At 70.3% G+C, this 111276-nt stretch carries 98 protein-coding genes and 6 pseudogenes; 49 read left to right on the forward strand and 55 right to left on the reverse strand.

The genetic code is table 11. The annotated features are described in order from the left end of the window. Positions 1-152: 152 nt before the first annotated feature. On the reverse strand, positions 153-461 hold the full coding sequence (locus ACFY0T_RS41870; RefSeq protein ID WP_078629450.1) for a WXG100 family type VII secretion target: 309 nt from the start codon (positions 459-461) through the stop codon (positions 153-155). A 298-nt stretch (positions 462-759) separates the two neighbouring features. Here ACFY0T_RS41870 and ACFY0T_RS41875 point away from each other — a divergent pair, with 298 nt between their 5' ends. Further along, positions 760-5325 (forward strand): FtsK/SpoIIIE domain-containing protein, encoded by a 4566-nt coding sequence (locus ACFY0T_RS41875; protein ID WP_388883451.1) that lies wholly within the window; start codon positions 760-762, stop codon positions 5323-5325. 65 nt (positions 5326-5390) lie between these two features. Here the strand turns inward: ACFY0T_RS41875 and ACFY0T_RS41880 are convergent, their stop codons facing one another. From ACFY0T_RS41880 to ACFY0T_RS41890, 3 genes are all read right to left on the reverse strand, one after another. Then, positions 5391-7883 (reverse strand): PQQ-binding-like beta-propeller repeat protein, encoded by a 2493-nt coding sequence (locus tag ACFY0T_RS41880; RefSeq protein WP_388883453.1) that lies wholly within the window; start codon positions 7881-7883, stop codon positions 5391-5393. A 294-nt stretch (positions 7884-8177) separates the two neighbouring features. After that, positions 8178-9884 (reverse strand): serine/threonine-protein kinase, encoded by a 1707-nt coding sequence (locus ACFY0T_RS41885; protein WP_388883614.1) that lies wholly within the window; start codon positions 9882-9884, stop codon positions 8178-8180. A gap of 77 nt (positions 9885-9961) precedes the next feature. After that, complete coding sequence (locus ACFY0T_RS41890) at positions 9962-10810, reverse strand: menaquinone biosynthetic enzyme MqnA/MqnD family protein (RefSeq protein ID WP_388883455.1); 849 nt, start codon at positions 10808-10810, stop codon at positions 9962-9964. 342 nt (positions 10811-11152) lie between these two features. Between ACFY0T_RS41890 and ACFY0T_RS41895 the strand changes: the two genes are divergently transcribed. Further along, positions 11153-11356: a cold-shock protein gene (locus ACFY0T_RS41895; RefSeq protein ID WP_010986243.1), complete on the forward strand. Its 204-nt coding sequence runs from the start codon at positions 11153-11155 to the stop codon at positions 11354-11356. Between the two features lie 106 nt (positions 11357-11462). Here ACFY0T_RS41895 and ACFY0T_RS41900 read toward each other — a convergent pair whose 3' ends face one another. Beyond that, on the reverse strand, positions 11463-12047 hold the full coding sequence (locus ACFY0T_RS41900) for a helix-turn-helix domain-containing protein (RefSeq protein ID WP_388883457.1): 585 nt from the start codon (positions 12045-12047) through the stop codon (positions 11463-11465). A gap of 104 nt (positions 12048-12151) precedes the next feature. Between ACFY0T_RS41900 and ACFY0T_RS41905 the strand changes: the two genes are divergently transcribed. Both ACFY0T_RS41905 and ACFY0T_RS41910 read left to right on the forward strand, forming a co-directional pair. Next, complete coding sequence (locus ACFY0T_RS41905) at positions 12152-12835, forward strand: AzlC family ABC transporter permease (RefSeq protein WP_388883459.1); 684 nt, start codon at positions 12152-12154, stop codon at positions 12833-12835. Further along, on the forward strand, positions 12832-13146 hold the full coding sequence (locus ACFY0T_RS41910; RefSeq protein WP_388883461.1) for an AzlD domain-containing protein: 315 nt from the start codon (positions 12832-12834) through the stop codon (positions 13144-13146). Before ACFY0T_RS41905 ends, ACFY0T_RS41910 begins: the two co-directional genes overlap by 4 nt. A gap of 143 nt (positions 13147-13289) precedes the next feature. Here the strand turns inward: ACFY0T_RS41910 and ACFY0T_RS41915 are convergent, their stop codons facing one another. Then, entirely contained in the window at positions 13290-15269 is a 1980-nt protein-coding gene (locus ACFY0T_RS41915; RefSeq protein WP_388883463.1) for an AMP-dependent synthetase/ligase, read from the reverse strand. A 395-nt stretch (positions 15270-15664) separates the two neighbouring features. Between ACFY0T_RS41915 and ACFY0T_RS41920 the strand changes: the two genes are divergently transcribed. After that, positions 15665-16498 (forward strand): MaoC/PaaZ C-terminal domain-containing protein, encoded by an 834-nt coding sequence (locus ACFY0T_RS41920; protein WP_388883465.1) that lies wholly within the window; start codon positions 15665-15667, stop codon positions 16496-16498. A 209-nt stretch (positions 16499-16707) separates the two neighbouring features. Next, positions 16708-18000 carry a DUF6716 putative glycosyltransferase gene (locus tag ACFY0T_RS41925; protein ID WP_388883467.1) on the forward strand — a complete coding sequence of 431 codons (1293 nt, stop codon included), beginning with the start codon at positions 16708-16710 and terminating at the stop codon, positions 17998-18000. 252 nt (positions 18001-18252) lie between these two features. On the opposite strand, the gene ACFY0T_RS41930 is transcribed toward ACFY0T_RS41925, so the two are convergent. From ACFY0T_RS41930 to ACFY0T_RS41970, 9 genes are all read right to left on the reverse strand, one after another. Then, positions 18253-18903, reverse strand: coding sequence for a TetR/AcrR family transcriptional regulator (locus tag ACFY0T_RS41930; protein ID WP_388883469.1), 651 nt, complete (start codon positions 18901-18903; stop codon positions 18253-18255). A gap of 65 nt (positions 18904-18968) precedes the next feature. After that, positions 18969-19277 carry a DUF4229 domain-containing protein gene (locus tag ACFY0T_RS41935; protein ID WP_388883471.1) on the reverse strand — a complete coding sequence of 103 codons (309 nt, stop codon included), beginning with the start codon at positions 19275-19277 and terminating at the stop codon, positions 18969-18971. A gap of 109 nt (positions 19278-19386) precedes the next feature. Continuing rightward, positions 19387-19908: a GNAT family N-acetyltransferase gene (locus tag ACFY0T_RS41940; protein ID WP_388883473.1), complete on the reverse strand. Its 522-nt coding sequence runs from the start codon at positions 19906-19908 to the stop codon at positions 19387-19389. A gap of 88 nt (positions 19909-19996) precedes the next feature. After that, a complete protein-coding gene (locus ACFY0T_RS41945) occupies positions 19997-20653 on the reverse strand; it encodes a UdgX family uracil-DNA binding protein (protein ID WP_388883475.1) in 657 nt (218 codons plus the stop codon). Between the two features lie 31 nt (positions 20654-20684). Beyond that, the gene (gene mqnE, locus ACFY0T_RS41950; protein ID WP_388883477.1) at positions 20685-21848 is read right to left on the reverse strand and encodes an aminofutalosine synthase MqnE; all 1164 of its coding nucleotides are present in this window, start codon (positions 21846-21848) and stop codon (positions 20685-20687) included. A 49-nt stretch (positions 21849-21897) separates the two neighbouring features. Further along, positions 21898-22353, reverse strand: coding sequence for an Lrp/AsnC family transcriptional regulator (locus tag ACFY0T_RS41955; RefSeq protein WP_388883479.1), 456 nt, complete (start codon positions 22351-22353; stop codon positions 21898-21900). A gap of 77 nt (positions 22354-22430) precedes the next feature. Continuing rightward, entirely contained in the window at positions 22431-23117 is a 687-nt protein-coding gene (locus ACFY0T_RS41960) for a UbiX family flavin prenyltransferase (protein ID WP_388883481.1), read from the reverse strand. 31 nt (positions 23118-23148) lie between these two features. Continuing rightward, entirely contained in the window at positions 23149-24051 is a 903-nt protein-coding gene (mqnP, locus tag ACFY0T_RS41965) for a menaquinone biosynthesis prenyltransferase MqnP (RefSeq protein WP_388883483.1), read from the reverse strand. 31 nt (positions 24052-24082) lie between these two features. Beyond that, positions 24083-25534 (reverse strand): menaquinone biosynthesis decarboxylase, encoded by a 1452-nt coding sequence (locus ACFY0T_RS41970; RefSeq protein WP_388883485.1) that lies wholly within the window; start codon positions 25532-25534, stop codon positions 24083-24085. An 88-nt stretch (positions 25535-25622) separates the two neighbouring features. Between ACFY0T_RS41970 and ACFY0T_RS41975 the strand changes: the two genes are divergently transcribed. Beyond that, positions 25623-26015, forward strand: a complete 393-nt coding sequence (locus ACFY0T_RS41975; RefSeq protein WP_388883487.1) for a PLD nuclease N-terminal domain-containing protein — start codon at positions 25623-25625, stop codon at positions 26013-26015. A gap of 21 nt (positions 26016-26036) precedes the next feature. Continuing rightward, on the forward strand, positions 26037-26924 hold the full coding sequence (locus tag ACFY0T_RS41980) for a LysR family transcriptional regulator (RefSeq protein ID WP_388883489.1): 888 nt from the start codon (positions 26037-26039) through the stop codon (positions 26922-26924). Here ACFY0T_RS41980 and ACFY0T_RS41985 read toward each other — a convergent pair. After that, positions 26821-27783, reverse strand: coding sequence for a DMT family transporter (locus ACFY0T_RS41985; RefSeq protein ID WP_388883491.1), 963 nt, complete (start codon positions 27781-27783; stop codon positions 26821-26823). The genes ACFY0T_RS41980 and ACFY0T_RS41985 overlap by 104 nt on opposite strands. Positions 27784-27952: 169 nt before the next feature. On the opposite strand from ACFY0T_RS41985, the gene ACFY0T_RS41990 reads away from it, so the two are divergent. After that, positions 27953-29338: a purine-cytosine permease family protein gene (locus ACFY0T_RS41990; RefSeq protein WP_388883493.1), complete on the forward strand. Its 1386-nt coding sequence runs from the start codon at positions 27953-27955 to the stop codon at positions 29336-29338. A gap of 6 nt (positions 29339-29344) precedes the next feature. Here ACFY0T_RS41990 and ACFY0T_RS41995 read toward each other — a convergent pair whose 3' ends face one another. Beyond that, complete coding sequence (locus tag ACFY0T_RS41995; RefSeq protein WP_388883495.1) at positions 29345-29701, reverse strand: ArsR/SmtB family transcription factor; 357 nt, start codon at positions 29699-29701, stop codon at positions 29345-29347. A 111-nt stretch (positions 29702-29812) separates the two neighbouring features. Between ACFY0T_RS41995 and ACFY0T_RS42000 the strand changes: the two genes are divergently transcribed. Further along, positions 29813-30787, forward strand: a complete 975-nt coding sequence (locus ACFY0T_RS42000; RefSeq protein ID WP_388883497.1) for a zinc-binding alcohol dehydrogenase family protein — start codon at positions 29813-29815, stop codon at positions 30785-30787. A 441-nt stretch (positions 30788-31228) separates the two neighbouring features. After that, complete coding sequence (locus ACFY0T_RS42005) at positions 31229-32377, forward strand: abortive phage infection protein (protein ID WP_388883499.1); 1149 nt, start codon at positions 31229-31231, stop codon at positions 32375-32377. A 23-nt stretch (positions 32378-32400) separates the two neighbouring features. On the opposite strand, the gene ACFY0T_RS42010 is transcribed toward ACFY0T_RS42005, so the two are convergent. Beyond that, positions 32401-33720, reverse strand: a complete 1320-nt coding sequence (locus ACFY0T_RS42010; RefSeq protein ID WP_388883501.1) for a PucR family transcriptional regulator — start codon at positions 33718-33720, stop codon at positions 32401-32403. 101 nt (positions 33721-33821) lie between these two features. Between ACFY0T_RS42010 and ACFY0T_RS42015 the strand changes: the two genes are divergently transcribed. Together ACFY0T_RS42015 and ACFY0T_RS42020 are read left to right on the forward strand one after the other, a co-directional pair. After that, entirely contained in the window at positions 33822-34292 is a 471-nt protein-coding gene (locus tag ACFY0T_RS42015; RefSeq protein WP_388883503.1) for a nucleoside deaminase, read from the forward strand. Beyond that, the gene (locus ACFY0T_RS42020) at positions 34285-35259 is read left to right on the forward strand and encodes an isopenicillin N synthase family dioxygenase (protein ID WP_388883505.1); all 975 of its coding nucleotides are present in this window, start codon (positions 34285-34287) and stop codon (positions 35257-35259) included. The genes ACFY0T_RS42015 and ACFY0T_RS42020 overlap by 8 nt, the downstream gene beginning before the upstream one ends. 12 nt (positions 35260-35271) lie before the next feature. Here the strand turns inward: ACFY0T_RS42020 and ACFY0T_RS42025 are convergent, their stop codons facing one another. Continuing rightward, positions 35272-35724 (reverse strand): HIT family protein, encoded by a 453-nt coding sequence (locus tag ACFY0T_RS42025; protein ID WP_388883507.1) that lies wholly within the window; start codon positions 35722-35724, stop codon positions 35272-35274. Between the two features lie 271 nt (positions 35725-35995). Here ACFY0T_RS42025 and ACFY0T_RS42030 point away from each other — a divergent pair, with 271 nt between their 5' ends. Both ACFY0T_RS42030 and ACFY0T_RS42035 read left to right on the forward strand, forming a co-directional pair. Next, complete coding sequence (locus ACFY0T_RS42030) at positions 35996-38122, forward strand: hypothetical protein (RefSeq protein ID WP_388883509.1); 2127 nt, start codon at positions 35996-35998, stop codon at positions 38120-38122. Between the two features lie 31 nt (positions 38123-38153). Next, a complete protein-coding gene (locus ACFY0T_RS42035) occupies positions 38154-39698 on the forward strand; it encodes an ABC transporter substrate-binding protein (RefSeq protein ID WP_388883511.1) in 1545 nt (514 codons plus the stop codon). Between the two features lie 7 nt (positions 39699-39705). Here ACFY0T_RS42035 and ACFY0T_RS42040 read toward each other — a convergent pair whose 3' ends face one another. The 9 genes and pseudogenes from ACFY0T_RS42040 to hemL form a co-directional block, all read right to left on the reverse strand. Beyond that, a complete protein-coding gene (locus ACFY0T_RS42040; protein WP_388883512.1) occupies positions 39706-40182 on the reverse strand; it encodes an SRPBCC domain-containing protein in 477 nt (158 codons plus the stop codon). Between the two features lie 119 nt (positions 40183-40301). Further along, positions 40302-40646, reverse strand: a pseudogene (locus ACFY0T_RS42045) (RNA polymerase sigma factor); the annotation flags it as partial. Positions 40647-40740: 94 nt separating this feature from the next. Continuing rightward, a complete protein-coding gene (gene ccsB, locus ACFY0T_RS42050; protein ID WP_388883514.1) occupies positions 40741-41823 on the reverse strand; it encodes a c-type cytochrome biogenesis protein CcsB in 1083 nt (360 codons plus the stop codon). After that, complete coding sequence (locus ACFY0T_RS42055; protein WP_388883516.1) at positions 41820-43592, reverse strand: cytochrome c biogenesis protein ResB; 1773 nt, start codon at positions 43590-43592, stop codon at positions 41820-41822. Before ACFY0T_RS42055 ends, ccsB begins: the two co-directional genes overlap by 4 nt. A gap of 3 nt (positions 43593-43595) precedes the next feature. Next, on the reverse strand, positions 43596-44357 hold the full coding sequence (locus tag ACFY0T_RS42060) for a cytochrome c biogenesis CcdA family protein (RefSeq protein ID WP_388883616.1): 762 nt from the start codon (positions 44355-44357) through the stop codon (positions 43596-43598). Positions 44358-44378: 21 nt separating this feature from the next. Further along, on the reverse strand, positions 44379-45002 hold the full coding sequence (locus ACFY0T_RS42065; protein ID WP_388883518.1) for a TlpA family protein disulfide reductase: 624 nt from the start codon (positions 45000-45002) through the stop codon (positions 44379-44381). Positions 45003-45093: 91 nt separating this feature from the next. Next, on the reverse strand, positions 45094-46350 hold the full coding sequence (locus ACFY0T_RS42070; RefSeq protein ID WP_388883520.1) for a hypothetical protein: 1257 nt from the start codon (positions 46348-46350) through the stop codon (positions 45094-45096). Positions 46351-46558: 208 nt separating this feature from the next. Continuing rightward, positions 46559-47251, reverse strand: coding sequence for a histidine phosphatase family protein (locus ACFY0T_RS42075; RefSeq protein WP_388883522.1), 693 nt, complete (start codon positions 47249-47251; stop codon positions 46559-46561). Further along, the gene (gene hemL / locus ACFY0T_RS42080) at positions 47248-48564 is read right to left on the reverse strand and encodes a glutamate-1-semialdehyde 2,1-aminomutase (RefSeq protein ID WP_388883524.1); all 1317 of its coding nucleotides are present in this window, start codon (positions 48562-48564) and stop codon (positions 47248-47250) included. The genes ACFY0T_RS42075 and hemL overlap by 4 nt, the downstream gene beginning before the upstream one ends. A gap of 408 nt (positions 48565-48972) precedes the next feature. Here hemL and ACFY0T_RS42085 point away from each other — a divergent pair, with 408 nt between their 5' ends. The 3 genes from ACFY0T_RS42085 to ACFY0T_RS42095 all read left to right on the forward strand — a co-directional run bounded on the left by ACFY0T_RS42085 (position 48973) and on the right by ACFY0T_RS42095 (position 50672). Further along, positions 48973-49605 carry a hypothetical protein gene (locus tag ACFY0T_RS42085; protein ID WP_388883526.1) on the forward strand — a complete coding sequence of 211 codons (633 nt, stop codon included), beginning with the start codon at positions 48973-48975 and terminating at the stop codon, positions 49603-49605. A 119-nt stretch (positions 49606-49724) separates the two neighbouring features. Beyond that, a complete protein-coding gene (locus tag ACFY0T_RS42090) occupies positions 49725-50093 on the forward strand; it encodes an ArsR/SmtB family transcription factor (RefSeq protein ID WP_388883528.1) in 369 nt (122 codons plus the stop codon). A gap of 39 nt (positions 50094-50132) precedes the next feature. Further along, a complete protein-coding gene (locus ACFY0T_RS42095; protein ID WP_388883530.1) occupies positions 50133-50672 on the forward strand; it encodes a DinB family protein in 540 nt (179 codons plus the stop codon). A gap of 34 nt (positions 50673-50706) precedes the next feature. Here ACFY0T_RS42095 and ACFY0T_RS42100 read toward each other — a convergent pair whose 3' ends face one another. After that, the gene (locus tag ACFY0T_RS42100) at positions 50707-51501 is read right to left on the reverse strand and encodes an aquaporin (protein ID WP_388883532.1); all 795 of its coding nucleotides are present in this window, start codon (positions 51499-51501) and stop codon (positions 50707-50709) included. 36 nt (positions 51502-51537) lie between these two features. After that, complete coding sequence (locus tag ACFY0T_RS42105; RefSeq protein ID WP_388883534.1) at positions 51538-51852, reverse strand: ArsR/SmtB family transcription factor; 315 nt, start codon at positions 51850-51852, stop codon at positions 51538-51540. A gap of 103 nt (positions 51853-51955) precedes the next feature. Between ACFY0T_RS42105 and ACFY0T_RS42110 the strand changes: the two genes are divergently transcribed. The 5 genes from ACFY0T_RS42110 to ACFY0T_RS42130 all read left to right on the forward strand — a co-directional run bounded on the left by ACFY0T_RS42110 (position 51956) and on the right by ACFY0T_RS42130 (position 57559). Continuing rightward, positions 51956-52189 (forward strand): hypothetical protein, encoded by a 234-nt coding sequence (locus tag ACFY0T_RS42110; RefSeq protein ID WP_388883536.1) that lies wholly within the window; start codon positions 51956-51958, stop codon positions 52187-52189. 147 nt (positions 52190-52336) lie between these two features. Beyond that, complete coding sequence (locus ACFY0T_RS42115) at positions 52337-52756, forward strand: arsenate reductase ArsC (RefSeq protein WP_388883538.1); 420 nt, start codon at positions 52337-52339, stop codon at positions 52754-52756. A 711-nt stretch (positions 52757-53467) separates the two neighbouring features. Next, on the forward strand, positions 53468-54334 hold the full coding sequence (locus ACFY0T_RS42120) for a hypothetical protein (RefSeq protein WP_388883540.1): 867 nt from the start codon (positions 53468-53470) through the stop codon (positions 54332-54334). Between the two features lie 160 nt (positions 54335-54494). Next, positions 54495-55172, forward strand: coding sequence for a class F sortase (locus tag ACFY0T_RS42125; RefSeq protein WP_388883542.1), 678 nt, complete (start codon positions 54495-54497; stop codon positions 55170-55172). A gap of 119 nt (positions 55173-55291) precedes the next feature. Continuing rightward, positions 55292-57559, forward strand: coding sequence for a protein kinase (locus tag ACFY0T_RS42130; protein ID WP_388883544.1), 2268 nt, complete (start codon positions 55292-55294; stop codon positions 57557-57559). On the opposite strand, the gene ACFY0T_RS42135 is transcribed toward ACFY0T_RS42130, so the two are convergent. Further along, a complete protein-coding gene (locus tag ACFY0T_RS42135) occupies positions 57560-58066 on the reverse strand; it encodes a GNAT family N-acetyltransferase (RefSeq protein WP_388883546.1) in 507 nt (168 codons plus the stop codon). Between the two features lie 229 nt (positions 58067-58295). On the opposite strand from ACFY0T_RS42135, the pseudogene ACFY0T_RS42140 reads away from it, so the two are divergent. The 3 genes and pseudogenes from ACFY0T_RS42140 to ACFY0T_RS42150 form a co-directional block, all read left to right on the forward strand. Next, positions 58296-58490 (forward strand): annotated as a pseudogene (locus ACFY0T_RS42140) (histidine kinase dimerization/phospho-acceptor domain-containing protein); the annotation flags it as partial. A gap of 416 nt (positions 58491-58906) precedes the next feature. Then, positions 58907-59131: an ATP-binding protein gene (locus ACFY0T_RS42145; protein WP_388883618.1), complete on the forward strand. Its 225-nt coding sequence runs from the start codon at positions 58907-58909 to the stop codon at positions 59129-59131. A gap of 63 nt (positions 59132-59194) precedes the next feature. Then, positions 59195-59962, forward strand: a complete 768-nt coding sequence (locus tag ACFY0T_RS42150; protein WP_388883548.1) for a transglutaminase domain-containing protein — start codon at positions 59195-59197, stop codon at positions 59960-59962. Between the two features lie 145 nt (positions 59963-60107). Here the strand turns inward: ACFY0T_RS42150 and ACFY0T_RS42155 are convergent. From ACFY0T_RS42155 to ACFY0T_RS42180, 6 genes and pseudogenes are all read right to left on the reverse strand, one after another. Continuing rightward, positions 60108-60275 (reverse strand): annotated as a pseudogene (locus tag ACFY0T_RS42155) (response regulator); the annotation flags it as partial. A 142-nt stretch (positions 60276-60417) separates the two neighbouring features. Next, positions 60418-61086, reverse strand: coding sequence for a potassium-transporting ATPase subunit C (locus tag ACFY0T_RS42160; protein WP_388883550.1), 669 nt, complete (start codon positions 61084-61086; stop codon positions 60418-60420). Between the two features lie 24 nt (positions 61087-61110). Then, complete coding sequence (gene kdpB / locus ACFY0T_RS42165) at positions 61111-63243, reverse strand: potassium-transporting ATPase subunit KdpB (RefSeq protein WP_388883552.1); 2133 nt, start codon at positions 63241-63243, stop codon at positions 61111-61113. Continuing rightward, positions 63240-64904: a potassium-transporting ATPase subunit KdpA gene (gene kdpA, locus ACFY0T_RS42170; RefSeq protein WP_388883554.1), complete on the reverse strand. Its 1665-nt coding sequence runs from the start codon at positions 64902-64904 to the stop codon at positions 63240-63242. Before kdpA ends, kdpB begins: the two co-directional genes overlap by 4 nt. Before the next feature lie 8 nt (positions 64905-64912). Further along, on the reverse strand, positions 64913-65002 hold the full coding sequence (gene kdpF, locus ACFY0T_RS42175) for a K(+)-transporting ATPase subunit F (protein ID WP_033264828.1): 90 nt from the start codon (positions 65000-65002) through the stop codon (positions 64913-64915). A gap of 222 nt (positions 65003-65224) precedes the next feature. Beyond that, a pseudogene (locus ACFY0T_RS42180) lies at positions 65225-65461 on the reverse strand (amino acid permease); the annotation flags it as partial. A 142-nt stretch (positions 65462-65603) separates the two neighbouring features. Here ACFY0T_RS42180 and ACFY0T_RS42185 point away from each other — a divergent pair. From ACFY0T_RS42185 to ACFY0T_RS42195, 3 genes are all read left to right on the forward strand, one after another. After that, the gene (locus tag ACFY0T_RS42185; RefSeq protein ID WP_388883556.1) at positions 65604-66158 is read left to right on the forward strand and encodes a hypothetical protein; all 555 of its coding nucleotides are present in this window, start codon (positions 65604-65606) and stop codon (positions 66156-66158) included. A gap of 235 nt (positions 66159-66393) precedes the next feature. Further along, positions 66394-68379, forward strand: coding sequence for an APC family permease (locus ACFY0T_RS42190; RefSeq protein ID WP_388883620.1), 1986 nt, complete (start codon positions 66394-66396; stop codon positions 68377-68379). Positions 68380-68673: 294 nt separating this feature from the next. Continuing rightward, complete coding sequence (locus ACFY0T_RS42195; protein ID WP_388883558.1) at positions 68674-70230, forward strand: Na+/H+ antiporter; 1557 nt, start codon at positions 68674-68676, stop codon at positions 70228-70230. A gap of 22 nt (positions 70231-70252) precedes the next feature. Here the strand turns inward: ACFY0T_RS42195 and ACFY0T_RS42200 are convergent, their stop codons facing one another. Beyond that, positions 70253-71665, reverse strand: a complete 1413-nt coding sequence (locus ACFY0T_RS42200) for a hypothetical protein (RefSeq protein ID WP_388883560.1) — start codon at positions 71663-71665, stop codon at positions 70253-70255. 890 nt (positions 71666-72555) lie between these two features. Further along, positions 72556-73590 (reverse strand): cytochrome P450, encoded by a 1035-nt coding sequence (locus tag ACFY0T_RS42205; protein WP_388883562.1) that lies wholly within the window; start codon positions 73588-73590, stop codon positions 72556-72558. A 513-nt stretch (positions 73591-74103) separates the two neighbouring features. Between ACFY0T_RS42205 and ACFY0T_RS42210 the strand changes: the two genes are divergently transcribed. Further along, the gene (locus ACFY0T_RS42210) at positions 74104-76059 is read left to right on the forward strand and encodes an amino acid transporter (protein WP_388883564.1); all 1956 of its coding nucleotides are present in this window, start codon (positions 74104-74106) and stop codon (positions 76057-76059) included. Positions 76060-76251: 192 nt separating this feature from the next. Here ACFY0T_RS42210 and ACFY0T_RS42215 read toward each other — a convergent pair whose 3' ends face one another. Both ACFY0T_RS42215 and ACFY0T_RS42220 read right to left on the reverse strand, forming a co-directional pair. After that, complete coding sequence (locus ACFY0T_RS42215) at positions 76252-77841, reverse strand: ATP-binding protein (RefSeq protein ID WP_388883622.1); 1590 nt, start codon at positions 77839-77841, stop codon at positions 76252-76254. A 105-nt stretch (positions 77842-77946) separates the two neighbouring features. Further along, positions 77947-78672 carry a response regulator transcription factor gene (locus tag ACFY0T_RS42220; RefSeq protein WP_388883566.1) on the reverse strand — a complete coding sequence of 242 codons (726 nt, stop codon included), beginning with the start codon at positions 78670-78672 and terminating at the stop codon, positions 77947-77949. A gap of 216 nt (positions 78673-78888) precedes the next feature. Between ACFY0T_RS42220 and ACFY0T_RS42225 the strand changes: the two genes are divergently transcribed. From ACFY0T_RS42225 to ACFY0T_RS42245, 5 genes and pseudogenes are all read left to right on the forward strand, one after another. Further along, positions 78889-79041, forward strand: a complete 153-nt coding sequence (locus tag ACFY0T_RS42225; RefSeq protein WP_388883634.1) for a hypothetical protein — start codon at positions 78889-78891, stop codon at positions 79039-79041. Between the two features lie 19 nt (positions 79042-79060). Continuing rightward, a pseudogene (locus tag ACFY0T_RS42230) lies at positions 79061-79216 on the forward strand (MBL fold metallo-hydrolase); the annotation flags it as partial. Positions 79217-79508: 292 nt separating this feature from the next. Continuing rightward, positions 79509-79868, forward strand: a complete 360-nt coding sequence (locus ACFY0T_RS42235; RefSeq protein WP_388883568.1) for a rhodanese-like domain-containing protein — start codon at positions 79509-79511, stop codon at positions 79866-79868. Positions 79869-79992: 124 nt separating this feature from the next. After that, positions 79993-82170 carry an MMPL family transporter gene (locus tag ACFY0T_RS42240; protein ID WP_388883570.1) on the forward strand — a complete coding sequence of 726 codons (2178 nt, stop codon included), beginning with the start codon at positions 79993-79995 and terminating at the stop codon, positions 82168-82170. 105 nt (positions 82171-82275) lie between these two features. Then, on the forward strand, positions 82276-82542 hold the full coding sequence (locus ACFY0T_RS42245) for a metal-sensitive transcriptional regulator (RefSeq protein WP_388883624.1): 267 nt from the start codon (positions 82276-82278) through the stop codon (positions 82540-82542). A 31-nt stretch (positions 82543-82573) separates the two neighbouring features. Here the strand turns inward: ACFY0T_RS42245 and ACFY0T_RS42250 are convergent, their stop codons facing one another. From ACFY0T_RS42250 to ACFY0T_RS42260, 3 genes are all read right to left on the reverse strand, one after another. Further along, positions 82574-83170 carry a uridine kinase gene (locus ACFY0T_RS42250; RefSeq protein ID WP_388883571.1) on the reverse strand — a complete coding sequence of 199 codons (597 nt, stop codon included), beginning with the start codon at positions 83168-83170 and terminating at the stop codon, positions 82574-82576. A gap of 234 nt (positions 83171-83404) precedes the next feature. Further along, positions 83405-84055 (reverse strand): FMN reductase, encoded by a 651-nt coding sequence (locus tag ACFY0T_RS42255; protein WP_388883573.1) that lies wholly within the window; start codon positions 84053-84055, stop codon positions 83405-83407. After that, positions 84052-85143 carry an LLM class flavin-dependent oxidoreductase gene (locus ACFY0T_RS42260; protein ID WP_388883575.1) on the reverse strand — a complete coding sequence of 364 codons (1092 nt, stop codon included), beginning with the start codon at positions 85141-85143 and terminating at the stop codon, positions 84052-84054. Before ACFY0T_RS42260 ends, ACFY0T_RS42255 begins: the two co-directional genes overlap by 4 nt. A 152-nt stretch (positions 85144-85295) precedes the next feature. Here ACFY0T_RS42260 and ACFY0T_RS42265 point away from each other — a divergent pair, with 152 nt between their 5' ends. Next, positions 85296-86723, forward strand: coding sequence for an MFS transporter (locus tag ACFY0T_RS42265; RefSeq protein WP_388883577.1), 1428 nt, complete (start codon positions 85296-85298; stop codon positions 86721-86723). Here the strand turns inward: ACFY0T_RS42265 and ACFY0T_RS42270 are convergent. Next, on the reverse strand, positions 86720-87610 hold the full coding sequence (locus ACFY0T_RS42270; protein WP_388883579.1) for an NADP-dependent oxidoreductase: 891 nt from the start codon (positions 87608-87610) through the stop codon (positions 86720-86722). The two genes, ACFY0T_RS42265 and ACFY0T_RS42270, sit on opposite strands and share 4 nt — an antisense overlap. Positions 87611-87734: 124 nt before the next feature. On the opposite strand from ACFY0T_RS42270, the gene ACFY0T_RS42275 reads away from it, so the two are divergent. After that, a complete protein-coding gene (locus tag ACFY0T_RS42275; RefSeq protein WP_388883581.1) occupies positions 87735-88142 on the forward strand; it encodes a winged helix-turn-helix transcriptional regulator in 408 nt (135 codons plus the stop codon). Here the strand turns inward: ACFY0T_RS42275 and ACFY0T_RS42280 are convergent. Both ACFY0T_RS42280 and ACFY0T_RS42285 read right to left on the reverse strand, forming a co-directional pair. After that, entirely contained in the window at positions 88115-88552 is a 438-nt protein-coding gene (locus ACFY0T_RS42280) for a MarR family winged helix-turn-helix transcriptional regulator (protein ID WP_388883626.1), read from the reverse strand. The genes ACFY0T_RS42275 and ACFY0T_RS42280 overlap by 28 nt on opposite strands. Positions 88553-88956: 404 nt before the next feature. After that, positions 88957-89415 (reverse strand): hypothetical protein, encoded by a 459-nt coding sequence (locus ACFY0T_RS42285; RefSeq protein ID WP_388883583.1) that lies wholly within the window; start codon positions 89413-89415, stop codon positions 88957-88959. Between the two features lie 157 nt (positions 89416-89572). Between ACFY0T_RS42285 and ACFY0T_RS42290 the strand changes: the two genes are divergently transcribed. The 5 genes from ACFY0T_RS42290 to ACFY0T_RS42310 all read left to right on the forward strand — a co-directional run bounded on the left by ACFY0T_RS42290 (position 89573) and on the right by ACFY0T_RS42310 (position 92867). Continuing rightward, positions 89573-89908 carry a YnfA family protein gene (locus ACFY0T_RS42290; protein WP_388883584.1) on the forward strand — a complete coding sequence of 112 codons (336 nt, stop codon included), beginning with the start codon at positions 89573-89575 and terminating at the stop codon, positions 89906-89908. A gap of 148 nt (positions 89909-90056) precedes the next feature. Then, entirely contained in the window at positions 90057-90836 is a 780-nt protein-coding gene (locus ACFY0T_RS42295) for an SDR family NAD(P)-dependent oxidoreductase (RefSeq protein ID WP_388883586.1), read from the forward strand. After that, positions 90836-91006, forward strand: coding sequence for a hypothetical protein (locus tag ACFY0T_RS42300; RefSeq protein ID WP_369248323.1), 171 nt, complete (start codon positions 90836-90838; stop codon positions 91004-91006). Before ACFY0T_RS42295 ends, ACFY0T_RS42300 begins: the two co-directional genes overlap by 1 nt. A gap of 37 nt (positions 91007-91043) precedes the next feature. Beyond that, the gene (locus ACFY0T_RS42305; RefSeq protein WP_388883588.1) at positions 91044-91859 is read left to right on the forward strand and encodes a tyrosine-protein phosphatase; all 816 of its coding nucleotides are present in this window, start codon (positions 91044-91046) and stop codon (positions 91857-91859) included. A gap of 132 nt (positions 91860-91991) precedes the next feature. Then, a complete protein-coding gene (locus ACFY0T_RS42310; RefSeq protein ID WP_388883590.1) occupies positions 91992-92867 on the forward strand; it encodes an LAGLIDADG family homing endonuclease in 876 nt (291 codons plus the stop codon). A gap of 51 nt (positions 92868-92918) precedes the next feature. On the opposite strand, the gene ACFY0T_RS42315 is transcribed toward ACFY0T_RS42310, so the two are convergent. Continuing rightward, complete coding sequence (locus ACFY0T_RS42315; protein ID WP_388883628.1) at positions 92919-94112, reverse strand: RtcB family protein; 1194 nt, start codon at positions 94110-94112, stop codon at positions 92919-92921. Positions 94113-94314: 202 nt separating this feature from the next. Between ACFY0T_RS42315 and ACFY0T_RS42320 the strand changes: the two genes are divergently transcribed. The 3 genes and pseudogenes from ACFY0T_RS42320 (at position 94315) to ACFY0T_RS42330 (ending at position 97650) form a co-directional block, all read left to right on the forward strand. Next, positions 94315-95151: a DUF3558 domain-containing protein gene (locus ACFY0T_RS42320; RefSeq protein WP_388883592.1), complete on the forward strand. Its 837-nt coding sequence runs from the start codon at positions 94315-94317 to the stop codon at positions 95149-95151. A gap of 225 nt (positions 95152-95376) precedes the next feature. Then, positions 95377-96144, forward strand: a pseudogene (locus tag ACFY0T_RS42325) (DUF3558 family protein). 156 nt (positions 96145-96300) lie between these two features. Continuing rightward, a complete protein-coding gene (locus ACFY0T_RS42330) occupies positions 96301-97650 on the forward strand; it encodes a DUF2637 domain-containing protein (protein WP_388883594.1) in 1350 nt (449 codons plus the stop codon). Positions 97651-97771: 121 nt separating this feature from the next. Here the strand turns inward: ACFY0T_RS42330 and lysS are convergent, their stop codons facing one another. After that, positions 97772-99532 carry a lysine--tRNA ligase gene (lysS, locus tag ACFY0T_RS42335; protein WP_388883630.1) on the reverse strand — a complete coding sequence of 587 codons (1761 nt, stop codon included), beginning with the start codon at positions 99530-99532 and terminating at the stop codon, positions 97772-97774. A gap of 205 nt (positions 99533-99737) precedes the next feature. Between lysS and argS the strand changes: the two genes are divergently transcribed. Then, positions 99738-101504 carry an arginine--tRNA ligase gene (gene argS, locus ACFY0T_RS42340; protein WP_388883632.1) on the forward strand — a complete coding sequence of 589 codons (1767 nt, stop codon included), beginning with the start codon at positions 99738-99740 and terminating at the stop codon, positions 101502-101504. Between the two features lie 61 nt (positions 101505-101565). Here the strand turns inward: argS and ACFY0T_RS42345 are convergent, their stop codons facing one another. Then, a complete protein-coding gene (locus ACFY0T_RS42345; RefSeq protein WP_388883596.1) occupies positions 101566-102513 on the reverse strand; it encodes a hypothetical protein in 948 nt (315 codons plus the stop codon). A 187-nt stretch (positions 102514-102700) separates the two neighbouring features. On the opposite strand from ACFY0T_RS42345, the gene ACFY0T_RS42350 reads away from it, so the two are divergent. Continuing rightward, positions 102701-103582 carry a DUF4253 domain-containing protein gene (locus tag ACFY0T_RS42350; RefSeq protein ID WP_388883598.1) on the forward strand — a complete coding sequence of 294 codons (882 nt, stop codon included), beginning with the start codon at positions 102701-102703 and terminating at the stop codon, positions 103580-103582. 31 nt (positions 103583-103613) lie between these two features. Here ACFY0T_RS42350 and ACFY0T_RS42355 read toward each other — a convergent pair whose 3' ends face one another. From ACFY0T_RS42355 to ACFY0T_RS42370, 4 genes are all read right to left on the reverse strand, one after another. Next, positions 103614-104831, reverse strand: a complete 1218-nt coding sequence (locus ACFY0T_RS42355; protein WP_388883600.1) for a PLP-dependent aminotransferase family protein — start codon at positions 104829-104831, stop codon at positions 103614-103616. A gap of 199 nt (positions 104832-105030) precedes the next feature. Beyond that, entirely contained in the window at positions 105031-105936 is a 906-nt protein-coding gene (locus tag ACFY0T_RS42360; protein WP_388883602.1) for an SAM-dependent methyltransferase, read from the reverse strand. A gap of 76 nt (positions 105937-106012) precedes the next feature. Beyond that, complete coding sequence (locus tag ACFY0T_RS42365; RefSeq protein ID WP_388883604.1) at positions 106013-106708, reverse strand: DUF4232 domain-containing protein; 696 nt, start codon at positions 106706-106708, stop codon at positions 106013-106015. Between the two features lie 145 nt (positions 106709-106853). Continuing rightward, positions 106854-108161: a helix-turn-helix domain-containing protein gene (locus tag ACFY0T_RS42370; RefSeq protein ID WP_388883606.1), complete on the reverse strand. Its 1308-nt coding sequence runs from the start codon at positions 108159-108161 to the stop codon at positions 106854-106856. Between the two features lie 222 nt (positions 108162-108383). Between ACFY0T_RS42370 and ACFY0T_RS42375 the strand changes: the two genes are divergently transcribed. Both ACFY0T_RS42375 and ACFY0T_RS42380 read left to right on the forward strand, forming a co-directional pair. Then, positions 108384-109094 (forward strand): DUF4232 domain-containing protein, encoded by a 711-nt coding sequence (locus ACFY0T_RS42375; RefSeq protein WP_388883608.1) that lies wholly within the window; start codon positions 108384-108386, stop codon positions 109092-109094. An 88-nt stretch (positions 109095-109182) separates the two neighbouring features. Further along, positions 109183-110109, forward strand: coding sequence for an NAD(P)-dependent oxidoreductase (locus ACFY0T_RS42380; RefSeq protein ID WP_388883610.1), 927 nt, complete (start codon positions 109183-109185; stop codon positions 110107-110109). 11 nt (positions 110110-110120) lie between these two features. Here the strand turns inward: ACFY0T_RS42380 and hemB are convergent, their stop codons facing one another. Beyond that, complete coding sequence (gene hemB, locus ACFY0T_RS42385) at positions 110121-111113, reverse strand: porphobilinogen synthase (RefSeq protein WP_388883612.1); 993 nt, start codon at positions 111111-111113, stop codon at positions 110121-110123. Positions 111114-111276: the final 163 nt, after the last annotated feature.

Consider the following 111276-nt stretch of genomic DNA (forward strand, 5'->3'; position numbering starts at 1 on the left):
TTTTTGTGTTCTGGGGCTTTTTTTTGGTGGGGTTATTTTGGGTTTTTTGGGCCCACATGGTCTCCCCGCGGTGGCTATTCCCCTTTAACCTGGGGGGGGGGGGGGGCGGGGGGGCCCCCCACGCCGAAAGCAACAAGCGGCGCGGGCCGGTGCTACTTGCCCTTGACGCCCTTGGCCAGCTGGTCATCCAGGTCCTCGTACGCCTTCGCGGCGTCGTCGAGGAACTTGGCCATGCCCTTGAGGCCCTCAAGGGTGTCCTTCATGCCCTTGGTGAACTCCTTGAAGGAGTCGTCGAAGGCCTGCGAACCCTTCGCGGTCGTGTAGCCGTCCGCGACCAGGCCGTCGATGTAGCTGTCGAGGCCGTGGAGCTTGTCCTCCATCTTCTCCTTCTCGTGGCCCAGTCGCTTCGCAGCGTGCCGCATCTTCTCGTATGTGATATCCGCGTCTTTGCCGCCGGCCATGTGGCGTCCTCCATACTCCAACTCGCCGCAGGGCCAACCCCCGTGGCTCCTGATGCGGATGATGCGATCTTCCGCATTGAGCCAGCAGCTTACTTACGGCGCTTGCAGGAGCACACCCCGGTTCTGTCACGGGCCCGCACCAGACGCCGTGCAGAGGCCGCATGAACGCCGTATCCGCGCGGGGCCTCCAACGGCCTCTCACACAGCACGTTGCCTGCGGGAAGGGGGAAGCGGCTATCGTCGAGGGCACTGTGGCCCGCGTTCCGGAAGCGGCCTCAGGTGCCTGGGGAGGACGAGCGTGCGCCTGACTCTGACCGTCGTCGATCCGCTCGGCGGCGCCACCGCCGACGTGGTTCTTGATGCGGATCCTGAGTCCTCGGTGGGGGACATCGCCAAGGAACTGGCGGCGCACGTCGGGTACAGCGGGGGTGCGCAGATCATCCCGATCGGGCAGCACCAGGCGGCACAGAGCGGTGCTCCGATCGCCTACGTCGACGGGTATCCCGTCGACCCCTCCGCCACCATAGGCACTTCCCCGTTGCGTGAGGGCGCTGTCGTCAGCCTGCACGACCCCGCCGGGTGTCTGCCGGGTGAGCCGACCGGGCTCGTCGAGCTGCGGGTCGCCGGCGGTCCGGCCGCCGGTGCCGTGCACCGGCTCGGGATCGGGCGGTACGACATCGGTGCCGGGGCCTCGTCCTACCTCCGCATCGACGACCCGGAACTTCCGCCACGAGCCCTGACGTTGTCAGTTGCAACGGATGGCACCTGCCGGGTCGCCATACAGGAGGAAAAGAAGGGCGTCACTCTCGACGGGGAGGACATCGCCGAGCGCGACGACGACGAGTGGCCCCTCGGCAGCCAGATCGCCATCGGGAACACCCTGCTCGAGCTCGACCGTTACTCGCCCCCCAACGCCGCCCTCAAGTGGTCCGACGACGGGGCGGGGTTGGACTACAACCGGCCGCCGCGGCTGCACCCGCCGGAGCGGGAGACGAAGTTCCGGCTGCCCAGTCCCGTGCGGGACTACGAAGCCCGGCCGCTGCCCTGGCTGATGGCCTTGACGCCGCTGGTCAGTGCCGTCGTCATGGTGATGGTCTTCGGGCGCTGGTACTACATGATCATGGCTCTGCTGAGCCCGCTCATCATGTTCGGCAACTTCTTCATGGACAAGAAGCAGGGGCGCAAGTCCCATGCGAAGCAGGTCAAGGAGTACAAGGAGCACAAGGAGCGGATCGAGAAGGACGCGCAGGACGCCCTCGTCGCCGAGCGGCTCGACCGGCGCCAGGCCGTTCCCGACCCCGCCACCGTACTGTCGCTGAGCACCGGGCCGCGGACACGGCTGTGGGAGCGGCGGCGGACCGACGCCGACCATCTGCTGCTGCGGGTCGGAACCGGGCAACTGCCCTCCGAGGTCGTGCTCGACGACCCGGAGCAGGACGACCACAAGCGCGAGGTCACCTGGACCATCGAGGACGCGCCGGTCGCGCTGCCGCTGCGCGAGCGGGGTGTCATCGGCATCGCGGGGCCGGGCGATTCGGCGCAGGCGCTGGGGCGTTGGGCCGTCGCGCAGACCGCCGTGCTGCACAGCCCGCTCGACGTCCAGTTCTATGTGCTGACCGAGAACAGCGGGCGGGAGAACTGGGACTGGGTGCGCTGGCTGCCGCACAGCCGGCCCGCGGGCGCCCAGGACGCCAACGTCCTCATAGGTACGGACGCCGAGACCGTCGGCGCCCGCATCGGTGAACTGACCCAACTCCTCGACGCCCGCCAGAAGGCCGCGAGGCAGAACGGCAACAAGGCCTCCTTCAGCGACCCCGACATCATCGTGATCTGGGACGGGTCGCGTCGGCTGCGCTCCATGCCCGGTGTGGTGCGGCTACTCCGCGAGGGCCCGGCCATGTCCATGTACGCGATCTGCCTGGACGCCGAGGAGCGCTTCCTGCCCGGCGAATGCCAGGCCATCGTCATCGCGGAGCCCAAGCCCGAGGAGCACGCAACCGCGCAGCAGCGCATCGCCCAGGGCGCCCCCGCGGCTCCCGGCGGCTTCCCCTCCTTCCACGCCTGGCACGCCACCGAGACCGACGACTCCCAGTCCGGCGCGCAGAAGGCACTCGAACTGCGGCTGCGCGTCCAGCAGACGGGCGTCGCGCGGGTACGGAACGTACGGCCCGACTTCGTGTCCGCCGCCTGGTGCGCACGGCTGTCGCGCGCCCTCTCCCCCCTTCGCGACATCAGCGGCGAGACCGAGGACTCGGCCCTTCCGGGCGCCAGCCGGCTGCTCGACGTGCTGCAGCTGGAGCCGCCGACCAGCGACGCCATCACCGCGCGCTGGCGCATGGGCGGGCAGTCGACGATGGCGGTCATCGGTGAGTCGTACGACGGGCCGTTCGGCATCGACATGCGGCGCGACGGCCCGCACGGTCTCATCGCGGGTACGACGGGTTCCGGTAAGTCGGAGCTGCTGCAGACCATCGTGGCGTCGCTGGCCGTGGCCAACACGCCGGAGAACATGACGTTCGTGCTCGTCGACTACAAGGGCGGCTCGGCGTTCAAGGACTGCGTCAAACTCCCACACACCGTCGGCATGGTGACTGACCTCGACGCCCATCTCGTCGAGCGCGCCCTGGAGTCACTCGGCGCGGAGCTGAAACGACGCGAGCACATCCTCGCCGCCGCCGACGCCAAGGACATCGAGGACTACCAGGACCTCGTCCGCCGTGATCCCTCGCACGCGCCCGTGCCCCGACTCCTCATCGTCATCGACGAGTTCGCCTCGATGGTGCGCGACCTGCCCGACTTCGTGACGGGTCTGGTCAACATCGCCCAGCGAGGCCGTTCGCTCGGCATCCACCTGCTGCTCGCCACGCAGCGCCCGAGCGGTGTGGTCTCCCCCGAGATCCGGGCCAACACCAACCTCCGTATCGCCCTGCGCGTCACCGACGGCGGCGAGTCCAGCGACGTCATCGACTCCCCCGAGGCCGGGCACATCTCCAAGAGCACGCCGGGCCGGGCGTACGTCCGTCTCGGGCATGCCTCGCTCGTACCGTTCCAGTCGGGCCGCGTCGGTGGCCGCCGTCCCGGTGCCGCCGATCCGACGCTGCTCGCCCCCTGGGTCGGACCGCTCGGCTGGGAGGACCTGGGGCGGGCCGCGCTGGTGAAGCCGAAGGCCGAGGCGCGTGAGGAGGAGGAGATCACCGACCTCAAGGTGCTGGTGGACGCCGTACGCGAGGCCAACCAGATCCTCCGCATCCCGGCCCAGCACAGCCCCTGGCTGCCCGCACTCTCCGAGACGCTGCTGCTCGACGAGATCCAGCTGCCCGCCTTCGCGGGCGGACCCGGCAAGCTGCCGCCCGCCCCGTACGGCGTCGAGGACCTGCCCGCCGACCAGGCCCGCCGCCCGGTCGTCGTGGACTTCGCCTCCTTCGGGCACCTGCTCATCGGCGGTGCGCCGCGCAGTGGCCGCTCGCAGATCCTGCGGACCATCGCGGGCTCGCTGGCGCGCACGCACTCCGCGGCGGACGTCCACCTCTACGGCATCGACTGCGGCAACGGCGCGCTCAACGCGCTGACCCGGCTGCCGCACTGCGGCGCGGTCGTCAGCCGCAACCAGACCGAGCGCGTGGTGCGCCTCATCGCCCGCCTGAAGGGCGAACTCACCCGCCGCCAGGATCTGTTGGCCGACAAGGGCTTCGCCGACATCGGCGAGCAGCGGGCCGCCGTACCGGAGGAGGAGCGGCTCCCGCACATCGTCGTGCTGCTCGACCGGTGGGAGGGCTGGCTCCCGACGCTCGGCGAGTACGACCACGGTGACCTGACCGACCAGCTGACCGCGATGATGCGGGAGGGCGCGAGCGTCGGCCTGCACATGGTGATGACCGGTGACCGCCAGATCCTCTCCACCCGGATCGGCTCACTCACCGAGGACAAGTACGGCCTGCGGCTCGCCGACCGCTCGGACTTCTCACTCATCGGCATCAACGCCCGCAAGGTCCCCGAGGAGATCCCGCCGGGCCGCGGCTACCGCAACGAACACGGCACCGAGACCCAGTTCGCCCTGCTCACCGAGGACGCCACGGGTCAGGGGCAGGCCGCGGCGATCGCGGCGATCGGCGAGGCCGCGACCGCGCGGGACGCTCAACTTTCGCGCAGCCGCCGCCCGTTCCGCGTCGACGTCCTGCCCACCCGGATCAGCTTCAACGACGCCTGGGAGATGCGCGATCCCGACGCCTCGCGCTCCAAGCTGTGGGGTCTGGTCGGCATCGGCGGCGACGACATCATGGGCTTCGGCCCCGACCTCGCGCAGGGCGTGCCGACGTTCGTCATCGCGGGTCCGGCCAAGTCGGGCCGCAGTACGACGCTGATGAACCTCGCCCGGTCCTATCTCGCGCAGGGCGTACGCCTCGTCATCGCCGCCCCGCGCCCCTCGCCGCTCCGGGAACTCGACGGCCAGAAAGGCGTGTTGAAGGTCTTCGACGAGGACGACATCGAAAGCGACGACCTGCGCGAGGCCATCGACTCGGCCACGCCCGAGGAACCGATCGTGGTCCTGGTCGACGACGGCGAGGTCCTGGAGGACTGCGACGCCGAGACTGTCTTCAAGCGGATCGTCCAGCGGGGCGGCGAGCGCGGCCTCGGCCTGGTCATCGCCGGTGACGAGGAAGACGTGTGCAGCGGCTTCTCCGGCTGGCAGGTCGAGATGAAGAAGGGCCGCCGGGGCATCCTGCTGTCTCCGCAGGACTCCTCCGCGGGCGAGCTGATCGGCATCCGTACGAACCGGAGCATGGTCGGCGGACCGGTCGCCCCCGGCAAGGGCCTGCTGCACCTCGGGGACGGGGAGCCGCTCACGGTCACGACCCCCATGTGAGGCCCGCGGCCCGGCCCCGGTGACTCCCGGGGCCGGGGCCCGCGTTCACACAGTGGGCAGCGCGATCACACGGCCGGCAGCGCGTAGATCTCGTACCCGTGCGTCGCCAGCAGCCGGTTGCCGGAGATGGCCACCCGCCAGGGCTCACCCGGCGACTTGTTGTCGTTGTACACCCAGCGGGACTTGCCGGTCTTCGCCTCCATGGCGAAGATGCCGCCCTCGTCCCAATAGGACGCGCCGTACAGGGTCGCTCCCGCACGCAGGAACGTCGTGGGCGCCCTGCGGGCTCCGGGGTCCTCGCAGAGCCAGATCTTCTTGCCGGTCCTGACGTGGACGGCCCACACCCCGCCGTCGAAGTCACTGATGTACAGGACGTCGCCGATGACAGTGGGCTCGTGGAAGCCGCGGCGGCCGTTGGGGGACAGCGTCCACACGACCTTGCCGGTCTCCGCGTCGAGGGCCGTCAGCTTGTCGCCCTGGAGGAAGACGAGGCCCGCGGCGACGGTGGGCGTCCAACTCCAGTCGTCGCCCAGCTTCTTGGTCCACAGCTGGCCGCCGGTGGCGGTGTCGCGGACGGTGAGGTTGTACTTCGAGTCGGCGTAGACGAAGTACTTTCCGGAGGCCGTGCCCTGGACGTCCCAGTTGTCGGTACCCCAGTCGCGCATCTGCGCCCACACCTGCTTGCGCGTGGTGCGGTCGATCGCGGCGACGCCCTTGCGGTAGTCGGTAGCGCTGTGCGAGTCGTTGTAGTCCGTCAGCGTGACATAGACGTGCTTGCTGTCGACGGCGATGGTCTCGTCGAGGTCCAGCTTCTTGTCGAGGCGGCTGCGCCAGGCCTCCTTGCCCGTGGTCACGTCCAGGGCCACGAGTACGCCGTCGTAGTCGGCGTCGGCCAGGAACAGTTTCCCGTCGGCGAGCAGCGGCAGAGCGCCGGGCCTGGCCACGCCCTTGCGGGACCACTTCGCCTTGCCGGTCTTCACGTCGTACGCCACCAGCGGGTCACCGCTGATCAGCAGGAGCCCGTCGTGGATCATCAGCGGCAGGTCGTCGCTCGTGCTGTCCTCCGCCACCGACTTGTGCCACAGCGCCTGCGGGGCCGTCCCCGCAGGAGGCGTCGTGAAGCGCTCGGCGGCCGGCTCGCCCGTGCCGCTCGTCCCCGCCGACGTATCGGAGGAACCGCCGTCCCGGGACAGCCACCAGGCGGTGCCGCCGCCGAGCACCGCGACACCGGCGACACCTGCCGTCAGGCCGAGGAAGCGGCGCCGGGAAGGCGCCGGGGCAGGGGCGGACGTGCCGAGGTGGACGGTGCCGGGGAGGGGCGCGCCTGTGCCGTACGCCGGGGCCGGGGTACCGCCTGGCGGAGTGCCGTACGCCGGGGCCGGGGTACCGCCCGGCGGGGTGCCGTACGCCGGGGCCGGGGTACCGCCCGGCGGAGTGCCGTACGCCGGGGCCGGGGTACCGCCCGGCGGAGTGCCGTACGCCGGGGCCGGGGTACCGCCCGGCGGGGTGCCGTACGCCGGAGCGGGCGTCCCGCCCTGCATCGCCGGCGGCGGGCCGAAACCCGCGGCCGAGGCGGGAGCCGGAGCCGAGGCGTGGGCCGGATCCGCAGCCGAGGCCGGAGCCGGTGCCGGTGCCGGTGCCGGTGCCGGTGTCGGGGCGTCCGGGGCCTCCAGGTCCAGGATGCCCGCCGCGTGCGTCGCGATCGTCGAAGCCACCGACGACGGAAGCCAGTTCGTCAGTACGGTCTCGACGCCGCCCGGCGCGAGGGCCGCCACGATCTCCCCCGGAGCGGGCCGCTGGGCGGGGTCCTTCAGCAGGCACGCGCGGATCAGACCGAGCAGGGACTGAGGTACGCCGTCGAGGTCGGGCTCGCCGTGGACGATCTGGTAGAGCATGGCCGCGTGGGAGGCCGCGTCGTCGCCGAAGGCGTTGTGGCCGGTGGCCGCGAAGGTCAGGACGGCGCCCAGGGAGAAGACGTCGCCCGGCGTGCCGACATCCCGGCCCAGGGCCTGCTCCGGGGGCATGTAGCCGGGCGAGCCGACCACAACTCCCGTCTGGGTCATACGGTTTCCGTCCACCGCACGCGCGATGCCGAAGTCGATGACACGGGGGCCGTCGGCGGCCAGCAGGACGTTCGACGGCTTGAGGTCGCGATGGATGAGCCCCGCGGCGTGGATCTCCTGGAGGGCTGCCGCCAGTCCCGCGCCCAGTGCGCGGACCGTGTGTTCGGGGAGGGCGCCGTGGGCGTTCACCACGTCGGTGAGGTCCGGGCCGAGCACGTACGACGTGGCCAGCCACGGCAGCGCGGCGTCGGGGGCGGCGTCGACGACCGGGGCGGTGTAGCGGCCGGAGACCGCCCGGGCTATCTCGACCTCGTGCTCGAAACGGCGGCGGAAGTCGGCGTCCGCCGCCAGGTCCTGGCGGACGACCTTCACCGCGACGGTGCGTCCGCCGGGCGAACGGGCCAGATACACCCGGCCCATGCCGCCCGCACCCAGTCTTCGCAGCAGCCGGTAACTTCCCAACTCCCGCGGATCGTCCGGCTGCAGTGTCTCCATGGCGGGCCTTCCCCGTTGTCGTCCGTGTTCGCTAACGCAGACACAGTAGTGACGGGTGGGACGGACGAGGAGAGCAGGTGGGTCTTCGCCCCCTCCGCCCCTACCCGTCCCGTACCAGCCTTTCGGCTGCGGGTGGGTGGGGGCTGGTCGCGCAGTTCCCCGCGCCCCTTACGGGGCCTAGCCCCCAGGGACGATGGGGGTCCCCCCTGCTCGAGCGAAGCCGAGAGCTTGGGGGAGGGCAGGGGCGGAGGGGGCGAGAAACCCTGGTCGCGCCCAAGGCGTCGGAGCCTTCCGCTACTTGACCCTCGTCATCCGGGCCACCGGATCCCCCGCCTCCGAGTTGTCCGTCTCGTACGTGAGACCGGTCCCGACGGGAGTCAGCCGCACCTCGTGTTCGCCCTTGGTGCAGACATCGCGGCTGGACTTGTTGGCGATGCTCGTGGCGACGAGCTGCTTCTTCGTGACCTTCTTCAGGATGAGTACGGTGTCGCAGATGCCGCCGATCTGGTCGGTCTGGCGGAAGGTGCCCAACTCCTTGCCCACGGCGGCCTGGTGGACGGTGACGCGGAAGGTGCCCATGGGGAGGGTCCCGCCGAGGGCGATGCCGTCGCCCTCCCAGGTGCCGAGGTAGGAGGCGGGGACGGCCGACGGTCCTGTCCCGGCGTCGGGGGCGCTCGCGCCCACCGAGGCCGACGGGTGGGCGCCGCCCGCCGAGTTGCCCTTGTCCCCCGCCCCGTCACCGCCCGGCATCAGGTCGAACAGGAACGACGAGCCCACCGTCACCGCCGCCAGCGCTCCCGCGACGGCGAGCGCGACCGTGCAACTCAGCCTCCGGCCCCGGCCGTTCACGCCGGGTGCCGTGGTGGCGGCCACGCTGACGGAGACCTTGCCGGGACGGTCGGCGGGCGAGGGCGGGGGCGGAGACTGCGCGTCCTGGGGCTCCGACGCCCGCACCTCGCGCTGCCCCGGTACGTACGCGGGCATCACGGGCGGCGGCCCGAAGACCCCCGCCCCCGCCCCGGCCCCGGCCTCTACCCCGGCCCCGGAACTCGCCCCCACCGAAGGGCTGCTGAACCCCACCGGCCCAGAACGCGCGACATCCGCAGCCTCAAGATTCAGCAGCTGTACGGCACTTCGGCTCACCTGTTCCACCAGCGCCCCCGGCAGCCACCCCGCCGTCACCAGCCGGGCCGCGCCCTGCGGAGCCAACCGGACCGCCACCTCGTCGGGGGTCGGGCGCGCACCAGAGTCCTTGGCGAGGCACGCCGTCACCAGCTCGCGCAACTCCCCCTCCATGGTGCCCAATTGGGGCTCTTCGTGCACCACCTTGTAGAGGAGGGCGGCGGAGGAGTCCCCGGGAAAGGGCGACTCGCCCGTCGCCGCGTACGCCAGGACCGCGCCGAGGGAGAAGACGTCCGCCGCCCCCGCGACCCCCTTGCCGAGGATCTGCTCGGGCGACATGTAGCCGGGGGAGCCGACGGACACGCCCGTCGACGTCAACGACGCCGTACCGTCCGTGGCCCGCGCGATGCCGAAGTCGATCAGCAACGGACCGTCGAGGGTGAGCAGCACGTTCGAGGGTTTGACGTCGCGGTGCACCAGGCCCAGCGCGTGGACCGCCGAGAGCGCTTCGGCGAGGCCCGCGCCCAGCACCCGTACCGAATGCACCGGAAGCGGACCGCCGCCGTCCGCGACGGCGGCGGCGAGCGACGGACCGGCCGCGTAGCCCGTCGCGACCCAGGGGACCGACGCGTCCGGGTCGGCGTCCAGGACCGGAGCCGTCCACGCGCCGCCCACCCGCCGCGCGGCCTCGACCTCGCGGCGGAAGCGGGCGCGGAACTCCTCGTCGAGCGCGAAGTGCGGGTGCACGATCTTGACCGCGACCGTACGACCGCCCGCGCTGCGGCCCAGATACACGCGCCCCATGCCGCCGGAGCCCAGCCGGCCGAGCAGCCGGTAGGGCCCCACGACGGTGGGTTCGTCAACTCCGAGCGGCTGCATGGCGCTCACAGCTCATCCCTCCCCCGTACGCACCGAACGCACTGCCCAGCAGCGTAGTGCCGTACGCGGGCCGGACCTCAGGACTCCAACAGCTGCACGCGTACGTCCGTCGGGAACCCGGTCGTCGCGCCGACCCGGCGCGCGAACTCCCGCACCGCCTCCAACTGCGGGGCGCCGAAGCGGAAGTCGAGCGTCGTGAAGTACTGCTCCAGGACCGTCTCGTCGAAGGCCTCCCAGCGGGCCGCCTGTTCCGCGACCTTGCCCACCTCGTCCAGGGACAGGTCCCTGGACGCCAGGAACGCCTCGTGCACCTTGCGGGTGACGAACGGCTCGCGCTCCAGGTAGTCGCGCCGGGCAGCCCACACGGCGAAGACGAACGGCAGCCCCGTCCACTCCTTCCACAGGGTGCCGAGGTCGTGCACCTCCAGACCGAACTTGGGCCCGTCGAGGAGATTGGCCCGCAGCGCCGCGTCTCCGATGAGTACGGCGGCGTCGGCCTCCTGCATCATCAGGCTGAGGTCGGGCGGGCACGTGTAGTACGACGGCTGGACGCCGAACTTCTCGGCGAGCAGCAGCTGGGCGAGGCGTACGGACGTGCGCGAGGTCGAGCCGAGCGCGACCCGGGCGCCGTCCAACTGGTCCAGCGGGACCTGCGAGACGATCACGCAGGACATCACCGGCCCGTCGCAGCCGACCGCGATGTCCGGGAAGGCGACCAGCTCATCGGCGTGCTTGAGGAACTCGACGAGCGTGATGGGCCCGATGTCGAGGTCGCCCTGCACCAGCTTCTCGCTGAGCTTCTCCGGGGTGTCCTTGGTGAGCTCGAAGTCGAGGAGCGTACCCGTTCTCGCGAGCCCCCAGTACAGGGGCAGGCAGTTCAGGAACTGGATGTGGCCGACGCGCGGCCGGGTGCGAGAATTGTCCACATCGCGAGGCTAGACCCCATGGGGTACGGTGCAGGCTTCAGGGTGCGGGAGTGGTTTTGGAAACCAGTGCGACCCGCCATGTCAACCCCTGTGACACCGTGAAGTCAACGCACGTCACCCATACCCCAGACGGGTTCAAACTTCCGGGTGACGTGATCTTGCCCTCTATTGCTTTCGGCTGCCTGCGTGCTAGGCTCGCCGCAAGTTGCAGTTTGGTTTCCCTTGCAGTACAGAGCCTGCGGAGCATGTGACCGCGGGCTCTCGTCGTTTTCAGACGTATGCAGTTGTTTACACAATCGCAGGTTCTGGAGCAGGGCAACCCTTTGGGCCCAAGGAGGGCTTATGGCTACCGGAACCGTGAAGTGGTTCAACGCCGAAAAGGGCTTTGGTTTCATCGCCCAGGAAGGCGGCGGCCCGGACGTCTTCGTCCACTACTCCGCGATCAACGCGAGCGGTTTCCGCTCTCTCGAAGAGAACCAGTCGGTTTCCTTCGACGTCACCCAGGGTCCGAAGGGCCCGCAGGCGGAGAACGTCACCCCGCTCTAAGCCTTCGGCTCGATGAGCCCAATGCTTTGATCCGGAACGGATAGCAGTACCCAAGGAGCCCCGCGCCAGCCGGTCGCGGGGCTCCTGCCTTTGTGCGTACGAGCGTCTAGACGTGCTGCATGACCAGGACGAACGTCGTCCCCGCCGCCAGCGCCTCGTACGAGTGCGGTACGTCACCGCGGTACGACATGTAGTCACCGGGCCCGAGCTCGACCGCCTCGCCCCGCGGTCCCGCCACCAGCCGCCCCGTACTGACGATGAGATGCTCCACCGTCCCCGGGATGTGCGGGTCCGACTCCCTGGCCGCGCCCGGCTCCACCCGAAGGTGGTAGATGTCGCGCCGGGCCCCCGGCGGACTGGCCGAGAGCAACGTCGCCGCGTACGCGGCCCGCGCCGAGTGGACCGTCGGCCCCTCCCCCGCGCGGATCACCTGCACCGCCGGAGCCGGCGGCTCGACCAGCGCGCTGAACGGTACGCCGAGCGCCACGCCCAGGGCCCACAGCGTCTCCATGCTGGGATTGCCGCTCGCCGCCTCCAGCTGCGACAGCGTGGACTTGGCGATCCCGGCGCGTTTGGCCAGCTCGGACAGGGAGAGCCCGGCGCGGGTGCGTTCGCGGCGCAGGGAGGCGGCGATCCAGTCGAGGGGGAGGCGGGACGGGGGCCCACCGTGAGCATCGGTCGGATCGCTCACGTCGGCCCCATGGGTCGGATCGGTCGCATCGGTCACTGTGTTCGCTCCGTCGGTACGATCGTTCGCCTTGACGAACATGGGCCTTACTGTTCATTGTAGAAAACATGCGTTCGCTTCTCCGAACACCTTCGGTCCACGACCCCGAGTTGCTCCGGGACGTGGCCCTCGTCTGTCTCGCCAGCGGTGTCGTCGGTGTCTCGTTCGGGGCCATCGCCGTCGCGGGCGGGCTGCCCGTATGGGTGCCGGTGGTGATGTCGCTGGTGGTGTACGCGGGCTCCGCCCAGTTCAGCGCGGTGGGGATTCTGCTGGCCGGGGGCGGGCCGTTCGCCGCGGCGGCCACGGGGCTGCTGCTCAACACCCGGACGGCGGCCTTCAGCCTCGCCGTCGCCGACGTCATCGGCCGCGGACGCGCCACCCGACTCCTCGGCGCCCACCTCGTCACCGACGAAACGGTCGCCTTCGCCCTCGCCCAGCCCGATCCCGCCCGGCGCCGGGCCGCCTTCTGGATCTCCGGGCTCGGCCTGTACGCGGCCTGGAACCTCTGCGTCCTGGGCGGCGCCCTCGCCGGGGGCGCCCTGGGCGACACCGCGACGTACGGGCTCGACGCGGCGTTCCCCGCGGTGCTGGTGGCGCTGGTGCTGCCCGCGGTACGGGGCGACGCGGGCGTACGGCGCGCCGCGCTCACCGGAGCGGCGGTGGCTCTGGCGGTGACGCCGTTGGTGCCGGTGGGGGTGCCGGTGTTGCTGGCCCTGGCGGGGCTGTTGGTTGTCAGGAGGAGGTCGGCATGACTCCGACGGTGGCCGCCATCCTCGCCCTCGCCGTCGGCACGTACGCCTTCCGGCTGGTGGGGCCCTTGCTGCACAGGCGCGTCGAACTTCCCGTACAGATACGGGAGTTGCTGTCCACAGGCGCGGTGGTGCTCCTTGTCGCGCTGCTGGCCACGGGGGCGCTCACGGAGACACGGGAGTTCGCGGGGTGGGCCCGCCCGGTAGGGGTGCTGGTGGGAGGCGTACTGGCGTGGCGCCGGGCACCGTTCGTCGTGGTGGTCCTGGGAGCCGCGGCGGTAACGGCGCTGCTACGGACGGCGGGTGCAAGGTGAGCCCCCCTCGCCCCCCTAGGCGCAGGCGGGCGGGGTCTGCGGGCGCTCTGTGGCGCGATGGCGCCAGTTCCTGGGGATCCGGGGCGCGCGTTGTGCGCCGCGGCGGCTGACGGTGAATCAGCGGTTCACCGGCTTCACGCGGCTCACCGCTCGTACAGCCCCGCCACCGCCCCCTCGAAGTCCCGCATGACCTGATCCCGTCTCAGCTTCATCGACGGGGTCAGGTGGCCCGCCTCCTCCGTGAAGTCCACCGGCAGGATGGCGAAGCGGCGGATGGACTCCGGGCGGGAGACGAGTTTGTTCGCTTCGTCCACCGCTCGCTGGAGGATCTGGCGCAACTCCTCGTCGTTGACGAGGAGTTCCGCCGGAACCGGGTGCTTGCCGTTCATCTGCCGCCAGTGGGTGATGCCGTCGAGGTCGAGGGTGATCAGGGCGGTGACGTAGGGGCGGCCGTCGCCCAGGACCATGCACTGGGAGATCAGCGGGTGGGAGCGGAGCCAGTTCTCCAGGGGGGCCGGGGCCACGCTCTTGCCGCCTGCCGTGATGAGGAGTTCCTTCTTGCGGCCTGTGATGGTCAAGTAGCCGTCGTCGTCCAGGGCGCCGAGGTCGCCGGTGGGCAGCCAGCCGTCGGGGGCGGCCGGGACCACGCCTCCCGCCTGGGGATCCCAGTAGCCGCGTAGGACCTGGGCGCCGGCCAGCAGGATCTCACCGTCCGCCGCGATGCGGACCTTCGTGCCGGGAAGCGGCCAACCGACCGTGCCGAGGCGCGGTTTGAGCGGGGGTGTGACCGTGGCCGCGCCGGTCGTCTCCGTGAGGCCGTAGCCCTCGTAGATCTCGATGCCCGCGCCCGCGTAGAAGGCGGCGAGGCGGCGGCCCAGCGGGGAGCCGCCGCAGATCGCGTTGCGGACGCGGCCGCCCATGGCGTTGCGGATACGGCGGTAGACGAGGGGGTCGTAGAAGGCCCGGGCGGTCTTGAGGGCGCGGTTGGGGCCGGGGCCGGTGCCGGTTTGCTTGGCCTCCATGGCCTCGCCGTACCTGATGGCCACGTTCACCGCGCGGTCGAAGGACGAGACCCGGCCGCCGGCCTCGGCGCGGGCGCGGGCGCCGTTGAAGACCTTCTCCAGCATGTACGGGATGGTCAGCAGGCACGTCGGTTTGAAGCTCGCCAGGTCCGGGAGCAGGTCGTCCGCCTTGAGGCTCGGCGCGTGGCCGAGCCGTACCCGCGCGCGGACGCAGGCGATGGCGACCATGCGGCCGAAGACGTGGGACATGGGGAGGAAGAGGAGGACGGACACGTCGTCCCCCGACTTCGCCTTGAAGATCGGGTAGAGGAGTTCGATCGCGCTGTCGACCTCGGCGAAGAAATTGCCGTGCGTGAGCGCGCAGCCCTTGGGGCGGCCCGTCGTACCCGAGGTGTAGATGAGGGTGGCCAGGGTGTCCGGGATCAACATCCCCCGGCGTACGGCCACTTCCTGGTCCGGGACTTGCTCGCCCAGCTCCGCCAGGCGCTCCACGTGGCCCTTTTCCATGACCCACATGTGCCTGAGGTCGGGCAGGCGTTCGCGCTCGGGACCGAGGGCCGACGCCTGGGCCACGCTCTCGGTGAACAGGGCCACCGCGCCCGAGTCCTGGAGGATCCAGCGGACCTGGAAGACGGAGGAGGTGGGGTAGACGGGGACCGTCACCAGGCCCGCCGCCCACGCGGCGAAGTCCAGGAGCGTCCACTCGTAGGTCGTACGCGCCATGATGGCGATGCGGTCGCCCGGCGCCAGCCCCTCGGCGATCAGCCCCTTCGCCACCGCCAGCACCTGGCCCGCGAACTCGGCCGCGGTCACGTCCGTCCAGCGGCCCTCCGGCCCCTTGCGGCTGAGAACCACCTTGCCCGGAGCCGCGTCCGCGTTGGTGAAGGGCAGGTCGGCGAGCGAACCGTGGGTCACCGGTGCGACGAGCGGCGGCACGGACGCCTCCCGTGCCACCCCGTCCAGCCGTCGTACCTGCGGCTCCACGAGTACGGGCCCGCCGTCGTAGTCGAGGTCGATGTCAGGGACCGGGGCGGGGGCCGGGGCGGAGTCGAAGCCGGATGAGGACGGCGACGGGGACGAGGACGCGTGCGGGATGGACATGGGGCAGCTCCTGGGGCGTGCAGCTACGGACTGCTCTGCTGCATGAGGTACGCGCCGTGCGTACTGAGGCGTTCACCGGCGGTGCGCGGCCGGGCTGTTACCGCTGGTTAGGTCGGAGATCGTACGGCGCCTGCGTGTGGAGTTCGTGCGGGTTCGGGGATGGTCCTGAGCTGGGGCTGTGCAACCTCAGCGGCCACACAGGGCGCGGCCGGCCCCGTCCCAACCACCCCCTGCCACACGGGCGTTCCCGGATCGCCGTCACGCCCTGCCCGCCCGCGATCGCCGGCTCGCTCCTCAGCCTCTCTTTGGACTTACCTCGGGTAACCTTACTCCAGAGTAAGTACATGTCGACAGGTACGCCGTCCCGCCCCGGGGCTCCGCCCCCTGGAGGTCGCATGCCCCCCTCCCTCACCCCCCTCCTCGCCCGAGGCGCCTTCCTCTCCCTGCTCAAGCGCCCCCGTCCCGACGCCCACGTCACCCCAACGCGGCTCGTCCTCCCGGGCGTACGCGTCGACCTCGCGCGGCTGGCCGGCTACGAGCGGGTCTGCGGGTTCGCGACGGGGGCGGACGCGCTGCCCGTCACGTATCCGCATGTCCTCGGGTTTCCGCTGGCCATGCGGATCATGACGAGGCGTACGTTTCCGCTGCCGCTGCTCGGGCTGGTGCACACCTCGTTCGAGGTCACACAGCGCAGAGAGCTGGAGGCGACGGCGGAGTACGAACTCGCCGTGTACGTGGAGGGCTTGGCGCCGCACCGGCGGGGCACCGAGGCGACCGTCGCGACCGAGGCAAGGATCGACGGCGGGCTCGTATGGGAATCGAGGAGTACGTACCTCGCGCGGCACCGGACCGAAGACCGCCCCGCCCCGGAGGCGCCCAAGACGGAGCGGAAGCCGCTGCCCGCGCTCACCGAGTGGCGCCTCGCCCCAGACGTCGGGCGGCGGTACGGGGCCGCTTCCGGGGACCGGAACCCCATCCACCTGCACCCGGTCACCGCCCGGCTCTTCGGTTTCCCCCGCTCCATCGCCCACGGCATGTGGACCGTCGCCCGCTGTCTCGCCGAGTACGGACCGCAGGACGCGGTGACCGTACGCGCCGAGTTCAAGGCGCCGGTGCTGCTGCCGGGCACGGTCACGTACGCCGCCGAGGGCCCCGCCTTCGAGCTCCGGAGTGCCGAGCGCGTGCACCTCACCGGCGACGTACGGTCCCTCGGCACGCAAAGCCGGTGAACAAACAGCGAACACTTCATGACGCGGGCAACCGCGTCGGGCGGAGTGTCATCAACAACCCGCAGGTCAGACAGACCGGTTGACATTTCCCTCACAGTCCGCGCCCAGCACCCCAAGGCCCTTTCAAGCCCTCGCTCATCCCACCCTCAGACGCCGTTCCTAGCCTCGGCTCACTCTCCACCGGACCCCCGCCAGGAAGGGCTCGAGCCATGCCGCCCAGACGTATCGCCGTAATCGCCGACTCGGACACCCGCTGGAAGTGGGGCGCCTCGGTCGGGCGGCAGATCGCTCCCGAGCACGCCCTCGACGCCGTCTTCCTGCGCACCCGGGCCACCCCGACGGAGCGTCAGCTCGCGGAGATCGGGATCGTGCCCGACACCCGGCGCGTGGTCACGGCGGCCGAGCTGGTGGACGACGAGGAGCTGGCCGGGGCCGATGTCCTCGTCATGGCCACCGCCGGCGGTACGACGCTCGCGCTCACCCACAGCCTGGGGATCGCGTGGCAGGCGTGCGAGCGGCGGCCCGTCGTCGTCACCGGGTACGTCGGAGTCGTCTACGAGAAGATGGTCGACGGGCTCCTCACCCGCGCCGGCACCGATGTCGTCCTCGCCAACAGCGCGTACGACGCGGACCGTTTCCGCGCCGCCTTCGCGAGCGTGGGGGTCGATCCGGACACGGTGGTGGAGTGTGCGCTGCCGTTCCTCGGCGGCGACCCGTACGCGCCCTCCCCCGACCGGCCCTTCACGCTCACCTTCGCCGTGCAGCCGTCCGTGCCCAAGGGCAGGGAGGCACGGCTGAAGCTGCTGGAACGCGCCGCCGCGCACGCACGGCGGCATCCCGACCGTCTCGTGCTGATGAAGCTGCGCAGCCTCCCCGGCGAGCACACGACCCACGTCGAGGCCAACCCGTACCAGGCGCTCATCGAGGAACTGGCCGAGCCCGCGCCCGCCAACCTCCAGCTCGTCCACGGCAACATGGGCGAAGTCCTCGACCGTACCGACCTGTTGGTGACCGTGAGCTCCACGGCGGCGCTGGAGTCGATGCACCGGGACATTCCGACCGCGATCCTCACCGACTTCGGGGTCCGTGAGGCGCATGGCAACCACTACTTCGTGCACTCCGGGTGCCTTGCCTCCTGGGACGACCTGGATGCGGGGGCGCTACCGCGGGTCGATCCGGTGTGGGCGGCGCGGCAGGGCATCGGGAAGAGGGATGCGTATGCCGCCGCGCGCGCTCGGCTTGGCGCGCTGCGGGGGGCGGGGGTGCTGCCGCCGTTGCGGCCGTACTACTCGCCGCAGCGGGCCGGGGCCTATCTCGGGGGGATTCTGGAACGGAACGGGTTCGATGAGAAGGGGAGGCCGTTGTCGGTGCCGTTGGGTGGGGGCGGGGCGGGGCCCGTGCGGGCGGTCGTCCGCCGGGTCGCGCGCGGTGGCGCCAAGTCCCTCTACCGCGTGGGCCGCGAGAAGGTCGCCCCCGCCCTCCGCCGCTGGGGGCAGGCCTGACCGCGGTGTGCCCCACAGAGTTTTTCGCCCCCTCCGCCCCTACCCTCCCCCAAGCTCTCGGCTTCGCTCGAGCAGGGGGGACCCCCATCGTCCCTGGGGGCTGCCGCCCCCAGACCCCCGCTAAAAGACTGCGCAGTTTCCCGCGCCCCTGAAGGGGCGCGGGAAACTGCGCGACAAGCCCCCACCCACTCGCAGCCGAAGGATCATGTACGGGTCGGGTAGGGGCGGAGGGGGCGAAGAAACAACCCACCTCTACGCGCCCGTCTGTGGTGGTAGCCAAGGGTGGCCCTCCATCAGGTTGCCCAAGCCTGCCCAGGCGAAGTTCATCAAGGTCGCCGCCGCCTGCTTGGCGGAGACGCCGGGGGTGGCGTTGGCCCAGGCGGCGAGGGACTCGGCGGCGCCGACGAGGGCCTCCGCGAGGCCGGCGACCTCGCGCTCGGGAAGGGACGGATCGCGATGGGCCTCGCGCGCGGCGACGACGATCAACTGCGTGACGAACACGACGAGTTCCTCGCGCATCGCGGAGACCTCGGCGGCGAACGGCTCACCGTGCGTACGGGCCTGGAGGTGGAGGACGGCCCAGCCGTCAGGGTTCTCGGCGGTGTGCGTGAAGAACGCCCGCAGCCCGTCCCAGAGTTGACGATCGGCGGGCAGACCGGGCCGTACGCCCGCGCGGACGGCGTCGGTGAGAGCCTTCGCCTCCCGCCGGATGCACGCGGTGAAGAGGTCTTCCTTCGAGTTCAGGTACAGGTACACCAACGGCTTGGACACGCCCGCCAGTTCGGCGATCTCGTCCATCGACGCGGCCCGGTACCCCCGCTGCCCGAAGGTCGACACGGCGGCGTCCAGCATCTGCCGTTCACGTACCGCACGCGGCATCCGCTTGTTCTTCACAGCACCCATGCGGGCAAGCGTACGATCGGCCGCCGCCGGGCCGGGCGGTGAGGAGCGTCAGAGCATTGCCGGCGCTAGGAGGTCTGGCCCTGCGCGCCGCCACGGGCCGCGTCGTCCACGACGTCGTCCTCCTGGCTGCGGTTGCGCTCCAGGTTGGCCTTGACGCGGTCCACGCGGGCGACGACCTGGGCCGAGGCGCGGTCGCGCTCCTTGCGCAGGACGACGAAGCTGATGGGGGCGGAGATCACCAGGGAGAGCAGGACGACCCACATGTAGTTGGAGTCGCCGAGTCCGCGCGGGGCGATACCGGAGTAGACAAGGCCCCAGACGACCACGAGGCAGCCCGCGAAGATACCAAGGCGCATCAGTGTGTAGCGGCCCATGTCAATCCACTCTTCCGTTTCGAATGTTCCCAAAGGGCACCGTCCGTCCAGTGAAGCACGCCGGGAGAGCGATCTTGCAGGCGGGCTGGACGTGAAGCGCGGGACCGTGTCAGTTCAGCTCGAGCCACATCATGATGTCGTCGCGGTAGTCGTCCGCGGAGACGCGCAGCCCGCCCGGGACCCGGCCGACCTCCTTGTAGCCGCAGGACGCGTAGAAGTGCTCCAGGCCGAGGCCGCCCCGGCAGGTGAGCTTCAGTGCCTCCAGGCCGAACGCGCGGGCGTGCTCCTCGGCCGCCGCGAGCAGGGCGCGGCCGTGGCCACCGCGCTGGAGGGACGGGTCGATCATGACCGTGGTCAGCCAGCCGAAGTGGCGCTGGAGCCGGTGCGTGTTGAAGCCGAGGAAGGCGGTGGCCCGCAGCCGCCCGTCGCCGTCGAGACCGGCGAGCAGGCGGTGACGCCCGGCCGCGATCGACTTCACGTATGCATCGGTTTCGGGACGTATCTCCTCATGCGTCGTCGCGCCGGGGAAGCCGACCGCTCCGCCCGCGTTACTGACGTCCACCCACAGCCGGGTCAGCTCGCCGAGGAACGCGGGGGTGAGGTCGGGGTCGAGGCGGTAGGTGAGCTCCATGGTCAGCGAGCCTAAGTTCGGCCGGCCGCTCGCCCGGTTCCGGGGGGGGGGACGCCTTCACCTACGCCGGCTGGGCGTCGGCCGGAGTTCACCCAAGCGCCCGGGCCGCCACCCGCAGGTCCGCCACCAGCCCCCGGTACGCCGCTTCCCGGTCGTCCGCCCGCAGCACCGACGAGGGATGCACGGTCGCCACGACCCGTTCGACCCGCCCGTGGATCTCCCGCTCCAGTACGGCCCCCCGCTCCCGCGTGACCCGGAACGACGACCCGAGCAGCGCCTTGCCCGCCGTCGCCCCGAGCACCACGATCAGTTCGGGCTCGACGACCGCCAGCTCGGCGGCGAGCCACGGCCCGCACGCGGTCATCTCGCGCAGAGTGGGCGCCTTGTGGATACGGCGCTTACGGGGCTCGGCCTGCGTGAACTTGAAGTGCTTGACGGCGTTGGTGACATACGCCTCGCCGGGATCGATCCCCGCCTCGGCCAGCGCCCGGTCGAGCAGCTTCCCGGCCGGCCCCACGAAGGGCTCGCCCTGCCGGTCCTCCTGATCACCGGGCTGCTCGCCGACGAGCATGACCCTGGCGTCCTGCGGACCGGCGCCGAAGACCGTCTGCGTGGCGTCGCGGTGCAGGGGACAGCCCCGGCACCCCGCGGCGGCCCGGCGCAGGGCGGCCAGTCCGCCGCGGGAGGGGACGAAGGGCTCCGCGGTGTAGGCGTCCTCGGGAGCGGAGGTCGTACGGGTGCTCACGCACTACCGGGTACCCCCGCGCCCGGCCGGCTCACACGCGCATCGGCTGCGGCGACTCCCGACGCGCCGGGTCGGGACCGTCGTACTCCCGGATGATCTCGTAGCGCGTGTTCCGCTCCACCGGGCGGAAGCCCGCGTCGCGGATCAGGTCGAGCAGGTCCTCGCGGGTCAGCTTGTTCGGCGTGCCGTAGTTGTCCGCGTCGTGCGTGATCTTGTACTCGACGACCGAGCCGTCCATGTCGTCGGCACCGTGCTGGAGCGCCAGCTGCGCGGTCTGGACGCCGTGCATGACCCAGAAGACCTTGACGTGCGGGACGTTGTCGAAGAGGAGGCGCGAGACCGCGAAGGTCTTCAGGGCCTCGGCTCCCGTGGCCATCTGCGTGCGCGCCTGAAGGCGGTTGCGGACCTTGCCGTCCTTCATGTCCACGAAGTCGTGCTGGTAGCGCAGCGGGATGAAGACCTGGAAGCCGTTCGTCTCGTCCTGGAGCTCACGCAGCCGCAGGACGTGGTCGACGCGGTGGCGGGGCTCCTCGATGTGGCCGTACAGCATCGTGCACGGGGTCTTCAGACCCTTCTCGTGCGCGAGGCGGTGGATGCGCGACCAGTCCTCCCAGTGGGTGCGGTGGTCGACGATGTGCTGGCGGACCTCCCAGTCGAAGATCTCCGCGCCGCCGCCGGTCAGCGACTCCAGACCGGCGTCGATCAGCTCGTCCAGGATCTCCGACGCCGACAGCCCCGAGATCGTCTCGAAATGGTGGATCTCCGTCGCCGTGAAGGCCTTCAGCGACACATGCGGAAGGGCCTTCTTCAGCTCGCTGAGCGACCGCGGGTAGTAGCGCCACGGGAGGTTGGGGTGCAGGCCGTTGACGATGTGCAGCTCGGTGAGGTTCTCGTTCTCCATCGCCTTGGCGAGGCGGACGGCCTCCTCGATGCGCATCGTGTACGCGTCCTTCTCGCCCGGCTTGCGCTGGAACGAGCAGTACGCGCAGGACGCGGTGCACACGTTCGTCATGTTGAGGTGACGGTTGACGTTGAAGTGGACCACGTCACCGTTCTTGCGGGTGCGCACCTCGTGCGCGAGCCCGCCGAGCCAGGCCAGGTCGTCCGACTCGTACAGCGCGATGCCGTCCTCGCGGGTCAGCCGCTCACCGGCCCGGACCTTGTCCTCCAGCTCGCGCTTGAGCCCGACATCCATGCCTTTACCTCTCCTCGTCACGAACCCTGACAACCGTACGCCTATGGCTTCAGTGCTCTTCGGGCAGCTCACCCACCCGGTTCTCCCACTTCGTGGAGAGCACGATCGTCGTACGGGTCCTGGAGACGCCCTTCGTCCCGGACAGCCGACGGATGGTCTTCTCCAGGCCGTCCACGTCGCTCGCCCGCACCTTGAGCATGAACGAGTCGTCGCCCGCGATGAACCAGCAGTCCTCGATCTCGCTGAGGTCGCGCATGCGCCGGGCCACGTCCTCGTGGTCGGCGGCGTCGGAGAGCGAGATGCCGATCAGGGCGGTGACACCGAGGCCGAGCGAGGCCGAGTCGACCGTCGCGCGGTAGCCGGTGATGACACCCGCGGCCTCCAACCGGTTGATGCGGTCGGTGACGCTGGGTCCCGACAGACCGACGAGGCGCCCCAACTCCGCGTAGGAGGCCCGGCCGTTCTCTCTCAGGGCCTGGATGAGCTGCCTGTCCACCGCGTCCATGCGATCGAAAGCCTTCCGCTGAAGAGTTCCTGAAGTGATGAGTGGGTACTGCGACTTGCTCAGGTGGTGCGGGTGGTTCAGGTCGTCCCGCGGGAGCCGCTCCCGAGTTCGCCCTCCCACCGGCGGTACAGGTGGTGCTCGACGCCCGCCGCGTCGAGGACCCGCCCGGCGACGAAGTCCACCAGGTCCTGGATGTGCGTGGCCCCCGCGTAGAACGCCGGTGAGGCGGGCAGTACGGTCGCGCCCGCGTCGTCCAGGGTGACCAGGTGCCGCAGTGTCTGCCCGTTCAGCGGGGTCTCACGGACGGCGACGACGAGCCCCCGCCCCTCCTTGAGGGTGACGCTCGCGGCGCGCTGCAGCAGGTCCTTCGACAGTCCGAGGGCGACTCCGGCCACACAGGCCGTCGAGGCCGGCACGATGAGCATGCCCTTGGCGGGGTACGAGCCCGAGGACGGCCCCGCCGCCAGGTCGCCCGCGCTCCAGTGCCGTACGGCGTCGATGCGTTCCTCGAAGGCGGCGAAGGTGCCGGGCTTGCCGTCGGCGCCCCGTGCCAGCCACTCCCGCAGGTCGTCCCGCCAGTGGGCGTCGCGGAAGGGAAGGCCGGTCTCGTCGAGCAGGGTGAGCCGGGAGGCGCGCGAGACCACCAGGTCGACGCTCTCCCCCGCCTCCAGGAGCGCACGCAGCACAGCGGCGGCGTACGGCGTACCGGAGGCGCCCGACACCCCCACGATCCAAGGCCGGCGCTGCGTCTGTCCTGGCTTCATGGTGTCGAGCCTATCCGGCCACTGCGGGGATTCAGACCGTGAGCCCGCGTACCAGCAGATCGAGCAGGGCGCAGACGAACAGGGCGATGCCGATGAAACCGTTGACGCTGAAGAACGCGCGGTTCAGGCGGGACAGGTCGTGCGGCTTGACGATGGAGTGCTCGTAGAGGAAGGCGGCCGCAACGATCGCCAGGCCGAGCCAGAAGAAGGCACCGGCACCGGTGACCGCCCCGTACCAGACGAAGAGGGCGGTCGTGACGGCGTGGCAGCCGCGCGCGCCCCAGACCGCGGCCGGGATGCCGAAGCGGGCCGGCACCGACAGCACGCCGATCTCGCGGTCCGTCTCGACGTCCTGGCAGGCGTAGATCAGGTCGAAGCCGCCGATCCACACGCCCACCGCGAGACCGAGGATGACGGCGTCCCAGGACCACTCGCCGGAGATCGCCAGCCAGCCGCCGATCGGGCCCATCGCCTGGGCGAGACCGAGGATGGCCTGCGGGAAGTTCGTGAACCGCTTGCCGTACGGGTAGACGACCATCGGGATCACCGCGATGGGCGCGAGGGCGAGGCACAGCGGGTTGAGCAGGGCCGCGGCGCCGAGGAAGAAGACCAGGGCGACCAGCGCGCCCGTCCACGCGTGCTTCACGCTCATCGCGCCGGTGACCAGCTCGCGCTGGGCCGTACGGGGGTTGCGCGCGTCGATCTCGCGGTCGATGATCCGGTTCGCGGCCATGGCGAAGGTGCGCAGGCCGACCATCGCGAGGGTGACGAGCAGCAGCCGTCCCCAGTGGATGTTCTCGTCCCACTGGAACATCGCGGTGAGCGCGGCGATGTACGCGAACGGCAGCGCGAACACCGAGTGCTCGATCATGACGAGGCGCAGGAACGCCTTGGTACGGCCCGGTTGCGGGAGTGCCGCGGAAGCGCTGCTCACCGGCCGCTCTCCCTTCCGTCGTCCAGGGACCTCACAGGCCGTACTCCTTCCAGCGGCGGTCGACCTTCGCCGCCGTCTCCGGGTCGGAGACGACCATCTCGGGCCAGCCGCCGTCCCGGGTGTAGCCCTCCTCGGGCCACTTCTTCGTCGCGTCGATGCCCGCCTTGCCGCCCCAGAACTGCTGGTAGGAGGCGTGGTCGAGGTGGTCGACCGGGCCTTCGACGACGGTGAGGTCACGGGCGTAGTCGGTGTTGCCGAGCGCCCGCCACGCGACCTCGTGCAGATCCTGTACGTCGCAGTCCGAGTCGACGACCACGATGAGCTTCGTCAGGGACATCATGTGTGCGCCCCAAATGGCATGCATCACCTTTTGGGCATGCTTGGGGTACTTCTTGTCGATCGCGACGATCGCGCAGTTGTGGAAGCCGCCCGCCTCGGGCAGGTGGTAGTCCACGATGTCCGGCACGATGATCTTGAGCAGGGGGAGGAAGAACCGCTCGGTCGCACGGCCGAGGGGTCCGTCCTCCGTCGGGGGGCGGCCTACGACGATCGACTGCAGGAGCGGCCGCTTCCGCATCGTGACGCAGTCGATCTTCAGGGCCGGGAACGGCTCCTGCGGCGTGTAGAACCCGGTGTGGTCGCCGAACGGCCCCTCGGGCAGCATCTCGCCGGGCTCCAGCCAGCCCTCCAGGACGACCTCGGCCTGCGCCGGCACCTGGAGCGGCACCGTCTTGCAGTCCACCATCTCGATCCGCTTGCCCTGGATGAACCCGGCGAACAGGTACTCGTCGATGTCACCGGGCAGCGGGGCGGTGGAGGCGTACGTCACGGCGGGCGGGCACCCGAAGGCGATCGCGACCGGCAGCCGCTCGCCCCTGCGCGCCGCCACCTGGTAGTGGTTGCGGCTGTCCTTGTGGATCTGCCAGTGCATGCCGATGGTGCGCTTGTCGTGGCGCTGGAGGCGGTAGAGCCCGAGATTGCGGATGCCGCTCTCCGGGTCCTTGGTGTGGGTCAGCCCGAGGTTGAAGAAGGAGCCGCCGTCCTCGGGCCAGGTGAACAGGGCGGGCAGGGTGTCGAGGTCGACGTCCTCGCCGCGCAGCACCACCTCCTGCACCGGCGCGTCCTTGACCTTCTTCGGCGGTACATGGGTCATCGCGCCGAGCTTCCCGAAGGCCTCGCGCACCCCGACGAACCCGTGCGGCAACTCGGGCCTGAGCAGCCCGCCGATCTTCTCGGAGATCTCGCCGTACGACTTCAGGCCGAGCGCCTTCAGCAGCCGCCGGTCGGTCCCGAAGACGTTCATCGCGAGGGGCATCGCCGAACCGCGCACGTTCTCGAAGAGCAGCGCCGGTCCCCCGGCCTTCTGCACCCGGTCGACGATCTCCCCGACCTCCAGATACGGGTCCACCTCGGCCTTGATGCGCTTGAGGTCGCCCTCGCGCTCCAGCGCCCGGAGCAGGGAGCGAAGATCGTCGTAAGCCATGTGTCCAAGTATCGGGCACCAGCTACCCTGTGCCCGTCACCGGGGCCCTGTGCCGCCCCGCCGTCGCTCACTGGGGGAACGTTCGGCCATGCTCAGGTATCTGCCGTTTCTGCTGGTCCTGGCGCTGTGGATCTACGCCTTCATCGACTGCCTGAACACGCCGGAGGAAGAGGTCCGGGGCCTGCCGAAGGTGGTGTGGGTCATCATCATCCTGCTCTTCGGCGAGGTGCTGGTCGGCCCGATCGCCTGGCTCGTCGCGGGCCGGACGCGGCGGGTTCCGGCGGGCGGGTCCACGCCCTCCGAGTGGCATCGCAACCACCGCACGCAGTACGTCGCGCCCGACGACGACCCCGACTTCCTCAACTCCCTCAAGGCGGAGACCAAGAAGGACGAGGCACTCTTGAAGGACTGGGAGGCCGACCTGCGGCGCCGCGAGGAGGAACTGCGGCGGCGCGAGCGGGGCGAGGGGTCCGAGAACTGACCTGACGCGGACGGAGAGCTGATGGAGCTGCGGCTGCTGGTCACCTTCGAGAAGGTCGCGACCGTGCTGAGCTTCACCCGGGCCGCGGCCGAGCTGAAGTACGCGCAGTCCAGCGTGACCAGTCAGATCCGCGCCCTGGAGTCCTCGCTCGGCACGGAGCTCTTCGACCGGCTCGGCAGCCATATCCGCCTGACGGAGGCGGGTGAGCGGCTCCTCCCCTACGCCCGGCAGATCATCGAGCTGAGCGAGGAGGCGCGGGCGGCGGTCGCGGGCGCGCGGGAGCCGGCCGGCACGCTGGCCGTCGGCACCATGGAGTCGCTGACGTCGTATCGGCTGCCGCCGCTGCTGGAGTTCTTCCACCACCGCTACCCGGGCGTACGCCTCTCGCTCCGTACCACCATCGGCGACGAGACCCGGCAGGCGCTGCGGCAGGGGACGTACGACGTGGGTTTCCTGATGGAGGAGGAGACCGAGCATGTCGGGCTGGAGTCCGAGGAGCTGGCGGTGGAGCCGCTGGCCCTCGTGGCGGCGCCCGGCCATCCGCTATCCGGGAAAGCGGTCGTGACGGCCGATCTCACGGATCAGCCCCTGCTGGCCACCGAACCCGGCTGCGCCTACCGGGACTTGTTCGAGCGGGAGCTCAACTCCCTGTCCCCCGACCCGGTTTCCTTCATGGAGTTCGGCACCATCGAGGCCACCAAACGCGCGGCGGCGGCCGGTCTCGGGATGGCGCTGCTGCCCGAGGTGACGGTCGCCGCCGAACTCGCGGAGGGTTCTCTCCTGCGACTGCGGTGGGAGCCGCCGTTCACGCTTCGGACGCAGCTGGCGTGGCGGGCCGGGAAGCGGCTTCCGGCGCATGCGCGGCTGTTCCTGGAGCAGGCGCGGAAGCTCGTGGCCGAGCAAGGGTGACCTTGAGGCTCGCCGTCACGATCAGCGGGACACCCAGCGCCTGCACGAGGCCGATGTGGTGGCCGTACACCGCCCAGTCCATGACCATCGCGACGGCCGGGTAGGTGAAGGCGAGGACGGCGATCTTGGCGGTGGGGAGCTTGGCGTAGGCGGCGTACATGAGGACGTACATCAGCCCGGTGTGGATGATCCCGAGCCCGACCAGCCAGCCCCAGTCCATGCCCGTGCCGCTCATCGCGCCGAAGTCGGCGAAGGGGAGCAGGAGCGGGATGCCGACGAGGACCTGGACGAGGGCGATGAGGTGCGGGCGGACGCCGGTGATGCGCTTGGTGACCAGGGTGGACAGACCGTAGAGGAGGGCTGCGAGGAGGGCCTGGCCGACGCCGACGACGTATGATCCGCCGCTCGTGAAGTCGCCGGGCGTGACGCCCGAGACGAGGATCAGCCCCGCGAAGGCGATCACCACCCAGCCGACCTTGGCCGCGGTGAGCCGCTCTCGGAAGAGCAGGGCGCCCAGCAGGACCACGTAGAACGGCTGCGTGTGGTAGACGACCGTGGCGACGGAGATCGATGTGTTCTCGTAGGCCTGGAAGAGGAAGACCCAGTTGAAGACGATGAACACGCCGCCGAGGACGGCCAGGCCCAGGGTGCGCGGGGTGAAGCCGTGGCCGCGCAGCCAGCCACGGGCGACGACGTAGGCGCCGAGGGCGAGGGCGCCGAACAGGACGCGGAAGAAGACGACGTTGAAGGGCGAGGCGCCCGACTCGACGACGAAGACGCCGAGGGTGCCGGAGAGCACCATCGCGGTCGTCAGCTGGGCGATGCCCTTGGTCTCTGTGCCCTTGCTCTCTGTGGTCATGTCCAGGACGCTACGAGCGGGCGGTGCGGGCGGTCCACGCGCTGGTGGGGCGTCCTGCCGATGGGGTCATCGGCGCCGCCGATGCGTGCAGGTTGTACGCCGACGAGCCTCCCGAAGCGGACAATGCGCCCCTGGGCCGGGGCGGGCGGGGGCCGGACACTTACGGTGCATGACGACCGCTCCCGCCAGCACCACCGCACCGATCGCCCCCGAGTACGGCGACAAAGTCATCGCCGTCGAGACGGCGGGCTCGGAGCCGATCCCCGACGCCGAACGGCACGGCACCCCGCTCCAGTTGCTGTGGACCTGGGCCTCCCCGAACATCGAGTTCGCGACCGTCTACATCGGCGTGATCTCGGTCCTCTTCTTCGGACTCACCTTCTGGCAGGCGACCGCCGCGCTGCTGCTGGGCACCGCGCTCGGGTCGCTGACGCAGGGGATCCTGTCGTTCGACGGCCCGCGGTTCGGCGTACCGCAGATGGTGATCGGCCGCTTCTCCTTCGGATACAAGGGGAACATCCTGCCGTCGGGCTTCAACGCCCTGGTGTCGGGGGTGGGTTGGTTCGCCGTGAACAGCGTGAGCGCCGCCTTCGCGCTGGACACGCTGACGGGCCTGAACCCCCTCCCCTCCCTGCTCCTGGTGGTGGCGGCGGAGATCGTCATCGGCTTCATCGGCCACAACTTCGTGCACGCCTTCGAGAAATACGCCTTCCCGGCGCTGGCGGTGGTCTTCGCCCTCGCCGGTGTGTGGACCTTCAAGGAGGCGGACCTCGGCGGTGGCGGCACGGGGGGCGGCATCGGCGGCTTCCTGCTGGCGTTCAGCACGGCGTGGGGGTACGCGGCGGGCTGGAACCCCGGGGCCGCGGACTACTCCCGCTACCTCCCGCGGACGGCGAACCGCCTCAGGACGGTCCTGTACCCGGCCGTGGGCCTGTTCGTGTCGATCGCGGTCGTGGCCGTGATCGGCGCCGCGTCGGCCACGATCCTCGCCCCGAAGGACGCGACCCCCACGGCCGCGTTCACGGGCCATCTCCCGGGCTGGCTCAGCGACTTGGTGCTCCTGGCGATCATCCTGGGCGCGGTCTCGGCGAACGCCCTGAACGTCTACTCCTCGGCCATGTCGATCACCTCGCTCGGCCTGCGGCTCCCGAAGTGGCTGGGCCGCAGCGCGATCGTCGTGCTGTGCGGCCTCGCGGGTACGGCGGCGGCGTGGGCGTCGCTCGACGACGCGGGGCATGCCTACGAGGCGTTCCTGCTGGTCATCGCGTACTGGGTGGGGCCGTGGCTGGGGGTCGTCCTGGTCGAGCGGTGGCTTCAGGGTCGTACGGCCTCGGACGACGACCTGACCCAGCGGCTGGGTGACCGTTCGTTCGCCAACTGGCCGGGGCTGGCAGCCCTGTTGATCGGCATCGCGGTGTCGGTCCCGCTCTTCTCCAACCAGGAGAAGTACGTGGGCTGGGTGCCGGAGAACTGGCCGTCCTTCGGCGACATCACCTGCCTGGTGGGCTTCGCGGTGAGCGCGGGGCTGTACGCGGCGCTCAGGTTCAAGCGCTGACCCGCGCTAACCCTGAGGCTCCTCGCGCAGGACGAGCGCGAGGAGGCCCGGGAAGCGGGCGTCGAACTCCTCCCTGCGGAGGCGGTTGACGCGCTTGGGGCCCTCGTCGCGCTGTTCGACGAGGCCCACGGCGCGCAGCACCGTGAAGTGGTGGCTGAGCGCCGCCTTGCCGACGGGCACGTCGAAGCTGCCGCAGCTGCGGCTCCAGTCGGCGGAACCCGCCAACTCCCGTACGAGCTGGATGCGTATGGGGTCGGCGAGGGCGGCCAGGGCGGTCTGGACGGGGACCGCGTCGGGGTGGGTGTGCTCGGGGGCCGCTCGATGGCTGGGGGCCGCCCGATGACCGGTGGTGCGCTCCGCCATGCCTGCCTCCCTGGGCTTTTCCTGCTCCACTTGCCGAGTGTTCGATGAAAACCATACACTCCCGAGTGTTCGCTTCCCATTGAACAGTCGAGCATTCACCAGGGGTGTGCCATGCGCGCGGTCGAGTTCCAGGAGTACGGCGGTCCCGAGGTCCTGCGGGTCGTGGAGACGGAGGTTCCGGAGCCGGGGCCCGGGCAGGTGAGCATCGACGTGGCGTACATCGGTGTGAACTTCGCCGACCTCAAGGCGAGGTCAGAGGGTTATCGCGTGCCAAGTCTCCCGTTCCGTCCGGGACTTGAGGTCTCGGGCCGGATCCGGGCGGTCGGCGCGGGCGTCGAGGGGCTGCGGGTCGGCCAGGAGGTCGCCGCCCTGACGGAGGGCGGCGCGTACGCCGACGTGACCGTGGCCGACGCGGTGACCGTCTTCCCGCTCCCCGACGGCGTCGACCTGCGCACCGGCGCCACGCTGCCGACCGTGGTGCCGACGGCGTACGCACTGGTGCACACCGTGGGCCGGTTGCAGCCCGGCGAGACCGTGCTCGTGCAGGGCGCGGCGGGCGGCGTCGGCACGGTGCTGGGGCAGCTGGCGAAGGCGGCGGGGGCCGGGGCGGTGTACGGCGTCGTGTCGGCCGAGGCCAAGGCGAAGTACGCGCTGGACCACGGCTACGACGAGGTCTTCGTCGGCTCCTTCGTGGAGGAGATCCGTGCAACGACCGGCGGCCGCGGGGTCGACCTCGCCCTGGACCCGGTCGGCGGCGACACCCTGCGCGGCAGCCTCGCCTCCCTGGCCCCCTTCGGCCGCCTGGTCTCCTTCGGCAACGCGAGCTCGGCGGAGCCGTGGACGGTGGGCCAGCCGGAGCTCTACCCGACGGGCCTGTCGGTCGCCGGCTTCTCCATCCTCGGCCTGGCCCGGACGGCGCCGGCCGCCCTGCGCGCGATCGCCGAGCGGGCGTTCCGGACGGTGGTCGACGGCGCCGTGTCCCTGCCGGTGACCGCGGAGTTCGGCCTCGAGGAGGCGGGTGAGGCCCATCGGCTGATGGGGACGCGGAGCAGCACGGGGAAACTGCTGCTGCGAGTAGAAGGCTGAACGCCAGACGTGAGAGCACCGTCGGGACCGCTTACGGTGTCGGCGGCGTGCGGGCCCGTCGTCGGCTCGTCCAGCAGATACAACGTGCGCCCTGTGGCGCGACGGCCCAACTCCTTCGCCAGCTGGATGCGTTGGGTGTCCCCTCCGGGGAGGGTGGTGGCGGGCTGGCCCAGCTGCAGAGAGCCGAGGCCCACGTCCGCCAGGCGCTGCAGGCGAGAGGCGACCGCCGGTACGGCCCTGCCCGCGCGCACGACCGCCATGCTGGAGGGCGCGGGCGCGCTGCACGCCTACCTGACGTCCTCCTCGTCAGCGCCGACGTCGCCGTCGTAAGTCGCGCCCGGGTTCATACCTTCGGCCCCCGTACGTAGACCATCGGCGGACTGCGGGAGAGGGGTCCGCTTTCCCAGACTGGGGCCACGACGAAGGGCACGGGGAGGCGCGATGCGGGGAACGCAGGGGATCAGCCGGGCACGGTTCCTGGGGATGGCCGCGGCGGTCGGGGGCGCGGCGGTGCTGCCCGTCGGGGGTGCGGCGGTGCTGCCCGTCGGGCAGGCCGCCGCGGCGACGGGGGGCCGGCCGCACGGGCTGACCTACCGCGGTGTGGTCTACGAGGTCGGCGAGGGGGAGACGCCCGGCACGGCGTGGAGCGCCCGGCGCATGCGCGCGGACCTGCGCGCCATCGCGCACGACCTGCACGCCAACGCGGTCAAGGTCACCGGCGACGGCGTCGAACGGCTCACCGCCACGGCGGCCGAGGCGGGGGAGCACGGGCTGAACGTCTGGCTCGAACCGACCCTCGGGGACGTGCCGGAGCGCGAGATCCTCGACCATCTCGCCCAGACGGGCCGCTACGCCGAGCGGCTGCGGCGGCAGGGCGCCGGAGTGCACCTCAGCGTCGGCTGCGAATTCGTGCTGTACGTCCCCGGCATCGTGCCCGGCGCCACCCTCCAGGAGCGCGTCGAGAACCTGCTCAAGGGCAACTTCGACCCCGTACGAATGGCCCGCCGCCTGCGCCGGTTCACCGCGAAGGCGGCGGCGGTCGGCCGGTCGGTCTTCCGCGGGCGGCTGACGTACGCGGCCGCGCAGGACGAGGACGTCGACTGGAGGCTCTTCGACCTCGTCGGCATCGACTACTACAGCTACTTCAGGCGGCGCGAGGACTACGTACGCGATCTCGCCTCGTTCCTTCGCTTCGGGAAGCCGGTCGCCGTCATGGAGTTCGGCTGCTGCACCTTCAAGGGCGCGCCGGAGAAGGGCGGCATGGGCTGGGACGTCGTCGACTACACGAAGGAGCCGCCGGAGATCAAGGGCGGTTTGGTGCGAAGTGAGCGCGTGCAGGCCGCGTATCTGACGGATGTGCTGTCGGTGTTCGAGTCGATGGGGCTGTACTCGGCGATGGCGTACACCTTCGTCAGCCCGGACGCCCCGCATCTCCCCCACGACCCGCGCCATGATCTCGACATGGCGAGCTACAGCATCGTCAAGGCCCTCAAGGACCGCCCCGACGACCCGGCCTCCGGCTGGCACTGGGAGCCGAAGGAGTCCTTCCACGCGCTGGCCCGCCAGTACGCACGGGCCAGCTGCCGCTGACCGTCAGACCACCGTGCCGACCGTCAGGCCACCGTGCGCAGGCCCTCACCCGTCGCCGCCCGCACCCCCCGCACGATCCGGTGGGCGCACAGGGCCGTGAGGAGATCGCCGAGCAGGTCGGGGTCGTCGATCTCCAGGCCCAGTAGGGACTCGATGCGCTCCAGGCGCTGGTAGAGGGACTGGCGGCCGATGTGCAGGAGGGCCGCCGTCCGGGTGGGCGAACAGCCGTGCCGGAGGTGGACCTCCAGGGTGCGGACAAGGTCGCTGGGGTGGGCCGCCTCCCAGGCCAGCAGGGGGCCCAGGGTGTGCTGGACCAGCCGGGCGAGCCGGTCGCGGTTGGCGTCGACGCCGCCGCGGGTCAGCTCCCGTTCCAGCGTGAGGGCGCGCGAGGAGGTCACCAGCGGGCCCTCGCACGGGGCGGGTTCGGCCGACGGCACCGTGAGCGCCAGTTCCAGCGTCGTCCGCGCCGCGCGCAGCGTCTCGCTCCAGCGCAGCCAGCCGCCGGCGGCCGCGACGGCGTGCCCGACCGCCACGGTCACTCCGGCTTCGGCGACCGCCCGAAGGGCCTCCTGGACGGCCCGTACGACATCCCGCGACCCGGCGGCCCGTACGACATCGCGCGACCCGCCCCGCACCGCATCCTGTCTGGTGGCCGCCGCCCCGGGCATCGCGACCAGCGCCAGCGCGTCCCCCGGAAACACCGCCCGCAGCACCGAGGCCCCGCCCAGCGCCCGCGCCGCGCGGTCGATCACGCCCAGGTCCCGGGCGCCGTGCACCGACACCCCGATCAGCCGCGCCCCCGCGCCCGGATGGAACCCGGCGAGCGCCGCGCGGGCCTCCACCTCGGGCTGGTTGAGCGCCTGTCCGTCGGCGAGGTCGGCCAGCAGGGCGGTGGTGTGGTCGCCGCCCCAGGGACGTACGGCGGAACCGCGCCCTGAGAGGCCGCGCGCCACGATCGCCCGGTTCGCGGCCTCCGTGATCCGCACGAAGGGCACCACCCGGTGCAGGGCGAGCAGCGGCAGCCCCAGCCGCCGGGCCTCGTCGACGACCTCCTCCGGCATCAGCACCAGCGACCGTCCGACCTCCACGGCCAGCCCCGCCGCACCGCGCGCTGCCAGCTCACGGACGTACCGCCGCCGGGTCGCCTCGTCGGCGTCGGCGAGCCCGAAGCCGTTGGTGAGGAGCAGTTCGCCGCCGTCGAGGAAGTTCGCGCCCTCGTACACCTCACTGGAGTGCACCCATCGCACGGGCCGGTCCAAGGCGCCCTCGCCCGCGAGGAGTTCGGGTTCGGTGGAGCGGACGGGGTCGAGGGCCAGGATGTCGCGGAGGGTGAGTGCGGGCACGGGTACCTCCTTCAGGCGCTGACAGTCCGTCCGGGTGCGGGCTGCCCGGAGAGTACTTTCCGCACGTTGCCCTTGTGTTTCGGCCACAGGAGAGTGGAGTCATGGAGCGCTTCGGTCAGGCAATCGATCCGGCACAGGCACGCGCGTGGCTGGCCACCGCCCTCGCGGAGGCCCGCGCTGGTCTCGCCGAGGGCGGCATCCCGATCGGGGCCGCGCTCTACGGGGCGGACGGCACCCTCCTCGGCCGCGGCCACAACCGCCGCGTCCAGGACGACGACCCTTCGATGCACGCGGAGACGGCGGCCTTCCGCGCCGCGGGCCGGCAACGCACCTACCGGGGTACGACCATGGTGACGACCCTCTCCCCGTGCTGGTACTGCAGCGGTCTGGTCCGCCAGTTCGGGATCTCCCGGGTCGTGATCGGCGAGGCCGAGACCTTCCACGGCGGCCACGACTGGCTGGGCGAGCACGGTGTGGAGATCGTGCTCCTTGACGACCCCGAGTGCACGTCCGTGATGCGCGACTTCATCAAGAACAACCCGGCACTGTGGAACGAGGACATCGGTGAGTGACGCCCGTACCCCCCGCATCCCGACCATCGACCTGCGCCCGTGGCTCTCGGGGGACCCGGAGGCCCGCGCGGACATCGCCCGCACGGTCGACGAAGCCCTTCAGACGGCCGGCTTCCTCCTGGTGACGGGCCACGGCGTGGACCCGACCCTCCGCACCCGCATCCGCGAGGCGGCCCGCGCCTTCTTCACCCTCCCCACCGCGACGAAACAGCCGTACGCGGCCCAGGTGGGCGGCCGCGGCTGGCTCGGCCCGGGCGCCGAGGCCAACGGCTACTCGGAGGGTACGGAGACGCCCCCGGACCTCAAGGAGTCGCTGACGTTCGCGACCCACGAGCCCTTCGAGGACCCGGAGATCAACGCGGAGTGGTACGCACCGAACGTCTGGCCCGCCGAGGCGCCGGAACTCCAGAAGCTCTGCGAGGAGTACGTGACAAGGATGGGCGAGCTGGAGAACCGCCTGCTGGCCCTCCTGGGCGAGGCGCTGGGCCTGGACCCGGACTTCTTCACCAGGCACATGGACCACCCCACGTACGGCTTCAACATCAACTGGTACCCGGGTACGGAGATCATCGGGGATCCCCAGCCGGGCCAGTTCCGCATCGGCCCGCACACCGACTTCGGCACGGTCACCATCCTCGACCGCCAGGCCGGCAAGGGCGGCCTGCAGGTCTACACGGACGAGGGCGGCTGGGAAGACGCGCCCTACGACCCGGAAGCCTTCACCATCAACATCGGCGACCTGATGGCCCGCTGGACCGGCGACCGCTGGCGCTCCGGCCGCCACCGCGTCCTGCCACCCCCGGCCGACGCCCCCGCCGAGGAACTGATGTCCCTCGTCTACTTCGGCGAGTGCACCCCGGGCACGCTCGTCGAGTCGGTGCCCGCTCCGGTGGGACGGGTGGCGTACGAACCCGTCGACTCCCACGTCTACCTGCGCGAGAAACTGGACTCGATCACCGTCGGCTGATCACTGCCTGCATCAAGACATGAGGCGGGCGTGGAGGGAGCCCGCGATCTTGTCCATCAGGTCGGGTGGCACCCGGTGTGGTGCGGGCCGTCTGAGCAATTCGAAGACAGCCGGCCCGCGCAGCTCCTGAGAGAGGTCCGCCATGCGCGGCATCACGTGGAAGTGCACGTGCGCGAAGCCCTCGGCCTCGGCGAACTGCGCCACATAGGTCTTGACGCAGCCCGTCACCTCGTGGAGCGCCCGCGACAATCGCACCTGCCACGTCCCCAGCGCCGTCGCCTCGGCGTCGGTGAGTTGATGGACCGCTGTCACGTGGCGACGCGGCAGCAGGACGAGCCAGCCGGGGAGTGCGGTCCCTATGGCGTGAGCCACCCGCCAATGCTGATCGAGAGCGATACGTTCGCTGAGTGGCAACCCGTCCAGGCGGGCTTCCTGGCCGCAGGCATAGCAGTTCGGTGTCGTCATGGCCGCCTCGCAGTGGTTGAGTCGGAACCGGCTCCCATGTTCACCTGCGCGAGAAGCTGGACTCGATCACCGTCCGGTGAGTGGCGGAAAGTTTTCGTAACACAACGGACACCAGGCGCCCTACCCCGAACCAACTCCCCCTTTTTACACTGGTGTTGATACACCTCACAGCAGCACATCGGACCGGACCGCGCCGGGCCTGTCCGACGGATCAGGCCGCTTCCAGGCAAGGGCGCGATTGATCCGCCGGAAGGCCCTAGGGGGAGATGCGGTGCACAGAGGGCTGCACGGCCGGGGAGCGCTGTTCGACACCGATCCGCCCGGGCTGGCGTCACGGCTTGTCGGTCTGCGTCCGTATCAGCTGCGCGCGACGCCGTACGAGCACGCGGAGGAGCTGCCGTTCGTGGTGTTCGCGGGCGGGCGGGGGCTGGGGAAGAGTGCGGTGTTGCGTGAGCTGCGCGACGCCTATCGCGGGCATACGCCCGTCGCGCTGATCGACGGGGAGGAGCGGCAGTTCGCCGGGCCGCCCGCCGAGCGGCCGGCGGAGGCCTGGTCGCCGGTGGGGCAGGCGCTCACCACGGTCGCCGAGCAGCTCGCCGAACCGGTGACGGGCGCCGGGCGGATCGGTTTTCCGCGGCTGGCGGCCGGGCTGCTCGCGGTGGCGGCGGGCGGCTGGAGCGACCGCGACGTGCCGCGCATCCGGCAGGAGGCGGAGCGGATCCTGCTGCTGAACGAGACCGGCTCGTGGATCTCGGGATTCGCGGGCCGCTGGGTGAGCAAGATCGTCTCCAAGGTCGTCGCCTCGCTGAGCGGTACGGGTCCGGTGATCGCGCCGATCATCGAAGCCACCCTGGAGGCTTTCGCCGAGGGGATCGGCCCCGCTCCCCGTCGGCTGCGCAAGGCCGCCGCCTGGTACCGGGACTATCCGAACGCGGGAGGCAGCCCCAAGCTCGCGCTGATCCTGTTGTCCCGGCACTTCAGGGCGGGCGGCGACTCGCGCAGGCACGCCGAGCGCTATCTCGTACGGGCCCTGCTGGCCGACCTGGACGACGCGTACGCGGGGGTCGTGCAGCGCTCGCACCGGCGCGGCCGTCCGGTCGTGCTGATCGACAACGTGCAGGAGCCGGCGGGCCTCGGCCTGATGGAGCCGGTGCTGCGCGACCGCGCCGACGGCATCGCCGACCAGGTCGTCTTCTTCGCGGCGTTACGGGGCTACGCGCACCCGGCGCTGCGCAACGCCGGCTGCCGCACCCTGCCCGAGGCCGCCCGCGAGTCCGGCTGGGAGCCGGGCACCTCGCCGTCCTCGCGCGCGCTGCTCGTCTCGCTGCCGCCGCTGACGCCCGACGACACGCTGCACATCGTGGACACCGCCTCCGACGGGGTGGCCCTGGCCGCCGGTGGCCCCGTCGTACCGTCGCACCTCCCGCACGCCACCCACCGGTTGACCGGCGGCAGCCCGCTCGGCATCACCCTGCTCGCCGAGTCGGCCAAGCAGAACCTGCCCCAAGGGGCGGCGTCGCTGGGCGAGTTGCTCACCGCGGACGTCGCCGTCCACGAGGACCACGACGGCCGCCCCGCCTACCAGGAACTCCTCGACCGGCTCGTGCCCGGCGGCCGCCTGGACGAGCTGACGGTGCTCGCCGCGGCCCACGACCGCGACTCGGCGTGCGCGCTGGCGGAGGCCCAACTGCCCGACGACTTCGGCGCGTCGGGCGTCCTCGACCTGGAGGAGCGGCTCGCGGAGGAGGGCTGGGCGACGGCCGACGGACAGTTCGTCGGCGACCCCTTCCTACGCGCCCTGCTCCTGCTGCGGCTGCACCACGGCGACCCGGACCACGAGCGGTGGCGGGCCGTGCACCGCACCCTCATCGACCACTACGACGACGAGCACCCGTCGGACGCCGCCCGCTACCGGCTGCACCACGAACTCGCCCTGGGCAAAGCCGACTTCGCGGTGGCCCACCTGCGCGACACCTTCCCGCGCACTGACACCCGCGGCTGGCTGTCGTCCCTGGTCTTCATCGCGTCCGCGCCCTACTACCACGCGCACGACCCGGACGGCCGGGACTTCGACGGCCACGACGACCGGGCCTCCGTCGCGCTCGGGCACACGGACGCGGCCCAACAGCCGCCGGACAGCGTGGACGCCGTACTGCATCTGCGCGTACGACGGCTGCTGCACGCCGTCTGGCAGCTGACCGACCCGCTGGTGCTGCCCGACTCGAAGGTGACCGAGCGGCTGCGCTTCGAGCTGGAGCAGCTGTCCAATCTGCGGCCCGCGGGCAACGCCCTGCTCTGGCGGGCCTCGCGGGACTGGCCGTCGGACGCCCTGGCCGGCCGCCCCTTCCGCATCCCGGGCGACGACGACGAGAACGCGAGCGGGAACGGGGGCCGGTGATGGCGCGGTCGTGCGAGGACGGAGACCGGTGATGGCGCGTGTGTGGACGTGGCTGCGCGAGGACGTCTGGGAGATACGCTTCCGCCGATATGTCGCGCTGACGCTCGCGGCCGCCCTCGCGGCCCTCGGCGTGTGGGGTGGCATGACGGCCACCAAGGAGGACCGCTCCTGCGCCCCGGGGGTCGTCCAGCCGAAGGACAGCGAGGAGTGCGTGGGCGTCTCGTCGACGACGTACGCCTTCGGCCGTCCCCAGTTCGCCGAGACGGTACGGGCGATCTACCGCGAGAACCACCGCCTCAAGCCCGGCAGTTACGTCACCGTCGCGCTGCTCGAACCCTTCACCGCGACCGACGCCGACAACCTGGGCGATGTGCTGCACGAACTCCAGGGCGCCTATCTGGCCCAGTACCAGGCCAACCACGACACCAACGGCCTGAAGCCCAAGATCCGCCTCGTGCTGGCCAACCCCGGGGCCACCGGCGCGCATTGGGAGCAGACCGTCGACCAGCTGGAGCGCATGACGAAGGGCTCCGACCGGCTGCGCGCGGTGACCGGCGTCGGCCTGAGCACCGACAACAACAAGAAGGCCGTCAAGGAGCTGACCCGGCGCGGCATCCCGGTGATAGGCAGCTCGATCACGGCCGACGACCTCGCCAACGGCCAGGGCGGCAAGGACCCCTTCCCCGGGCTCGCCCGCGTCTCCCCCACCAACACCGACGAGGCCCGCGCCCTCGCCTCCTTCGCCCAGGTCTCGGCCGCCAACGCCTTCCTGGTCTACGACAGGACGGGCGACCCGTACACGCGCACGCTGCAGAAGTCCTTCGAGAAGATGCTCAAGGGCTCGCGCTACGAGGCGCAGCCGTTCACCCCGCCCGCCGACCGCAGCAAGGAGGGCAGCACCGCCAACGTCTTCGCGCAGATCACCACCATTCTGTGCACCACGCCGAAGAGCACGGACACCATCCTGTTCGCGGCCCGGCACACCCAACTGCGGCAGTTCATCAACGCGTTGGGCGCCCGTGGCTGCGTCGACCGCCGCTACACCGTGCTCACCGGCGACGAGGGCTCGTATCTGGCCGGCGACAAGGACCTCGACCCGCGCGCCCTCAAGGACCCCAAGCTGTCCGTGCGGTACACGGCCCTCGCCCACCCGGCCTCCTGGCTGAAGGACACCGCGAGGACCGGCGGCAGCGCGGCCGACGCCCGGGTGCTCCAGGCGCTGCTGGACAGCGCCGGGCGGGAACCGGTCGGCCCGGTCGGCAAGGTCGCCCTGGACGACGGCCAGCTGATCATCGCGTACGACGCGATGCGGCTCGCCGTGCACGGCATCCGCGGGGCGTCGCCGACCGGGAAGATCCCGGCGCTCGCGGACGTCGGCCTCCAGTGGCCGCAGGTGAAGGGCAGGCAGCTGCGGGTCAACGGGGCGAGCGGGTGGATCTGCCTGGACGCCCACGGCAATCCGTACGACAAGGCCGTACCGATCGTGGAACTGACCCCCGACAGCCGTTCACGCTTCGTGAAGCTCGCCTGGCCGGAGGGGAAGCCGCCGGCGCAGGAGTGCCTGCCGCCGTCCTAGACAGGGCCTAGTCCCCGACGTCTTCGAGGTCTTCGAGGTCTGGGTCTTCGAGGTCTTCGAGCATCCGGAGCAGCCGCTCGAAGCGGGCCCGCCACCCCGGCTCCCGCTCCCCCTCGAACTCGTGGGTGAAGCGGACCGTGGTGCCGGTGCCGTCCGGCGCCCCGTGCTCCAGATGGAACCGGACCTTCCCCCGCCCCTCCACCGTGTACTCGGCGACCCGCTCCACGTCCCAGGCGGTGATCCGGCCGCTGCCCAGCCCGCGCAGGGTGACCGCACCACCCAGCCGCGACTCGAACACCTCTGCGACGTCCAGCCACCCCCGCAGGCCTTCGGCGGTGGCCAGCGCCGTCCAGACCTGCTCCACAGGCTGGGGGAGGCGCAGCAGGTAGTGCACGACCTGCGCGTCACCCCGGGTCTCGGTGGTGCCCTCTTCGATGGGCTGAGCGGGCTGAGCGGGTTCGGCGGGCTGGGTGGGTTGGGTCATGACACCAGCGTGGCCCCTGAGCGCGGGTTCCGCACCCCTTAGGGCCGCTGACCTGCCCTTTAACCACTCAGGGCCACTGGCTTCCCCTTAACCACTCAGGGCCGCCGGCCCGCCTTTTCCAGCTGCGCGGCGTCGTCGAGGCGCACGGCGATCTCGTCGGCGAAGTCGCGCTCGACCTCGTCGCGCGGCAGCCGGGCGACGGCGGCGGCGTGTCTTCGCGCCGCCCGGCGCGTGTTGCGCGTGACGTTGGTGGCGATGCCGAGCAGCCAGGGCCGCAGCGAGCCGCCCTCCTCGTCGAGCTTGTCGCGCAGGCGCCAGGCGTCCAGGAAAGTCAGCGAGACCACGTCCTCGGCCTGCGCCCAGTCCCCCGTGAGCCGGTAGGCGTGGTTGTAGACGGAGCGCGCGTACGCGTCGAAGACCTCGCCGAAGGCGTCATGGTCCCCCGCGCGGACGCGTTTCCGCAGAGTCGTATCCACACCATCCACCTGTCCGCACGACGAAGGCCGGTTCCGGTGACTCACATCACCCGGAACCGGCCTTCGAGGTCGTACGTGTGGCTCAGACCCCGGCGTAGGAGTGCTTGCCGGAGACGAAGATGTTGACCCCGTAGTAGTTGAACAGCCAGCAGCCGAAGGCGATCAGTGCGATGTAGGCGGCCTTGCGGCCCTTCCAGCCGGCCGTCGCACGGGCATGCAGGTAGCAGGCGTACGCGACCCAGGTGATGAACGCCCAGGTCTCCTTGGGGTCCCAGCCCCAGTAGCGGCCCCAGGCGTCGCCCGCCCAGATCGCGCCCGCGATGATCGTGAACGTCCACAGCGGGAAGACGGCGGCGTTCACGCGGTAGGAGAACTTGTCGAGCGAGGCCGAGGCGGGCAGCCGCTCCATGACGGAGGTGGCGAAACGGCCGGGCTTGCCGCCACTGGCGAGCTTGTTCTCGTACGAGTCCTTGAAGAGGTAGAGCAGCGTGCCGACAGCGCCCACGTAGAAGACGGCGCCGCAGATGATCGCGGTCGAGACGTGGATGTACAGCCAGTACGAGTGCAGAGCGGGAACCAATTGGTCGCTCGCGGTGTACAAGACAGTGACGGCGAGACCGAGATCGAGGAGGACCGTGGTGACCAGGGGGAGCCCGAGCCAGCGGACGTTCTTCTTCAGCACGAGGAGCACGAGGAACACACCGACGGCCACGGTGGAGAAGGTGATGTTGAACTCGTACATGTTGCCCCACGGCGCCCGCCGCACCGACAGAGCGCGGGAGACCACCCCGGTCGCCTCGATCGCCCAGGCGAGCACGGTGAGGGACACGGCGATACGCCCGTAAAGGTCGCCCTGCTCGTCCCCGCCGTGCGCACCGGGCCCATCGGGCACGTCACGGGAGCCGACCGCGGACCGGGTGACGACCTGCGGCCGCTCCAGGACGGTGGTGCCGCCCGCCTTCTTCACGGTGACCGCGGGAGCCGCCTGGGCCTTCTCGGTCTTCTCGGTGAGCGCGGCGGCCGTGCGGGCCACCTTGCTGCGACTGCCGAAGAGCCATTCGGCGATGTACGCGAAGAAGGCCAGGGTGTAGACGGCCATCGCGGAGTAGATCAGCGTGTTGCTGATATTGGCGAGGTGTTCGTTGGTGGCGGTGGCGAGAGTCACTTCTCAGCCCCTTCGGCAGGTACGGGGGGTTCGACGTCGGGGTCGGGTTCGTCGGTCTTCGTTGGCGCCTGTTCGTGCACGAGCGCGGCCAGGTCGCCGAGTTCCTCGGGGAGCTTCGCGGACTCGCTGCGGCCAAGGCCCGCCATCTCGACGACGGTGACACCGTCGGCGCCCGTGGTGGCCCGCACCCAGACGCGGCGGCGCTGGATGAACAGCGACCCGGCGAGGCCGAAGATCGCGGCGAAGGCCCCGATCAGCGCCCAGTCACTGCCGGGCTGCTGAGTGACCTGGAAGCCGGCCCACTCCTTGATGCCCTTCTCGAAGGTGATCGAGCCGGCGCCGTTCGGCAGCTTCATGGTCTCGCCGGGCAGCAACCGCTTCTTGACGATGTTGCCCTTCGCGTCCTTGAACTGCTCCATCTGGGAGGTGTCGAGTTGGTACACGTTCTGCGGGATGCCCGAGTTGACCCCCAGGCTGCCGTGGAAGCCGGACAGCGCGAGCACGGGGAAGTCGAGCGCGGGGAACCGGGAGAACATGTCGCCCTTGCCCGCCCCCGCGAAGGTCGGCACGAAGAAGGCGGAGAAGCCGAGCTGTTCGCTGCGGCCCTGCGCGTTCTTGTAGCCGTCCATGACCTTGATCGCGCCCTGCGAGGTGACGTTCGCGTCGAGCGGCAGCATCGGCACGGCCTCCTGGAAGACGACGTTGCCCTTGCCGTCGCGGACGGTGACGACGGGCGCGTAGCCGTGGCTGACGAGATAGACCTTCGAGTCGCCGATCTTCAGCGGCTCGTTGACCCTGACGGTGGTCTTCTTCTCCTTGCCGTAGGCGCCCACGCTGTAGGTGATGTCCGCCTGGAAGGTGCGCGGGGTGCCCTTGTTGGGCCCGGTCCGCTCGTACGTGGCGGTGAACTTCTTGAGGTTGAAGCTGAACGACGTGAGGTCGTCGTTGCTGAAGAGATTGCCCGACTTGAAGTCGTCGTACTGCGACAGCGTGTTGGAGAAGCCGCCACCCTCGACGATCAGCTTGTTGCCCTCGGACTTGAAGAGCTGGCCCCAGGCGAAGGCGACGAGCATCACGATCAGCGCGATGTGGAAGAGCAGGTTGCCGGTCTCGCGGAGGTAGCCCTTCTCCGCGGCGACGGCGTTGCCGTCGAGGTGCGCGCGGAAGCGGCGCTGCTTGAGCACCTTGAGGGCGGCCTCGCGGACCTGCTCCGGCCCGGCGTCGGTGCGCCAGGTCGCGTATGCGGGCAGCCGGGTCAGCCGCTTCGGCGCGCCCGGCGGACGGCCGCGCAGCTGCCCGACGAACTGCCAGGTGCGGGGCACGATGCAGCCGATGAGCGAGACGAAGAGCAGGATGTAGATCGCCGAGAACCACACCGAGCTGTAGACGTGGAACAGCCCGAGCTTGTCGTAGATCGGACCCAGCACGCTGTGCGCGTCCTTGAAGTCCTGCACCTTCTGCGCGTCGGTCCCGGACTGCGGGATCAGCGACCCGGGAATGGCCCCGAGCGACAGCAGGAACAGCAGGATCAGCGCGACCCGCATGGACGTCAGCTGCCGCCAGAACCAGCGGGCCCAGCCGAGGGTCTCCCGACCGGTCCACGCCAGCCACCCGGCGGCACCGGGCCCCCGCACCCCGCCGAACGAGCCGGGCATGACCGTTTCCACCGGAGCCGTGGAGAGTTGGGATCCGGCTTCGCCGAGGTCGCCGTCGGCGCCCTGCCCGGCGGCCGCCGGATCCGTCGTCTTGCCGGTGTCAGTGGTGCTCATGGGTCAGATCCCTACCGTGAAGCCGTCGGACCAGGTTTGCATCTGCTGCACGATGCTGTCCCACGCACCGGTGAGCAGAAGCAGGCCGGTCACGATCATCATGCTGCCGCCGATCCGCATCACCCATGTGTAGTGGCGCTTGACCCAGCCGAAGGCGCCGAGCGCCTTGCGGAAGGCGATCGCGGCGAGGACGAAGGGAATGCCGAGACCGAGGCAGTACGCGACGGTCAGTATGGCCCCTCGGCCGGCGCTCGCCTCATTCATCGCGAGGCCCTGCACGGAGGCGAGGGTCGGGCCGATGCAGGGGGTCCAGCCGATCCCGAAGAGCGCGCCGAGCAGGGGCGCGCCCACCAGACCGGCCACCGGCCGCTTGTGGAAGCGGAATTCGCGCTGGGTGAGCCAGGGCATCATCCCCATGAAGAAGACACCCATGAGGATCATGATCCCGCCGAGCACCTTGGACAGCGTCTCCTGGTGCTGGTGCAGGGTCGAGCCGAAGTATCCGAAGAGTGCCCCGCCCGACACGAACACGGCGGTGAAGCCGAGGACGAACAGGCCCGCGCCCGCGGCCATACGCCCCCGTCTGGCCTCCGCCAGGTCGGTGCCGCTGACTCCGGTGACGTACGACAGATAGCCCGGCACCAGCGGCAGCACGCACGGCGAGAAGAAGGAGACGAGTCCGCCGAGGACGGCGATCGGCAGGGCGACCAGCAGGGCACCGCTGTAGACCGTCTCGTTCCGGCCGGTGGACTCGGCCAGGGTCATGGCGAGGAGGGACACGTCAGGTCACTTCTCCGCGAGGACGGGGTCGAGCATCTTGCGCAGGCTGTCTTCGCTGAGTGCCTGGAGCGTCCGGGCGGCAACCTTGCCGTCGCGGTCGATGATGAGCGTGGAGGGGATCAGCTGCGGGTTCAGCGTGCCCTTCTTGAAGCGGAGCATCAGCTTGCCCGTGGGGTCGTACAGGCTCGGGTAGGTGATGCCCTGTTCCTTCTCGAAGGCCTGGGCCGGACCGGTGCTGGTGTCGCGGGTGTTGATGCCGACGAACTGCACGCCCTGGTCCTTGGTGTCCTGGTACACCCGCTCCAGGTTCTTGGCCTCGGCCCGGCAGGGCCCGCACCAGGATCCCCAGACGTTGAGGACGACGACCTTGCCCTTGTAGTCGCGGACGTCGAGCTGCTGGCCGTCGATGGTCTTGCCGGAGAGGTCGGGGATGGCGGCCCGCTCCCCCTTGGCCGCGGTGTCGACACCGTTCTTGCCTGCGACGAAGTTGGTGTTGCCCGCTCCCCCGGAGGTGCCCCCGGAACCACACGCGGACAGGACGAGCGCGGCGACGGCGGCCCCGGCGGTGAGCAGGGCGGCGCGGCTACGGGTGCGGTTCGGGTGCTGGTCGGCACGGCAGGCGGCACTCATGTGAAAAGTTTCGCATGCCCGTTTCGGGGATCTTCCGCACCCCCCTTGCGGGCCGAAACCCGCATTTCAGGCGGCCTGTCTCCCCAGCATTTCAGGCGGCCTGTCCCCCCAGGTAGGACTTCCAGCCGCCGGCAGGCTGCTGCCCCACGTCCAGCGACTGGAGCTTCGCCAGCACCTCGGGCTTCTGCACGTCCAGCCAGTCCACGAACTGCCGGAAGGAGACGAGGCGTACGTCGGCGCCCTTCTCCTTCTCGCGCGCGATGTGCTTGAACGCTGCTTCCACGGCGTCCATGTAGATGCCGCCGTTCCACTCCTCGAAGTGGTTGCCGATGAAGAACGGTGCGCGATTTGTCTCGTATGCCCGCTTGAACCCGGCGATATAGGAGTGGGTCGCCTGGGTGCGCCAGCCCGGGTAGTTGTAGGAGGGCGCCCGGGTCGTGCTGATCGACTGGTTGGCGAGGATGTTGTAGTCCATCGAGAGCACCTCGAAGGAGTGCCCTGGGAAGGGCATCGCCTGCAGCGGCAGGTCCCACAGGCCCTGGTTCTTCTGCGGCCAGCGCTGGCGGCCGCCGGGCGAGGAGGCGTCGTAGCGCCAGCCGAGCTCCTTGGCGGTGGGCAGCAGGTTGTTCTGGCCGAGCAGACACGGGGTGCGGCCGCCGATGAGCTCCTTCTCGTAGTCGAAGGGCAGCGGGGGCAGATCGGTCCAGCCGGTGTTGGTCCGCCACTCCTTCACGAAGGTCTTCGCCTGGTCGATCTCGCTGCGCCACTGCGCGGACGTCCAGTTGGCGACCGAGCCGGAGCCGGCGCAGAAGTGCCCGTTGAAGTGCGTGCCGATCTCATGCCCGTCGAGCCAGGCATGACGGACGAGCTTCAGCGTCGACTTGACGTGGTCGTCGCTGAGATAACCGATGTCCGAGGCGCCCCGGGGGTTATTGGGCGGCAAGTACATGCGCTTTTTCGACTCGGGCAGCAGATACAGCCCGGAGAGAAAGAACGTCATGTGCGCGTCGTGGTCTTTGGCGAGTTCGAGAAAGCGGGAGAAGAGTCCGGTCCCGACCTCTCCGGCGCCGTCCCAGGAGAAGACCACGAACTGCGGAGGGGTCTCGCCGGGCTCCAGCGGCTCGGGCCGCTTGGGCTGGTTCGGCTGCTTGCCGGTGTAGGCGGTGGAGCCGTCGCCGATGGGACGCGCGGGGTGCTTCGGCGCGCCGGGCTGCCCACTGCGGGAACCGCCGCCCCGGCTCGCGGCGTCTTGGTGCCCAACGGTGCCGGTACCGCACGCGGCGAGTCCCAGCGCAGCCGCGGCACCTGCCCCGAGGCCGATCATTCCCCTCCGGCTGAAGTCCCGCATACGGTCCCCATTTCATCGCGCCCTCTCAGCTGGCTCCCAGCTGGCACCCAATGAGAGGGCCCGATGAAGTTGGAGGTTCCGTCAAACTCGCGCTTATTTATATGAATTTACGAAGATGCGCTCATATGGCATGACTCCATACGCTTTGTGACGGGGCGTACGCCATGCGGGGAGCCGTACGAACCGCCCGTCGCGTCTTCGATGCCGGTCAGGCCCCGAACGCCTTGTCCTTCCCCTTCACCGGCTTGGCGCCCGCGAGGAGATGGGCCGGGACGAGATCGCGGGCGGGCTCGCTGTAGCCCACGGACACGATCTTGTCGCCCTGGTAGGTGAAGGTCGTCAGGGACGCCAGCGTGCACTGCCGCTTGCGCGGGTCGTGCCACAGCCGCCGCTTCTCCACATAGCTGCGCACGATCCAGATCGGCAACTGATGGCTGACCAGCACCGCTTCATGCCCGCGGGCGGCGTCCTTGGCGGCGTCCAGCGCCCCCATCATCCGGACGACCTGATCGACGTACGGCTCGCCCCAGGACGGCTTGAACGGGTTGACGAGGTGCTTCCAGTTCGCCGGCCGGCGCAGCGCGCCGTCGCCGACGCCGAACGTCTTGCCCTGGAAGACGTTGTCGGCCTCGATGAGCCGCGCGTCGGTCGCCAGGTCCAGCCCGTGCGCCTTGGCGATCGGGGTGGCCGTCTCCTGCGCCCGCTCCAGCGGCGAGGAGACGACATGGGTGACATCGCGCGAGGCGAGGTGCTCTGCGACCCGGTCGGCCATCTGCCGCCCGAGCTCGGACAGGTGGTACCCGGGCAGCCGTCCGTACAGCACCCCGTCCGGGTTGGCGACCTCGCCGTGCCGCATGAGGTGTACGACCGTGATGTCGCTGTTGTCGATGTGATCACTCATGCCGTGGCCTCCGCCGCTGCCCGCGCCGCCGCCGGAAGGGCGTCGGCGATCCGCTGAACCGCCTGCTCGTCGTGGGCCGTCGACACGAACCACGACTCGAAGGAGGACGGCGGCAGATACACGCCCTGCGCCAGCATCGAGTGGAAGAACGCGGTGTAGCGGAAGGACTCCTGCCCCTTGGCGCCCTCGTAGTCGCGCACCTGACGCCCCGTGAAGAACACGGAGAACATGTTGGAGGCGTTCTGCAGCCGGTGCGCCACGCCCTCCTTGGTCAGCGCCTCGGTCACCAGCGTCCGGATCTGCTCCGACACCGCGTCGACCTTGTCGTACGCCGCGTCGTCGAGCAGCCGCAGCTGGGCGAGCCCGGCGGCGGTCGCGACGGGGTTACCCGAGAGCGTGCCCGCCTGGTAGACCGGCCCGGCGGGCGCGAGGTGCGCCATGACGTCGGCGCGGCCACCGAAGGCCGCGGCCGGGAAGCCACCGCCCATGACCTTGCCGAAGGTCATGAGATCCGGACGTACCCCATCAATCCCGTACCAACCGGCCTTGCTGGTGCGGAAGCCGGTCATGACCTCGTCCGAGATGAACAGGGCGCCGTTCTTGGCGCAGGCGTCCTTGAGCCCCTGGTTGAACCCGGGCGCGGGCGGCACGACACCCATGTTGCCGGGCGAGGCCTCGGTGATCACACAGGCGATCTCGCCGGGGTGCGCGTGGAAGGCGGCGTTCACGGCTTCGAGGTCGTTGTAGGGAAGGACGATGGTGTCGCCGGCCTGGGCCCCGGTGACGCCGGGGGTGTCGGGCAGCGCGAAGGTCGCCACGCCGCTGCCCGCCGCGGCGAGCAGCGAGTCCACATGGCCGTGGTAGCAGCCGGCGAACTTGATCACCTTCGACCGCTGTGTGAACCCGCGGGCGAGACGGATGGCGGACATGGTCGCCTCGGTGCCGCTGGAGACGAGCCGGACCTGCTCGACGGGCTCGACGCGCGCGACGATCTCCTCGGCCAGGGCGACCTCGCCCTCGCCGGGCGTGCCGAAGGACGTACCGCGGGAGACGGCCTCCTGGACGGCGGCGATGACCTCGGGGTGGGAGTGCCCGAGGATCATCGGCCCCCAGGAACAGACGAGGTCGACGTATTCGCGGCCATCGGCATCGGTCAGGTAGGGACCGGTACCGGACACCATGAACCGGGGCGTACCGCCCACGGCGCGGAAGGCGCGTACGGGAGAGTTCACGCCGCCGGGTGTGACGGCCGCCGCACGGTCGAATAGAGACTGCGAGGCTGGGGCTTCGTAGGGATAAGGCAGTTCGGTCATGACCTGCGACGTCTCCGACTCCGGGGGCTAGTGACCTCCTCAGGGTAGGCCAGCGGCTCCGGGCGGCCGTGAGCGGAAGAGCGGGGCACCGCGGGTGGAAGAGCGCGGGAGCGGTGAACGTAGGATCGCCGCTCGACGTACGGCTCCACGTAGGGAAGATCCCGGCCATCGCGGAACGCCGTGGGCCGATGCCCGGTACGACAACCGGGCGCGGCCCCCCGGCCATCTGCGAAACTGGGGCTTCGTACGGACAGCTCACATGATTCATGGTGTTCAGAGGTCGCGAAGATCCTGCGGGCAGGTGTTTCAGCGCACGTTTCGGCGTGCGGCCGTGGGGGAGGTCACTGTCACGATGATCGGGTTGCGTGGCGGGGGTCGCGCGCCTTAGAAAAGCAGTCGGGTGGAGATATGCATCGCGGTGGCGGACTGGGCGAGGGGACCGATGACCTCGGTCCTCGGCGTGCCCGGCGGGGAAGGCACCGGCGCGAGGCGGAGGAAGCGGCCGAGACCCGGGCCGGACAGGTACAGGGATCGCAGGGTGAGCCCGAGCGGCTCGACCGCACGGTCGACCGGCTGCGGGCGGGGAGCGGGAATGGTGGCCGGGTGGGGGTGACGTACAAATACTTCGGCGCGCCGGACGGAGCGACGGCGGCCCGCGTCCCGATCTCGATGCGCCCCGAGGAACTCGGCGGCGACGAGCTCGGCATGAACGGCATGTTCACCAAGATCAAGCCGGAAACGATGGCCGCGATGGTCCTCACCGGCATCGAGGGCGTCCCCCTCCACAAGGTGCCCCCGCTCGAGCTGGTCGTCCTCCACCCCGACTACGCCGTCGTCAAGCTCCCCATGACCGTCGTGGACCCCCTCCGCGGCATCGGCGAGGAAGCGGTCGGCGCCGCCGCCTTCATCTGGTCCACGGTGCCGGACCGGGGCGGCCCCCGGGACGCCTTCAACGTCTACCAGCTGCTGCACGAGTGGCAGGACTTCAGCCATCGGTTGCATGAGGCGGGGCATCAGCCGTACTGCCTGGTGTGGCCCTGACCGGGCTCGTGCAGCAGGCCGCGGGCTGGGCCGGGTCGGGGACGTGACGCGCGGGCCATGGCGAACCAGGGACCGCCTCACGCTCGCCCCACTGCTTCGACGTGTGTCAACATAGATGCATGTCGAATACGGAGGCGCTGCCGCTGCTGGAGCCCGAGGTCCCCGAGGCCGTTGTGCCCTGCTGTCCTCCGCTGGCCGAGCGACCGTTGACAGCCGACGAGGCCGAGAGGACCGCCCGGATGTTCAAGGCGCTCGGCGATCCGGTTCGGCTGCGGCTGTTCTCGCTGGTCGCCTCGCACGAGGGCGGCGAGGCGTGCGTGTGCGACATCTCCGACGTCGGCGTCTCCCAGCCGACCGTCTCCCACCACCTGAAGAAGCTCAAGGAAGCCGGGCTGCTCACCTCCGAGCGGCGTGGCACCTGGGTGTACTACCGGGTGGAGCCGTCGGTGGTCGCCGCGATGGGGCAGATGCTCGGCACCCTCGGCTGACCATCCTCCGCACGCCGCACGGAGAGCAGGTGGGCCCCCATGGACGAGCCGCCGGTGGACCGTCACGCGATCCACGAGGAGTTGGAACGCGCCCGTACGACGTTCCACCAACTCCTCGACGACGCCACCGAGGCCGACTTGCGCCGGCCCACCGACGGCACCCGGTGGACCAACGAGCAGCTGCTGTTTCACATGCTCTTCGGCTACCTTCTGATCCGGCCGCTGCTGGTTGTGCTGCGGATCTTCGCGCGGCTGCCGCGTGGCGCCGGCCGGAGCTTCGCCCGACTCCTCGACGCCGTGACCAAGCCCTTCGACGTCATCAACTACCTGGGCCCGGTCGGCGGTGCGAGGGTCTTCGGCCGCCGCCGCATGGGCACGGCGTTCGACCGTGTGGTCGCCTCCCTGCACCGCCGCCTCGACACCGAGCCGGAGGCCGGCCTCGCACTCGGCATGCACTACCCCACCCGCTGGGACCCGTTCTTCCGCGACGTCATGACCATCGCGGACCTCTATCGCTACCCGACCCAGCACTTCGACTTCCACCGCCGACAGCTCACCCTGGCCGACGGGGGCCGTTGACGCGCAGGGGCCATCACCCCCGGCGCCCCACGGCTCATTCGGCCGGTCGTCCGCGCATGAAGATGAGCGCTACCAGGGCCAGTCCGACCACCGCGCCGACGAGTTGGACGCCGATGAACGCCGGGACCGAACCCGGCGCGATGCCCGCGAAGGTGTCGGTGAAGGCGCGGCCGATCGTCACCGCCGGGTTGGCGAAGGACGTGGACGAGGTGAACCAGTACGCCGCGCCGATGTACGAGGCGACCGCGACGGGCGCGAAGCGGAGGCGGTCGGTGCGGGCCAGACCGAAGATCAGCAGGATCAGACCGGCGGTGGCGACGACCTCACCGAGCAGCAGGTGCCCGGCGGAGCGGTCGTGGGTGGACCACTTCACCAGCGGCTCGCCGAACATCGCGTCGGCCAGGACGGCACCCGCGATCGCGCCGACGATCTGGGCGGGGACATAGACGGCCGCCTCACGCGCCGAGACCCCGGCGCCTCCACGGCGGCCGGTCCACCACTCGGCCAGGGTGACGGCCGGGTTGAAGTGGGCGCCCGAGACCGGGCCGAGCAGGGTGATCAGCACGCCGAGGCCGAAGACGGTGGCCGTGGAATTGGCCAGCAGCTGCAGGCCGACGTCCTTCGTCAGTTCGGTGGCCTGGATGCCGGAGCCGACCACGACCGCGACGAGCGCCGCCGTGCCGACCAGTTCGGCCGCGGCCTTGGCGATCAGCGGAGGAGCCTGGGGCGTGGTGGCGCCCGGAGCGGGCCGCGGATCGGTGCCGGGCGCGTCGGGGGCCAGGGCGGATTCCGCGGCTCTGTCGTGCTCGGTGGCCTCGGTGGCGGTCAACAGGACTCCTCGGTGCAGTCGCCGTAGGGGCGGAGATCAGGGGCAGGACCGCTTGACGTTGTGCTCGGCGGTGGCGCGCGCGGTCTCCGCGAGGTCGACGAAGTGACCGGCGAGCGAGGCGATGACGTCGGGCTTCAGCCGGTAGTAGGTGAACCGGCCGCAGGGTTCCGTCTCCACGACCCCGGCCTCGCGCAGCACCTTCAGATGGTTGGAGAGGTTGGTCTGCTTGGCCCCCGTCTCCTCGATCAGGTGCGTGGTACAGAGCGTCTCCTTGGCGAGCAAGGCGACGATCTGGAACCGGAGCGGGTCACCGAGAACCCGCATCAGATCAGTGTCGACCGACGTCATCATGGGCTGATAGTGTCACATCACTTCGGACTGATACCAGCCCGGACTGATACTTCGGACCCGCACCCCAGCACCCGTTGGGACCCACGCCCCGAAGGGGGTTCCCATGTCCGCATCCCCGCCCCCTGTCCTGTGGGACGAACGCCTCGCGGCCGGCATCGCCCGTCTCGCCCTCCGCTACCGGGGGCGCTTCGAGCCGGAGACCATCCAGCGCCTGATCATCGACTCCTACGACCGCCTCGCCGAGCACGCCCGCGCCCGTGTCCGCACCCACGTCATCACGATGGGGTGCGGCGGCGCTCCCGATCCTGCCGGGCCGCCGCTATGGACTGGCCGGTGACCGACCCCTAGGGTGCCCCGATCGCCGTCGTCCGGGGCATCCGCGACGAGATCGACGCCCACATCACCGAGCTGCCGGCCTCCCTGCTCAGCACCTGAACTCCGTACCCGCACCACTTGCTTGACCCACATCGCGAAGGAAGAACCCATGTCCTCCAGCCCGCTCGCCTCCGTGCTGTTCGTCTGCGTCCACAACGCCGGGCGCTCGCAGATGGCCGCCGGTTTCCTCGACCACCTCGCGGGCGACCGGATCGAGGTCCGCTCCGCCGGATCCGTCCCGGGCGACCAGGTCAACCCGGCCGCGGTCGAGGCGATGAAGGAGGTCGGCGTCGACATCGCCGACGCCAAGCCGAAGATCCTCACCACCGAGGCTGTCCAGGCGTCCGACTACGTCATCACCATGGGCTGCGGCGACGCCTGCCCGATCTTCCCCGGCAAGAAGTACCTCGACTGGGCCCTCGAGGACCCGGCGGGCAAGGGCGTCGAGGCCGTCCGCCCCATCCGGGACGAGATCAAGACGCGCATCGAGGCCCTGATCGCCGAGATCGACGCCCAGCAGGGGGCGTAGAGGCCGACGCCGGGCAGGAGGCGTAGAGGCCGACGCCGGGCAGAAGGTGTAGAGGCCGACGCCGGGCAGAAGGTGTAGAGGCCGACGCCGGGCAGAAGGTGTAAAGACCGTCACCGACACCGCGGGCTCGGCGCGCCGGGTGAGGACGGTGATCGTGGCGACCGGATCCGGCCTACGGGGCGCGCCGGCGCTCGCCGGGCCGGCGGCACCGGCACATGGGCGGGCGCGGGCTCGACCGCGCCGTACGCCGTCGACGTTTCCTGTACGTGGGGGTGTGCCGCGGTCGGAGACCCGGCGGGAGCCGATCCCGGCGGCCCGGTGCCGATCCCGGCCACCCGGTGCCATTCCCGGCAGCCCGGAGCCGCCCCCGAAACGACCCGGTGCCCGACTTCCCATGGCCCAGGCAGTCCTGACGCCTCCTTGGATGCCGTGCGCGTGCGCACTCGTGTTGCGGCCGATCGGGTAATACCCGCGGCGTGGCGCAGGGCGGGATGCGGGTGGACGGTGTAGGGCGAAATGGCAGGTCAGGACGGTTCGGGGCGGGCGGGGCGGGCGGCTGGGGGGCTGGTGGGCGTGACCTCAGCGGTGCGCCAGGTGAGCGGCTCGAGTGGTGCGCGGGGCGGGACAGCCTGACGGTGGATCACGTCGGGGCCGGGTTCTCACAACGCTGACGTGGTGTCAGCTGCCCGGCTGCGACGGAAGGACTCGACGATGCGATCTGCCCGCATGCTCCTCGCCACCGCGACGGCCACGGCCGCCCTCGCGATCGGCGCTCCAGGCGCCTATGCCGCCACCGCCGGTGACTGGGACAGCGATGACTCTTCCTACAGCAAGGAGCACGACAAGGACAGCAGCCACGACAAGCCCAACGGTGGGGTGCACACGGGTGGCGGTGCGCTGACCGCCGTCACGGGTGATGACTGGAGCAAGGGCGACGACGAGGAGAAGGACGACTCCGACCACGGGGACGACTCCGGCCATGGCAAGGACGACTCCTACTCCGACGGGGGCGACTCGGACTCCGACCACGGCTCCGACCACGACAAGCCCAAGGGCGGCGTACACGCCGGTGGCGGCGCGCTGACCGCCATCAAGGGTGACGACTGGAGCAAGGGCGACGACGAGAAGAAGGACGACTCCGATCACGGCAAGGACGACTCCTACTCCGACGGGGGCGACTCGGACTCCGATCACGGCAAGGACGACTCGGACTCCGGCTACGGCAAGGACGACTCGGACTCCGACCACGACAAGCCCAAGGGCGGCGTACACACCGGCGGCGGCGCGCTGACCGCCATCAAGGGTGACGACTGGAGCAAGGACGACGGCGGAGACAAGAAGTTCGACCCGGAGAGCTACAAGGACTCCGACTCCGGCCACGGCAAGGACGACTCGGACTCCGGCTACGGCAAGGACGACTCGGACTCCGACCACGGCAAGCCCAGGGGCGGCATGCACACCGGTGGCGGCGGGCTCGCCTCGCCGGGTGTCACGGCCGGCGGGCTGGCGGTCCTGGCGGTCGCCGGCGCGGGTGCGTACGCGCTGCGCCGCAGGAGCGTGGAGGGTGGTGCGGCCTGACCCATGTCTGACGACATAGGTGACATAACAGCCTGGGCCGTCGCCTGCGCACCTCGTGGCGGCCCGGCTGGCCCTCTCATTGCTGTGTCTCTTGCCTTGTCTACTCCCTTGTCTATTGCTGTGTCCGCTCTGCTGCCCTGATCCAGTGAGGTGGTGCCCGATGGCAGCCCGGTTGTCCTCCCCTGTCGAGATCCGATCCGTGCCGCCCAAGAAGGGCCGCCCCGGCGTGCCGTTGATCGTGTGGTGCGCCGGAATCGTGTTCCTGGCGCTGAGCCTGTTCGGCGGCCCTGGCACGACGTCGGACCAATCCCCTGGGCACCGGACCGCGGCGGCACCCGCGCCGACGTCGTCGGCCGCGCCCGCCATGGGGAAGACGGGCACACCTCTGCCGCGGTCCAAGCCGACGCGGCTGCTCATCCCGAAGATCGAGGTGGATGCCCCCTTCACCGCCCTCACCATCGACTCCTCGGGCCGGCTCGACCCCCCGCCCGCCGACGACGTGAACCTGGTCGGCTGGTACGCAGGCGGCGTCACCCCCGGAGAGAGGGGTGCGTCGATCATCGCCGGGCACGTCGACACGACGACGTCCGCGGCCGTGTTCGCGGGCCTCAGCGAGCTGGAGAAGGGGGACAAGTTCACCGTCGAAAGGGCCGACGACCGTACGGCCTCGTTCGTGGTCGACAGTGTCGAGACCTTCGAGAAGGACGAGTTCCCCGATGAGCGCGTGTACGCCGACACCCCCGATGCCCAGGTCCGGCTCATCACCTGCGCCGGTGACTACGACCATGCCGCGAAGGACTACACGGAGAACCTGGTGGTCTTCGCCCACCTCGTCTGAGCACGACGCAAGTCTGAGCACGACGCAGGTCTGAGCACGACGCAGGGGGATGTGAGGGGTGGGTGGAACTCACCCCCGGCGCCCTCCGCGTCCTGCCCACCGCCGTAAAGTCCTGCCCCGTGCGCGGACGACGACTCGACGACCGATACGAACTGATCGAACTCCTCGGCTCCGGCGGCATGGGCGAGGTCTGGCGGGCCCGGGACGAGGAGTTGGACCGCGAGGTGGCGGTCAAGATCCTGCTGCCCGCCAGGGGCGACGGCAGCGACCGGGGCGAAGCGCTCGCCCGGTTCCGGCGCGAGGCCCGGGTCGCCGCGGCTCTCGACAGCCCCCACATCGTCGCCGTGCACGATCACGGAACGGACGGCGACAGCCCGTATCTCGTGATGGCTCTCGTCGAGGGGCGCACGCTGGAGGAGATCCTGCGGGAGAGCGGGCGCGTGCCGGTCAGGGACGCGTTGCGGTGGACCGCCGACGTGTGCCGCGGGCTCGGCGCCGCGCACGCCGCCGGGGTCGTGCACCGGGACATCAAGCCCGCCAACATCATGGTCACCGGCGAAGGCGACGCGTCCGTGGCCAAGATCGTCGACTTCGGGATCGCCAAGTTCACCGAATTCCGGGCCACCGACCCGCGGTTGACCCACACCGGCCAGCTCCCCTTCGGCAGCGTTCAGTACATGGCGCCCGAGCGTTTCCACCAGCGCCGGGGTGACGGGCGTACCGACCTCTACGCCGTCGGCTGTGTCCTGTACGAACTCCTTGTCGGCAGGCCCCCATTCGTCGGGGACGCGGCGGGCATCATGTACAACCACCTGCACGACGAACCCCTGCGGCCGAGTCGGGCGCGTACCGAACTCACCCCCGCCATCGACCGGTTGGTCCTCGACCTGATGGCCAAGGACCCGGACGACCGGCCCGCCGACGCGCATGCGGCGCTCGCGCGCATAGAGGCGGCGGCGCAGCCGCCGGCTCCTCCTGCTCCTGATCCCGCTCCTCCTGCTCCGGTACCTCCTGTCGTACGGGAAGCAACTCCCGCGGACGCCAAGCCGCCCGCGCCCGTCCCCCAGCCCGTGGCCAAGGAGGTCTCGAAGGAGGACGCGAAGCAATCCCCCTGGATCCCCGCGTCCCCGGCGCCCTCCACCCCGCGTCGCCCGCGCCGCACCCCCGTGCTCGCCACCGTCGCCGCCCTGCTCGCCCTCGGCATTCCGACGGGGATCGGCCTGAGCATGTCGTCTTCGGACGGCGACGAGAGTGACGGCCGGGCCCAGGACCCGGCGGCCGAGAAGACGTCCGCGGCGCCGAAGTCGTACACGCTGGGTGTCGCCTACGACTGGGGAGACGACGAGCACGGGGAGGTGCCCCGGATCCGCACGCAGGTCGTGAGGGCCGCGTTGAAGGAGGCCGAGCGCCGGGCGAAGCGGAAGACCCCGGTGAACGTCGTCGCCGTGGAGGACTACAGGCAGACACCCGCGGAGAAGCTGCTGGAGCAGCACCCGGGAATGATCGGCCTCGTCGGTGCCGTCGACGACTTCGCGGGCGTCGATGCCGACTGGTCACAGGAGATGGCCGTGGTCGACGTCTGCGATCCCGGGGGCGACCCGGACTACGAATACGCCCTTCCCGCAACGGAGTTCGAGGTGGGGCAGCAGGCGGCCCGCTACCTCGCGGGAGCGTATGGCGTCGGCAAGGTCGTGGAGACGTCGGAGAGTTACTGGGACACGGACACCGACAAGGACACCTTCGGGCACGGTCTGCGCGCGGCCGGGCTCGCCGCGCTGCCGCTGCCCTCGCAGAAGGGGTCCGACGGCATGAGCGCGAGCCAGATCGCGACGGATCTGGACAAGGCGCGGCCGGACGCCGTGACCGTGGCCGATCTGCGGGCCGGCGGCGGCGACGAGCACATCGTCCCGACCGTGCGGGACCGCGGCACGCTCATCGCCGTCCACACCAGCTATGCGTCGGCCTGCGACATCTCGGACGACTTCGAGATGTTCGCCCGGCAGGACAAGCAGCTGCCGGACGGCAGTCTCCGCTTCCGCACCTTCAACGACGAGACGCAAAAGCCCGACTGCACGGATTTCCCCAAGCTGTGCACGGACGACGCCGAGCTGAAGAAACTGCTGAAGTACCGCGGTACAGCCGAGTTGTACGACGCCACGCTCGCCGTCGCGGCGGGGATCGACCAGGTGCTGGGCGACGGGAAGCGGCCGGACGCGGACAGCGCCCGTACACAGCTCCGGGCCAGCCTGGAGACGGTCAAGTCCGACGGGCTCCTTGGGACCTACACCTTCAAGGGGCACCAGGCGCAAGGCCGTCCGGTGTGGGTCGACCGCCTCGTCGGAGGCAAGTGGAAGCAGCTGGGGACGGTCAAACGGCTCACCGGCTGATCAAGCGGCTCCGAGGGTGATCCAGAAGCGGTCCTCGCCGTGTGCCTGACCGTCGGGTATGCCGCCGTTGGCCCGGATGACCCGCCGGGACGGCTCATTGTCGACGTCGCAGGTCAGCAGGACGCGGTCGAGGCCCAGGCGGCGGCACTCGGCGAGCCCCGCGGCGAGCATCCGCGTCGCGTGTCCCTGGCGGCGCCACGGTCGGACGACGTGATAGCCGACATGGCCGCCGGCCTCGGCCAACTCGGGTGTCAGCTCGTGCCGTACGACGAGCGTGCCGAGGTAGTGCTCACCGGAGACGTACCAGAACAGGGTCGACGGCACGCCCCACCGGATCTGTTCGCCGCGGCGCTGTGCGACGAAGGCGTCGAAGTCGTCGGCTGCCGGGCCCAGCCACTCCATGGCGCGTCCTTCGGCCACGCAGTCGGCGCGCTCACCGGACAGGTACGAGTCCCGCACCGTCGCCGTGGGCCAGACCAGAGTGGGCGGTTCCTTCAGAAGGGTCATGTCCTGCAGTGTCATGCCCTGCAGTCTTCATCCAACCCCGTCGCGGCTCTCCCCATTTTCGGTCCACAGGGATCTCCCAGCATTCGTCCCGGGGCCTCCCACACCGCTTCCCTAGCGTGCGACGGGCCCGTGCATCCCGTCTCAGTCAACCGACGGCAACCTCGACCTGCGGCTGCACGACACCGACGAACGCACCGAGACCGGACGGCTCGGCCGGGTCCTGAACACCATGCTCGAACGGCTCCAGGGCGCCCTGCGCGAGAGCGAGACCTCCGAGGCCCGGCTGCGCCGCTTCGTCGCCGACGCCGGGCACGAACTGCGTACGCCGCTCACCACGATCCAGGGCTTCGCCGAACTGGCGCTACGCCACGAGCAGCAGTCCGCCGAGGGCCGGCGCGAGGCGAACCGGCTGATCGCCCAGAACGCGGAACGCATGAGCCTGCTCGTCGACGACCTGCAACTGCTCGCCCAACTCGACCAGGAACCCTCCTACCGCCGGGAACCCGTCGACCTGCTGTCCCTCGCCGCCGACGCCGTGAGCGCCGCCGCGCTGGGCAGCCGCGGGCGTCCGATCGGCCTCGATCCGCTGTGTACGGGAGATGAGCTGGAGGTCGTGGAGACCCTCGGCGATCCGCACCGGCTGCGGCAGGTCGTCGAGAACCCGCTGTCCAACGCGCGCACGCACACTCCCGCGGGCACGCCCGTCCACGTACGCGTCGGTACGGGCCTGGTGGGGCCGGACACCGGCGGGGTGGACGGGCCGGGTGGCACCGGCGCGTCACCGCCCCTGCCGTACGGGACGGCTGTCGGCGTACTGGAGATCGTCGACGAGGGCCTGGGCTGGCCCCCGAGGATGCCCAGCGCGTCTTCGAGCGCTTCTACCGGGCGGACCCGTCCCGATCCCGATCCCGATCCCGGTCCCAGTCCCGGTCGCGCAGCCAGGGCGGCAGCGGGCTCGGGCTCGCCATCGCCGCCGCGATCGCTCAAGGGCACGGTGGCCGTCTGGAACTGGACACCGCGCCGGGGAAGGGCTGTACGTTCCGGCTGCTGCTCCCGCGGTCCTGAACTCGTGGGCCGGGCCCGTGTGATGATGGCCGGGGATCAGTCACGGGGACATGGGGGACGGACATGACCAGCCGCCTGTTGATGCCGTACCGGCGCGCGAATGCCGTACGGGCCGGGACACCCGAACCCGTACGCGGCTCGACGCGGCCCACCGCGATCCTGGACTGGGAACACTCGGTCGTCCGGGCGTTGGTGGAGCGGATCCCGGGGAACGGAGACGCCCGCGCGTCGCTGCGCGTGGCTCACGGGATCATCGCGCGCGAGGTGCGGCCCGTCTACTCAGTGGACGACCTGCGCCGCGCCTCGCGGACGCTGGAGCTCGGGCGCGGGTCGTGCAGCCAGCGGATGGCGGTGCTCGAAGCGGTCGCGCGGGCGCTGGATGTTCCCACGCGGGTGCGGGGACTGCTGGTGGACGGCTCCTTCTGGTATCCGCGCTTCCCTCGCCTCAAGCCGCTCGTGCCGGAGCAAGTGCTGCTGGCGTGGCCCGAGTTCCTCCTGGAAGAGGAATGGGTCCCGATCGCCGAGCTCTTCGGAACCCTGACCGAACTGAGCGCGACGTCCGGCCACTTCACCAACAAGGGCGGCGAGACCCTTTTCGACGCGGTGGCCCGTACGGCGGTCGACTGGGACGGCGGAACGTCCGCGAGCTGCGCCGGCGGCCCGGGAACCGTCTGTGACTTCTCCGCCCAAGTCCGCCTGGACCTCGGCCGCTTCACCTCCCGCGACGAACTCTTCGCCCGACACGGGCAGACCCTGTGCCTGGCGGCACGGACACTTGCGGAGCCGGTGCTGGGACGGTGGAGCGCGGGGGCCCGCGTCGGCTTGGGCTGAGGGAGGTTTCGTCGCCCCCGCCGCCCCTACCCGTCCCGCCCCTGGGGGCTGCCGCCCCCAGACCCCCGCTTAAAAGACTGCGCAGTTCCCCGCGCCCCTTTAGGAGAGCATCGCGTACGTCTTCCCGACGCCCGGTGCCGCACCGAGGCAGCCCGAGGTCCAGTACGACCACATCGGGCCGGCGCGCGGCGGCGAGCCGGAGCGCGGTGGCGCCGTCGGGGGCGGCGTCGACTCCGTACCCGCGGGCCTGCATGTTGATCACGAGCGCCCGTACGAGCTGTGGATCGTCCTCCACCACCAGCACCCGCGTCATCGGTGTGCGCCTTTCCTCTTGAACGTGTGCGGAGCGTTGCACGGAGGGCTGGAGAGTGAGCAACCGGCCTCATGGCTGCGGGAGTTGACGAACACGAGAGGTGTCCTCGGCCGCCAACTCCCGCGTGGTGCGCGTAAGGCCATCAGCTCTTCGCCACGAGTTCCTTGAGCGCGATGTTGAGTTCCAGGACGTTGACGCGGGGCTCGCCGATGAAGCCGAGGGTGCGGCCGTCGGTGTGCTCGTCGACCAGCTTCTGGACCTGGGCGACGGAGAGCCCGTTCTTCACCGCGACGCGGTGGACCTGGATGTCCGCGTAGTCCGGGGAGATGTCCGGGTCCAGGCCAGAGCCGGAGGACGTCACCGCCTCGGCGGGGACGTCGGACGGCTTGACCTTGTAGTCCGAGGTCGAGTTGTCCTTGATGACCGCGGCCTTGGCGTCCATGACCCACTTGATCAGGTCGGCATTGTCACCGGAACGGTTGGTGGCGCCGGACAGGATCAGCTTGTACTGCGTGTTGACCGAGTTCACACCCAGCCCGTTCTGCGGGCGGCCCTGGAACCACTTCAGGTCGGGCTCCGGGGTCTCCTGGCCCTTCTTCAGCGGCAGGTTGTACGCCTGACCGATGAGCGAGGAGCCGACGACCTTGCCGCCCGCCTTGATCTCCGAGCCGTTGGCCTTGTCGTGGAACAGACCTTGGGCGACACCGGTGACCGCCAGCGGGTAGAGGACGCCCGTCACCACCGTGAGCACCAGGAGCGCTCGCAGGCCGGCCCAGAGCAACCGGGCAGTGTTCGTAACCGAGTTGTTCATGGCGATCAGCACGCTTTCAAAGAGTTACAGCCCGGGGATGAGGGAGATGAGCAGGTCGATGATCTTGATGCCGATGAAGGGGGCGATCAGCCCGCCCAGGCCGTAGATCCCGAGGTTGCGGCGGAGCATCTTGTCGGCGCTGACCGGCCGGTACTGCACACCCCGCAGGGCGAGCGGCACCAGCGCGATGATGATCAGCGCGTTGAAGATGACCGCGGACAGGATCGCGGAGTCCGGCGAGGACAGGTGCATGATGTTGAGCTTGTCCAGGCCCGGGTAGACCGCCGCGAACAGCGCCGGGATGATCGCGAAGTACTTCGCGACGTCGTTGGCGATCGAGAACGTCGTCAACGCGCCCCGAGTGATGAGGAGTTGCTTGCCGATCTCGACGATCTCGATGAGCTTGGTCGGGTTCGAGTCGAGGTCGACCATGTTGCCGGCCTCCTTGGCGGCCGACGTACCCGTGTTCATCGCCACGCCGACGTCCGCCTGCGCGAGGGCCGGGGCATCGTTCGTACCGTCACCGGTCATCGCGACGAGCTTGCCGCCGGCCTGCTCGCGCTTGATGAGCGCCATCTTGTCCTCGGGAGTCGCCTCCGCGAGGAAGTCGTCGACACCCGCCTCTTCGGCGATCGCCTTGGCCGTCAGCGGGTTGTCACCCGTGATCATGACGGTCTTGATGCCCATGCGGCGCAGCTCGTCGAACCGCTCGCGCATGCCGTCCTTGACGACGTCCTTGAGGTGGATGACGCCCAACACCCGGGCGCCGTCCGTGTCTTCGATGGCCACGAGCAGCGGCGTGCCGCCCGCCTCGGAGATCCGGTTGGCCAGAGTGTCGGCGTCCTCGGACACCTCGCCGCCCCGCTCCTTGACCCAGGCGATGACCGAACCGGCCGCGCCCTTGCGGATCTTGCGCCCGTCGACGTCCACACCCGACATCCGGGTCTGGGCGGTGAAGGCGATCCACTCAGCACCGGCCAGCTCGCCCTGGTGCCGCTCGCGCAGCCCGTACTCCTCCTTCGCCAGTACGACGATGGAGCGGCCCTCGGGCGTCTCGTCGGCCAGCGAGGAGAGCTGGGCGGCGTCGGCGACCTCGGCCTCGGTGGTGCCGCTCACGGGCACGAACTCCGAAGCCTGGCGGTTGCCGAGGGTGATGGTGCCGGTCTTGTCGAGGAGCAGCGTCGAGACGTCACCGGCGGCCTCGACCGCACGACCCGACATGGCCAGGACATTGCGCTGCACCAGCCGGTCCATGCCCGCGATGCCGATAGCGGAGAGCAGCGCGCCGATGGTGGTCGGGATCAGGCAGACGAGCAGCGCCACCAGCACGACCATCGTGAGGTGCGTCCCCGCGTAGTCCGCGAACGGGGGCAGGGTCGCCACCGCGAGCAGGAAGACGATCGTCAGCGAGGCCAGCAGGATGTTCAACGCGATCTCGTTGGGCGTCTTCTGGCGTGCGGCGCCCTCGACGAGGGAGATCATGCGGTCGATGAAGGTCTCGCCCGGCTTCGTCGTGATCTTGATGACGATCCGGTCGGAGAGGACCTTCGTACCGCCGGTGACGGCCGAGCGGTCGCCGCCGGACTCGCGGATGACGGGCGCCGACTCACCGGTGATGGCCGACTCGTCGACGGACGCCACGCCCTCGACGACGTCACCGTCGCCGGGGATGATGTCGCCCGCCTCGCAGACGACCAGGTCACCGACGCGCAGCTCGGTGCCGGGGACCTGCTCCTCGGTCTTGCCGTCCTTGGACAGCCGACGCGCGACCGTGTCGGTCTTGGCCTTGCGCAGGGTGTCCGCCTGCGCCTTGCCGCGGCCCTCGGCCACCGCCTCCGCCAGGTTGGCGAAGATCACGGTCAGCCACAGCCAGGCGCTGATGGCCCAGCCGAACCAGTCGCTCGGGTCCTTGAAGGAGAAGACGGTCGTCAGGACCGAGCCGACAAGGACCACGAACATGACAGGTGATTTCACCATCACCCGCGGGTCGAGCTTGCGGAAGGCGTCCGGCAGCGACTTGAGCAGCTGCTTCGGGTCGAACAGACCCGCGCCGACGCGTCCTTCGTCCTTGTGGCCGGTCGGCACGTCCTGGTGCGGCGCCCGGGTCGGAGTGGCTGTGGACATCGAGTCCTCTTGCTTCTCTGTACGAGTGGTCATGACGCCAGCCCCTCGGCCAGCGGACCCAGCGCGAGGGCCGGGAAGTAGGTCAGACCGGTGATGATCAGGATCGCGCCGACGAGGAGACCGGCGAACAGCGGCTTCTCGGTGCGCAGGGTGCCCGCGGTCGCCGGGACCGGCTTCTGCTCGGCGAGCGAACCGGCCAGGGCGAGGACGAACACCATCGGCAGGAAGCGGCCGAGCAGCATGGCGAGCCCGATGGTGGTGTTGAACCACTGGGTGTCCGCGTTCAGCCCCGCGAAGGCCGAGCCGTTGTTGTTGGCGCCCGAGGTGTAGGCGTACAGGATCTCGGAGAAGCCGTGCGCCCCGCTGTTGGTCATCGAGTTGCCCGGGGTCGGCAGGGCCATCGCCGCGGCGGTGAAGACGAGCACCAGCGCCGGGGTGATGAGGATGTAGCAGGCCGCGAACTTGATCTCGCGGGTGCCGATCTTCTTGCCCAGGTACTCGGGGGTGCGGCCGACCATCAGACCGGCGATGAACACCGCGATGATCGCCATGATCAGCATGCCGTAGAGGCCGGAGCCTGTGCCACCGGGCGCGATCTCGCCGAGCTGCATGCCCAGCAGGTTCAGGCCGCCGCCCAGGCCGGTGTTGGAGGAGTGGAAGGAGTCCACCGCACCGGTCGAGGTGAGCGTCGTGGAGATCGAGAAGATCGACGAGGCGCCGATGCCGAAGCGGGTCTCCTTGCCCTCCATCGCGCCGCCCGCGATCTGGAACGCCGGGCCGTGGTGGGCGAACTCGGTCCACATCATCAGGGCGATGAAGCCAACCCAGATCGTGGCCATCGTGGCGAGGATCGCGTAACCCTGGCGCAGCGAGCCGACCATGCGGCCGAAGGTGCGGGTCAGCGAGAACGGGATGACCAGCATCAGGAAGATCTCGAAGAGGTTCGAGAACGGGGTGGGGTTCTCGAAGGGGTGCGCGCTGTTGGCGTTGAAGTAGCCGCCGCCGTTGGTGCCCACCTCCTTGATGGCCTCCTGCGAGGCGACCGCGCCGCCGTTCCACTGCTGCGAGCCGCCCGTGAACTGCCCGATCGAGTGGATCCCGGAGAAGTTCTGGATCGCGCCGCACGCCACGAGGATGATCGCTGCGACGACGGCGAGCGGCAGCAGGATGCGGATCGTGCCGCGCACCAGGTCGGCCCAGAAGTTGCCGAGCTCACCGGTGCGGGAGCGGGAGAAGCCGCGCACCAGCGCGACGGCCACCGCGATGCCGACGGCCGCGGAGACGAAGTTCTGGACGGCCAGACCGGCGGTCTGTACGACGTGGCCCATGGCCTGCTCGCCGTAGTACGACTGCCAGTTGGTGTTCGTCACGAAGGACGCGGCGGTGTTGAACGCCTGGTCCGGGTCGATGGCGGAGAAGCCGAGCGACCCGGGCAGGTGGCCCTGGATGCGCTGCAGCAGGTAGAGGAAGAGGACGCTGACGGCAGAGAAGGCGAGGACGCCGCGCAGGTAGGCGGGCCGGCGCATCTCGGCGTTCGGGTTGGCGCCGATGCCCTTGTAGATCCACTTCTCGACGCGCAGGTGCTTGTCGGAGGAGTAGACCTTGGCCATGTAGTCGCCGAGGGGACGGTAGGCGAGTGCCAGTGCCGCTATGAGCGCGAGCAGCTGGAGGACGCCTGCGAGGACGGGGCTCATGTTGGTGCTCAGAACCTCTCCGGGAAGACGAGGGCGAGGACGAGATAGCCCAGCAGGGCGACGGCCACGACCAGGCCGACGATGTTTTCGGCGGTCACAGCTTCGTCACCCCCTTGGCGACGAGGGCCACCAGCGCGAACACCGCGATCGTGGTGACGACGAAGGCCACGTCGGCCATCGTGAGCTCCTGGATGAGGTCCGGATTGAACTGACGGTTAGAGGAAAGCCCCTCCGTGGCCGGATTCGACCGCCGTTGACGCCTCCCTTACGGGGGCCCATACGCCCTTGACGCATCTCTTACGGCCGCGGTCGAACCAAGGTCAGGAAAGGCGGAACCGGAGCCTGCAGATCACCGCGTCCGTGTCCCTGCGCACGGCGTGCGCGACCACGGCGCCCCGCTGGTTCTGCAGCAGCCGCTGCCACAGCCGGTCGGGCTCCACCTCGGGGATCAGGACGGTGACGCGAGTGCTGGGCTCGGCGATTCCGCGTACGTACGAGGCGATCGGGCGGCCCAGGGCTCGGCGCGCGGAGGCGAGGCGGATCAGCGGGACGCCCGGCCACCCATGGCCGCGTACGCACGTCTCTTGCGCGTTCTTCGCGCCGAAACCCCGAACCTTGGCGCATCCTTGACGCCGAAGCCCGTCAGAGACGCGTCAAGGTGTGCTGCCCCCGGCCCCCCGGCTCTCTACCGTCAGTCGTATGGAACGCCGCAACGACGCGCGGGACGCGGCCGACGCCCACGCGCACCCCTCCGCGGAGGTGGCGCACGACCGCCGGTGGGCACAGGACCTGCGCAGCTCGATCCGCTGCTCGGCCGCCCTCCTCGCCCTTCTGCTGCTGATCGACTGGGGCGCCGGCACCCTCAATGACCTGCGCGCCCTGCTGTGGGTCGCGGTCGCGGTGCTGCTGTTGCTGGTGCTCTACCCCGCCCGGGTCGCCGCCGGTGAGGGCTGGCTGGCCTCGCGCGGACTACTGCGCGCGCAGCGGGTGCGGACCGACCACCTGGTGTCCGTGCGCTGTCTGGAAGGGGTCGGACAGCGGCTCGTCCTGCGGGACACTTTCGGCGCGCGCGTCGAGATCGATCCCCGTGTCCTGGTCGCCAACCCCCCGCTGTGGCGCCGCCTCGACGAGGACGCCCGCACCTCCGCCGCCCATGACACCCTGACGTGCGGGACGACCGCGCTGCGCCGTGTCTCGGAACGGATCGACCGTGAGACGGCGCAGACGGTGTTCAAGGTGTCGGGGCTGGACTAGAGCGGTCCGGGGCGCTCGGCGGTCAGCGGCCCGTCCGGAGCACACAGCGCTCGGCGGATCCGAGAGGGCCGTCGCCAGGCGTTTTACTCCGAATGTACGTATTTGGAGAAATCCTAACGGCTCCTTAACGCCCTGCGCGCCCGTCGCCCTCCCCCTACGAACCCCTCCCCCGGCATACCCTCCGCCCGTGTTCAACGTGACGGGGATCCTCAAGCGGCTGGTGATCGGCCGGGCCATGCGCAGCGAAGAGCTGCACGAGACGTTGCTGCCCAAACGGCTCGCCCTGCCGATCTTCGCCTCCGACCCGCTGTCGTCAGTGGCGTACGCGACCCAGGAGATCCTGCTGGTCCTCACGCTAGGCGGACTGGCGTATCTGCACTTCACCCCGTGGATCGCGGGCGCGGTCGTGGCGCTGATGACGGTCGTGGTGCTGTCGTACCGCCAGGTGGTGCACGCGTATCCCAGCGGCGGCGGCTCGTACGAGGTGGTGTCCACGAACCTCGGCCCGTCCGCCGGGCTGGTCGTCGCCGCCTCCCTCCTCGTCGACTACGTCATGACGGTGGCCGTCTCGGTCGCCTCCGGCGTCGACAACATCATCTCGGCGATCCCCGAACTCGCCGACCAGCGCGTCCTGTTGGCGATCGGCTTCGTCGCGATCCTGACCGCGATGAACCTGCGGGGCGTACGCGAGTCGGGCCAGACCTTCGCCGCGCCGACGTACCTCTTCATCGGCGGCGTCCTGATCATGGTGATCACCGGCCTGATCCGGTACTTCCTCGGGGACGCGCCGGTCGCCGAGAGCGCCCAGTACGGCATCAGCCCCGAGCACGGCGACGCGAACCTGACAGGCCTGGCCCTGATGATGCTGGTGCTGCGCGCGTTCTCCTCCGGCTGTACGGCGCTGACCGGCGTGGAGGCGATCTCCAACGGCGTACCGGCGTTCCGCAAGCCCAAGTCGAAGAACGCCGCCACGACGATGGCGGCGATGGGCATCATCGCGATCGTCATGTTCGTCGGCGTCACCACGCTGGCGCTGGTCTCCAAGGTGCGCATCACCGACGACCCGTGCCGGCTGACCGGCCTGGACGGCAATTGCGAGAGCTACACCCAGCGGACGGTCATCGCGCAGATCGCGGCCGCCGTCTTCGGCGGCGAGCACAGCATCGGCTTCTACTTCATCCAGGCGGCGACCGCGCTGGTCCTGATCCTGGCCGCGAACACGGCGTTCAACGGCTTCCCGCTCCTCTCCTCGATCCTCGCCCAACACCGCTATCTGCCCCGCCAGTTGCACAACCGGGGCGACCGGCTCGCCTTCTCCAACGGCATCCTGGCCCTGGCGATCGTGGCGGGCCTGCTGCTGTGGGGCTTCCGGGCGAACGTCACCAGCCTCATCCACCTCTACATCCTGGGCGTGTTCACTTCCTTCACGCTCTCCCAGCTCGGCATGGTCCGGCACTGGAACCGCGAGCTGCGCGCGACACCCGACCCGAACACGCGCCGTCGCCACCACACGGCCCGCGTGATCAACGCGATCGGCGCGGTCGTCACCGGCCTCGTCCTGGTGATCGTCCTTGCCACCAAGTTCACGCAGGGCGCGTGGCTGGCCGTGCTGGCGGCGATCGTGCTGTGGGTGATGATGCGCGGGATCAGGCGGCACTACGACGCGACGGCGGCGGAGCTGGCGGTGACCGACCCGCGCGGTGAACTCGTTCCGCCCAGCCGGGTGTTCGGGATCGTGCTCGTGTCGACGATCCACAAGCCGACCCTGCGCGCCCTCGCCTACGCGCGTGCCTTCCGCCCCGACCAGCTGGAGGCGCTCACCGTCTCGGTCGACCGCGACGAGGCGGCCGCGCTGCGCTCACGCTGGGAGGAGTACGGTCTCGAGGTCCCGCTGAAGATCATCGACTCGCCGTACCGCGAAGTCACCCGGCCGGTCGTGGAGTACGTGCGCTCCATCCGCCGCGAGAGCCCGCGGGACATCGTCGCCGTCTTCATCCCCGAGTACGTCGTCGGCCACTGGTGGGAGAACCTCCTCCACAACCAGTCGGCGCTCTGGCTCAAGAGCCGCCTGCTCTTCACCCCCGGCGTGATGGTCACGAGCGTCCCCTGGCAGCTGACCTCCTCGGCACGCGCCGACCACCCGGCGGCCCGAGCCCCCGGCTCCTTCCGCCGCGGCGAGCCGCAGTCCCCGCAGCCCCGGATCGGCTCACGCCACGAGTAGGTTCCGCCCCAGACCCGGGGGTATGTCGCGCAGTTCCCCGCGCCCCTTCAGGGGCGCGGGGAACTGCGCAATACCGACGCGGAGGGATCTTGACGCTTCCCTGGCGCCGCTCCCGCAGAAGTTGACACTGCCTTGACAGGCCCTGGCCCGATAGGGTGAAAGAGGTGTGCCGGGAAGTCTGGTCGGCAGGGAGTCGCACGGGCTTCCTAGAAGAGCCACAAGGGGCTCCTCAGGAAGCCGCACAGGCCCCTCAGGGAGTCACCGAGGGCTCCTCCTCATGGCCAAGGGGACGGCATGCGCAGTGTAGGGACGGTCCTGGCTCTCGTCGTACTCGCCACCCTGGTGGCGACGTTCGCGCGCCGCTGGCGCATTCCGGCCCCCTCCCTCCTCGTCGTCGCCGGACTCGCCGTGGCCCTCCTGCCGGGCACCCCGGAGATCGAGATCAGCCCCGAGATCATCGGCCTCGTGGTGCTGCCGCCCCTGCTGTACGCGAGCGCCGAGGAACTGTCCTGGCGGGAGCTGCGCGCGGTGTGGAAGCCGGTCGGGGTGCTGTCGTTCGGCCTGGTGCTGGCCTCGGCCGCGGCGGTGGCGCTGGTGGCGTCGCTGGTCTCACCCCTGTCGTGGCAGATGGCGTTCGTGCTGGGCGCGGTGCTCGCCAGTACGGACCCGGTGGCGGTGACCGCGCTCGGCAGACGGCTCGCGCTGCCGCCCAAGGTGCAGGTCCTCGTCCAGGCCGAGAGCCTGTTCAACGACGCGACGTCCCTGGTGCTCTTCCGGGTCGCGGTGAGCATGGCCGTGGCCACGGCCGCCGCGAGCTGGGCGTCGGCGGGCGGGCAGTTCCTGCTGCTGGCGGGCGGCGGCACGGTCATCGGCGCGGCCGTCGCCGCGGTGGTCGCACTGATCCGGCGACGCACCGAGGACCCGGTCCTGGAAACCGTGATCGCCCTGGTCACCCCGTACGCGGCGTACGTCCTCGCCGAGGCGGCGCACACCTCCGGCGTCACGTCGGTCGTGGTGGCCGGAGTCGTCCTGGGCGGCCGCGGCGACCGCCTCACCAACGCCCGCATCCGCCTCCAGCTGCACGCCGTCTACGGCACGGTGGTGTTCCTGCTGGAGAGCGTGGTGTTCAGCCTGATCGGGCTCGCCCTGCCCGCCCAGGTGCAGGCCCTGTCCCACGGCGACCGGGCCTGGCCGCTGTACGCGCTCGCCGTGGCGGGGACGCTCATCGCCGTACGCCTGCTGTGGGTGGCGCCGCTCTCGGCGCTGGTGCAGCGCAAGGGCGGCATCCACCGCATGAACTGGCGGGTGCCGGTGGTGCTGACCTGGGCGGGCACCCGGGGTGTGGTGCCGCTGGCGGCGGCCCTGTCGATCCCGGAGTCGCTCGACGAGCGCCCCCTGGTCCTGGTCCTGACCACCTCGGTCGTGGTCGTCACGCTCGTCGTCCAGGGCTTCAGCCTCTCCTCGGTCGTCCGCCGCTCCGGCATCGCCCTGGAACCCGACCATACGGAACGCGAGGAGGCGGCGGCCCGCTGCAGCCTGGCCCACGCCGGCCTGAACCGCCTGGAAGAGATCTCCGAGCTGGAGGCCGTCCCGGACGTCGTCCTCGACCGCCTGCGCCGCGGTCTGACGGCCCGCCTCGACGACGCCAGCGACCGCCTCGCCGCGGCGGACGGCGACGGCACCCCGCCCGAGTCCGCCGACCTCGTCTACCGCCAGCTCCGCCGCGACCTGATCGCCACAGAGGCGCTCGAACTCCAGCGGCTGTACGACGAACACCGCATCAGCGATACGACGCGACGGCGGCTGCAACGGTCCCTGGACCTGGAGGAGACGAGGCTGACGGACGCGTGACCGGCTCCGCGAAGGCGACGGTTCAGCGGAACTCCGCCAGCCGCGGGCGCAGGCCCAGCAGCGTCAGCACTCCCGCGGCGAGCAGCAGGCCGCACGTCCAGGGAAGCAGCCCGGTGGTTTCGGAGCGGCCCGCCTCGACCGAGGCCGCGAAGTGGTCGCGGTTGATGTCCGTCACCTTGTCCAGCGCGGCCATCCACTCCCCGAAGTGCGCGTTGGACGTGTCCGGTCGCCAGTCCATGCAGAACTCGACGGCTTCGCGCTGCTGGCCCTGCGCGACCAGCGTGCGGATCTTGCGGTCGTCGCGCTGGTAGACCGCGTACGTCTCGACCGTCTTCTCGGCGGCGGCGCGCTCCCCGGGGAAGGTGATGTTGGCGAGCTCGCGCTGGAACTCGCCGGTGAAATCGAGGTCGTCGTGGTCGGTCTCGTACATCTGCCAGGTCCGGTCCAGCTCGGGGTCGTAGTTCGACAGGGTGGCACCCGAAATGCCGTACAGCTTCTGCGACTTGGCGAGGAAGGACGGCCCGTACTGGTAGCGCCGCTCGGGGTCGAGGAGCCAGCGGCTTTCGTCGGCGTTGGCGTCGTACGCGATCGCGCGGGCCCGGGAGAGGGCGACGACGGAGTCGAAGGCGTCGCGGCGGGCGCCGCGCAGGTGCTCGGCGGAGGCGGAGAGCGCCTGGGCGCCGAGGAGGACGGCGAGCAGGGCGCAGACGGTGGCGGCCAGGACACCGGGGTTGAGGATCCGGTGGAAGCGGCGGGCCAGGTACCACTGGAGGACGCCGAGCGCGGCGAGCAGCAGCACACCGAGTGCCACGATGGCGGCGAGCTGGGCGAAGAGGGTCGAACGGGCCTGGGAGTACTCGGCGTTGAAGGCCTGGTTGTTGGAGTCCACCAACGTGCGGGCCTCCGGCAGGAGTTTGCCCTGTAGCAGATCGGTCGCCGTGCGGTAGTCCTCGAGCGCGGCCTTCTTGCCGCCCGCGCGGGCGTCGTTCTCCAGGGCGCGCCCTATCCGTTCCTGGTACTCGGCGAAGTTGTCCGTGAGGGACTCCACCGTCCGCTCGTCGGCCCGGTCACCCTGCGCGGCGACGGCGAGGGCGCGCAGATCGTGGCCGATGGTGCGGCGCGCGTCGCCGTAGAAGCCGAAGGCCTTGTCGTACGGGGTTTCCAGACGCCCTTTGCCCGCGTTGCCGCTGGACAGCAGGAGGTTGGCGGCCTGCGCGTCCATGTCGTTGAGGGCGAGGTTGAGGTCGGCGGCGCTGGTGGTGCGGGGCGCGTCGCGTTCCGCGACGGCGTTCCAGGTGCCGGTGGCCGCGAGCCCGGCCAGCGCGAGCAGCAGGGCGAGGGCGACGGTGAGCGAGACCGTGGCCGCGCGCAGGAGGCGCAGGCGCGCGGGCACGGTGACCCAGTAGCGGCGGCGCAGAGCGGCCCACGCGGCCACGGCCTCACGACGGAGGCGCCGGACCGGACGGCCCGTCCGCGACCCTCCTCGTGGCCGCGGACCGGACCCGCCCCCGGGCGGGGCGACCGGTCCGGGCTGTGGCTGTTGCCGTACGCCAGTCCTGGCCCCCGCCTCAGAACCACGCGAGGTACCGGCCGTGATGGTCACGAGCCCTCCAACGGCACGCCACGGACGGTCGCCCGTGTCCCCCGTGCCCTCAGTCTGCGACCGGTTTCGGCCACCGATGGCGTCCCTTGACGCGCTCCTGACGCCTTCTCAGGTGACCTTGACGGGGCCTTGATGCGCCGGGCCCGTGAGCCGTGAGAGACCCGCAAATTCCGCTCGGGGAAGGGCAGTTCGGGCGCCGGTCCGGGCTGGATTTCCCGTCGGCCGCCGGAGAGGCCGCGGACGTCAGTGGCATGACGCCTTTCCTCCGGAAACACCCATGGAGCCTCCCGGAGGCCGAGCACCCGGCGGCGTACTCGTCGTCCCGCCGCCGACGTCCGTGCGCAGCCGTGCGGTGCCGGGGCCCAGCCACCGCACGGCCCGGCGGCTACCACCCGCCCTGTCAGCTCGACCGCGGCGTCGACGTGCCGTCTGCGAGGCCCCCGGCGCGGACCCGCGCGTGGCCGCGGTCTCCATACACCGGGGCGTCTGGGATACGGCGCTGCTCCCGCTCTACGCCCACCAGGGCGTCACGCCGGCTGAGGGCGCCGCGCATGTGGTCCGCCTCTGCGACCCGGCCGTCGAGAAGCGCGCCCGCAAGAAGAAGGCCAACCACGGCCGCAAGGACGGCCAACGCTGGGCCAGGTCCGCGTTCCGGCCGGCCTGCCGGTCCGGTGTTCAGAACCGGACCGGCAGGCAGGCAGATGGGAGCGGGCCCGCTGGGATCAGAATCGGACCGGCAGCCCGGTGAGATAGGTGCCCTCGCCCGCGAACCCGACGCGCTCGACGGCCTCCCGGTCGACGGCGAGGGTGAGGCGCTTGTCGCGCAGCAGCAGCCGGTCGAGGATCACCTCGGTATGCAGGTTGGCGAGCGCCGCGCCGATGCAGCGGTGCGCGCCGTGCCCGTACGCGATGTGCCCGCCGCCGCGTGCCGCCTCCCGGGTGAGGTCGAGGCGCCCGGCGTCGGCGAAGGTGCCCGGGTCGCGGTTGGCGGAGAGCAGTCCGCTGGTCACGCCCTCGCCGCGGCGGACCAGGACACCGCCGAGTTCCACGTCCTCGGTGGCGTACAGGGTGGCGCCGATCCGGACCGTGGACACGTACCGCAGCAGCTCCTGCACGGCGCGCGGCAGCAGTCCGGGCTCGGCGCGCAGCCCTGCCACCTCCTGCGGGTGGTCGAGGAGGGTGAGCACCGCGTCGGCGAGGAAGAAGGCCGGCGGCGCGATCCCCGTGTTGATCAGCAGGAAGACCAGCGCGATCATCTCCTGCCGGCTGAGCCGCTGCCCCTCCGCCGCCTCGGCGCTGGAGCGCAGCAGATCGGAGACCAGGTCCTCGGCCGGCTCGGCGGCCCGGCGGTCGAGGAGGCCGTCTATGTACGCGGCGAGCTGGTCGATGCCGGGGATGAAGCGGTCCGGCGCGCCCGACTCGTAGTCCCGGATCCAGCCGCCCACCTTGGGCCGGTCCGCTTCCTCGACCCCGATGATCTCGCAGATCACGTTTGTCATCAGTGGGTACGCGAAGGCATGCAGCAGATCGAACTCGCCGTCCTTCGCGGCGAGTTCCCCGATCAGCTGGTGAGCCATGCGCTCGATCCGCGGCCGCAGCGCGGCGATCCGGCGCGGTGCGAAGGCCCGCATCACATGGGTCCGCAGCCGGGTGTGCTCCGGCCCGTCGACCATCACCAGGATCTCCAGGTACTGCCGGTACTCCGGCGGCAGCCCCGCCCCGTCGAGCAGCTCCGCGCCGACGCCGCCGCCCTCCACCCCCCGGGGCCTTCGCCGGATCCCGTACGAAGCGGCTGTCGCCGAGCGCCGCCTTGACCACGTCGTAGCGCGTGGCCAGCCACACGGGCGTCTGGGTCTGCGGCAGGGTCACCCGCATCAGCGGCGCGTGGCCGTGCGAGGCGTCGTCGACCTGGGCGTGGGTCAGTTCGAGCGGGAGCGGGGCGGCGGTGGGCTCGGACATGTCGGCACTCCGTTTCGTGGCGGTTCGGTGCGCATGGCTGTGCGCTGCTCCGCATGGTGTGGGGAGGCCGGATCAGGACGGTTTCACAGCGGTTTCACGGCCGCCGACGACATGCGTCCGGTGAAGAGCGCGACGCGTCAAGGTGTGACGAACGCGACCCGTGAACGAGCGCGACCCGCGGGTCTTAACGCAGTCTTGACGCGTTCGGCCCCTCCATCCGTGGGCCCATGGATCACTCTCTGCATACGCTGGTTCTGCCGTGTCCTCGATGGCCGGAACCTTGTGAAGAGCCGTACGTCAGGAGCACGCCGATGGCCGCCACCGACCAGGACGCCCGCACGAGCCGCTTGCGTGCGTGGATGCTGGAAGGCCTGTCCGACATAGCCAAGCACCAGCAGGGAGCGCAGGCCGCGCCGGAACACCCCGTGCACAAGGGCCAGCGCTGGTGGCGGGTGATGTGCCTGACCGGTGTCGACTACTTCTCCACCCTCGGATACCAACCGGGTATCGCCGCCCTGGCCGCCGGACTGCTGTCCCCCGTCGCCACCCTCGTCCTCGTCGTCGTCACCCTGGCAGGCGCCCTGCCCGTCTACCGGCGGGTGGCCGAGGAGAGCCCCCACGGCGAGGGCTCGATCGCGATGCTCGAACGCCTGCTGACGTTCTGGAAGGGCAAGCTCTTCGTCCTCACCCTGCTCGGCTTCGCCGCCACCGACTTCCTGATCACCATCACCCTTTCGGCGGCGGACGCCTCCACCCACCTCATCGAGAACCCGCACCTGACCAGCACCCTGCACGACAAACAGATGGTGATCACCCTCGTCCTGGTGGCCCTGCTGGGCGCCGTGTTCCTCAAGGGCTTCCTGGAGGCCATCGGCGTCGCGGTCGCCCTGGTGGGCGTCTACCTGGCGCTCAACACCGTGGTCGTGATCGTCGGCCTGTATCACGTGCTCACGGCGGGGCACGTGGTCACGGACTGGACCGCGGGCCTCACCGCCGAGCACGGAAACGTTTTCGCCATGGTCGGGGTGTCCCTCCTGGTCTTCCCGAAGCTGGCCCTCGGTCTCTCCGGGTTCGAGACCGGCGTGGCGGTCATGCCGCACGTCGAGGGCGACCCCGGCGACACGGAGGAGAAGCCGACCGGCCGGATCCGCGGCACGAAGAAGCTGCTGACCACCGCCGCCGTGATCATGAGCGTGTTCCTGATCGCCACCAGCTTCATCACCACGCTGCTGATCCCGGAGAAGGAGTTCGAGTCGGGCGGCCAGGCCAACGGCCGCGCGCTCGCGTACCTGGCGCACGAGTACATCGGCAACGCCTTCGGCACGGTCTACGACGTCTCGACGATCGCCATCCTGTGGTTCGCGGGAGCCTCCGCCATGGCCGGCCTCCTCAACCTGATGCCCCGCTACCTCCCCCGCTACGGCATGGCCCCCCACTGGGCGCGCGCCGTCCGCCCCATGGTCATCGTCTTCACCCTGGTCGCCTTCCTGGTCACCTGGATCTTCGACGCCGACGTCGACGCGCAGGGCGGCGCGTACGCCACCGGTGTACTGGTGCTGATGTCCTCCGCAGCGATCGCGGTGACCATCGCCGCCCGCCGTGCCCAGCAGCGCGGCTGGACGATCGGCTTCGCTGCCGTCTCGGCGGTGCTCCTCTACGTCACCGTCGTGAACGTCATCGAGCGGCCCGACGGCGTGAAGATCGGCGCCTGCTTCATCGCGGGAATCATCCTCGTCTCGCTCATGTCCCGGCTCGCCCGCGCCTTCGAGCTGCGGGTCACCAGCGTGACGCTGGACGACATGGCCGAGCGGTTCGTCCGGGACATCGCCAGCCGCCGGATCCGGTTCATCGCGAACGAGCCCGACAAGCGCGACATCACCGAGTACCGGGAGAAGGTCGAGCAGATCCGGGCGGACAACGACCTCCCGGCGCAGGAGGACTTCGTCTTCGTCGAAGTGACGGTCGGTGACCCCTCCGAATTCGAGGCGGGTCTGACCGTACGCGGCGAGGTCCTCCACGGCCGCTACCGCGTCCTCACCCTGGAGTCCTCCTCCATCCCCAACGCCCTCGCCGCCCTCGTCCTGCACGTCCGCGACGCCACCGGCTGCACCCCGCACATCTACTTCGAGTGGACCGAGGGCAACCCCTTCACCAACTTCCTCCGCTTCTTCCTCTTCGGCCAGGGCGAGGTCGCCCCCGTCACCCGAGAGGTCCTCCGCGAGGCCGAACCCAACCGCTCCCGCCGCCCCCGCGTCCACGTCGGCTAAAGCGTTTGTCGCCCCCTCCGCCCCTACCCGTCCCGTACCTGGGGCTCCGCCCCTCAATTGCCGGCCGGGGCTGGAGAGTTTTAGCCCGTCCGGCGTTTGAGGACGAGGCCGTCAAGGCCGATGCGGGGGTCTGGGGGCGGCAGCCCCCAGGTACGGGACGGGTAGGGGCGGAAGGGGCGAAAAACACCCCCGTCAGCCCTCGTCCACCGCTCCCTCTCCCCCCACCGTGAACCCGATCACCGTGCCTCCCCCGTCCCGCCGGAAGGCGAAGGGCGTACCCCCGTGGGCGGTGGCCACCTCGCGGACGATGGACAGGCCGAGCCCTGAGCCGGGCAGACTGCGGGCGTCGGCGGCACGGTAGAAGCGGTCGAAGATGCGGATCAGATCGCCGTCGGCGATACCCGGGCCGCGGTCGAGCACCTCGACGCGGACCGGTCCGCGACGGCCACCGACGGTCACACCGGAGGCAGACACCCCAGTGGCGGGCACACCGGAGGCGGACACGCCGGTGGCGGCCCCGCTGGCAGGAGACCCCCCGACCTCCGCCCCACCCGTATCGGACCGGCCACCCTCGGAACCGACGCCGACACCCCGGCCCGCCCCCGCAACCACGATCTCGATCGGCGCCACCCCTTCACGGTCGAACTTCGCCGCGTTCTCGACGAGGTTGGAGATCGCGCGCTGAAGCGCGGTAGGACGCCCGTCGACCGTCGTGTCGCCGCTCACGCGGACGGTGATGGCCCGCCCGGTGCGGCGCCGAGCGACGATCGCGACGTCCTCGGCGAGTTCGGCGAGGTCCAGCCGCCGGACGGGTTCGGTGTCGGACCGGCCGGCCGCGAGGGCGACCAACTCGTTGACAAGGTCGGTCAGTTCGCGGGACTCCAGGGCGAGGTCGGCGACGAGTTCCTCACGGGCGGCGGGCGGCAGCTCGTCGATCCGGCGGAGCATGGAGATGTTCGTACACAGGGAGGTGAGCGGCGTACGCAGTTCATGACCCGCGTCCTGGACAAGGCGCCGCTGGTCGTCCTCGGACTGGGCGAGCCGGCCGAGCATCCGGTCGAAGGAGCGGCCGAGCCGGCCCACCTCGTCGTACCCCGTGACCGGCACCTGGATGCTCAGCCGCCCGGTGCGCGCGACGTCCTCGGCGGCCCCGGCGAGCCGTACCAGCCGCCGGGTGATCCGCCGCGCCAGCCACCAGCCGAACAGCCCCGCCGCGATCACGACGGCCGCGACGAGCAGCACCGTCCGCTGCTGCAGCTCCCGCAGCAGATCCTCCGTGTCGCTGAACTGCTGGGCCACCTGCACCGCACCCTGCCCACCGCCGAGCGCGACGGTCGCCAACCGGTAGCGGTCGCCGCCGACGTCGACGTCCTTGTGCTCCTCCAGCTTGCCCGCCGTCCCGTCGTCGGCGATGGCCCGGTCGTGGTCGTCGACGGGCAGCGGCGGGTTGCCCCGGTCGACGGTCGCGCCGCCCGGCCCGAGCACCTGCACGTCCGTACGGCTGGGCCGGATGATGTCGTCGAGCGGCCCGTCGTGGTCGGGGTCGGACGACGCGAAGTCGCCCGGCTGCAACGGATGCTCGCGCACCTGGTCGCGCAGGTCCTGCACGACCTCGGCGAACACGGTCTGCTGGTCCACGCGCACGAGCCGCGCGGCGGCGTCGTAACTCAGGAACCCGACGAGGACCGTCACAGCGGCGGCGACGGCCGCGAACGACACGGTGAAGGTGGCGCGCAGGGAGGAGACCCGCCGAAGCCGGATCCGGGAAAGCCGGCGGAAGATCCGGGAAAGCCGGGGAACCCTGACGCGCCCAGGTCCCGTCCCGGACAGCCAGGTCCCGGTCCCGGACCCGGTGGGCCCAGTGGGCCCGTTGGGCCTGGGCGGCACTCAGTCCTCCCTCAAGACGTACCCCACGCCCCGCACCGTGTGGATCAGCGCCGGTGCCCCCGGCTCGTCGAGCTTGCGCCGCAGATACCCCACGTACACGGCGAGGTTCTTGGAACCGGGGCCGAAGTCGTAGCCCCAGATCCGGTCGTAGATGGTGGCGTGGTCGAGGACGATGCCCGAGTTGCGGACGAGCAGTTCGAGGAGCTCGAACTCGGTCCGGGTCAGCTCCAGCTCCCGCGGCCCGCGCCAGGCGCGCCGCGCCTGGATGTCCATGCGCAGCCCGGCCGCGGAGATCTGCCCGTCGGGCTCCTTCGACGCCGGTACGCCGACGGGGGCGCCGTACGCCGCGCCCGTCCCCGTGCCTGTGCGGCGCAGCAGGGCGCGCAGCCGGGCGAAGACCTCCTCGACGTCGAACGGCTTGACCACGTAGTCGTCGGCGCCCGCGTCCAGGCCCGCGATGCGGTCCGCGGTCTCGACGAGCGCGGTGAGCATCAGGATCGGCGTGCGGTTGCCCTCGGCGCGCAGCACACGGCACACCTGGAGGCCGTCGATGCCGGGCATCATCACGTCAAGGACGAGTACGTCCGGTGCGGTGCGATGGGCCTGCGCCAGCGCCTCCACCCCGTCGGCGACGGCCGTCACCTCATAGCCCTCCAGCGCCAGCGCCCTTTCCAGGGCGTGACGGATGGCACGGTCGTCCTCGGCGAGCAGCACATTCTGGGGCACCCCACCAGTCTGCCAAGCCTCCGGCCGCATACCACCTGATGAGCGGACCTACACCCGCCCTTCTTACCGCCCTCTCACCCCGCCCCGGCGCGTCGCGCCACCTCGCCCCACGACCGTCGCGACCACGAAGCCGGCTTGGCGGAATACGGGTGGGGGTATACGCTGCCCGAACCGAATGGATACCCCCCCTGGTATCTGACGTGAGGAGGAGAGCCCGTGTACTTCGTGGAGACACTGGCGACGGAAGGCCTGGGCAACCGGTCCTACCTGGCCGGCGGGCGGGAGACGGTGGTGGTCGTCGATCCGCCGCGCGGCATCGACCGGGTCCTGTCCGCGGCGCCCACCGCGGAGTGCGGTCCCCTTGCCTGAACTTCCCTGACGGAACGCCAAGTTGGCGCCCGGCACCGTCTGGGTGCACTGCGCCGGGGGTCTGCGCGCCGCGATCGCCGCGTCGTTCCTGAACGCCGCGGGGCGCGAGGTCGTCGCGGTCGACGACGGGTCCGCCAACGCCGCCCACTTCGGGCTGGTCACCCTGCCCGCCTGATCACACTGCCGAACCGATCGCCTTGCCCCGCCGGACCGCGCGGCCGACCCGATCGTCTTGCCCGCCTGATCCGTGGCCGACCCGATCACAGGGCCCGCGTGACCGTCCGACCAGCCTGACGGTCCGGCCCGCAAGATCGCCCGGGTGGTGATCCGACGTTCACCGGCGCCGCGCTGCAACGCGCCTTCGCGCTGATGCTGCTCGCGGTCACCGCCCTGATGTTCCTGGACGCCGTCCCGCGAGCTTCCCGTACTCCCGCTGTTCCCCGACCCAAGTAATGGAGTGATCCGTGATGTTCGGTTTCAAGCGCGGCCCCGGCCGTCTGCGCCCCGCCGAGGCCCATGAACGTACGAGCACCAGCGACGCCGTCCTGCTCGACGTACGAGAGACATCGGAGTGGCAGGCCGGGCACGCTCCGACCGCCGTCCATCTGCCGCTGGGCAGCCTGCTGGCCGGGGCCGCCCTGCCGAAGGCGGCCCAGGGCAGGCCGGTCGTGGCGATCTGCCGCGGTGGCCACCGTTCCCGCCAGGCCGCGAAGGCCCTGGCCGCGCAAGGCATGGACGTCGTCGACGTCAGCGGCGGAATGAGCGCCTGGCAGCAGGCCGGACTGCCGGTCGTGGACGGGCACGGCAGGCCGGGCACCGTCGCCTGACACGCGGTCCGCACTCCCCCATACGCATGCCCCCACATATACGGGTGGGGGTATCCATGCATCCCTTACCTTCCCTCATCAATACCCCCCTGAGTATTCAGCGGATATCCCTCCAGGAGTTTCCATGACCAGCACCGACAGGGTCGCCGCCCCGCGCACGGCCAAGGAACCCACCGCGCCCGGCGGCTCCCCGCCCGGCCTCCTCGGCCGTCTTGGCCTGTGGTCCGCCGCCCATCTGCGGCTGGTCGCGGTGATCTGGCTGGCCCTGGTGGCGGGGCTCGGCGCGCTTGCGCCGAGCGCGACCTCCGCGCTGGCCGGGGCGGGCTGGCAGGCCGACGGCTCGGACTCCGTCGCCGTACGCGAACTCGCGCAGAAGCACTTCGGCGGTAACTCCTCCGCCGCCCTCCAGGTCGTCGTACAGGCCGACCAGCCGGTCACCCACCCCGCCGTGCAGCAGGTCATCGGCAAGGCGACCGCCCTGCTCAAGGCCAACGCTGACATCTCCGAGGTCGTCGCCCCGCAACCCGGCTCCACCATCAGCCGCGACGGCAGGACCGCGATCATCCTGGGTGGCGCGGGCGCCGACACCAACGAGATGGTCAAGGCCGCCGAGGACCTCAAGGACCCACTGACCGCCCTGTCCACCGACGGCATCCAGATCAGCGCCACCGGCTCCTCCATGATGTGGAGCGACTTCAACACCGCCAGCCACGACGCGATGATGAAGTCCGAGATGCTGTCCTGGCCGGTCACCCTCGGCATCCTGATCCTCGCCTTCGGCACCCTGGTCGCCGCCGGGCTGCCCCTCCTGCTCACCGTGGCGGGGCTGGCCGCCTCCGCCGGCACCCTGGTGCTGATCGACCACGTCACGCCGGTGTCGATCTGGGCGATGAACTTCGCGATGATGTTCGCCCTCGCCCTGGGCATCGACTACGCCCTGTTCCTCGTCGTCCGCTTCCGCGCCGCCCTCGCCCGGCACGGGGACGCCCGCCGCGCGGTCGGCGAGACGATGGACACGGCGGGCAAGGCGGTCCTGCTCTCCGGGGTCACCGTCGTGGCCAGCCTCGGCGTCGTGCTGATGGTGCCCTCGCCCGCGTTCCGGACCATGGCCCTGGGCATCATGCTCGCCGTCGCCTTCGTCCTGGCCGCCACCCTCACCCTGCTGCCCGCCGTCCTCGGCAGGCTCGGCCCCAAGGTCAACTCCGGTGCCCTGCCCTGGCGGCGCGGGAAGTCCGAACCCGCCGGGGGCTCACCGCGCTTCGGCTCCTGGGGCGAGCGCCTGTGGATCCACCCGCTGCGTTACGGCATCCCCGCCCTGGTCGTCCTGGTGGCGCTGGCCGTGCCGGTCATCGGCCTGAAGGTCGCCATGCCGTCCATCGACGTCGTACCGGACGACTCCTCTTCGCACACCGGCTACACCGCCGTACAGAAGGCGTTCGGCGACGGCGCCGCGGGCACCCTGCAGATCATCGCGCCGGCCTCCGAGGCCGGGGCCACCACCGCCGTACTGAAGGACAACTCCGGCATCGCCGCCGTGATGCCCGCCCAGGGCGCCACCGACGGCTCGGGGCTCGTCCTCATCCAGGCGGTCCCGACGGTGGACCCCTCGGACGCCGCCCTGTCCACCACCGTCGACAAGCTGCGCGACGACCTGCCGGAACGGGCCATGGTCGGCGGTGCCGCCGTCGAGAACCTCGACCTGCAGAGCGTCCTGGACGCCAAGACCCCGATCGTCATCGGCACGATCCTCGCCCTGGGGTTCCTCCTGCTGCTCTTCGCGCTGCAGGCCCCGCTGGTCGCGCTGCTCGGCACCGTCACCAATCTGCTCGCCACGGGAGCCGCGTTCGGTGCCGCCCGGCTGATCTTCCAGGAGGGCCACGGCGCGAGCCTGCTCGGCTTCACTCCGCAGGGGTTCATGGACGGCTGGGGACCTGTCTTCTTCTTCGCCATGATCTTCGCGATCGCCATGGACTACACCGTGTTCCTGCTGTCCTCGGCCAAGGAGCAGTACGAGAAGACCGGCGACCCGCGCAAGGCGATGGTGGGCGCGCTGGCCCACTCCGGACGCGTCATCTTCGCCGCGGCGGCCGTCATGGTCGCCGTCTTCTTCACCTTCGCACTGTCAGGACCGCTGCCGCCCAAGGAGATGGGCATCATCCTCGGCCTGGCCGTACTCCTCGACGCCGCGCTCGTACGGCTCGTCCTGCTGCCCGTCCTGCTCCGCCTGACCGGACGCGCGGCCTGGTGGACCCCCGCCTGGCTGCACAAGGTGCTGCCCGACATCAGGTTCTCGCACGACTGACCCACGCCGGGTGATCGGTGGCCCCGGGCTCGACTCGGGGCCACTGATACCCCAGGGGGTACCATGCCACGAGGAAGAACCCATCAGGAGGACTCACCCATGGCCATGCCCGTCGACGAGGAAGCCAGCACCGCCATCCTCAACCGCCTGCGGCGCGCCCAGGGGCAGCTCGCCGGCGTCATCGCCATGATCGAGGCCGGCCGCGACTGCAAGGACGTCGTCACCCAGCTCGCCGCCGTCTCCCGGGCTCTGGACCGCGCCGGCTTCAAGATCGTCGCCAGCGGTATGCGCCAGTGCATGGCGGCCGCCGACGAGGACACGCCCCCCATGACGGAGGCGGAACTCGAGAAGCTCTTCCTCGCCCTGGCCTGAGCTTGCACAGGGGCACTTCACTGCCCCGAGATCACCAGGACTGCCCCGAGACCACCAGGTCGGCTCGTTCCCGCGGGCGGGTTGTGGCCAGGTAGTGCTCCTCGGCCGAGCGCCAGCGCGACTCCCAGTCGACGGGGCCGTGGTCGTGGCCGCGTTCGCGAAGTCGGCGCAGGGATTCCTCGCGCGGAGTGTCGACGTAGACCACCAGGTCGTAGTGGTCGGCGAGTTCGGGGCGGGCGGTGTAGACGCCTTCGACAACGACGATGCCGGAGCGGGAGACGGCGTGGCACTCATCCGGCGCCAGGGCCCCTCGCTCCCAGTCGTAACGCCGGTAGGCGGCGTCGCGGCCTGCGGCGAGCGGGGCGAGCACCTCCTCGCGCAGGCGATGCCAGTCGACATAGCGGCCGTAGCCCTCCGCAGGCGTCAGCCGGGCGCGCTCCTCGGTGTCCATCGGGCGATAGAAGTCGTCGCCGTGCACGACCGCGGCGCCGCAGAGCTCGACCAGCGCCGCGGCCAAGGTCGACTTGCCCGAACCCCCCATGCCGTCGACGGCGACCAGGGCGAACCCGTCGCGGCTGCGGGCGGCGATCGCGGCCGCGACCTGCTCGGCGCCGGCGAAGATCGTCACGGTCGGCATTCTCCCGCAGCGAGCGGCGGGCCACCTCGTCACCCTCCTCGGGGGCCAGGCCGCGATCGGGGGCCAGGCCGCGCATCGGCCTCCGAGTGAATGACGACTCAACCGTCCGTACGCAGCTGCCGTACCCCTGGCCGGAGCTGGGGCGAAGCCCCAGCGGATGGGACAGGCAGGGGCGGAGGGGCCGAAAACCTCACCCCCCGACCCGACCCCGAACCCCCAAGCAACCTACGGCCGCAACGCCGCAAGCTGCTGCTCGAAGGGAATCACCTCGAAGCCGCCCCCACCCCCGCCGCCACCGCCACCAGCGGCAGCACGGGCACCGGCACCGGCAGCACCAGCAGCCACGCCCCGCGCAGGCTCACCCCGCACAGCCCCCATCAACCCCGCCAACTCCCCCGCAGCCCGCTCGATCCGCTCGTTCAGCCCCTCGGCACCCCAGTCCTCCGAAGCGGCGTACACGCCGGTCGGGACGACCACGGCCCTCAGGTAGGCGAAGAGGGGACGCAGGGCGTGCTCCAGGACGAGGGAGTGCCGGCCGGTGCCGCCGGTCGCCGCGATCAGCACCGGCTTGCCCGCCAGTGCGTCCTTGTCGATCACATCGAAGAACGACTTGAACAGCCCGCTGTACGACGCCGAGAACACGGGCGTGACGACGATCAGCCCATCCGCCTCCGTCACCGCGTCGATCGCGGCGGACAGCGAGCGCCCGGGGAACCCGTTGGTGAAGTTGTGCGCGATCTCCACGGCGAGGTCACGCAGTTCCACGACCTGGATGTCCACCGGCGCCTGCCGGTCCACGGCGGCGGCCAGCCGGTCGGCGAGCAGCCGCGTGGAGGACGGGACGCTCAGCCCCGCCGAGACGACGACGAGTTTCATGCGACGGTCACCCCTTCGGAAGACGCGGCGAGCAGGGACTGGTGGGTGGGGGCCTCCGGCACGTCCGCCGGCCGGCCCTTGGCGAACTCCTCGCGCAGCACCGGCACGACCTCCTCGCCGAGCATGTCGAGCTGCTCGAGCACGGTCTTCAGCGGCAGCCCCGCGTGGTCCATCAGGAACAGCTGGCGCTGGTAGTCACCGGCGTACTCGCGGAACGCCAGCGTCTTCTCGATCACCTGCTGCGGCGAGCCGACGGTGAGCGGGGTCTGCTCGGTGAAGTCCTCCAGGGACGGTCCGTGCCCGTACACCGGCGCGTTGTCGAAGTACGGCCGGAACTCCCGTACCGCGTCCTGGGAGTTCTTGCGCATGAACACCTGCCCGCCGAGCCCGACGATCGCCTGCTCGGGGGTGCCGTGCCCGTAGTGCGCGTACCGCTCGCGGTAGAGCTCGACCATCTGCTTGGTGTGGTCCGCGGGCCAGAAGATGTTGTTGTGGAAGAAGCCGTCGCCGTAGTACGCGGCCTGCTCGGCGATCTCCGGCGAGCGGATCGAGCCGTGCCAGACGAACGGCGGTACGTCGTCCAGCGGCCGCGGCGTCGAGGTGAACGACTGCAGCGGCGTACGGAACTTGCCCTCCCACGTCACCACGTCCTCGCGCCACAGCCGGTGCAGCAGCGCGTAGTTCTCGATGGCGAGGTTGATGCCCTGCCGGATGTCCTGGCCGAACCAGGGATACACCGGGCCGGTGTTGCCGCGCCCCATCATCAGGTCCACGCGCCCGTCGGCCAGGTGCTGGAGCATCGCGAAGTCCTCGGCGATCTTCACCGGGTCGTTGGTGGTGATGAGGGTGGTGGAGGTGGAGAGGACCAGCTTCTCGGTCCGCGCGGCTATGTAGCCGAGCATCGTGGTCGGCGAGGACGGCACGAACGGCGGGTTGTGGTGCTCGCCGGTCGCGAAGACGTCCAGGCCGACCTCCTCGGCCTTGAGCGCGATGGCGACCATGGCCTTGATCCGCTCGTGCTCGGTCGGCGTCCTGCCCGTGGTCGGGTCGGGGGTCACATCACCGACGCTGAAGATCCCGAACTGCATGCTCGCTCACACCTTCCAAGTTGTTTACGATTCAACTATACCGACAAACAGCACCACCCCCACGGGTATTCCGCACCGAGCGAGGCACCCGACACCGGCCCCTCCGGCAATTCACTTGACCTCACAGCGCTCCATGCCCGACATTTACCTGCGTGACGCAGACACTGCACAACACAAACAACAACGAAGACACCCATCCACCCACGCGCACCCGCTGGGCCATCCTCGGAGTCGTCCTCGCCGCCGACGTCCTGGACCTCCTCGACGGCACCATCACCAACATCGCCGCGCCGACCATCGCCAAGGACCTGGGCGGCGGCACCGGCCTCATCCAGTGGCTCGGCGCCTCCTACGCCCTCGCACTCGGCGTACTCCTCGTCCTCGGCGGACGGCTCGGCGACAAGTACGGCCGCCGCCGTCTCTTCCTCACCGGACTCACCGGCTTCACCGCGGCCTCGGTCGCGTGCGGCCTCGCGCCGACTCCCGGCACACTCGTCGCCGCCCGCCTCGCCCAGGGCGCCTTCGGCGCGCTCGTCATCCCGCAGGGCTTCGGCATCCTCGGCGCCACCTGGCCCCGGGACCAGATCGGCAAGGCGTACAGCCTCTTCGGCCCGGTGATGGGCCTCTCCGCCGTCGGCGGCCCGATCCTCGCCGGATTCCTCATCGACACCAACCTCGGCGGCCTCGGCTGGCGCTCGATGTTCCTCATCAACCTCGTCCTCGGCGGCGCCGCCCTCCTCGCCGCCGCCCGCCTGCTCCCCCACGACACCGGCGACCGCACGGTCACCGTCGACGGGCCCGGTTCCGCCCTCCTCGGCGCCACCATGCTCGGCCTGCTCTCCGGCCTCATCGAGGGCTCGGCCCACGGCTGGACCCTCACCGGCGCCGCACTGATCGCCGCCGGCCTCGTCTTCTTCGCCCTCTTCTGCGGGCGCCAGCGCACCGCGGCCGCCCCCCTGATCCAGCCCTCCCTCCTCCACAGCCGCGGTTTCACCTCAGGACTCGTCCTAGGCATCGTCTTCTTCGCCGCGGTGGCCGGACTCCTCTATGTCGTCTCCCTCTTCTTCCAACAGGGTCTCGGCCGCTCCCCCGCGGGCGCCGCACTCGGCCTGATGCCGCTGTCCGCCGGCATCGTGATCGCCTCGATCGCCTGTTACCGCCTGATCGGCGCACTGGGCCGCCGCCTCGTCCTGCTCGGCCTGCTCATCACCCTCGCCGGGACGGGCTATCTGCTCGCCCTCGTCTCCACCTCCGGCACGGACACCGGAAGTTGGGCCCTGGTCCCGCCACTGCTCGTCATCGGCCTCGGCATGGGCACCTGCTTCGGCTCGATCTACGACGTCACGATCGGCGACATCGCCCCCAGCGAGGCCGGCAGCGCGGGCGGCTCACTCGGCGCGGTCCAGCAGCTCGCCAACGCGATCGGAGCCGCCGCCGTCACCACCGTCTACTTCAAGGCGAACGGCGGTGAGGCCCACGCCACCACCATGAGCCTCACCGCCGTCGCCGCCGTCGCCCTCCTGTGCTGCCCCCTCGTCAGCCTGCTGCCGCTCAAGGCACCGCAGGAACACCACCACTAGGGAACCAGGACCAGCCGCCCCCGCAGCCCACCCTCCGCCAGCCGCGCGTGCGCCTTGGCCGCCTCGTCCAGCGCGTACGTCTCGGCGACCCGGAGCGTCAGCACGCCCTCGTCGACGAGTGCCGCCAGCTCCGCGAGCCGCGCCCCGTCGGCGGCGACCTCCACCGAGCCGGTCCGCACTCCCCGCACGGACGCCGGGTGGGCCCCCGGGATGACTCCCACGAACGCGCCGCCGTCCCGCACCCACTCCAGCGCCGCCCCGCCGAGGAGCGCCGCGTCCAGCACCCCGTCCACGCTCCCCGACGCCACGCCACCCGACACGGACCGGGCCGCCCCCAGCGACCGTACGACCTCCTCGTCGCCCTGCCGGGCCAGCGCGGTCACGGACAGCCCGCGGTGGACGGCGAGCTGGACAGCGTAACCACCCACCGCGCCCGCGGCCCCCGTGACGAGCAGGCTCTGCCCCGGCTCCAGCGCCAGCAGATCGAGGGCCTGCGAGGCAGTCAGGGCATTCAGAGGCAGGGTCGCCGCGTGCACGGCGTCGACGGAAGTGGGCGCCTTGGCCACGGCATCGGCATCCACCACCACGTAATCAGCGTGCGTACCAAGGGACTTGGCGGTGCCGTAAGCAAGCGCCACCACCGCATCCCCCACCTCCCACCCCGTCGCCACCCCCGTGGCATCAACGGTCCCGGCCACGTCCCATCCCAGCCCCAACCGCTTACCCGCACCCCCGAAGCCACCCGCCCGCACCCCCGCGTCGACCGGGTTGAGCGCGGCGGCCTCGACCTTGATCCGTATCTGCCGAGCACCCGGCACCGGCACCTCGACGTCCACCATCTCCACAGCTTCCGGACCACCAAAAGCCGTCACAACCGCAGCACGCATGTCAACTCTCCCCACATATAGGCCATTTGCCCGGGTCTCTCGCCCGTTGCAACAACCCTAGAAAGAGTTACTCTCTCTCAGTAAGTAGGCACCTCAAGGTGCGTACGTCACCCGGAGGTGAGCCATGGCGACCACAACGGCGGCCCAGCGGCGCGAGCAGGCACGCATCGCATACGACGCGTTCATCAAGAGCTGCCCCACCAACCAGCTCCTCGACCGCATCAGCGACAAATGGGTCAGTCTCGTCGTCAGCGCACTCGCCGACGGGTCGATGCGCTACAGCGACCTGGGCCGCAAGATCGCGGGCGTCAGCCCCAAAATGCTGACGCAGACACTGCGTTCACTGGAACGCGACGGCATAGTCACCCGCACGGTCACCCCTTCGGTACCGGTCCGAGTCGACTACGAACTAACCCCCCTCGGCACCAGCCTCACCTGCCTGCTCTCCGCGGTGAAGGACTGGGCGGAACAACACTTCGAGGAGGTCAACGAAGCACGCGAGCGCTACGACGCCTCGCCCGAGGCTTCCTGAAGATCCCCACCCCGCAGCCGCGCGATCTGCTCCGCACTGAAGTCGACCGTACGCCGCATGTGCCCGATGATCAGGGCGAGTTCATCATCCTCAAGCCCATCGAAAAGGGCGAACCACCCACCCCCCAGCCGATCCCACATCCGCCCGAACTCGACGATCTTCTCCGGAACGGTCGCCACGAGCACCCGCCGCCGATCGACCGCGTCCCGCTCCCGCACGACATAACCGGCCTTCTCCAGCCGGTCCACCAGCCGCGTCGCCGAACCGGTCGTCAACCCGGTCAGCTCCGCGATCCGCCCCGTGGTCACCGGCCCGTCCTCCAGGCTCAGCAGATTCACGCACTGCAGATCCGTCGGATGCAGCTTCAAATGATCAGCAATGGCCTGATTGAAGAGCGCGTACGACGCCATATAACGCCGCGACACGACGGACAACTCCTCGAGCAACCGCTCCCGCACATTCCCGGCCACCACACACCCCTTCCTCTGCGCCAAACAGAAATCGTACGACGCAGACATCCCCACCACACACCCACAGCCGAATGCGGACCCCACACAACCCACAGCCGAATGCGGACCCCCACGCACCCGCGGCCGAATCCGGACCGCCACGCACCCGCAGCCGAATGCGGGCCCCACGCACCCGCAGCCGCCCACGCACGGAAGGGGCCGTGCCGGTACATCAAATGCCCCGTCGCCTCGTGATGGTCACCAGGCCGAGCAACGACACCACGCCAAGCTGCAACCGCCGACGGGGCGGATGTACCGTCACGGCCCCGACCCACCCACCGGCGGAACGCGAGGCGGCGCGCCCGCTAGAACGCATACGAATCCCCGGTATCCAACGCCAGCACCCGCTGCCGATCATTCGCATGGTTGCGATCCACGGCCCCACCACCCCACACCGTGTCGATCTCCAAGGTCACCTCAGACGGCACCCCCCGCAGCCGCACCGTCAACCCGATCTCCTCCCCCAGCCCATCCGCCACCAACGCCCCCGTCCGGCACACCACCACCCGCTCCCCCGCCCGCGCACACGCACCCGGCAGCCGCTGCACATCCGCGAGCGGAGCCGACCAGCGCAGCCCCACCGTCGCGTCGGGAACGGCGTTCGGGCCATGGTTCTGCGGAGTCAGCCGTACGGCGACACTGCCGTCGGCCATGGACACACGCCCGTGATAGGCAAGATCGGCCTCGGGAGCGACGGCTCCGGCGGGCGACGCCGCACTCGCCACCAGGACGGCCCCCACACCCACCGCACAGAGAATCCGCATGACGTCGTTTCCTTCGCTAGGAGCACCAGGTCACCCGATGTATCCCACCCCTGACCGCCGACAGGCGCCGTCCATCAGGTGACGGAACAAGCAGCGGCACGGACGACTGACCAGGTGACGAAATCCCACCCAGCACCCCCATGCGAAAGTGGAGCGCATGCTGATCGTCCGCTCCGCCGCCCTCTTCGTCGTCGCCGCACTCTTCGAAATCGGCGGCGCCTGGCTGGTCTGGCAGGGCGTACGCGAGCACCGCGGCTGGCTCTGGATCGGCGCGGGCGTCATGGCACTCGGCGTATACGGCTTCGTGGCCACCCTCCAGCCGAACGCCGAGTTCGGCCGCATCCTCGCCGCGTACGGCGGAGTCTTCGTGGCCGGCTCCCTCGCCTGGGGCATGATCGCGGACGGCTACCGCCCCGACCGCTGGGACGTCACCGGCGCACTGATCTGCCTGGCCGGCATGGCCGTCATCATGTACGCGCCACGAGGCAACTGAACCGGCGAACGCGCACGCACCCCACCGCACAGCCCCACCGCACGACCAGCCCCGAACCCCGGACAGCTCGACGCCACCGCCCACCACCTGCCTATCCTGGCCAGGATTGCCGTACGCACCGCACGAGCACCCGCCCGAGGAGCCACACATGACCGCGCCCTCCGCGCCCTCCGCCCCCTCCCGCATCGCCGTCGTCACCGGCGCGAGCAGCGGCATCGGCGCGGCGACGGCCCGGCAACTCGCCGCGGCCGGCTACCGCGTCGTACTGACCGCCCGCCGCAAGGACCGCATCGAGGCGCTCGCGGAGGAGATCAACGCGGCGGGCCACCAGGCGACGGCGTACGCGCTGGACGTCACGGACCGCACGGCCGTCGACGAGTTCGCGACGGCCTTCAAGACGATCGGCGTCCTGGTCAACAACGCGGGCGGCGCACTCGGCGCCGACCCGGTCGCGACGGGCGACCCCGCCGACTGGCGCCAGATGTACGAGACGAACGTCATCGGCACCCTGAACATCACCCAGGCCCTCCTCCCCGCCCTCACCGCGAGCGGCGACGGAACGGTCGTCGTGCTGTCCTCCACCGCCGGCCACGGCACCTACGAGGGCGGTGGCGGCTACGTCGCCGCCAAGCACGCCGAGCACGTCCTCGCCGAGACCCTCCGCCTGGAGATCGTCGGCACGCCCGTCCGCGTCATCGAGGTCGCGCCCGGCATGGTCAAGACCGACGAGTTCGCGCTGACCCGCTTCGGCGGCGACACGGAGAAGGCGGCGAAGGTGTACGAGGGCGTGGCCGAACCCCTCACCGCCGACGACGTCGCCGACACCATCACCTGGGCGATCACCCGCCCCAGCCATGTCAACATCGACCTCCTCATCGTGCGCCCCCGCGCACAGGCGTCGAACACGAAGGTCCACCGGGAGCTGTGATGACAGAACAGCCGGAGACACCGCAGACGCCGGAGGACTCCCTCGAGAAGCGCCGCCTGGCCGAGGAGACGAGGAACGAACGCAAGGTCTGGTACTTCTTGGCCTACTTCCTCTTCGGCATCCACATCGTGGCGTTCGTCATGATCTACGCGGTGACGCACGCAAAGTGATCGCGGCGGGCGTACGGCGGACGTACGCTCCCGCGATGTGAATCGACACATACCCTTCGAGCGTCTGCACAACTTCCGCGACCTGGGCGGGTACAGGACCGAGGACGGCAGAGCCGTCCGCCCCGGCCGCCTCTTCCGCGCGGACTCGCTCGGCAAACTGGCCCCGGGAACGGCGGACTGGGACCACTTCCTGTCCCTGGGCATCCGCACGGTGATCGACCTCCGCTACCCCTGGGAGATCGAGGGGAAGGGCCGCGTCCCGGAGCACCCCACCCTCACGTACCACAACCAGAGCATCGAGCACCGCCCGTACGACCAGGCGGCGTTGGCACCGTCCGTGGCCCCCGGCCCATACCTCGCCGCCCGCTACATGGAGGTCGCGGAGGACGGCAAGAAGGAAATCCGCGAGACCCTCGAACTGATCGCGACAGCGGAGACCGGCCCGGTCGCCTTCCACTGCGCCTCGGGCAAGGACCGCACGGGCTTGGTGGCAGCCCTGGTCCTGTCCCTCCTCGGAGTCCCCGAGCAGACGATCACCGAGGACTTCACGCTCACGAACAGGGCAACGGCCGCCCTCCTGACGGACTGGCACGCGGCGAACCCGGACCGCACCCTGACCTGGCCGGCGTACGGCAGCGCCCCCGCCGAGATCATGACGACCTTCCTGTCGGCCCTGCAGTCCCGCTACGGCTCGATCCAGAACTACGTCACGGACGCCCTGGGCCTGGACACGACCTTCACGAAGAGACTCCAAGCAGCCCTCCTCGAAGCCGAACCCGAAGGCAGTCCGGCTGGGACGGCCCCTACACGGTCGCCCTCTTCGAAAAGCGACTCAACTAACCCACAAGGGTGAACCGGCTAGATCACCCATACGGCCCCAGAACTCCCGACCTAGGCTCGCACCACAACATCAAATACGACGGCCCTCGGTCGGGACGGCCATCCCGACCGAGGGCCTGACCACACAGGAAGGCCTAGCTTCCTCATGGCTGAACGCGAGCCTAACGCGCACCCATTCACGCTGGACGACGCCCTCGGCGTCGACACGACGGGGTTCATGGACCTCAAAGTCCCCGAGTACGCGTACATGTTCGGCTTCTTGCAGGCGGACGGACACCTCTCCCAGCGGTCAAGGCAACGAGGGCGACTTACCGTTGAAATCAGCGCGCGGGACATCGACCTCCTGCGCGCGTTCCAGAAACTGACGCCGTACAACAGCAGCATCACCGAGCGCACCCGGTCCACAAACTTTGCCGAGGTCGCCCACTCGGCGATCTGGAGCTTGCACTCTCTCGAAGCCAGGACCCTACTCAACGATCTCGGCCTGCCCTACGGTCGCAAGTCGAAGGAGATCTCCCCACCCCACGGCGAATTCTCACACCGCGACTATCTCCGAGGCGTCATCGACGCCGATGGCTCGGTGGGCTACACCGGCAAGGGCTTCCCGTTCATCTCCCTCACCACAGCCAGCACAGCCATCGGCACCTATCTGTGCCACTACGCAAAGAAGGTCACGAGCGCTGAGCGGATCATCAAACGCAACGCCCGCGACAGCATCTACAACGTCCTCTACACCATGGAGGTGGCCCAGAACCTGGCGGCCCACCTCTACTACCCCGGCTGCCTGTCCTTGGAGCGCAAGCGCACAGCCGCAGAGTCCCTCGCTCCCTGGAAGCGTCCCGCCACCATGAGGGCTGCTCATACGCAACGCCGCTGGAATGAGCGCGAGGACCGGCTTCTTCTGAAGCTCAACAGCCCGAAATTGGCCGCAGAAGTGCTCGGCAGGACCGCCCAGAGCTGCAACCTCCGCCTCTGGCGGCTACGCACTGGCCAAGTACCCATGCCCGCAACCGATGAGTAGCCATTGAGAAACGGGCCCCGAGCTGCAATAGCTGGGGGCCCGTTTGGCACATCAACCCTTCACGCAGACAACCTGCTTCAGCTTCGCCACGACCTCCACGAGGTCCCGCTGCTGGTCGATGACCTTCTCGATCGGCTTGTAGGCGCCCGGGATCTCGTCCACGACACCGGAGTCCTTGCGGCACTCGACGCCCTGCGTCTGCTCCTCCAGGTCCCGGGTCGAGAAGCGACGCTTCGCTGCGTTGCGGCTCATGCGCCGACCCGCGCCGTGCGACGCCGAGTTGAACGCCTTCTCGTTGCCGAGACCCTTCACGATGTACGAGCCTGTCCCCATCGAGCCCGGAATGATGCCGAATTCTCCGGCCCGGGCACTGATGGCCCCCTTGCGCGTGACGAGCAGGTCCATGCCGTCGTAGCGCTCGCGGCTGACGTAATTGTGATGGCAGCTGACCTCCGGCTCGAAGGTCACCCGGGCCTTCTTGAACTCCTTGCGGATCACGTCCTTCAGGAGCGCCATCATGATCGTTCGGTTGTGCTTCGCGTACTCCTGCGCCCAGTAGAGGTCGTTCTGGTAGGCCTCCATCTGCGGAGTGTCCGCCACGAAGACGGCGAGGTCGCGATCGACCAGCCCCTGGTTGTGCGGGAGCTTCTGAGCCACGCCGATGTGGAACTCGGCCAGTTCCTTGCCGATGTTGCGGGAGCCCGAATGGAGCATGAGCCAGACCTCACCGCTTTCACTTATGCAAACTTCTGCAAAGTGATTCCCGGATCCGAGCGTTCCCATCTGTTTCGTGGCACGTTCCTGACGGAATTTGACCGCTTCGGCCACCCCATCGAACCGCCCCCAAAACTCATCCCACCCCGCCGTAGCGAGCCCATGAAACCGCCCCGGCTCAACGGGCGACTCATGCATCCCCCGCCCCACCGGAATCGCCTCCTCGATCTTCGACCGAAGCCGCGACAGATCCCCCGGCAGGTCATTGGCCGTGAGCGAGGTCTTGACCGCAGACATCCCGCACCCGATGTCGACCCCCACCGCCGCAGGACACACCGCATCCCGCATCGCGATGACGGACCCGACCGTCGCACCCTTCCCGTAGTGGACGTCGGGCATGACGGCCAGCCCCTTGATCCACGGCAGGGTCGCCACGTTCTGGAGCTGGCGCAGGGCGACGTCCTCGACCGACGCCGGGTCGGTCCACATGCGGATGGGGACCTTCGCCCCCGGAACCTCTACGTACGACATTTCGTCCTCATTCCCCCGGAAAACAACAGAAGTCATTAATCGCAAAACCGGCGCCAAGGTCGACGTATGGGACAACGGACCGGCGTCCACGGCAGTGCGTGCGATACACATTGTCTCCAGGGGCCGCCCCCACGCGGCAACCGAATAACCACAGGACACCCCGGCCGCGGAGCCGTCGGGAACCGTCGAGAGGAGCCTGACCGTGCAGCGGAAGGCGTACGTACCCGGCATCGCCGTGCTCCTCGCGGCACTGCTGGCAGGCTGCACGGGCGGTTCGGACGGCGGTGGTTCGGCGGACGACTCGAAGGGGAGCAACTCCGGTACGACGGCACCGGCGGCCCAGCCGGGCAAGTACCGCACGCTCCCGGAGGCCTGCAGCGCGGCCGGTCACGACAGCCTCGACTCGCTGCTGCCCGGGATCAAGCAGATCGCCGACGAGGAGCAGCGCGAGAAGGCGTACGAGGGCGAGGCGACGCTCACGTACGACACGGACCGGCGCGACGGCTGCCGCTGGAAGGTGGAGTCGACGTCCGCCACCGATCATCTCCTCGTGGACTTCGAGCGCGTGGTGTCGTACGACAACGCGGTGAGCGACGCGACCAAGGCCGGGGAGGTCTTCGGGGGCAAGGAGACGGCGGCCGACCTCCCCGAGCCGGCCGACTCCAGCTCCAGCACCAGCTCCAGTCCCAGCTCCACTCCCAGTGCCGACACCGACACCGCCACCCCCTCCGCGTCGGCGTCCGCATCTGCCTCCGCCTCCGCCTCCGCGTCGGCGTCCGCGTCCGAAACCCCCGCCGATCTCCAGCCCCGTACGCTCGACGGTCTCGGCGACGAGGCGTTCCTCAACGACAGGCTGAGCCCGGCGTCCTCGGCGGCCCAGCAGCGCACGGTGACTGTGGTGTTCCGCACGTCGAATGTGATCGTGACGATCGAATACGCCGAGCAGCCGACCGCGTCCACCGACGCTCCGGACAGCAAGGAAATGCAGGACAGGGCGCGGAAACTGGCGCAGCAGCTCGCGGACAAGCTCAACGGGTAGGGGGCCCGCGGCGCCTCGCGGGCCCCTCGCTCAAACCCCTCGAACCGGAAACGCGCAGGCGCCTCACCGCGTACCGTGGCCCCTCGGACCCGACCGGTCGCACGTTCCATGTGCGGCCGCACCACGAGCGCCACGAGTGAAGGAACCATGCACCGACCAGTACAGCGAGTAGGCCGAGCACCGCGACTCACCCGCATCCTTGTCAGCGCAGCCGCCGTGCCGGTGATGCTCGTCGCCGCAGGCTGTTCCTCGGACTCCGGCTCCGATGACGGCGCGAAGAGTGCCGGTTCGAGCCCGGACGCGAAGGCGTCGGCGAGCGCCTCGGCCAGTGCCGTGAAGCCGGCCGCGTACGCGAAGCTGCCCGAGCCGTGTTCGGTGCTGTCGAAGAAGACGCTGGGCGAACTGGTCCCGAAGGGTGTCAAGTCCGGCAAGGAGGGCAAGTCGGACGATGTGTCGCAGCGCGGCAACTGCTACTGGAGCAGCCTCGACAACAACGGTGTGAAGGGCTCGCAGTTCCGCTGGCTGAACGTGGCTCTGCTGCGTTTCGATTCGGACTCGCGCGGCGAGGGCGACTAGCAGGCGCACACGTACTTCGAGAAGCAGGTCACGGGCGCTCAGGCGGTGACGGGCGCGAAGAACACGAAGTCGGAGCCGGTGTCCGGGACGGGCGACGAGGCGACGGCGGTGACGTACGACCTGAAGAAGAAGGAAGGCTCCTTCAAGCAGCAGACGATCGTGACCCGTGTCGAGAACGTCGTCGTCACGCTCGACTACAACGGCGCGGGCCTCGCGGGCGAGAAGACCCCGAACGCCGCCGATCTGCTGAAGGCGGCGCAGAAGGCCGCGAAGGAGGCGGTGGCCGCGGTGGTGTCGGCGAACGGCAAGGGCACGGCAAGCACCGCGCCGTCCGCGTCGCCGTCCAAGTCGGCGTCGAAGTCGGCGTCGGCGAAGCCCTCCGCCTCTCCGTCCAAGTCAGCGTCGAAGAAGAGCTGACTGTCACACCCGAGCCGCAATTCGCAGCTCAGCCAAGCTGTTTGTGGGAGTCCGGCCCCCTCAAGGGATCGGGCTCCTGCCCTACCGGCCGCCCGTCCCCCGCACGCATGTGCCACTCTGTTGCGCGCAACAACACGCAAGGGGAGGGGAGTACGGGTGGCCGCGCCCATTCAGCTCACACGTATGCACCGGGTGCTCATCGCCGTGGTCGTCGCCGGTGCGGTCGTCATCGCCGGTATTGGCTTCGCCGGTTCGTACGCCGCCGTCCGTGAGCTCGCCATCAAGAAGGGCTTCGGGAACTTCTCGTACGTCTTCCCGATCGGCATCGACGCGGGCATCTGCGTCCTGCTCTCCCTGGATCTGCTCCTGACCTGGATCAGGATCCCCTTCCCCCTCCTCCGCCAGACGGCGTGGCTGCTGACGGCGGCGACCATCGCCTTCAACGGGGCGGCGGCCTGGCCGGACCCGCTGGGCGTCGGCATGCACGCGGTGATCCCGGTCCTGTTCGTGGTCGCGGTCGAGGCCGCGCGTCACGCCATCGGCCGTATCGCCGACATCACGGCCGACAAGCACATGGAGGGCGTCCGCCTCACCCGCTGGCTGCTCTCCCCGCTCCCCACCTTCCTCCTCTGGCGCCGCATGAAGCTCTGGGAGCTGCGCTCCTACGAGCAGGTCATCAAGCTGGAGCAGGAACGTCTCGTCTACCAGGCCCGCCTCCGCTCCCGCTTCGGCCGAGCCTGGCGGAGGAAGGCCCCGGTGGAGAGCCTGATGCCGCTGCGCCTGGCAAGGTACGGCGTGCCCTTGGCGGAAACGGCCCCTTCGGGTCTCGCGGCGGCAGGGATCGAACCGGCACTGCTCCCCCCGGCGCCGCAGCAGCCGGAACTCGACATGGCTGCGGGCAGTCGTGCCGCTGGGGCGGCGCCCGTCCCCCAGAGAGCGGCACCTCACGGCGAGCAGCGCCAGCTCCCCGACGGCAACCAGCCCCCCGAGCAACTGGAATACGTACAGGAACAGCAGCCTCAGGAGCCGCAAGCGCAGGAACCGGACGAGAGCCCCTGGTTCGCCGCCCCGGCCCCCCAGGAGATCGTCTACGAGGGCGGCTACGACCCCGCGTACGTCCCCGAGGAGCAGTACCAGCAGTGGTACGAGGAGCAGCAGGCCCAGCAGTACGAGCCTGGCCCGGAGGAGACCGGCAGCTTCCCGATCCCGGCGGGCCCCGGCCGCACCCGCCAGCTGGGTGAGGGCGGCGCACCTGAACCCGAGCAGCTCCCCATCCCGGCCCCGCGCGACGAGCTGACGCTCCCGGACGACATGTCCCGTGAGGACGCGTACTACCAGGTGTTCCGACAGTCGATAAACGGCCAGGGCCTGCCTACGACCCGGGAGTTCGGCGCGAACATCGAGGCCGCGTACGGCGTCTCGCTCAGCGACCGCTCCCTCCAGCGCTACATGAGCCGCTTCCAGAACCGCCTGAACGCGGAGCTGGAGGAGGACCACATCGCGTAAGCGGTTCAGCCAAGCAATTCAGCTGAGCGATTCAGCCAAGGATTCAGCGCGTACTCGGCGCTTACGACGATGGGGGCGCCCGGTGATCACCGGGCGCCCCCATCGTCGTCAACCGAAAGCGCTACGCGCCCAGCAGCTTCCGCACCCGGTCCTGCCCCACGGCCAGCAGCAGCGTGGGCAGCCGCGGCCCCGTGTCCCGCCCGACGAGCAGGTGGTAGAGCAGCGCGAAGAACGTGCGCTGGGCCACCTTGATCTCCGGCGGCAGCTCCTTGGCGGTGGCGTCGGCGGGGAAGCCGGCCTGGACCTTGGGGACGCCGTAGACGAGGTGGGTGAGGCCGTCGAGGGACCAGTTCTCCTCCAGTCCCTCCAGCAGCAGCCGCAGCGATTCGCGGCCCTGGTCGTCGAGGGACGTGAGGAGCTCGACGTCGGGCTCGTCGCGGACGACGGTGCGCTCCTCGGCGGGGACCTGCGTGTTGATCCAGGTCTCGGCCTTGTCGAGCCGGGGCCGGACCTCGTCGAGCGAGGCGAGCGGGTTCTCGGGGTCGAGTTCGCTCAGGATGCGCAGGGCCTGGTCCTGGTGGCCGGCGGTGATGTCGGCGACGGAGGCGAGGGTGCGGTACGGCATCGGGCGGGGCGTCTTCGGCAGCTCGGCAGCCGCCGTACCCACCGCACGCGCGTACGCGGCGGCGTCCGCCGGGAGCACCGACCCGTCGGCGACCTTGCCCGCGAGCTTGTCCCACTCGTCGTAGAGCCGCTGGATCTCCTGGTCGAAGGCGATCTTGAACGACTGGTTGGGGCGACGGCGGGCGTACAGCCAGCGCAGCAGCTGCGGTTCCATGATCTGGAGCGCGTCGGCCGGGGTGGGGACCCCGCCCTTGCTGCTGGACATCTTGGCCATGCCGCTGATGCCGACGAACGCGTACATCGGGCCGATCGGCTGCTTGCCGCCGAAGATCCCGACGATCTGCCCGCCGACCTGGAAGCTGGACCCCGGGGACGAGTGGTCGACACCGCTCGGCTCGAAGATCACGCCTTCGTAGGCCCAGCGCATGGGCCAGTCGACCTTCCAGACGAGCTTGCCGCGGTTGAACTCGCTCAGCCGGACGGTCTCGGAGAAGCCGCAGGCGGAGCAGGTGTATGTCAGCTCGGTCGTGTCGTCGTCGTACGCCGTGACGGTGGTGAGGTCCTTCTCGCACTGTCCGCAGTAGGGCTTGTACGGGTAGTACCCGGCGGCGGAGCTGCCGTCGTCCTCGGCGGCGGCTCCGGACCCTTCGGCGGCCTCGATCTCGGCCTCGTCGAGCGGCTTCTGCTGCTTCTTGGCGGGAGCCTTCTTGGTCCGGTACTGGTCGAGGATCGCGTCGATGTCACCGCGGTGCTTCATCGCGAACAGGACCTGCTCGCGATAAGCGCCGGAGGTGTACTGCTCGGTCTGGCTGATCCCGTCGTACTCGACGCCGAGCTCGGCCAGCGACTTGATCATCGCGGCCTTGAAGTGCTCGGCCCAGTTCGGGTACGCGGAACCGGCGGGCGCGGGCACGGAGGTCAGCGGCTTGCCGATGTGCTCGGCCCAGGACTCGTCGATGCCGGGTACGCCGGCCGGGACCTTGCGGTAGCGGTCGTAGTCGTCCCAGGAGAGCAGGTGGCGCACGGTGTGTCCGCGGCGCCGGATCTCGTCGGCGACGAGGTGCGGGGTCATGACCTCGCGGAGGTTGCCGAGGTGGATGGGCCCGGAGGGCGAGAGCCCGGACGCGACCACGACCTCCGGAGCGGTAGCGCCTGATGTCACTGCGCCCGGGGCCCGACGCTCCGACTCGGCGATGACCTCATCCGCGTAACGGGAGACCCAGTCGGTGGTCTCGGTGCTCTGAGCCACGATCGGCACGTCCTTCTTTCTCATACGCCAGTACGGCTGACGCGACCATTCTCCCAGCTCGGGCGGGAACCGCGAAAACGGCTTTTCAGTGCGGGCGGAGACGGCGGCGGACACAGCTTGCGAGGGCCGCGTCGCCGCCGAAAAATCCGCTTGTTCCCCCATGGGATACTGGCGGGGTCTATCTGAATCCTTCGAGGAGAACGGCACCCACTCCATGGCCTCGGTCACGTCCCTCACCGCTTCCGTCCATCAGCGCCTCGCGGACGCCCTCTCGGCAGCCCTGCCGGAGACGGGTTCCGCGGACCCGCTGCTGCGACGAAGCGACCGGGCCGATTTCCAGGCCAACGGGATCCTGGCCCTCGCGAAGAAGGCGAAGGCGAACCCGCGGGACCTGGCCACGCAGGTCGTCGAGCGGATCACCACGGGCGACGTGATCAAGGACGTCGAGGTCTCCGGGCCCGGCTTCCTGAACATCACGATCACCGACCGGGCGATCACCGAGAACCTGGCGGCGCGGTACGAGGACGGCGAGCGCCTCGGCGTGCCGTTCGCGGAGCACCCGGGCACGACGGTGATCGACTACGCGCAGCCGAACGTGGCGAAGGAGATGCACGTAGGTCATCTGCGGTCCGCGGTGATCGGCGATGCCGTCGTCCAGATCCTGGAGTTCGTGGGCGAGTCGGTCGTCCGGCGGCACCACATCGGCGACTGGGGCACCCAGTTCGGCATGCTCATCCAGTACCTGATCGAGCACCCGCACGAGCTGGACCACAAGGGCGGCGACGTCTCCGGCGAGGAGGCCATGTCGAACCTGAACCGTCTGTACAAGGCGGCGCGGGCGGTCTTCGACTCCGACGAGGAGTTCAAGACGCGGGCGCGGCGCCGGGTGGTGGACCTCCAGGCGGGCGACCCCGAGACGCTCGCGCTCTGGCAGGTGTTCGTGGACGAGTCGAAGATCTACTTCTACTCGGTCTTCGACAAGCTGGACATGGAGATCCGCGACCCGGACGTGGTCGGCGAGTCCGGCTACAACGACATGCTGGACGAGACGTGCCGCCTCCTGGAGGAGTCGGGCGTGGCGGTCCGCTCCGACGGCGCGCTGTGCGTGTTCTTCGACGACGTGAAGGGCCCGGACGGCAACCCGGTCCCGCTGATCGTGAAGAAGTCGGACGGCGGCTACGGCTACGCGGCGACGGACCTCTCCGCGATCCGGGACCGTGTCTTCAACCTGAAGGCCTCGACGCTCTTGTACGTGGTGGACGCCCGCCAGTCCCTGCACTTCAAGATGGTCTTCGAGACCGCGCGCAGGGCGGGCTGGCTGAACGACGACGTGAAGGCGCACCAGCTGGCCTTCGGCACGGTCCTCGGCAAGGACGGCAAGCCGTTCAAGACGCGTGAGGGCGAGACGGTGAAGCTGGAGCACCTCCTCGACGAGGCGGTGGACCGTGCTACGGCGGTGGTCCGGGAGAAGGCCGAGAAGGTGGGCCTGAGCGAGCAGGAGATCGAGGAGAACGGCCGGTACGTGGGCATCGGCGCGGTGAAGTACGCCGACCTGTCGACGTCCGCCGTACGGGACTACAAGTTCGACCTGGACCAGATGGTCTCGCTGAACGGCGACACGTCCGTGTACCTCCAGTACGCGTACGCCCGTATCCAGTCGATCCTGCGCAAGGCGGGCGAGGCGCGCCCGGCCGCGCACCCCGAGCTGGAACTGCACTCGGCCGAGCGCGAGTTGGGCCTGCACCTGGACCGCTTCGCGGAGACGATCGCGGAGGTCGCCGACGAGTACGCCCCGCACAAGCTGGCGGCGTACCTGTACCAGTTGGCGTCGCACCTGACGACCTTCTACGACCAGTGCCCGGTCCTGAAGGCCGAGACGCCGGAGCAGGTGGAGAACCGTCTGTTCCTGGTGGACCTCACGGCCCGCACGCTCCACCAGGGCATGGCGCTGCTGGGCATCAGGACGCCCGAGCGCCTGTGACGCCGGTGCACGGCTGACGAGGGGCCCCGCCGGGAGGAATCCCGACGGGGCCTCCCGCCTGTCAGGCGTAGTAGTGGATCGTCCCGTGCAGGGCGGGCTCCCCGCCCTCGCAGTGCTGGACGAAGCGCGCCGCGAACGCCTTGATGGTGCCGTCGTCGCCGCGCGCCAGCTTGGTGACCGTGAGCTCTCCGGTGACCGTGTTGCATCCGCGTCCGTTGCCGAACACGTCGAGCCCGGCGACGCCCGTGCCGCTGCTGCGCTGGGCCTGGTAGGTGTGTCCGGTCTGGAACTGCTCTCCGGTGGGCGGCGTCAGCAGGGCCGTCCAGTACTCCCGCTTGCCGGAGACGCCGGACTGGACGCCGTCGCCGCGACCGCTGAGCGAGAAGGTGCTCGTGGACCCGGTGTGGGTCTTGGCGACACCCTGGCCTATGTAGTCGCCGGAGTCGCTGGTGTAGGCGTAGGACAGCGGGTAGGCGCGGTACTTGACGACGCCCTTGAGCGCGGGGGCCGTGGCGCTCTCGCAGTGCTGGGTGTAGGTGGCGTCCAGCACGGTGACCTTGCCGGAGGCGTCCGTCTCGATCTGGTTGACCGAGAACTGCCCATAGACCTCGTTGCACCCGCGTCCTTGGCCGTAGACGTCGAGGCCCGGGGAACGGCCGGTGCGGAAGGAGGCCCGCTCGGCGTCGCGGTAGACACCGGGATGGAGCTTCTCGCCGATGGGCGCGGCGAGTTGGACGTCCCACGAGGTGGTGCCGTTGGACACGCTCAGCCGCAGGTCCGACGCGTCGCCGCCGACGGTGATACTGGCTGTCGACGGCGTGTACGCGGCGCTGCCGCCCTGGCCGATGTAGTCACCGGCCGCGCTGGTGTAGCTGTATCTGGTCACGGCCACCGGGGTGCCGGTGGCGGCCGCGGCCGGCTCGGTCAGGGCCGCGGTGAGGCCGGTCAACGCGGCCAGACTCGCCAGCGCGCCGGTCAGAGCGCGCCGCCATCCTGTGCGTGTGCGCACGGACGCATCCCCCTCCATCGTGCTGAGCGCCCCCAGCGGGCACCCGCACCCCTGTTGTAACAACCGCCACTGACATCGGAGCCCACGCGGGGCGGTTCCCGGCCACGCCGCGAAGTCGACGACTCCCGGGGCGATTTCGGCTACGGCGGAGACGGCGCTGTCAGTGGCTGCCCCTACAGTCACCGACATGGCGACACTTCCGAACCCGCTGCCGAATCTGGCGGCCGACCCGAGCGGGCGCGCGCTCGGGCTTGAGCTCCCGCCCGGGAGACTGATCGACGCGACGGACGAGGGCCCGTGGCACGAGCCGCTGCTGTGGCACGCCGACGGGCCGGCGGAGCCCGGCGCCTGGGCGGCGCTGGATCCCGCCCGAAGGACATCGGGCTTGCTCCCCCTCCTCATAGACGTCGGCAGCGCCCAAGGCGGACTGGAGGAGTGGGAGTTGATGCCCGGCGAGGTGTCGTATCCCGGGGATCACGACGCCGAGGAGGTGCTCGCGGAGTACTGGGAGGAGTACGCGGACAACGCACCCGACCCGGACGAGGACTACCCCGGCAAGGAGAGGGTCGTCGAGCTCTTCGGCGAGCCCAACACGTACGAGGAGACGGCCGCGCCGTACGGTCCCGCCTGGCCGGGCCTCGCGCCCGCCACCGAGCGGGCCGCCGACCCGGACGTCCGCGCCGCCGAGATCGCCGACTCCCTGGCGGACAGCGGCTCCTGGCTGAAGGAGCCGCGCCTCGCGCTGGTCCCGGCGCGCCGCAGCGCGGACATCCCGGCGGCGATCGGCTGGTCGGGCCACATGAACTACGAGGGTGACGTGGCGCGCCTGTGCGCCGTCCTGCGCTCCTGGGAGGACCGCTTCGGCATACGCGTGATCGCCCTCACCTTCGATCAGCTCGTGCTGTCCGTGGCCGCCCCGCCCACCACGATGAGCGAGGCCGAGGCCGTCGCCGCCGAGCACTTCGCCTTCTGCCCGGACAACATCACCCAGGGCGACCACGAGACGCTGCGGGCGTACGCCGCACACGCACTGCTCGGCAAGCAGGTGTGGTCCTTCTGGTGGGACTGAGGCCGCTCGCCGGTGGGACCGAGGCCGCTCCTCAGCCCTGCAGCCCCTTCGCCAGCCGCCGCAGCCCCTCCGCGATCTCGTCCGGGGTCTGTGTGACGAAGCAGAGCCGCAGGGTCGCGGGGTCGGGCGTGCCCGCGTAGAAGGGCGCCCCGGGCACGTACGCCACTTCCTGCTCCACCACACGCGGGAGCAGGGCCGTGGTGTCGTACGACTCGGGCAGCCGCGCCCAGAGGAACATGCCACCCTCGGGCCGCGTCCAGGTGGATCCGGCCGGCAGGGCCTCGGCGATTCCGGCGAGCATGGCGTCGCGCCGCTCGCGGTACACGCCCGCCACCCGGGCGACGTGCGCGTCCAGGTCGCGGTCGGCCAAGTACCGTGCGGCGGCGAGCTGGTTGACGGTCGGGGTGTGCAGGTCGGCGGCCTGCTTGGCGACGGCGCAGGCCCGGCGCAGGGCGGCCGGCGCGCGCAGCCAGCCCAGGCGCATCCCGGGCGCCATCACCTTCGAGAAGGACCCGAGCAGCACGGTCCGGTCCCCGGCTCCGTCGTAGGAGGCGATCCACGGCACGCGCGCGCCCTCGAAGCGCAGCTCGCCGTACGGGTCGTCCTCGACGATCCACAGCCCGCGGCGGGCGGCGACGGAGGCGACGGCGGCCCGCCGCTCGGCCGGCATGGTGCGGCCCGTCGGGTTCTGGAAGGTCGGCACGGTGTAGAGCAGTTTGGGCCGCTCCCGTATCACCAGCTCTTCCAGTGCCGCCGGATCGATGCCGTCCGCGTCGCCCGGCACGGCGATCACCCGGGCTCCCGCGAGCCCGAACGCCTGAAGTGCCGCCAGATAGCAGGGGTCTTCGACGAGCACGGCATCCCCGGGCTCCAGCAGCGCGGTGGCGAGCAGGGACAACGCCTGCTGCGACCCGGTGGTCACGAGTATCTCGTCGGCAGCGGTGGCAAGTCCCCGCAGGCCGGTGCGCTCGGCCAGCGCGGCCCGCAGCCCAGGCTCTCCCTCGGTCGTCGCGTACTGCAACGCCCGCTCGGGCACCTCCGCCAGTACATCCCGGTACGCGGCGGCGATGCCCGCCACGTCGAACAGCTCCGGCGCGGGCAGCCCACCCGCGAAGTTGATCACCTCTGGCCGCGCGGTGACCGCGAGAATGTCCCGTACCGGCGACCCACCGATCGCGGTGGCCCGCGCGGCGAGCGGGGGCACGGGCGAACTACCGGTCACGGCAAGGACATTCTCGGCGACGTTCACGACGCGGCTCCTTCTCTACGGCCTCTGTTTCGGCTCCTGCGACAGCACTCGCAAGAGCTCCTGCTGCGGCTCCCTCGTGCGGGCAGCCTAGGAGGAAAGCTGCCCCCTACACCGATCAATTCCGCGATACGGACGCGCGGCGCGGCATGGTCTGCGACGTGCTTCGGCACGGTGGCTCGACGTGCTTCGGCACGGTGGCTCAGGGCTTGACGGCCGTGGCGGCGTACACGTTGATGTCCGCGTCCGTGACGTCGTTGATGTCGCGGTAGCGGACCTTCTCGATGTCGTCGAGGGTGGCGAGGTGGGCGGGGTCGGCCGGCTTGGGAGCGGGCGCGGCGCCGTCGGGGCGCCAGTGGTGGGCGGGGACGACGCCCGGGTCGTCCAACTCCAGGCCGCTGTCGGTGAAGAAGCGCTCGATCTCCGCCTTGGAGCGGAGGACGAAGGTGAAGCCGCGTTCGGTGTACGTGCGCTGGACCGCGCGGATGTTCTCGGGGTTGAGGTCCTCGGTGAGGTGGCTGAGGACGAGCCGGCTGCCGGACGGCACCGCGTCCACGAGCGTACGCACGATCGGATACGCCTCGGCGTCCTCGACGAAGTGCAGGACCGCCACGAGCACGAGGCCGACCGGCTGGTCGAAGTCGAGTGTCCTGGCGGCCTGTTCGAGGATGTGCAGGGGCCGCGTCAGGTCCCCGTCGATGTAGTCCGTCCAGCCCTCGGGTCCACTGGTGAGCAACTCGAGGGCGTGCGCGAGTACGACGGGGTCGTTGTCGACGTACACCACACGCGACTCGGGGACGGTCCGCCGGGCGATCTGGTGGACGTTCTGCGCTGTCGGCAGCCCGGTGCCGATGTCCAGGAACTGACGGATCCCCGACTCCCGGGCCAGCGTGGTCACGGCCCGTCGCAGGAAGTCACGGTTGTGCTGGACGTCGAGGTAGCCGCGCGGGTTGACGGCGAGCGCCGCGGCGGCCGCGTCCCGGTCGACCGGGTAGTTGTCCTTGCCTCCGAGGAAGACGTCGTAGACGCGCGCCGGGTGCGCCTTGGTGATGTCGATCCTCGTTCTCAGTACGGCGGCATCCTGGTCCAAAGCATCACCCGGCGTCATGCCTCTCCCTGGGGAGTCGCGTTATGGAAGGGCCAACAACCTATCTCCTGAAGGGACTTGATCGTGCCGAGAAATGTCAGGAGGGCTTCGTCGCGGAGACGGCGGTGACGGTCACCTTGTCGTCGCACTCGGCCAGGACACCGTCGTCGAGGGCGACTTGGTGCGCTCCGGCGGCCGGAAGGCCCACCACCAGCGTCGGATAGGTGACGGGCGTGGAGCCGGACTCGCAGTAGCCGTCGGCCTCACCCTGGACCTGCACGAACGTCAGCTTCGTCCACGCCTTTCCGCCCGGTGCGACCACGACCCTGGACGCGGAGCCCTCCTGGGTCACCGTGAGCGGATGGTTCTTCTCCGGGGAACCGTTGCCCGCCCCCGCCACGGTCGGATGGCCCTGGACGGCGCACGCCTTGCCGGACACGTTGGTGAACTCGACGATCGCCGCCCCGGTCCCGGTGCCTTCCGGCCGGACGTCGGCCTGGTACATGGTCGCCTCGAGGGCCGTGTCGGCACACGCCTTCGCCGTGGGGGTCGACGTCGCGGACGCCGAGCCCTGGCCCGCGGGAGAGGCACTCCCCGCCCCTGAAGGTCGCGAGGTGGCGGAGGACGTCGGGGCGCCGGACGACGATGCGGCCGGCTTGGCCGGCACGCCCGACGGCGAATCGGCCGCGCCCGCCCCGTTCCCGCCCGGCTGACACGCGGTCATGAGAAGGGTGGCCGCCGAAGCGGTCGCCATGGCCAGAGCGGCTCTGCGGATACCCGTCCCGTACTGCATGAAGTCCCCCGAAGTAGAAGTAGATGTTCCGGTGCCGGTCTTTCCCGACACTCGTCGCTTCAGAGAGCATTGCCGACTTCCGGGGTTCACCTGCTGGGCGGTCTGTGACACGACGGTGACAGGGCACCTGTCCCACCCGGTCGGCCTAGCCGGTGGGAGCCGTCTCCCACTCGCTCCCGCCCAGCGGATAGTCGTACGCCGGCCGCCCCGCGCTGCCACTGGTGCGGAACACCTTCCCCCCGTCGTCGAGCCGCACCATCCCGTGCCGGGTCCCGCTCGACCACTCCAGCTCCAGATACCAGCTGACGTCGTGCGCCCGCGCGTGCGCCGTCACATAGAAGACCTCGGGGTCGGACTCGCTCACCTTGTACGGGAAGTCCCGCTGCCCGTCCTTCGGGGTGACGTCCGGCCGCCCGGCGTCGAGGTCCACGTCGAAGGACTTCGTCGACACATTGCCGCCGCAGCCCACGCCCATCGCGTAGTCGTTCCAGGCGAGCGGCGCGCCCTTCCCCACCACACGCACGTGCAGCGCCTCCAGGACGACGGTCTCCTTCCCCGTGCCCTGCACGGTCAGCGCGAGCATCTGGTCCTCGCCCGCGACCGCGCCGAGCGCACGGACCCAGCCGCGCGCGTCCTGCTCACTCGGCGGCGGAGGCACCTGCGCGGGCTTCCGGTCCACCAAGTAGTGCTGGCTGCACGGACCTTCGAACTTGTACGGGTTGGTGGCGACGACCGGAGCGGTGCCGACGGCGCCACCGGTGCCGGAGTCCCGCGTGGCGCTCGCGCCACCTCCCGGGGAGGCGGACACCCTCGGGCTCCCGGAGCGCGAGACGGACACCGAGGGTGACACGGAGGGCTTGGCGTCGGGCGCCCCGGCGGTGCCATCGGGCATGCCCTCGACGGACGCCGCGGCAGCCCCCGCCGCCGCCCTCCTGTCCTGCCCGCCACCACCCTCACCCGGTACCAGGTTCACGACGAGCGCGGCGGACACGGCAGCGGCGGCCACGGCGGCACCGGCGAGGGCGACGGAACGCCGCCGACGACTCCGACCGCGTACGACTTCCGGCTCCACCTCCGGTACGGCATCGGGCTCGCCCGCAGCCGGAGCCTCTGCGGCCGGGGTGTCCACAGCCGCGATCTCGGCGACTGGAGTCTCCGCGGCCCGGGTCTGCGGATCCAGAGCATCCGAACCCGAAGCCTCCACCCCCTTCCGCCCCCGCAGCGCATCCGCCCGCACCCACCTCCGATGAAGCTCCACCAGCTCCTCCGGAGTCGCCCTGCACAGCCGGGCGAGCCGCTCCACGGGTGCGTAATCCGTCGGTACGGCATCCCCGTTGACGTACCGGTGAAGCGTCGACGTACTCATGTGCAGCCGCTTGCCGAGTACCCCGTAACTGAGTCCGGACCGCTCCTTCAGCTCCCGCAGCAGCTCCGCGAACTCGTCCCCCGACACCGTTCCTCCATCCCCCGCGTCCCGGGCCGCGTTCCAGGGGGGCGACATTCCCCCAGGTCAGACCCTGTGTGACCGTTCCGGCGTCCCGAATACCCCGGCAACTGTGGCGGCCGGGACGGATCACCGCACAAGCTGTGGTCATCCAAGCACGCCGCTCCTCTCGACCGGTCGAGCGGCCGCCGCAACCAATCACACCGCACACACCACACAGGGGGATCACCCATGTCCGCACGCACCGCCCGCACTCGCCTCCTCGCCGCCACGACGGTCGCGCTCGCCGCGCTCGCCCTCTCGGCGTGCGACAACGGCAAGGGCGTACGGGACGAGGGCCCGTCCTCCGCGTCCAAGCCCTCCACGCAGCCGAGCGGTTCGGCGCCCGCCGCAGGCTCCACGGCGAAGCCGGCCGGGGACACCGGCAGCACGACGGGAGGCGGCACGGGCGGCTCCACGGCCAAGAACTCCGGAGGCACAACAACCGGATCCACGGCCGGCTCCACGGGAAACTCGAACGGCGGCGGCACCACCCGCAACACCCCCTGCAACGGCAGCAACACCAAGACCACCGCCACCGAAGTCACCCGCCCCCTCAACCACCTCCTCCTCACCGTCACCAACACCGGCTCGAAGAACTGCGACCTCACCGGCTACCCCATCGCCCGCTTCGGCGAGGCCCAGGCGGTTCCTCCCGTCGCCGAGGAGACCCACCCCCAGGCGGTCGTCACGCTCGCTCCCGGCGAGTCCGGCTACGCGGGCGTCCTGCTGTCCGCCGGGGACGGCAGCGGCGGGAACGGCTACACGGCCAAGACCCTCACCGTCGCCTTCGACAAGGGCACCGGCGCGCAGCCGGCGCTCCCGGCGAAGGGTGTGTACGTCGACGACAAGCTCACGGTGACGTACTGGCAGCAGAGCCTGGACGACGCACTGACCTACTGAGCCCGCGGGGCTCACTTACCAAAGGGTGAGCAGCTGACCAATTAGTGGGTACTTGTGGCGAGTTGGGGGCCCGACCAGCATGGTCGCCATGACACCTGAGGACCATGCGAAGCCCGTCACGAACCCCGTAGCCACCCCCGTCACCACCCCTCTCTCCGCGCCCGTCTCCGTCCTCGGCCTGGGACTCATGGGCACAGCCCTGGCCGCCGCGTTCCTGAAGGCGGGCCACCCCACGACGGTCTGGAACCGCACCCCGTCCAAAACGGGCCCCCTCACCGCCCAGGGCGCCACCCCGGCCGGCACCCCCGCCGAGGCCATCACGGCCGGCCCCCTCACCGTCGTCTGCCTCACGACGTACGACGACGTGAGCGAGCTCCTCCGCCCGCACACCACCGCCCTCACGGGCCGCACCCTGGTGAACGTCACCAACGGAACGCCCGTCCAGGCAAGGAAGTTGGCGTCCTGGGCGGAGGAGCACGGCATCGCGTACGTGGACGGCGGCATCATGGCCGTACCGCAGATGATCGCCACCCCGGCTGCGTACGTCCTCTACAGCGGCGACGAGCAGGCGTACGCGACGCACCGCGCCGCCCTCGCCGCGCTGGGCGGCACCCGCTGGACGGGCACGGATCCGGGCCTGGCGCCGCTGTACGACCTGTCCCTGCTCACGGGCATGTACGGAATGATCGCGGGCGTGACCCAGGCGTACGCCCTGATCCGCTCGGAGGGGATCGCCGCCCGGGAGTTCGCCCCGCTGCTCTCCGACTGGCTGACCGCGATGACGAGCAGCCTGGTCCCGGGCACGGCGGAGGCGGTGGACACCGCCCGCCACCTCACCGACGTCTCCAGCCTCGCCGTGAACCAGGCGGCGTTCCCTGGCCTCCTGCACACCTTCGCCGACCAGGGCGTGCGCACCGAACTCTTCGAGCCGATGCGCACGTTGCTGGACCGCGCGATCGCCGAGGGCCACGCGGCCGACGGCCTCTCGCGCCTGGTGGAACTGCTGAAGGCCTAGGCCCTGTCGGCCTAGCGCAGCTGTCGCGCCACCTCGGTGGCCCAGTAGGTGAGGATGTTCTGGGCACCGGCCCGCTTGATGCCGGACAGGGCCTCCAGGATCGCCTTGTCCCGGTCGATCCAGCCCTTCTCCGCGGCCGCCTCGATCATCGAGTACTCACCGGAGATCTGGTACGCGGCGACGGGCACGTCGACCGAGTCGGCGACACGCGCGAGGACGTCCAGGTACGGTCCGGCCGGCTTGACCATCACCATGTCGGCCCCCTCTTCGAGGTCGAGGGCCAACTCACGCATCGACTCCCGCACGTTGGCGGGGTCCTGCTGATAGGTCTTCCGGTCGCCCTGCAGCGAGGAGGCGACGGCCTCCCGGAAGGGGCCGTAGAAGGCGGAGGAGTACTTGACGGTGTAGGCGAGGATGGCGACGTCCTCGCGCCCGATCTGGTCGAGGGCGTCGCGGACGACGCCGATCTGCCCGTCCATCATTCCGCTGGGCCCGACGACGTGCGCTCCGGCGTCGGCCTGGACCTGGGCCATCTCGGCGTACCGCTCCAGGGTCGCGTCATTGTCGACGCGCCCCTGCTCGTCCAGCACACCGCAGTGCCCGTGATCCGTCGTCTCGTCGAGACACAGATCGGACATCACGAGCAGTTCGTCGCCGACCTCGGCGCGTACGTCGCGGATCGCGACCTGCAGAATCCCGTCCGGGTCGGTCCCCGGCGTTCCGACGGCGTCCTTCTTCGAGTCCTCCGGCACGCCGAACAGCATGATCCCGGAGACCCCGGCCTCCAGCGCCTCCACGGCCGCCTTCTTCAGGCTGTCCCGGGTGTGCTGCACGACGCCGGGCATCGCCGCGATCGGCACCGGCTCGCTCACGCCCTCCCGTACGAACGCCGGGAGGATGAAGTCGGCGGGGTGCAGGCGGGTCTCGGCGACCATGCGCCGCATGGCGGGCGAGGTACGCAGCCGCCGCGGCCGCGTACCGGGGAAGGATCCGTACTTCGTCATGGCCTCTACGCTACGCCCGCCGCACGGACACCCATGCCGACGTGCTGTCGGCGGACAAGCGGTTTTCGCCCCCTCCGCCCCTACCCGTCCCGTACCTGGGGGCTCCGCCCCCAGACCCCCTAAAAGACTGCGCAGTTCCCCGCGCCCCTTCAGGGGCGCGGGG

The sequence above is a fragment of the Streptomyces sp. NPDC001530 genome (assembly GCF_042894545.1).
Taxonomy (GTDB): domain Bacteria; phylum Actinomycetota; class Actinomycetes; order Streptomycetales; family Streptomycetaceae; genus Streptomyces.

What these genes read in the sequence shown, in the direction of transcription:
- ACFY0T_RS41870 (WP_078629450.1), bottom strand. Translation starts at nt 461, where the DNA reads ATGGCCGGCGGCAAAGACGCGGATATCACATACGAGAAGATGCGGCAC.
- ACFY0T_RS41880 (WP_388883453.1), bottom strand. Translation starts at nt 7,883, where the DNA reads ATGGAGACACTGCAGCCGGACGATCCGCGGGAGTTGGGAAGTTACCGG.
- ACFY0T_RS41885 (WP_388883614.1), bottom strand. Translation starts at nt 9,884, where the DNA reads ATGCAGCCGCTCGGAGTTGACGAACCCACCGTCGTGGGGCCCTACCGG.
- ACFY0T_RS41895 (WP_010986243.1), top strand. Translation starts at nt 11,153, where the DNA reads ATGGCTACCGGAACCGTGAAGTGGTTCAACGCCGAAAAGGGCTTTGGT.
- ACFY0T_RS41905 (WP_388883459.1), top strand. Translation starts at nt 12,152, where the DNA reads ATGCGTTCGCTTCTCCGAACACCTTCGGTCCACGACCCCGAGTTGCTC.
- ACFY0T_RS41910 (WP_388883461.1), top strand. Translation starts at nt 12,832, where the DNA reads ATGACTCCGACGGTGGCCGCCATCCTCGCCCTCGCCGTCGGCACGTAC.
- ACFY0T_RS41915 (WP_388883463.1), bottom strand. Translation starts at nt 15,269, where the DNA reads ATGTCCATCCCGCACGCGTCCTCGTCCCCGTCGCCGTCCTCATCCGGC.
- ACFY0T_RS41920 (WP_388883465.1), top strand. Translation starts at nt 15,665, where the DNA reads ATGCCCCCCTCCCTCACCCCCCTCCTCGCCCGAGGCGCCTTCCTCTCC.
- ACFY0T_RS41925 (WP_388883467.1), top strand. Translation starts at nt 16,708, where the DNA reads ATGCCGCCCAGACGTATCGCCGTAATCGCCGACTCGGACACCCGCTGG.
- ACFY0T_RS41930 (WP_388883469.1), bottom strand. Translation starts at nt 18,903, where the DNA reads ATGGGTGCTGTGAAGAACAAGCGGATGCCGCGTGCGGTACGTGAACGG.
- ACFY0T_RS41935 (WP_388883471.1), bottom strand. Translation starts at nt 19,277, where the DNA reads ATGGGCCGCTACACACTGATGCGCCTTGGTATCTTCGCGGGCTGCCTC.
- ACFY0T_RS41940 (WP_388883473.1), bottom strand. Translation starts at nt 19,908, where the DNA reads ATGGAGCTCACCTACCGCCTCGACCCCGACCTCACCCCCGCGTTCCTC.
- mqnE (WP_388883477.1), bottom strand. Translation starts at nt 21,848, where the DNA reads ATGGATGTCGGGCTCAAGCGCGAGCTGGAGGACAAGGTCCGGGCCGGT.
- ACFY0T_RS41955 (WP_388883479.1), bottom strand. Translation starts at nt 22,353, where the DNA reads ATGGACGCGGTGGACAGGCAGCTCATCCAGGCCCTGAGAGAGAACGGC.
- ACFY0T_RS41960 (WP_388883481.1), bottom strand. Translation starts at nt 23,117, where the DNA reads ATGAAGCCAGGACAGACGCAGCGCCGGCCTTGGATCGTGGGGGTGTCG.
- ACFY0T_RS41970 (WP_388883485.1), bottom strand. Translation starts at nt 25,534, where the DNA reads ATGGCTTACGACGATCTTCGCTCCCTGCTCCGGGCGCTGGAGCGCGAG.
- ACFY0T_RS41975 (WP_388883487.1), top strand. Translation starts at nt 25,623, where the DNA reads ATGCTCAGGTATCTGCCGTTTCTGCTGGTCCTGGCGCTGTGGATCTAC.
- ACFY0T_RS41980 (WP_388883489.1), top strand. Translation starts at nt 26,037, where the DNA reads ATGGAGCTGCGGCTGCTGGTCACCTTCGAGAAGGTCGCGACCGTGCTG.
- ACFY0T_RS41985 (WP_388883491.1), bottom strand. Translation starts at nt 27,783, where the DNA reads ATGACCACAGAGAGCAAGGGCACAGAGACCAAGGGCATCGCCCAGCTG.
- ACFY0T_RS41990 (WP_388883493.1), top strand. Translation starts at nt 27,953, where the DNA reads ATGACGACCGCTCCCGCCAGCACCACCGCACCGATCGCCCCCGAGTAC.
- ACFY0T_RS41995 (WP_388883495.1), bottom strand. Translation starts at nt 29,701, where the DNA reads ATGGCGGAGCGCACCACCGGTCATCGGGCGGCCCCCAGCCATCGAGCG.
- ACFY0T_RS42000 (WP_388883497.1), top strand. Translation starts at nt 29,813, where the DNA reads ATGCGCGCGGTCGAGTTCCAGGAGTACGGCGGTCCCGAGGTCCTGCGG.
- ACFY0T_RS42005 (WP_388883499.1), top strand. Translation starts at nt 31,229, where the DNA reads ATGCGGGGAACGCAGGGGATCAGCCGGGCACGGTTCCTGGGGATGGCC.
- ACFY0T_RS42015 (WP_388883503.1), top strand. Translation starts at nt 33,822, where the DNA reads ATGGAGCGCTTCGGTCAGGCAATCGATCCGGCACAGGCACGCGCGTGG.
- ACFY0T_RS42025 (WP_388883507.1), bottom strand. Translation starts at nt 35,724, where the DNA reads ATGACGACACCGAACTGCTATGCCTGCGGCCAGGAAGCCCGCCTGGAC.
- ACFY0T_RS42035 (WP_388883511.1), top strand. Translation starts at nt 38,154, where the DNA reads ATGGCGCGTGTGTGGACGTGGCTGCGCGAGGACGTCTGGGAGATACGC.
- ACFY0T_RS42040 (WP_388883512.1), bottom strand. Translation starts at nt 40,182, where the DNA reads ATGACCCAACCCACCCAGCCCGCCGAACCCGCTCAGCCCGCTCAGCCC.
- ACFY0T_RS42055 (WP_388883516.1), bottom strand. Translation starts at nt 43,592, where the DNA reads ATGAGCACCACTGACACCGGCAAGACGACGGATCCGGCGGCCGCCGGG.
- ACFY0T_RS42060 (WP_388883616.1), bottom strand. Translation starts at nt 44,357, where the DNA reads ATGACCCTGGCCGAGTCCACCGGCCGGAACGAGACGGTCTACAGCGGT.
- ACFY0T_RS42065 (WP_388883518.1), bottom strand. Translation starts at nt 45,002, where the DNA reads ATGAGTGCCGCCTGCCGTGCCGACCAGCACCCGAACCGCACCCGTAGC.
- ACFY0T_RS42070 (WP_388883520.1), bottom strand. Translation starts at nt 46,350, where the DNA reads ATGCGGGACTTCAGCCGGAGGGGAATGATCGGCCTCGGGGCAGGTGCC.
- ACFY0T_RS42075 (WP_388883522.1), bottom strand. Translation starts at nt 47,251, where the DNA reads ATGAGTGATCACATCGACAACAGCGACATCACGGTCGTACACCTCATG.
- hemL (WP_388883524.1), bottom strand. Translation starts at nt 48,564, where the DNA reads ATGACCGAACTGCCTTATCCCTACGAAGCCCCAGCCTCGCAGTCTCTA.
- ACFY0T_RS42085 (WP_388883526.1), top strand. Translation starts at nt 48,973, where the DNA reads ATGCATCGCGGTGGCGGACTGGGCGAGGGGACCGATGACCTCGGTCCT.
- ACFY0T_RS42090 (WP_388883528.1), top strand. Translation starts at nt 49,725, where the DNA reads ATGTCGAATACGGAGGCGCTGCCGCTGCTGGAGCCCGAGGTCCCCGAG.
- ACFY0T_RS42095 (WP_388883530.1), top strand. Translation starts at nt 50,133, where the DNA reads ATGGACGAGCCGCCGGTGGACCGTCACGCGATCCACGAGGAGTTGGAA.
- ACFY0T_RS42105 (WP_388883534.1), bottom strand. Translation starts at nt 51,852, where the DNA reads ATGATGACGTCGGTCGACACTGATCTGATGCGGGTTCTCGGTGACCCG.
- ACFY0T_RS42110 (WP_388883536.1), top strand. Translation starts at nt 51,956, where the DNA reads ATGTCCGCATCCCCGCCCCCTGTCCTGTGGGACGAACGCCTCGCGGCC.
- ACFY0T_RS42115 (WP_388883538.1), top strand. Translation starts at nt 52,337, where the DNA reads ATGTCCTCCAGCCCGCTCGCCTCCGTGCTGTTCGTCTGCGTCCACAAC.
- ACFY0T_RS42120 (WP_388883540.1), top strand. Translation starts at nt 53,468, where the DNA reads ATGCGATCTGCCCGCATGCTCCTCGCCACCGCGACGGCCACGGCCGCC.
- ACFY0T_RS42125 (WP_388883542.1), top strand. Translation starts at nt 54,495, where the DNA reads ATGGCAGCCCGGTTGTCCTCCCCTGTCGAGATCCGATCCGTGCCGCCC.
- ACFY0T_RS42135 (WP_388883546.1), bottom strand. Translation starts at nt 58,066, where the DNA reads ATGACCCTTCTGAAGGAACCGCCCACTCTGGTCTGGCCCACGGCGACG.
- ACFY0T_RS42150 (WP_388883548.1), top strand. Translation starts at nt 59,195, where the DNA reads ATGACCAGCCGCCTGTTGATGCCGTACCGGCGCGCGAATGCCGTACGG.
- ACFY0T_RS42160 (WP_388883550.1), bottom strand. Translation starts at nt 61,086, where the DNA reads ATGAACAACTCGGTTACGAACACTGCCCGGTTGCTCTGGGCCGGCCTG.
- kdpB (WP_388883552.1), bottom strand. Translation starts at nt 63,243, where the DNA reads ATGACCACTCGTACAGAGAAGCAAGAGGACTCGATGTCCACAGCCACT.
- kdpA (WP_388883554.1), bottom strand. Translation starts at nt 64,904, where the DNA reads ATGAGCCCCGTCCTCGCAGGCGTCCTCCAGCTGCTCGCGCTCATAGCG.
- ACFY0T_RS42185 (WP_388883556.1), top strand. Translation starts at nt 65,604, where the DNA reads ATGGAACGCCGCAACGACGCGCGGGACGCGGCCGACGCCCACGCGCAC.
- ACFY0T_RS42190 (WP_388883620.1), top strand. Translation starts at nt 66,394, where the DNA reads ATGCGCAGCGAAGAGCTGCACGAGACGTTGCTGCCCAAACGGCTCGCC.
- ACFY0T_RS42195 (WP_388883558.1), top strand. Translation starts at nt 68,674, where the DNA reads ATGCGCAGTGTAGGGACGGTCCTGGCTCTCGTCGTACTCGCCACCCTG.
- ACFY0T_RS42210 (WP_388883564.1), top strand. Translation starts at nt 74,104, where the DNA reads ATGGCCGCCACCGACCAGGACGCCCGCACGAGCCGCTTGCGTGCGTGG.
- ACFY0T_RS42235 (WP_388883568.1), top strand. Translation starts at nt 79,509, where the DNA reads ATGTTCGGTTTCAAGCGCGGCCCCGGCCGTCTGCGCCCCGCCGAGGCC.
- ACFY0T_RS42240 (WP_388883570.1), top strand. Translation starts at nt 79,993, where the DNA reads ATGACCAGCACCGACAGGGTCGCCGCCCCGCGCACGGCCAAGGAACCC.
- ACFY0T_RS42245 (WP_388883624.1), top strand. Translation starts at nt 82,276, where the DNA reads ATGCCCGTCGACGAGGAAGCCAGCACCGCCATCCTCAACCGCCTGCGG.
- ACFY0T_RS42255 (WP_388883573.1), bottom strand. Translation starts at nt 84,055, where the DNA reads ATGAAACTCGTCGTCGTCTCGGCGGGGCTGAGCGTCCCGTCCTCCACG.
- ACFY0T_RS42260 (WP_388883575.1), bottom strand. Translation starts at nt 85,143, where the DNA reads ATGCAGTTCGGGATCTTCAGCGTCGGTGATGTGACCCCCGACCCGACC.
- ACFY0T_RS42270 (WP_388883579.1), bottom strand. Translation starts at nt 87,610, where the DNA reads ATGCGTGCTGCGGTTGTGACGGCTTTTGGTGGTCCGGAAGCTGTGGAG.
- ACFY0T_RS42275 (WP_388883581.1), top strand. Translation starts at nt 87,735, where the DNA reads ATGGCGACCACAACGGCGGCCCAGCGGCGCGAGCAGGCACGCATCGCA.
- ACFY0T_RS42280 (WP_388883626.1), bottom strand. Translation starts at nt 88,552, where the DNA reads ATGGCGTCGTACGCGCTCTTCAATCAGGCCATTGCTGATCATTTGAAG.
- ACFY0T_RS42285 (WP_388883583.1), bottom strand. Translation starts at nt 89,415, where the DNA reads ATGCGGATTCTCTGTGCGGTGGGTGTGGGGGCCGTCCTGGTGGCGAGT.
- ACFY0T_RS42290 (WP_388883584.1), top strand. Translation starts at nt 89,573, where the DNA reads ATGCTGATCGTCCGCTCCGCCGCCCTCTTCGTCGTCGCCGCACTCTTC.
- ACFY0T_RS42295 (WP_388883586.1), top strand. Translation starts at nt 90,057, where the DNA reads ATGACCGCGCCCTCCGCGCCCTCCGCCCCCTCCCGCATCGCCGTCGTC.
- ACFY0T_RS42300 (WP_369248323.1), top strand. Translation starts at nt 90,836, where the DNA reads ATGACAGAACAGCCGGAGACACCGCAGACGCCGGAGGACTCCCTCGAG.
- ACFY0T_RS42310 (WP_388883590.1), top strand. Translation starts at nt 91,992, where the DNA reads ATGGCTGAACGCGAGCCTAACGCGCACCCATTCACGCTGGACGACGCC.
- ACFY0T_RS42315 (WP_388883628.1), bottom strand. Translation starts at nt 94,112, where the DNA reads ATGTCGTACGTAGAGGTTCCGGGGGCGAAGGTCCCCATCCGCATGTGG.
- argS (WP_388883632.1), top strand. Translation starts at nt 99,738, where the DNA reads ATGGCCTCGGTCACGTCCCTCACCGCTTCCGTCCATCAGCGCCTCGCG.
- ACFY0T_RS42350 (WP_388883598.1), top strand. Translation starts at nt 102,701, where the DNA reads ATGGCGACACTTCCGAACCCGCTGCCGAATCTGGCGGCCGACCCGAGC.
- ACFY0T_RS42360 (WP_388883602.1), bottom strand. Translation starts at nt 105,936, where the DNA reads ATGACGCCGGGTGATGCTTTGGACCAGGATGCCGCCGTACTGAGAACG.
- ACFY0T_RS42365 (WP_388883604.1), bottom strand. Translation starts at nt 106,708, where the DNA reads ATGCAGTACGGGACGGGTATCCGCAGAGCCGCTCTGGCCATGGCGACC.
- ACFY0T_RS42375 (WP_388883608.1), top strand. Translation starts at nt 108,384, where the DNA reads ATGTCCGCACGCACCGCCCGCACTCGCCTCCTCGCCGCCACGACGGTC.
- ACFY0T_RS42380 (WP_388883610.1), top strand. Translation starts at nt 109,183, where the DNA reads ATGACACCTGAGGACCATGCGAAGCCCGTCACGAACCCCGTAGCCACC.
- hemB (WP_388883612.1), bottom strand. Translation starts at nt 111,113, where the DNA reads ATGACGAAGTACGGATCCTTCCCCGGTACGCGGCCGCGGCGGCTGCGT.